Origin of the sequence: Pseudomonas retamae, assembly GCF_043496865.1 — a bacterium.
Taxonomy (GTDB): domain Bacteria; phylum Pseudomonadota; class Gammaproteobacteria; order Pseudomonadales; family Pseudomonadaceae; genus Aquipseudomonas; species Aquipseudomonas retamae.
The window spans coordinates 630,966-737,207 of sequence record NZ_JBIEIL010000001.1 but is presented as its reverse complement, the minus strand read 5'-3'; the positions used below and the strand labels follow the sequence as shown (position 1 = coordinate 737,207).

Annotated in this window: 110 protein-coding genes (1 of these 110 cut by a window edge); 63 read left to right on the top strand and 47 right to left on the bottom strand. The window is 60.9% G+C overall.

The window, feature by feature from the left end; all coding sequences use genetic code 11:
- Nucleotides 1-78: 78 nt before the first annotated feature.
- Nucleotides 79-318 (bottom strand): hypothetical protein, encoded by a 240-nt coding sequence (locus ACGSLL_RS03135; protein WP_208940832.1) that lies wholly within the window; start codon nucleotides 316-318, stop codon nucleotides 79-81.
- 176 nt (nucleotides 319-494) lie between these two features.
- Between ACGSLL_RS03135 and ACGSLL_RS03130 the strand changes: the two genes are divergently transcribed.
- Nucleotides 495-707: a hypervirulence associated TUDOR domain-containing protein gene (locus ACGSLL_RS03130; protein ID WP_093101011.1), complete on the top strand. Its 213-nt coding sequence runs from the start codon at nucleotides 495-497 to the stop codon at nucleotides 705-707.
- 9 nt (nucleotides 708-716) lie between these two features.
- Here ACGSLL_RS03130 and ACGSLL_RS03125 read toward each other — a convergent pair whose 3' ends face one another.
- The 4 genes from ACGSLL_RS03125 to ACGSLL_RS03110 all read right to left on the bottom strand — a co-directional run bounded on the left by ACGSLL_RS03125 (nucleotide 717) and on the right by ACGSLL_RS03110 (nucleotide 5,626).
- On the bottom strand, nucleotides 717-1,979 hold the full coding sequence (locus ACGSLL_RS03125; RefSeq protein ID WP_394503051.1) for an NAD(P)/FAD-dependent oxidoreductase: 1,263 nt from the start codon (nucleotides 1,977-1,979) through the stop codon (nucleotides 717-719).
- A gap of 70 nt (nucleotides 1,980-2,049) precedes the next feature.
- Complete coding sequence (locus ACGSLL_RS03120; protein WP_394503049.1) at nucleotides 2,050-2,997, bottom strand: dihydrodipicolinate synthase family protein; 948 nt, start codon at nucleotides 2,995-2,997, stop codon at nucleotides 2,050-2,052.
- 55 nt (nucleotides 2,998-3,052) lie between these two features.
- On the bottom strand, nucleotides 3,053-3,979 hold the full coding sequence (locus ACGSLL_RS03115; protein ID WP_394503047.1) for a 4-hydroxyproline epimerase: 927 nt from the start codon (nucleotides 3,977-3,979) through the stop codon (nucleotides 3,053-3,055).
- 21 nt (nucleotides 3,980-4,000) lie between these two features.
- Nucleotides 4,001-5,626 carry an APC family permease gene (locus tag ACGSLL_RS03110; RefSeq protein WP_394503045.1) on the bottom strand — a complete coding sequence of 542 codons (1,626 nt, stop codon included), beginning with the start codon at nucleotides 5,624-5,626 and terminating at the stop codon, nucleotides 4,001-4,003.
- Nucleotides 5,627-5,857: 231 nt separating this feature from the next.
- Between ACGSLL_RS03110 and ACGSLL_RS03105 the strand changes: the two genes are divergently transcribed.
- On the top strand, nucleotides 5,858-6,628 hold the full coding sequence (locus ACGSLL_RS03105) for an AraC family transcriptional regulator (RefSeq protein ID WP_394503043.1): 771 nt from the start codon (nucleotides 5,858-5,860) through the stop codon (nucleotides 6,626-6,628).
- 132 nt (nucleotides 6,629-6,760) lie between these two features.
- Here ACGSLL_RS03105 and ACGSLL_RS03100 read toward each other — a convergent pair whose 3' ends face one another.
- The 3 genes from ACGSLL_RS03100 to ACGSLL_RS03090 all read right to left on the bottom strand — a co-directional run bounded on the left by ACGSLL_RS03100 (nucleotide 6,761) and on the right by ACGSLL_RS03090 (nucleotide 9,641).
- Nucleotides 6,761-7,357: a LysE family translocator gene (locus ACGSLL_RS03100; RefSeq protein WP_394503041.1), complete on the bottom strand. Its 597-nt coding sequence runs from the start codon at nucleotides 7,355-7,357 to the stop codon at nucleotides 6,761-6,763.
- Nucleotides 7,358-7,413: 56 nt separating this feature from the next.
- A complete protein-coding gene (locus ACGSLL_RS03095) occupies nucleotides 7,414-8,250 on the bottom strand; it encodes an AraC family transcriptional regulator (protein ID WP_394503039.1) in 837 nt (278 codons plus the stop codon).
- A 134-nt stretch (nucleotides 8,251-8,384) separates the two neighbouring features.
- Nucleotides 8,385-9,641, bottom strand: a complete 1,257-nt coding sequence (locus tag ACGSLL_RS03090) for an MFS transporter (protein ID WP_394503037.1) — start codon at nucleotides 9,639-9,641, stop codon at nucleotides 8,385-8,387.
- A gap of 146 nt (nucleotides 9,642-9,787) precedes the next feature.
- Here ACGSLL_RS03090 and ACGSLL_RS03085 point away from each other — a divergent pair, with 146 nt between their 5' ends.
- The gene (locus ACGSLL_RS03085) at nucleotides 9,788-10,243 is read left to right on the top strand and encodes a winged helix-turn-helix transcriptional regulator (RefSeq protein ID WP_258448888.1); all 456 of its coding nucleotides are present in this window, start codon (nucleotides 9,788-9,790) and stop codon (nucleotides 10,241-10,243) included.
- A gap of 17 nt (nucleotides 10,244-10,260) precedes the next feature.
- Here the strand turns inward: ACGSLL_RS03085 and ACGSLL_RS03080 are convergent, their stop codons facing one another.
- The 4 genes from ACGSLL_RS03080 to ACGSLL_RS03065 form a co-directional block, all read right to left on the bottom strand.
- On the bottom strand, nucleotides 10,261-12,645 hold the full coding sequence (locus ACGSLL_RS03080) for a DUF3772 domain-containing protein (protein WP_394503034.1): 2,385 nt from the start codon (nucleotides 12,643-12,645) through the stop codon (nucleotides 10,261-10,263).
- Between the two features lie 93 nt (nucleotides 12,646-12,738).
- Nucleotides 12,739-13,182, bottom strand: a complete 444-nt coding sequence (locus tag ACGSLL_RS03075; RefSeq protein ID WP_394503032.1) for a DUF6130 family protein — start codon at nucleotides 13,180-13,182, stop codon at nucleotides 12,739-12,741.
- 137 nt (nucleotides 13,183-13,319) lie between these two features.
- On the bottom strand, nucleotides 13,320-13,646 hold the full coding sequence (locus ACGSLL_RS03070) for a hypothetical protein (RefSeq protein ID WP_394503030.1): 327 nt from the start codon (nucleotides 13,644-13,646) through the stop codon (nucleotides 13,320-13,322).
- A gap of 116 nt (nucleotides 13,647-13,762) precedes the next feature.
- The gene (locus tag ACGSLL_RS03065) at nucleotides 13,763-14,647 is read right to left on the bottom strand and encodes a LysR family transcriptional regulator (RefSeq protein ID WP_394503028.1); all 885 of its coding nucleotides are present in this window, start codon (nucleotides 14,645-14,647) and stop codon (nucleotides 13,763-13,765) included.
- A gap of 155 nt (nucleotides 14,648-14,802) precedes the next feature.
- On the opposite strand from ACGSLL_RS03065, the gene ACGSLL_RS03060 reads away from it, so the two are divergent.
- From ACGSLL_RS03060 to ACGSLL_RS03040, 5 genes are all read left to right on the top strand, one after another.
- Nucleotides 14,803-15,228, top strand: coding sequence for a VOC family protein (locus tag ACGSLL_RS03060; protein ID WP_258448900.1), 426 nt, complete (start codon nucleotides 14,803-14,805; stop codon nucleotides 15,226-15,228).
- 110 nt (nucleotides 15,229-15,338) lie between these two features.
- Nucleotides 15,339-16,616, top strand: a complete 1,278-nt coding sequence (locus ACGSLL_RS03055; protein WP_394503025.1) for a cation:dicarboxylate symporter family transporter — start codon at nucleotides 15,339-15,341, stop codon at nucleotides 16,614-16,616.
- 102 nt (nucleotides 16,617-16,718) lie between these two features.
- Nucleotides 16,719-17,822, top strand: coding sequence for an alkene reductase (locus tag ACGSLL_RS03050; protein WP_394503023.1), 1,104 nt, complete (start codon nucleotides 16,719-16,721; stop codon nucleotides 17,820-17,822).
- A gap of 65 nt (nucleotides 17,823-17,887) precedes the next feature.
- Nucleotides 17,888-18,268, top strand: a complete 381-nt coding sequence (locus tag ACGSLL_RS03045) for a nuclear transport factor 2 family protein (protein WP_394503021.1) — start codon at nucleotides 17,888-17,890, stop codon at nucleotides 18,266-18,268.
- 126 nt (nucleotides 18,269-18,394) lie between these two features.
- The gene (locus tag ACGSLL_RS03040; RefSeq protein WP_394503019.1) at nucleotides 18,395-19,111 is read left to right on the top strand and encodes a class I SAM-dependent methyltransferase; all 717 of its coding nucleotides are present in this window, start codon (nucleotides 18,395-18,397) and stop codon (nucleotides 19,109-19,111) included.
- A 3-nt stretch (nucleotides 19,112-19,114) separates the two neighbouring features.
- Here ACGSLL_RS03040 and ACGSLL_RS03035 read toward each other — a convergent pair whose 3' ends face one another.
- Nucleotides 19,115-19,276: a DUF2986 domain-containing protein gene (locus ACGSLL_RS03035; protein ID WP_394503017.1), complete on the bottom strand. Its 162-nt coding sequence runs from the start codon at nucleotides 19,274-19,276 to the stop codon at nucleotides 19,115-19,117.
- 253 nt (nucleotides 19,277-19,529) lie between these two features.
- Between ACGSLL_RS03035 and ACGSLL_RS03030 the strand changes: the two genes are divergently transcribed.
- A complete protein-coding gene (locus tag ACGSLL_RS03030; RefSeq protein WP_394503015.1) occupies nucleotides 19,530-20,015 on the top strand; it encodes an anti-virulence regulator CigR family protein in 486 nt (161 codons plus the stop codon).
- 73 nt (nucleotides 20,016-20,088) lie between these two features.
- Here the strand turns inward: ACGSLL_RS03030 and ACGSLL_RS03025 are convergent, their stop codons facing one another.
- Complete coding sequence (locus tag ACGSLL_RS03025) at nucleotides 20,089-21,630, bottom strand: class I SAM-dependent methyltransferase (protein WP_394503010.1); 1,542 nt, start codon at nucleotides 21,628-21,630, stop codon at nucleotides 20,089-20,091.
- Nucleotides 21,631-21,977: 347 nt separating this feature from the next.
- Entirely contained in the window at nucleotides 21,978-22,439 is a 462-nt protein-coding gene (locus ACGSLL_RS03020) for a hemerythrin domain-containing protein (protein ID WP_394503008.1), read from the bottom strand.
- 335 nt (nucleotides 22,440-22,774) lie between these two features.
- Here ACGSLL_RS03020 and ACGSLL_RS03015 point away from each other — a divergent pair, with 335 nt between their 5' ends.
- From ACGSLL_RS03015 to ACGSLL_RS03000, 4 genes are all read left to right on the top strand, one after another.
- Complete coding sequence (locus ACGSLL_RS03015) at nucleotides 22,775-24,001, top strand: zinc-dependent alcohol dehydrogenase (RefSeq protein ID WP_394503006.1); 1,227 nt, start codon at nucleotides 22,775-22,777, stop codon at nucleotides 23,999-24,001.
- 97 nt (nucleotides 24,002-24,098) lie between these two features.
- Nucleotides 24,099-24,599 carry a CinA family protein gene (locus ACGSLL_RS03010; protein WP_394503004.1) on the top strand — a complete coding sequence of 167 codons (501 nt, stop codon included), beginning with the start codon at nucleotides 24,099-24,101 and terminating at the stop codon, nucleotides 24,597-24,599.
- A 4-nt stretch (nucleotides 24,600-24,603) separates the two neighbouring features.
- Nucleotides 24,604-25,122, top strand: a complete 519-nt coding sequence (locus tag ACGSLL_RS03005) for a hypothetical protein (protein ID WP_394503002.1) — start codon at nucleotides 24,604-24,606, stop codon at nucleotides 25,120-25,122.
- Nucleotides 25,123-25,130: 8 nt separating this feature from the next.
- Nucleotides 25,131-25,577: a DUF421 domain-containing protein gene (locus tag ACGSLL_RS03000; protein ID WP_394503000.1), complete on the top strand. Its 447-nt coding sequence runs from the start codon at nucleotides 25,131-25,133 to the stop codon at nucleotides 25,575-25,577.
- A gap of 47 nt (nucleotides 25,578-25,624) precedes the next feature.
- On the opposite strand, the gene ACGSLL_RS02995 is transcribed toward ACGSLL_RS03000, so the two are convergent.
- Nucleotides 25,625-25,840 carry a PLD nuclease N-terminal domain-containing protein gene (locus ACGSLL_RS02995; protein ID WP_090283927.1) on the bottom strand — a complete coding sequence of 72 codons (216 nt, stop codon included), beginning with the start codon at nucleotides 25,838-25,840 and terminating at the stop codon, nucleotides 25,625-25,627.
- 265 nt (nucleotides 25,841-26,105) lie between these two features.
- On the opposite strand from ACGSLL_RS02995, the gene ACGSLL_RS02990 reads away from it, so the two are divergent.
- Nucleotides 26,106-27,233 carry a saccharopine dehydrogenase family protein gene (locus ACGSLL_RS02990; protein ID WP_394502998.1) on the top strand — a complete coding sequence of 376 codons (1,128 nt, stop codon included), beginning with the start codon at nucleotides 26,106-26,108 and terminating at the stop codon, nucleotides 27,231-27,233.
- Nucleotides 27,233-27,724: a DUF2269 family protein gene (locus ACGSLL_RS02985; protein WP_394502996.1), complete on the top strand. Its 492-nt coding sequence runs from the start codon at nucleotides 27,233-27,235 to the stop codon at nucleotides 27,722-27,724. The genes ACGSLL_RS02990 and ACGSLL_RS02985 overlap by 1 nt, the downstream gene beginning before the upstream one ends.
- A 67-nt stretch (nucleotides 27,725-27,791) precedes the next feature.
- Here the strand turns inward: ACGSLL_RS02985 and ACGSLL_RS02980 are convergent, their stop codons facing one another.
- A complete protein-coding gene (locus ACGSLL_RS02980; protein ID WP_394502994.1) occupies nucleotides 27,792-28,559 on the bottom strand; it encodes a sulfite exporter TauE/SafE family protein in 768 nt (255 codons plus the stop codon).
- 173 nt (nucleotides 28,560-28,732) lie between these two features.
- Between ACGSLL_RS02980 and ACGSLL_RS02975 the strand changes: the two genes are divergently transcribed.
- A complete protein-coding gene (locus ACGSLL_RS02975) occupies nucleotides 28,733-29,602 on the top strand; it encodes a LysR family transcriptional regulator (protein ID WP_394502992.1) in 870 nt (289 codons plus the stop codon).
- 3 nt (nucleotides 29,603-29,605) lie between these two features.
- Here ACGSLL_RS02975 and ACGSLL_RS02970 read toward each other — a convergent pair whose 3' ends face one another.
- The gene (locus tag ACGSLL_RS02970; protein ID WP_394502990.1) at nucleotides 29,606-30,076 is read right to left on the bottom strand and encodes a thiol-disulfide oxidoreductase DCC family protein; all 471 of its coding nucleotides are present in this window, start codon (nucleotides 30,074-30,076) and stop codon (nucleotides 29,606-29,608) included.
- 68 nt (nucleotides 30,077-30,144) lie between these two features.
- Nucleotides 30,145-30,600, bottom strand: coding sequence for a GNAT family N-acetyltransferase (locus ACGSLL_RS02965; RefSeq protein WP_394502988.1), 456 nt, complete (start codon nucleotides 30,598-30,600; stop codon nucleotides 30,145-30,147).
- A gap of 157 nt (nucleotides 30,601-30,757) precedes the next feature.
- Here ACGSLL_RS02965 and ACGSLL_RS02960 point away from each other — a divergent pair, with 157 nt between their 5' ends.
- Nucleotides 30,758-31,171: a PaaI family thioesterase gene (locus ACGSLL_RS02960; protein WP_394502986.1), complete on the top strand. Its 414-nt coding sequence runs from the start codon at nucleotides 30,758-30,760 to the stop codon at nucleotides 31,169-31,171.
- 190 nt (nucleotides 31,172-31,361) lie between these two features.
- Nucleotides 31,362-32,573 (top strand): Bcr/CflA family efflux MFS transporter, encoded by a 1,212-nt coding sequence (locus ACGSLL_RS02955; protein ID WP_394502984.1) that lies wholly within the window; start codon nucleotides 31,362-31,364, stop codon nucleotides 32,571-32,573.
- A gap of 45 nt (nucleotides 32,574-32,618) precedes the next feature.
- Here the strand turns inward: ACGSLL_RS02955 and ACGSLL_RS02950 are convergent, their stop codons facing one another.
- From ACGSLL_RS02950 to ACGSLL_RS02940, 3 genes are all read right to left on the bottom strand, one after another.
- Nucleotides 32,619-34,025, bottom strand: coding sequence for a DUF1254 domain-containing protein (locus ACGSLL_RS02950; RefSeq protein ID WP_394502982.1), 1,407 nt, complete (start codon nucleotides 34,023-34,025; stop codon nucleotides 32,619-32,621).
- A 119-nt stretch (nucleotides 34,026-34,144) separates the two neighbouring features.
- Nucleotides 34,145-35,062 carry an AraC family transcriptional regulator gene (locus ACGSLL_RS02945; RefSeq protein WP_394502980.1) on the bottom strand — a complete coding sequence of 306 codons (918 nt, stop codon included), beginning with the start codon at nucleotides 35,060-35,062 and terminating at the stop codon, nucleotides 34,145-34,147.
- Between the two features lie 154 nt (nucleotides 35,063-35,216).
- Entirely contained in the window at nucleotides 35,217-35,981 is a 765-nt protein-coding gene (locus tag ACGSLL_RS02940; RefSeq protein WP_394502978.1) for an SDR family NAD(P)-dependent oxidoreductase, read from the bottom strand.
- A 195-nt stretch (nucleotides 35,982-36,176) separates the two neighbouring features.
- Between ACGSLL_RS02940 and ACGSLL_RS02935 the strand changes: the two genes are divergently transcribed.
- Nucleotides 36,177-37,085, top strand: a complete 909-nt coding sequence (locus tag ACGSLL_RS02935; RefSeq protein WP_394502976.1) for a helix-turn-helix domain-containing protein — start codon at nucleotides 36,177-36,179, stop codon at nucleotides 37,083-37,085.
- Between the two features lie 173 nt (nucleotides 37,086-37,258).
- The gene (locus ACGSLL_RS02930; RefSeq protein WP_394502974.1) at nucleotides 37,259-37,993 is read left to right on the top strand and encodes an SDR family oxidoreductase; all 735 of its coding nucleotides are present in this window, start codon (nucleotides 37,259-37,261) and stop codon (nucleotides 37,991-37,993) included.
- A gap of 57 nt (nucleotides 37,994-38,050) precedes the next feature.
- Here the strand turns inward: ACGSLL_RS02930 and ACGSLL_RS02925 are convergent, their stop codons facing one another.
- The 4 genes from ACGSLL_RS02925 to ACGSLL_RS02910 form a co-directional block, all read right to left on the bottom strand.
- Nucleotides 38,051-39,403, bottom strand: a complete 1,353-nt coding sequence (locus tag ACGSLL_RS02925; RefSeq protein ID WP_394502972.1) for a c-type cytochrome — start codon at nucleotides 39,401-39,403, stop codon at nucleotides 38,051-38,053.
- 17 nt (nucleotides 39,404-39,420) lie between these two features.
- The gene (locus ACGSLL_RS02920; RefSeq protein ID WP_394502970.1) at nucleotides 39,421-41,676 is read right to left on the bottom strand and encodes a xanthine dehydrogenase family protein molybdopterin-binding subunit; all 2,256 of its coding nucleotides are present in this window, start codon (nucleotides 41,674-41,676) and stop codon (nucleotides 39,421-39,423) included.
- Nucleotides 41,676-42,131, bottom strand: coding sequence for a (2Fe-2S)-binding protein (locus ACGSLL_RS02915; protein WP_203418363.1), 456 nt, complete (start codon nucleotides 42,129-42,131; stop codon nucleotides 41,676-41,678). Before ACGSLL_RS02915 ends, ACGSLL_RS02920 begins: the two co-directional genes overlap by 1 nt.
- 303 nt (nucleotides 42,132-42,434) lie before the next feature.
- Complete coding sequence (locus ACGSLL_RS02910; protein WP_394503098.1) at nucleotides 42,435-43,094, bottom strand: glutathione S-transferase; 660 nt, start codon at nucleotides 43,092-43,094, stop codon at nucleotides 42,435-42,437.
- 185 nt (nucleotides 43,095-43,279) lie between these two features.
- Here ACGSLL_RS02910 and ACGSLL_RS02905 point away from each other — a divergent pair, with 185 nt between their 5' ends.
- Both ACGSLL_RS02905 and ACGSLL_RS02900 read left to right on the top strand, forming a co-directional pair.
- The gene (locus tag ACGSLL_RS02905; protein ID WP_394502967.1) at nucleotides 43,280-43,846 is read left to right on the top strand and encodes a TetR/AcrR family transcriptional regulator; all 567 of its coding nucleotides are present in this window, start codon (nucleotides 43,280-43,282) and stop codon (nucleotides 43,844-43,846) included.
- An 82-nt stretch (nucleotides 43,847-43,928) separates the two neighbouring features.
- Nucleotides 43,929-44,963 carry a DUF1214 domain-containing protein gene (locus ACGSLL_RS02900; RefSeq protein WP_394502965.1) on the top strand — a complete coding sequence of 345 codons (1,035 nt, stop codon included), beginning with the start codon at nucleotides 43,929-43,931 and terminating at the stop codon, nucleotides 44,961-44,963.
- Between the two features lie 59 nt (nucleotides 44,964-45,022).
- On the opposite strand, the gene ACGSLL_RS02895 is transcribed toward ACGSLL_RS02900, so the two are convergent.
- On the bottom strand, nucleotides 45,023-45,892 hold the full coding sequence (locus tag ACGSLL_RS02895) for an NmrA/HSCARG family protein (RefSeq protein WP_394502963.1): 870 nt from the start codon (nucleotides 45,890-45,892) through the stop codon (nucleotides 45,023-45,025).
- 107 nt (nucleotides 45,893-45,999) lie between these two features.
- Here ACGSLL_RS02895 and ACGSLL_RS02890 point away from each other — a divergent pair, with 107 nt between their 5' ends.
- Complete coding sequence (locus ACGSLL_RS02890) at nucleotides 46,000-46,875, top strand: LysR family transcriptional regulator (RefSeq protein WP_394502961.1); 876 nt, start codon at nucleotides 46,000-46,002, stop codon at nucleotides 46,873-46,875.
- A 145-nt stretch (nucleotides 46,876-47,020) separates the two neighbouring features.
- A complete protein-coding gene (locus tag ACGSLL_RS02885; protein WP_394502959.1) occupies nucleotides 47,021-47,491 on the top strand; it encodes a GNAT family N-acetyltransferase in 471 nt (156 codons plus the stop codon).
- Nucleotides 47,492-47,506: 15 nt separating this feature from the next.
- Here ACGSLL_RS02885 and ACGSLL_RS02880 read toward each other — a convergent pair whose 3' ends face one another.
- Both ACGSLL_RS02880 and ACGSLL_RS02875 read right to left on the bottom strand, forming a co-directional pair.
- The gene (locus ACGSLL_RS02880; protein WP_394502956.1) at nucleotides 47,507-47,689 is read right to left on the bottom strand and encodes a hypothetical protein; all 183 of its coding nucleotides are present in this window, start codon (nucleotides 47,687-47,689) and stop codon (nucleotides 47,507-47,509) included.
- Nucleotides 47,689-48,600 carry a LysR family transcriptional regulator gene (locus tag ACGSLL_RS02875; RefSeq protein ID WP_394502954.1) on the bottom strand — a complete coding sequence of 304 codons (912 nt, stop codon included), beginning with the start codon at nucleotides 48,598-48,600 and terminating at the stop codon, nucleotides 47,689-47,691. Before ACGSLL_RS02875 ends, ACGSLL_RS02880 begins: the two co-directional genes overlap by 1 nt.
- A gap of 172 nt (nucleotides 48,601-48,772) precedes the next feature.
- Here ACGSLL_RS02875 and ACGSLL_RS02870 point away from each other — a divergent pair, with 172 nt between their 5' ends.
- Entirely contained in the window at nucleotides 48,773-49,783 is a 1,011-nt protein-coding gene (locus tag ACGSLL_RS02870; RefSeq protein WP_394502952.1) for a zinc-dependent alcohol dehydrogenase family protein, read from the top strand.
- Nucleotides 49,784-50,004: 221 nt separating this feature from the next.
- Here ACGSLL_RS02870 and ACGSLL_RS02865 read toward each other — a convergent pair whose 3' ends face one another.
- Nucleotides 50,005-50,436: a bleomycin resistance protein gene (locus ACGSLL_RS02865; protein ID WP_394502950.1), complete on the bottom strand. Its 432-nt coding sequence runs from the start codon at nucleotides 50,434-50,436 to the stop codon at nucleotides 50,005-50,007.
- A 74-nt stretch (nucleotides 50,437-50,510) separates the two neighbouring features.
- Entirely contained in the window at nucleotides 50,511-51,002 is a 492-nt protein-coding gene (locus ACGSLL_RS02860; protein WP_394502948.1) for a MarR family winged helix-turn-helix transcriptional regulator, read from the bottom strand.
- Between the two features lie 249 nt (nucleotides 51,003-51,251).
- Here ACGSLL_RS02860 and ACGSLL_RS02855 point away from each other — a divergent pair, with 249 nt between their 5' ends.
- From ACGSLL_RS02855 to ACGSLL_RS02795, 13 genes are all read left to right on the top strand, one after another.
- Entirely contained in the window at nucleotides 51,252-51,695 is a 444-nt protein-coding gene (locus tag ACGSLL_RS02855) for a RidA family protein (RefSeq protein WP_394502946.1), read from the top strand.
- A 29-nt stretch (nucleotides 51,696-51,724) separates the two neighbouring features.
- On the top strand, nucleotides 51,725-52,642 hold the full coding sequence (locus ACGSLL_RS02850) for a DODA-type extradiol aromatic ring-opening family dioxygenase (protein ID WP_394502944.1): 918 nt from the start codon (nucleotides 51,725-51,727) through the stop codon (nucleotides 52,640-52,642).
- A gap of 40 nt (nucleotides 52,643-52,682) precedes the next feature.
- Nucleotides 52,683-53,498 (top strand): DODA-type extradiol aromatic ring-opening family dioxygenase, encoded by an 816-nt coding sequence (locus ACGSLL_RS02845; protein WP_394502942.1) that lies wholly within the window; start codon nucleotides 52,683-52,685, stop codon nucleotides 53,496-53,498.
- A gap of 198 nt (nucleotides 53,499-53,696) precedes the next feature.
- The gene (locus ACGSLL_RS02840; protein WP_394502940.1) at nucleotides 53,697-55,169 is read left to right on the top strand and encodes a 2-hydroxymuconic semialdehyde dehydrogenase; all 1,473 of its coding nucleotides are present in this window, start codon (nucleotides 53,697-53,699) and stop codon (nucleotides 55,167-55,169) included.
- On the top strand, nucleotides 55,166-55,948 hold the full coding sequence (locus ACGSLL_RS02835; protein WP_394502938.1) for a 2-keto-4-pentenoate hydratase: 783 nt from the start codon (nucleotides 55,166-55,168) through the stop codon (nucleotides 55,946-55,948). Before ACGSLL_RS02840 ends, ACGSLL_RS02835 begins: the two co-directional genes overlap by 4 nt.
- A 10-nt stretch (nucleotides 55,949-55,958) precedes the next feature.
- Nucleotides 55,959-56,729, top strand: a complete 771-nt coding sequence (locus tag ACGSLL_RS02830; protein WP_394502936.1) for a 2-keto-4-pentenoate hydratase — start codon at nucleotides 55,959-55,961, stop codon at nucleotides 56,727-56,729.
- A 4-nt stretch (nucleotides 56,730-56,733) separates the two neighbouring features.
- On the top strand, nucleotides 56,734-57,165 hold the full coding sequence (locus ACGSLL_RS02825; RefSeq protein WP_394502934.1) for a RidA family protein: 432 nt from the start codon (nucleotides 56,734-56,736) through the stop codon (nucleotides 57,163-57,165).
- A 63-nt stretch (nucleotides 57,166-57,228) separates the two neighbouring features.
- The gene (locus tag ACGSLL_RS02820) at nucleotides 57,229-58,182 is read left to right on the top strand and encodes an acetaldehyde dehydrogenase (acetylating) (protein ID WP_394502932.1); all 954 of its coding nucleotides are present in this window, start codon (nucleotides 57,229-57,231) and stop codon (nucleotides 58,180-58,182) included.
- On the top strand, nucleotides 58,179-59,198 hold the full coding sequence (gene dmpG, locus ACGSLL_RS02815) for a 4-hydroxy-2-oxovalerate aldolase (protein ID WP_394502930.1): 1,020 nt from the start codon (nucleotides 58,179-58,181) through the stop codon (nucleotides 59,196-59,198). Before ACGSLL_RS02820 ends, dmpG begins: the two co-directional genes overlap by 4 nt.
- Before the next feature lie 123 nt (nucleotides 59,199-59,321).
- Nucleotides 59,322-60,239, top strand: coding sequence for a SphA family protein (locus ACGSLL_RS02810; protein WP_394502928.1), 918 nt, complete (start codon nucleotides 59,322-59,324; stop codon nucleotides 60,237-60,239).
- A 59-nt stretch (nucleotides 60,240-60,298) separates the two neighbouring features.
- Nucleotides 60,299-61,189, top strand: coding sequence for an alpha/beta hydrolase (locus tag ACGSLL_RS02805; protein ID WP_394502926.1), 891 nt, complete (start codon nucleotides 60,299-60,301; stop codon nucleotides 61,187-61,189).
- 135 nt (nucleotides 61,190-61,324) lie between these two features.
- Nucleotides 61,325-62,251 (top strand): alpha/beta hydrolase, encoded by a 927-nt coding sequence (locus ACGSLL_RS02800; RefSeq protein WP_394502924.1) that lies wholly within the window; start codon nucleotides 61,325-61,327, stop codon nucleotides 62,249-62,251.
- 82 nt (nucleotides 62,252-62,333) lie between these two features.
- Nucleotides 62,334-63,680 (top strand): OprD family outer membrane porin, encoded by a 1,347-nt coding sequence (locus tag ACGSLL_RS02795; protein WP_394502922.1) that lies wholly within the window; start codon nucleotides 62,334-62,336, stop codon nucleotides 63,678-63,680.
- 115 nt (nucleotides 63,681-63,795) lie between these two features.
- Here ACGSLL_RS02795 and ACGSLL_RS02790 read toward each other — a convergent pair whose 3' ends face one another.
- Together ACGSLL_RS02790 and ACGSLL_RS02785 are read right to left on the bottom strand one after the other, a co-directional pair.
- Nucleotides 63,796-64,917 (bottom strand): SMP-30/gluconolactonase/LRE family protein, encoded by a 1,122-nt coding sequence (locus ACGSLL_RS02790; RefSeq protein WP_394502920.1) that lies wholly within the window; start codon nucleotides 64,915-64,917, stop codon nucleotides 63,796-63,798.
- A gap of 153 nt (nucleotides 64,918-65,070) precedes the next feature.
- Entirely contained in the window at nucleotides 65,071-65,985 is a 915-nt protein-coding gene (locus tag ACGSLL_RS02785) for a LysR family transcriptional regulator (RefSeq protein ID WP_394502918.1), read from the bottom strand.
- A gap of 210 nt (nucleotides 65,986-66,195) precedes the next feature.
- Between ACGSLL_RS02785 and ACGSLL_RS02780 the strand changes: the two genes are divergently transcribed.
- From ACGSLL_RS02780 to ACGSLL_RS02765, 4 genes are all read left to right on the top strand, one after another.
- Nucleotides 66,196-67,536 carry a nucleobase:cation symporter-2 family protein gene (locus ACGSLL_RS02780; RefSeq protein ID WP_394502916.1) on the top strand — a complete coding sequence of 447 codons (1,341 nt, stop codon included), beginning with the start codon at nucleotides 66,196-66,198 and terminating at the stop codon, nucleotides 67,534-67,536.
- A 32-nt stretch (nucleotides 67,537-67,568) separates the two neighbouring features.
- Nucleotides 67,569-68,078: a nucleoside deaminase gene (locus ACGSLL_RS02775; RefSeq protein WP_394502914.1), complete on the top strand. Its 510-nt coding sequence runs from the start codon at nucleotides 67,569-67,571 to the stop codon at nucleotides 68,076-68,078.
- Between the two features lie 80 nt (nucleotides 68,079-68,158).
- Nucleotides 68,159-69,166 (top strand): Rossmann-fold NAD(P)-binding domain-containing protein, encoded by a 1,008-nt coding sequence (locus ACGSLL_RS02770; protein ID WP_394502912.1) that lies wholly within the window; start codon nucleotides 68,159-68,161, stop codon nucleotides 69,164-69,166.
- Nucleotides 69,167-69,264: 98 nt separating this feature from the next.
- Nucleotides 69,265-70,071 carry a transporter gene (locus ACGSLL_RS02765; protein ID WP_394502910.1) on the top strand — a complete coding sequence of 269 codons (807 nt, stop codon included), beginning with the start codon at nucleotides 69,265-69,267 and terminating at the stop codon, nucleotides 70,069-70,071.
- Nucleotides 70,072-70,170: 99 nt separating this feature from the next.
- On the opposite strand, the gene ACGSLL_RS02760 is transcribed toward ACGSLL_RS02765, so the two are convergent.
- The gene (locus ACGSLL_RS02760) at nucleotides 70,171-71,337 is read right to left on the bottom strand and encodes an MFS transporter (protein ID WP_394502907.1); all 1,167 of its coding nucleotides are present in this window, start codon (nucleotides 71,335-71,337) and stop codon (nucleotides 70,171-70,173) included.
- 95 nt (nucleotides 71,338-71,432) lie between these two features.
- Between ACGSLL_RS02760 and ACGSLL_RS02755 the strand changes: the two genes are divergently transcribed.
- Nucleotides 71,433-72,326: a LysR family transcriptional regulator gene (locus tag ACGSLL_RS02755; protein ID WP_394502905.1), complete on the top strand. Its 894-nt coding sequence runs from the start codon at nucleotides 71,433-71,435 to the stop codon at nucleotides 72,324-72,326.
- Here ACGSLL_RS02755 and ACGSLL_RS02750 read toward each other — a convergent pair.
- Nucleotides 72,314-73,270, bottom strand: coding sequence for a LysR family transcriptional regulator (locus tag ACGSLL_RS02750; RefSeq protein WP_394502903.1), 957 nt, complete (start codon nucleotides 73,268-73,270; stop codon nucleotides 72,314-72,316). The two genes, ACGSLL_RS02755 and ACGSLL_RS02750, sit on opposite strands and share 13 nt — an antisense overlap.
- 117 nt (nucleotides 73,271-73,387) lie before the next feature.
- On the opposite strand from ACGSLL_RS02750, the gene ACGSLL_RS02745 reads away from it, so the two are divergent.
- Both ACGSLL_RS02745 and ACGSLL_RS02740 read left to right on the top strand, forming a co-directional pair.
- Nucleotides 73,388-74,140 (top strand): 3-oxoacyl-ACP reductase family protein, encoded by a 753-nt coding sequence (locus ACGSLL_RS02745; RefSeq protein WP_394502901.1) that lies wholly within the window; start codon nucleotides 73,388-73,390, stop codon nucleotides 74,138-74,140.
- Between the two features lie 7 nt (nucleotides 74,141-74,147).
- Entirely contained in the window at nucleotides 74,148-74,744 is a 597-nt protein-coding gene (locus tag ACGSLL_RS02740; protein WP_394503096.1) for an NADPH-dependent F420 reductase, read from the top strand.
- A 26-nt stretch (nucleotides 74,745-74,770) separates the two neighbouring features.
- On the opposite strand, the gene ACGSLL_RS02735 is transcribed toward ACGSLL_RS02740, so the two are convergent.
- Complete coding sequence (locus ACGSLL_RS02735; RefSeq protein ID WP_394502899.1) at nucleotides 74,771-75,001, bottom strand: hypothetical protein; 231 nt, start codon at nucleotides 74,999-75,001, stop codon at nucleotides 74,771-74,773.
- A gap of 253 nt (nucleotides 75,002-75,254) precedes the next feature.
- Between ACGSLL_RS02735 and ACGSLL_RS02730 the strand changes: the two genes are divergently transcribed.
- The 6 genes from ACGSLL_RS02730 to ACGSLL_RS02705 all read left to right on the top strand — a co-directional run bounded on the left by ACGSLL_RS02730 (nucleotide 75,255) and on the right by ACGSLL_RS02705 (nucleotide 83,312).
- Nucleotides 75,255-76,319: a fimbrial protein gene (locus tag ACGSLL_RS02730; RefSeq protein ID WP_394502897.1), complete on the top strand. Its 1,065-nt coding sequence runs from the start codon at nucleotides 75,255-75,257 to the stop codon at nucleotides 76,317-76,319.
- A gap of 783 nt (nucleotides 76,320-77,102) precedes the next feature.
- Nucleotides 77,103-78,164, top strand: a complete 1,062-nt coding sequence (locus ACGSLL_RS02725) for a fimbrial protein (protein ID WP_394502895.1) — start codon at nucleotides 77,103-77,105, stop codon at nucleotides 78,162-78,164.
- Nucleotides 78,165-79,028: 864 nt separating this feature from the next.
- Nucleotides 79,029-79,577 carry a fimbrial protein gene (locus ACGSLL_RS02720; protein ID WP_394502892.1) on the top strand — a complete coding sequence of 183 codons (549 nt, stop codon included), beginning with the start codon at nucleotides 79,029-79,031 and terminating at the stop codon, nucleotides 79,575-79,577.
- Nucleotides 79,578-79,663: 86 nt separating this feature from the next.
- Entirely contained in the window at nucleotides 79,664-80,404 is a 741-nt protein-coding gene (locus ACGSLL_RS02715; RefSeq protein ID WP_394502890.1) for a fimbrial biogenesis chaperone, read from the top strand.
- A gap of 76 nt (nucleotides 80,405-80,480) precedes the next feature.
- Complete coding sequence (locus tag ACGSLL_RS02710) at nucleotides 80,481-82,994, top strand: fimbria/pilus outer membrane usher protein (RefSeq protein WP_394502888.1); 2,514 nt, start codon at nucleotides 80,481-80,483, stop codon at nucleotides 82,992-82,994.
- Between the two features lie 90 nt (nucleotides 82,995-83,084).
- Nucleotides 83,085-83,312 carry a PLD nuclease N-terminal domain-containing protein gene (locus ACGSLL_RS02705; RefSeq protein WP_090283861.1) on the top strand — a complete coding sequence of 76 codons (228 nt, stop codon included), beginning with the start codon at nucleotides 83,085-83,087 and terminating at the stop codon, nucleotides 83,310-83,312.
- Nucleotides 83,313-83,372: 60 nt separating this feature from the next.
- Here the strand turns inward: ACGSLL_RS02705 and ACGSLL_RS02700 are convergent, their stop codons facing one another.
- A complete protein-coding gene (locus ACGSLL_RS02700) occupies nucleotides 83,373-83,615 on the bottom strand; it encodes a hypothetical protein (protein WP_394502885.1) in 243 nt (80 codons plus the stop codon).
- A complete protein-coding gene (locus tag ACGSLL_RS02695) occupies nucleotides 83,612-83,866 on the bottom strand; it encodes a DUF6555 family protein (protein ID WP_394502883.1) in 255 nt (84 codons plus the stop codon). Before ACGSLL_RS02695 ends, ACGSLL_RS02700 begins: the two co-directional genes overlap by 4 nt.
- A 364-nt stretch (nucleotides 83,867-84,230) precedes the next feature.
- On the opposite strand from ACGSLL_RS02695, the gene ACGSLL_RS02690 reads away from it, so the two are divergent.
- The 4 genes from ACGSLL_RS02690 (at nucleotide 84,231) to ACGSLL_RS02675 (ending at nucleotide 88,133) form a co-directional block, all read left to right on the top strand.
- Entirely contained in the window at nucleotides 84,231-85,406 is a 1,176-nt protein-coding gene (locus ACGSLL_RS02690) for a zinc-dependent alcohol dehydrogenase (protein ID WP_394502881.1), read from the top strand.
- Nucleotides 85,407-85,445: 39 nt separating this feature from the next.
- A complete protein-coding gene (locus ACGSLL_RS02685) occupies nucleotides 85,446-85,598 on the top strand; it encodes a hypothetical protein (RefSeq protein WP_157720699.1) in 153 nt (50 codons plus the stop codon).
- A gap of 202 nt (nucleotides 85,599-85,800) precedes the next feature.
- On the top strand, nucleotides 85,801-87,174 hold the full coding sequence (locus ACGSLL_RS02680) for an iron-containing redox enzyme family protein (RefSeq protein ID WP_394502878.1): 1,374 nt from the start codon (nucleotides 85,801-85,803) through the stop codon (nucleotides 87,172-87,174).
- A gap of 14 nt (nucleotides 87,175-87,188) precedes the next feature.
- Entirely contained in the window at nucleotides 87,189-88,133 is a 945-nt protein-coding gene (locus tag ACGSLL_RS02675; protein ID WP_394502876.1) for a methyltransferase, read from the top strand.
- Between the two features lie 33 nt (nucleotides 88,134-88,166).
- Here the strand turns inward: ACGSLL_RS02675 and ACGSLL_RS02670 are convergent, their stop codons facing one another.
- From ACGSLL_RS02670 to tspO, 9 genes are all read right to left on the bottom strand, one after another.
- Nucleotides 88,167-89,483: an SDR family oxidoreductase gene (locus tag ACGSLL_RS02670; protein ID WP_394502874.1), complete on the bottom strand. Its 1,317-nt coding sequence runs from the start codon at nucleotides 89,481-89,483 to the stop codon at nucleotides 88,167-88,169.
- A gap of 88 nt (nucleotides 89,484-89,571) precedes the next feature.
- Nucleotides 89,572-89,961: a DUF1850 domain-containing protein gene (locus ACGSLL_RS02665; RefSeq protein ID WP_394502871.1), complete on the bottom strand. Its 390-nt coding sequence runs from the start codon at nucleotides 89,959-89,961 to the stop codon at nucleotides 89,572-89,574.
- A complete protein-coding gene (locus ACGSLL_RS02660) occupies nucleotides 89,958-91,985 on the bottom strand; it encodes a TRAP transporter permease (RefSeq protein ID WP_394502869.1) in 2,028 nt (675 codons plus the stop codon). Before ACGSLL_RS02660 ends, ACGSLL_RS02665 begins: the two co-directional genes overlap by 4 nt.
- Nucleotides 91,986-92,066: 81 nt before the next feature.
- A complete protein-coding gene (locus ACGSLL_RS02655; RefSeq protein ID WP_394502867.1) occupies nucleotides 92,067-93,017 on the bottom strand; it encodes a TAXI family TRAP transporter solute-binding subunit in 951 nt (316 codons plus the stop codon).
- 69 nt (nucleotides 93,018-93,086) lie between these two features.
- Nucleotides 93,087-94,370 (bottom strand): C4-dicarboxylate TRAP transporter large permease protein DctM, encoded by a 1,284-nt coding sequence (dctM, locus tag ACGSLL_RS02650; protein ID WP_258448972.1) that lies wholly within the window; start codon nucleotides 94,368-94,370, stop codon nucleotides 93,087-93,089.
- Entirely contained in the window at nucleotides 94,367-94,999 is a 633-nt protein-coding gene (locus ACGSLL_RS02645; protein ID WP_394502864.1) for a TRAP transporter small permease, read from the bottom strand. The genes dctM and ACGSLL_RS02645 overlap by 4 nt, the downstream gene beginning before the upstream one ends.
- Before the next feature lie 62 nt (nucleotides 95,000-95,061).
- Entirely contained in the window at nucleotides 95,062-96,057 is a 996-nt protein-coding gene (locus ACGSLL_RS02640) for a TRAP transporter substrate-binding protein (protein WP_394502862.1), read from the bottom strand.
- A 195-nt stretch (nucleotides 96,058-96,252) separates the two neighbouring features.
- A complete protein-coding gene (locus tag ACGSLL_RS02635) occupies nucleotides 96,253-97,212 on the bottom strand; it encodes an alpha/beta hydrolase (protein ID WP_394502860.1) in 960 nt (319 codons plus the stop codon).
- Nucleotides 97,209-97,652 carry a tryptophan-rich sensory protein TspO gene (gene tspO, locus ACGSLL_RS02630; protein ID WP_394502857.1) on the bottom strand — a complete coding sequence of 148 codons (444 nt, stop codon included), beginning with the start codon at nucleotides 97,650-97,652 and terminating at the stop codon, nucleotides 97,209-97,211. The genes ACGSLL_RS02635 and tspO overlap by 4 nt, the downstream gene beginning before the upstream one ends.
- Nucleotides 97,653-97,808: 156 nt before the next feature.
- Between tspO and ACGSLL_RS02625 the strand changes: the two genes are divergently transcribed.
- The 8 genes from ACGSLL_RS02625 to ACGSLL_RS02590 form a co-directional block, all read left to right on the top strand.
- Nucleotides 97,809-98,045 (top strand): hypothetical protein, encoded by a 237-nt coding sequence (locus tag ACGSLL_RS02625; protein ID WP_394502855.1) that lies wholly within the window; start codon nucleotides 97,809-97,811, stop codon nucleotides 98,043-98,045.
- 656 nt (nucleotides 98,046-98,701) lie between these two features.
- On the top strand, nucleotides 98,702-99,319 hold the full coding sequence (gene lexA, locus ACGSLL_RS02620) for a transcriptional repressor LexA (protein ID WP_258448977.1): 618 nt from the start codon (nucleotides 98,702-98,704) through the stop codon (nucleotides 99,317-99,319).
- Nucleotides 99,319-99,936: a translesion DNA synthesis-associated protein ImuA gene (imuA, locus tag ACGSLL_RS02615; RefSeq protein WP_394502852.1), complete on the top strand. Its 618-nt coding sequence runs from the start codon at nucleotides 99,319-99,321 to the stop codon at nucleotides 99,934-99,936. The genes lexA and imuA overlap by 1 nt, the downstream gene beginning before the upstream one ends.
- A gap of 7 nt (nucleotides 99,937-99,943) precedes the next feature.
- Nucleotides 99,944-101,359 (top strand): Y-family DNA polymerase, encoded by a 1,416-nt coding sequence (locus ACGSLL_RS02610; RefSeq protein ID WP_394502849.1) that lies wholly within the window; start codon nucleotides 99,944-99,946, stop codon nucleotides 101,357-101,359.
- Nucleotides 101,356-104,433, top strand: a complete 3,078-nt coding sequence (locus ACGSLL_RS02605) for an error-prone DNA polymerase (protein ID WP_394502847.1) — start codon at nucleotides 101,356-101,358, stop codon at nucleotides 104,431-104,433. The genes ACGSLL_RS02610 and ACGSLL_RS02605 overlap by 4 nt, the downstream gene beginning before the upstream one ends.
- 288 nt (nucleotides 104,434-104,721) lie before the next feature.
- Complete coding sequence (locus ACGSLL_RS02600) at nucleotides 104,722-105,408, top strand: CsgG/HfaB family protein (protein ID WP_394503094.1); 687 nt, start codon at nucleotides 104,722-104,724, stop codon at nucleotides 105,406-105,408.
- Between the two features lie 28 nt (nucleotides 105,409-105,436).
- Nucleotides 105,437-105,805, top strand: coding sequence for a DUF4810 domain-containing protein (locus ACGSLL_RS02595; RefSeq protein ID WP_394502845.1), 369 nt, complete (start codon nucleotides 105,437-105,439; stop codon nucleotides 105,803-105,805).
- On the top strand, nucleotides 105,802-106,242 hold the 5' portion of the coding sequence (locus ACGSLL_RS02590; RefSeq protein WP_394502843.1) for a DUF799 domain-containing protein. The gene runs 219 nt beyond the window's last position; only the first 441 of its 660 coding nucleotides appear in the window; the start codon lies at nucleotides 105,802-105,804; its stop codon lies beyond the right edge, outside the window. The genes ACGSLL_RS02595 and ACGSLL_RS02590 overlap by 4 nt, the downstream gene beginning before the upstream one ends.

Below are 106,242 nucleotides of genomic sequence, written 5' to 3'. Positions count from 1 at the left end.
TGGTGGTTTTTACGTTTTGGGGGACCGTGTGGTTTGTTTGGGGGCCGCGCCCCCCACCCCCCGCGCCCCCACGCCGATTCAACGCGGGTTCGGTTGATCATCCATCTCCGCATTGTCGGTTTCTCTGCGCACCCGTTCCGGGTCGAGACCGGTGCTGTCATCGTCCAGCGGGATTTCGCCTTCGTTGTCAGGCAGTTCGTCGATGCCGCGATCCTTCATCGGATCGACTTCGGTGCGGCCCGGGCTCAACGGATCGGGAGTTGTCGGCAGCGGATCATGCTCACCACTACCGCCTTGCAGGTTCGGGTCGTTGTTCATTTCACACCTCTCGTTGTGCGCTGTTTCATCGGCGTACAGGTTGGAGGTGCAGGGAAATCATGCCGTTCGATTTTTCCGTGTGCCGGTGGTCGGTTGAGCCGTTGAAGCACGCTTTGTTGAATTTTTTCCGACGCAGGCTGATCAACAGCACAACAACCCGACACAAGGAAATCGACATGAGCGCTTCATTCAAGGTCGGCGATGCGGTGCGCTGGAACTCCGAGGCCGGGGAGATTCACGGCACGGTGGTCAAGGTGCACACCCGCGATACCGAGTTCATGGGTCGCCACCGACCGGCCTCGAAGGACTCGCCGCAGTACGAGGTCAAGAGCGACAAGACCGGTCACCTGGCCATGCACCATGGCGAGGCGCTCAAGCGCGTTAACTGACGCGCTCGATCAGAAACGCGTCAGTCGATAACGATCGCGACTCGGTAAATCAGGCACCGGATTTGAAGCCGGGAACGCCAGCTGCACCAGCATTTCGGCCGTGACTGCCGCGTGGGTCAGGCCCAGGTGCTGATGACCGAACGCGAGCAACACTTTGCCCTCGCAGACCTGATCGATCACTGGCAGCGAGTCCGGCAGCGACGGGCGAAAACCCATCCACGGCGTTGCCGCTTCGGCGTTCAGGTCTTCGCGAAACAGGCCCTGACTCAAGCGATGCAATTGCCAGGCGCGCTGCATATTGGCTGGCTTGTGCAAGCCGGCGAACTCTACCGTGCCGGCCAGGCGCAGGCCTTCGGTCATCGGCGTCATGATGAATTTGCGTTCCAGCGAGGTGACGGGGAAGGGCAGTCGCCCTGTTTCATGGGGCAGCATCAGGTGATAACCGCGCTCGGTGTCCAGCGGGACTCGTTTGCCGGTGAGGGCGGCGGTGAGTGGCGCCGAATGAGCGCCGCAGGCGATCAGCACGCGGCGGGTGCTGATTGGCCCGTGGTCGGTGTGCAGGCTAACGCCGTCGTCCTGCACTCGGCCACCCACGACCCGTTGCTGCAAAAAGCACGCGCCGGCAGCCTTGGCCGCTTCGACCAGCGCGGTGACTACGCGGTAGGGATCGATGAAATGCCCGGTTCGCGGGAAGAACAAGCCACCCTGAATCCGTTCGCTGAGTTGTGGCGCGATGTCGCGAATGGCGCCAGCCTGCCAGAAGTCCACTGGCACTTGCTGCTGATGCAATCTTTGCTGCAACGTCTCGATTGCCTGACGCGATTCGCCGCGCTCATACACCAGCAGCGAACCGTCTACTTTGAGCAAATCGCTGCGCTGGATATCGCCGAGCAAACGTTGCCACGAGGCCAGGCTGCTTTCATTCAGCGCACGCAAACCGGCGACCGTATTGTCGAACGGCTGCGCACGCAGATTCAGCAACAACCGGGTGAACCACGGCAGCGCGAGCGGCAGGTAGCGCCAGTCCAGGCGCAGCGGCCCCATCGGGTCGAGCAGCATGCCCGGCAGGCGTTTGAGGATCGACACGTCGGCGATCGGGAATACCTGCTCGGTCGCCAGGTGCCCGGCATTGCCGAACGAAGCGCCATGGCCGGGGGGCCGGTGATCGATTACGACCACGCGCAACCCTTGGCGGGCCAGACGCAGCGCGCAGGCAACGCCGATAATGCCGGCGCCGACCACGGCGATGTCGTGCGCGGGGTTATTTGCCATGGTGTGTTCCTGAAAAAGAGGAGGGACTGCCGGCAGCCCCAGGGCTGCGCGGCAGGTGCAATGGCGCAGGTCAGGCGAAGTCCTGCTGCGCCGACCAGTTTTCGTACCAGTGACGGAACAGCGCATATTGCTGTTCGGCGTAACGTCGTTGCGAGTCGCTCAAGGCGTCAGTTTCGTTGAAGTGCAGGGTGTATTCCTTGTCGCCGTTGAGCACCATCAAATGCTTGTAATACAGCACCAGATCACAGCCCTCATCGAACGACGACAGCACCGCCAGCGCCGACTCCAGTTCCCGCGCCTGGCGCCGCGCCCTGGCATCACCCTTGGCCGCTTGCTTGCTCAGCGCCACCAGTTGCAGCACTTCGCGCGGCAGGGCGTTGCCGATGCCGGTAATGGCGCCAGTGGCGTTGCAGTTGACGAAACCGTGCACTACTTGCGTATCGACGCCGACCATCAGGGTCACGTCATCGTCCTTGGAGGTGATGTTTTCAGCGGCGTAACGCAGGTCGGCGCCGCCGCCGAATTCCTTGAAGCCGATCAGGTTCGGGTGCTCGCGACGCAGTTCGAAGAACAGCTCGGCGCGGGTGGCGAAGCCGTAGTAGGGGCTGTTGTAAATCACCGCCGGCAGGTTCGGCGCGGCTTGCAGAATTGCCGAGAAATGCGCCTTTTGCGCGGCTGCAGAAGCCCCACGTGAGAGAACCCGTGGAATCACCATCAAGCCTTGAGCGCCGACTTTGGCGGCATGTGCGGCATGGGATATCGCCTCGCGGGAATTCACCGCGCCAGTGCCGACAATCGTCGGCACGCCGGCCTCGACCAGCCGCGCCACGCCTTCCTGACGCTGGGCTTCGGTGAGCAACGGCCAGTCGCCCATCGAACCGCAATAAACCACCGCGCTCATGCCGATATCGACCAGCTCGCGACCCTTGGCCACCAGCGCGTCGAAGTCCGGGGTGCGCTGGGCGGTGCACGGGGTCATCAGGGCCGGCATGCAACCGGTGAAGATGTTGTCGCTCATTATTTTGACTCCTTGGCACAGCATTCAAAGTGAGAGGAAAAACCAGCGGGGCGGCTCAGATGCCCCACGCGAACGGATCCTGTTCGTCGATCAGCAGCGTGCTGTCGGCGGTTATGTAGGCGCGGCCGGTGATGAACGGGCGAATGCGCTCGCCTGCCCATTCGAAGCGGCCTTCGAACTGGCTGCCGGTGATGCTTGCCTGCACCCAGAGTGCGCCGGGCTGCAATTTGTCGTCGGCAGCGAGGCAGGCAAGTTTGGCGCTGGTGCCGGTGCCGCACGGCGAGCGGTCGTAGGCTTTGCCGGGGCACATGACGAAGTTGCGGCTGTCGGCGTTGGCGTCATCGGCGAACAGTTCGATGTGATCGATGACCGCGCCGTCCTCGCCGTAAATGCCCTGATCTTCAAGGGCCTTGAGCATGGCCCAGGTATACGCGGTGAGGTGTTCGACGTTGTCCATGGTCAACGTCTGGCCGTGCTCGGAAACCAGGAAAAACCAGTTGCCGCCGTAAGCGATGTCGCCGCGTACCTGGCCGAAACCCGGCACGTCCACCGCCACCTGCTTGCGGTAGCGATAGGCGGGCACGTTGCCGAGGGTCACGCTGCCATCCTCGTGCAGGGTGGCGCTGACCGGGCCTACCGGCGTGTCGATCTTATGTTCGCCGGGCTGGATCTTCCCCAGGTATTGCAACGAGTTGATCAGGCCGATGGTGCCGTGGCCGCACATGCCCAAATAACCGGCGTTGTTGAAGAAGATCACCCCGCAGGTGGCATCCGCCGAGACCGGCGGGCAATACAGCGCGCCGACCAGTACGTCGTTGCCGCGCGGTTCCAGCAGACAGGCGCGGCGCCACTGATCATGCTGGCTGCGCAGGGCATCGCGTTGTTCGGCGATGGTCGCGCCGGGCAGGGCGGGGAAGCCATCCATCACCAGCCGGGTGGGTTCGCCGCCGGTATGCGAGTCGATCACGTGAAGTCGTTTCATGGGCATGTCCCGTAGGTGATTTCAGTAGGCGCCGAGCGGGCGCGAATTGACATTGGCGCTGGCGGCGGTGACTTCGCTTTCCTCGTCGTCCTCGTCCAGACGCAGCAGATGCGCCGGCACACCGGTCGCCGCGCCCCAGTAATAGATCGCGGTCGCGCAGGCCGCTACCACCAGCGTGTCGAACGGATGGGCGAGGACGCCGAGGCCGCCGAAGGTGCCGAGTTTCGACAGCACGATGGTCACCGCGTAGAAGGCGATCAACCACGCCGAGGAGCGCACCTGACGCGCCAGATTGAGGTGCGCGGTCGGCACAAAACGCGCGCAGAGCAGGTACACCACGAACATCAGAATCTGCAGGCCGAGCAGCCACGACACGGTGTTCCAGCCCGACCAGTAGACGATCAGTGCGGCGATGATGAACGACACCGGGCCGAGCACGCCCATGTACTTGACCCGGAACGGCCGCGGCAGGTCCGGCGCGTTGCGACGCAGCGCGGCCACCGAAACCGGGGCCACGGCGTAGCTCAGCACCAACGCGGCGGAGACCACATTGATCAGCGCCTCCCACGACGGGAACGGCAGGGTCCAGAACACCGACAGGGCGAAGGTCAGCCATAGCGCCGGGCGCGGAATCCCGGACTTCTCATCGATGTGGGTGAAAACCTTGAAGAATGTGCCGGTCTGCGCCCAGCCGTAGATCACCCGCGGCGTGGCGTTCATGTAGATGTTGCCGCAGCCGCTGGGCGAGATCACCGCGTCGGCGACCACCAGATACGCCAGCCAGCCAACGCCCAGCGCCAGGGCGATGTCGCGGTACGGCAGGGCGAATTCCTTGCTGACCCCGGCCCAGCCGTTAGCGAGAATTTCCGTAGGAATGCTGCCGAGAAAAGCCATTTGCAGCAGCACGTAAATCAGCGTCGACAGCAGCACCGAAAGGATCAGTGCGATGGGGATGGTGCGCTGCGGATTCTTCACTTCGCTCGCCACCGAGATGATCGGCGTCAGGCCCAGATAAGCAAAAATGATCCCGCCGGCCGACACCGCCATTTCCACGCCGGACAAGCCGAACGGGGCGAAACCCTGCACCTGGAAATTCTCCGGTTTGAAGAAGGTGAACAGCACGCCGATCACCAGCAGCGGCACGATGAACTTGAAAATACTGACCAGGTTATTCGCCTTGGCGAAGGTCTTGACGCTGCGGTAGTTAAGCAGGAAGAACACGCAAAGCAGGCCGAACTGCACCAGCCAGCCGAGGATCGTCGGGTCGCCGCTGCCGGCCTTGGTCAGGTCGGGAAACCATGCCGCCGCGTATTGGCGCGAGGCGACTACTTCGATCGCCACCAGGCTGGAAAAGGCAATCAGCGTGATGAAGCCCATCAGGTAGCCGAGCAACGGTCCGTGCGAATACACCGGGTAACGCACCACGCCGCCGGCGCGGGGCAGGGCAGCACCGAGTTCGCAATACACGATGCCCAGCAACAGCACGGCAAACCCGCCCAGCAACCAGGAAAAGATCCCCGCCGGGCCGGCAATCGCCGAAACGTGGCTGGCGGCGAACAACCAGCCGGAACCGAAGATTGCACCGAGCCCGATGAACGTGAGGTCGATCAGTGAAAGCTGTTTTTTGAACTTGCCTTGGCCTGACATGGCATCGCCTTCTTGTGAGTTATTGGATAGGCAGTTGTGTCACTCGCACGTCCAGACTTTGCACCTGACGACCCAGCAGTGATTGATGTTTTAACGCGGCAGCGATGACGAATTCAGCACAATGGCGCGGCTGGAACGCGATGCTCGACAGGCTTCGGATGATGTTGCAATCTGCACGCGACCGCCGCAGATCGGGCACCGGGCCGATCCACGAACCGAGGACACTCTTTGATGCACAGCGCGCTTTCGATCCTGGCGCAGGGCGGCAACGGCCAGCGCCCGCAGACCCTCGAAGACCTGGTGGCGAGCGCCGCGCTGCTGTTACCGATGCTCGATGTGATCCCCAACGCGGCGATTTTCATCAAGGATCTGCAAGCGCGATATGTCCTCGCCAACCGCACGCTGGTGCAGCGCTGCGGCTTGAAGGATTTGCGTCCGTTGCTCGGCAAGACCAGCGCGCAGGTGTTTCCGGCGCAACTGGGGCCGGGCTACACCGAGCAGGATCGCAAAGTGCTGGAGCAAGGGTGGGTGCTGGAGGATCAGCTCGAACTGCATCTGTACGGCAGCCGCGAACCGGGCTGGTGCCTGACGCACAAACAGCCGCTGTACAACCGTGACGCAGAGATCATTGGCCTGGTCGGGATTTCCGTGGACCTGCAATCGGCCAGCGAAACCCACCCGGCGTTCGAGCGGCTGGCAGCGGTCGATGAACACATACGCGCGCATTTCAATCGTCGTGTCACTCTCAGTGAGCTGACCCGAATCGCCGGCATTTCCGTCGCGCAACTGGAACGCTATTGCAAGCGCGTATTCCATCTGACGCCGCGGCAGATGATCCAGAAAGTACGCCTGGAACATGCACACCGTTTGCTCCACAGCGACCTGCCGATCACCGAGGTGGCGCTGCAATGCGGCTACACCGACCACAGCGCCTTCACCCGCCAGTTCAAGGCCTCGACCGGGTTCACCCCGCGCGAGTATCGGCAGGCGACAGGCAATTAGCATTGCGCGCCCGTCCTGACTGATCGTTCCCACGCTCCCGCGTGGGAATGCAGCCCGTGACGCTCTGCGTCACTGGACGCGGAGCGTCCCCGGAGTCATTCCCACGCAGAGCGTAGGAACGATCATCCGACCTCACAGCAACACCGCCAGCCACGCCGAAATCAGCAGCAAAAGCGCCAGCAGCGCATTCATGCGCTTGTACGCCTGCGCCGAGCCGAACAACCGCGCGCTGCCTACGCCGAGCAGCGCCCAGAACGTCATGCACGGCAGCGACACCAGCAGAAAGGCCAGCGACAGCACCAGCAGGCGCAAGGTCTTGTCACCCCCGCCGACGAACACGCTGACCACCGCCACGGCCATCATCCACACCTTGGGATTGACCAGTTGCAGCAGCGCCGCGCCGAACACGCTGATGCCTGCGGTTTGGTTCTGAGCCGGGTCCAGCGACGGCGGCGGGCTGCGAAAAATCTGCCAGGCCAGCCAGCTCAGCCAGAGCACGCCGCCCCAGGCCATGGCGTGCTGCACCAGCGGATAACGCAACAGCGTTTCGCCGGCACCCAGGCCCACCACCAGGACAATCAGCGCCGCCGCGCTGCAGGCGCCGAAGATGATCGGCAGCGTGGCGAGCAGGCCCTGCCGGGAACTGTGGCTGAGTACCAGAATATTGGTCGGGCCGGGCGTGATCGAAGCCACGAAAGCGAACAGCAGAAAGGGCAGAATTGAAGCCATGATGTGCGGGTCCTGAAAATGCAAAACAGGCCTGCATGATCGCCAGTCGGCGCGCCTCAGTCTGGAAGGTTTGAGCAGCGCTTGCGGTAGTCCGCCGGGGTCAATTGGTAGGCGCGGCGGAACCAGCGGCCCAGGTGACTCTGATCGGCAAACCCCAGCACACAGGCGACCTCGGCCGGCGTCTCGCCGCGCGCTAGCAACTGCCGCGCCTTGGCCAGGCGCAACTGGATCAGATAGGCATGCGGGGCCAGGCCGAAAGCCGCCTTGAACGCGCGGCTCAGGCGAAACCGGTCGACCGCGCAAATCTTCGCCAGATCATCCAGACCGATGTCTTCATAGGCATGCGCGTGCAGATAATCCCGCGCGACCTGCGCCACCAGCGGCAGGCGCGGATCAATCGGCTGACGCTTGCGCCAGTCGAGGTGCCGGGTCAGCGAGCCCAGCAGCCCATCGATGGCGGTCTGGCGGACGATGCGCAAATCACCGTCGTGCAGTGCGTGAAAAGCCTGAACGATTGCGGTGGCCAAGCGCGGGTCCTGGCTCAGCGTATCGGCAAACCCCGGCTGACTGTTCGACGGTGCGTCTTCATAAAGGGCATGCACTTCGCGCTCGAGCCAGTGCGGGTCGAGGTACAGCATCGAATAGGTGAAACCATCCTCGGTCGGCGCATGGCCGTCATGAATTTCCCCCGGCTCCAGCAAAAACACCTGGCCCGGCGTGCTGCGATGGCGCATTCGTCGGCAATTGAATTGCTGCACACCTTGTTCGGTGACGCCGACCAGAAAACTGTCGTGCCAGTGCGGGTCGTAGGCATGCCCTTCAAAGTGCGCGCGAATCGACTCAATGCCGGTGTCGACGTCCTGGGACAGCTCGATCCAGTTGCGTTTTTCCACGAGGCCTCCAGGGTTCGATTGGACAACATGCGGCCGGATAAAATACCGCGCAATGGGCACAGGCGTTTAGAAGATTTGTGCACAAAAGGGCAGCGCAGCCTTTCAGGGCGCTGTTGATTCAGGAACAACGCGTGTCAATCGCGGACGACCATCAGCAATAGCCAGTACAACAACGCCGCGGCGCTGATCGCCGCACCCAACAGGCAGACGCCGACCCAGCCAACGTGCGCATACGTGTAAGTGGCGGCTATCGCACCGAGGCCACTGCCGACCGAGTAGAAGCACATGTAGGCGCCGACCAGACGGCTCTGCGCATCCGGGCGAGCCGCGAAAATCAGGCTTTGGTTGGTGACATGCACCGCTTGTACGGCGAAGTCGAGCAGCACCACACCGACGACCATGGCCAGCATTGAGCTTTCGACAAATGCCGTGGGCAGCCAGGACAGGGTCAGCAACGCCAGGGCGACGCCGGTGGTGCGATTGCCGCGTCCCTGGTCCGCCAGGCGTCCGGCCCGCGCTGCTGCCAGTGCACCGGCCACACCGGCGAGGCCGAACAGGCCGATCTGCGTGTGCGTCAGTGACAGCGGTGGCGCACTCAGTGGCAGTACCATCGACGTCCACAGCACGCTGAAGGCGGCGAAGATCAGCAGGGCGAAGGTGCCTCTGATCCGCAGCGTGCGCTCGGTCAGGTACAGCTGGAACATCGACCGCAGCAACTCCCCGTAACTGCCTCTGGCCGGCGGGGCTGCGGAAGCGGGCAGGGTGCGCCACAACACCAGCGCCATGCCGATCATCAGCGTGGCCGAGACAAAATACACGCCGCGCCAGCCGGCCAGATCGGCGACTGCCCCCGAGACGAAGCGTGCCAGCAGAATGCCCAGCACCACGCCACTCGTCACCGTGCCGACCGCTTCGCCGCGCTGCTGCGGGCTGGCCAGCGCGGCCGCGTAAGCCACGACCACCTGCACCACCACAGCCATCAGGCCCACCAGCACCATGGCACCGAGCAGCGTGCCCCAGTTGCCGGCAAGTCCCACCGCGCACAAGGCCAGGGCCGATATCAGCATTTGCGTCAGGATGAGTTTTTTGCGATTGAGCAGGTCACCCAGCGGCACGATGAACAACAAGCCGACGGCATAGCCAGCCTGAGTCGCGGTGACAACGATGCCGATCGTGCCCGGCGCAACGGCCAGACTCGACGCCATCGACTCCAGCAAAGGCTGGGCGAAGTAGACGTTGGCCACGGCCATGGCGCAGGTGATTGCGAAGAGCAGGGTTTGATAGCGGCTGAGGGTCGTTGCGCCACCAGACGGCGAAGTCTGCGAACGCGCAGCGGCCAGTTTTTCAGCTTCTACGCCAGTTTTTACCGGGGCATGGGCTTCGTAAGGCATCAGTCCTTCCTTGGAGTTGTGGTTTCAAAAGAAAACCGATGCGTTGATTTTTAGCGATGTCGGTTGTTAAATGCAACCACCTTCTGCAGAGCGTTTTCGTCCGTCAGAACCTTTTTCAGCCTTGTTGCTTTCCCCCTTGGAGATTCATGGCCAGACAGACCTTACTGGCACAGAGCGAATGCCCGGTCGCCAGAACACTGGAGGCCATTGGTGATCGCTGGGTGCTGATGATCATCCGCGACGCGTTCGACGACGTGCGCCGCTTCAGCGAATTCCAGAAACGCCTGGGGCTGGCGAAAAACATCCTTACGGTGAAACTGAAAATGCTCGTCGAACTGGGCGTGCTGCAAATGCAGCCAGCCGCCGATGGCAGCGCCTACAAGGAATATGTCCTGACCGACATGGGCCGCGCGGTGTTTCCGATCGTCGTCAGCCTGCGGCAGTGGGGCGAGCGCTTTCTGTTCAGCGAAGGCGAGAGCCATTCGGTACTGCTTGACAACGATTCAGACCAACCGGTGGAGACCATCGCTGTGCGCTCTACGTCGGGCAAGGTGCTGACACCCGCCGACTGCCATCGTCGGGTGGTCACGCGTAAAGGCTGATTGCCGGAGGGGCTGTATCAACTCGTCGCTGGCGGTTTCGCCAGCGCAATGCCCGCCGCGCCCAGTCGCTTCAAGATTTCAAACAGCAAATCACTCTTGGTCACCCCGACAATCCTCGGACTGGCCACATACCCGGTCACTGTCAGGGTGATCCCGTCCGGCGACAGCTTGCTGAAGCGCACGAACGGCGCCGGTTTATCCAGCAGGGTTTCGTTCTCGCGGTAGGCGTCCAGCAGCAGCTCTTTGACTTGCTCAGGGTCGATGTCCAGCGGGAACATCAACTCCAGCGACGCCACGCCTTGCGCGCTGCCGCCCAGGGTGACGTTGCGCAGGTTCTGCGAGATCAATTGCGAGTTGGGCACGATCACGATAGAGCGGTCGCTGAGCTGGATTTCCGTGGCGCGTACGTTGATCCGGCGAATGTCGCCTTCAACGCCGCTGATGCTGATCAGGTCGCCGACCTTCACCGGCCGCTCCGTCAGCAGAATCAGCCCGGAAACGAAGTTCTTCACGATCTCCTGCAAACCGAAACCGATCCCCACCGACAAGGCGCTGACGATCCACGCCAGATTGGTCCACTGCACGCCCAGCGACGACAGGGTCAGCAGAATCACCAGCGCATAACCGATATTGGAAAACAACGTGCTCAGCGAGGCGCACATGCCGGGGTCCATCTCGGTCTTGGGCAGGAACTCGTGGTCCAGCCAGCGGCTCAGGGTGCGAATCAGCCAGATCCCGATGATCAAGGCCAGTACGGCATTGAGCAGGTGCGCGGGGACGATGTTCAACTTGCGCAACCCGGCGCCGCCGAGGATCACCATGATGTTGCTCAGCAGTTGCCCGAGCGTGGTGCCGATGCCGCCGACGAACAGGCTGATCACCGCCAGCAGCATCAGCGCGGCACGGCTGAAGCCCGACAGCAGGGTCGATATCTGATCGAGGCGCCGATCGCCGATGCCGAGTAACTGCTTGAGCGCCTTGCCGCTGGCATGCCTGGCGGAAAACGCATGCTCGCAAACGTCCTTGACCAATTGAATCAGCAGGTAGAAACCGGACAAGACAATGAAGGCCCAGACCAGTTGGTAGCTGATGAAGCGCGCCAGCGAAACATAACCGGTGAGCAAGGCCAGCGCCGAGACCACCATTGAAACGCTGGCAACCGTGTAGATGATCCCGGCGAACGTGCTGTTGGCCGCCGCCGCGTCATTGGCCGCCACCAGCGCCTTGCGCACCTTGCCGACGCGCACCAGCAAGGTCAGCACGATCGCCAACACCACCATGGCAATGATCCCGCGCCCGGTGATCACGATCTGGCTGCTCATGCCGGTGGCGTTGCTGACCTGCACCAGTGTCACCAGCACCAGCAATGTGCAGGACAAAACCCGCGGATACGGCTTGAGCGCCAGCGCCACTTGATCGGCAATCGCCGGCAAGCGCCAAGAGGGATGCTCGGTCGACAGCAGCGCGCGGCTCAGGCCGGTGATCAGCACACAGGCATACACGACCTTTTCAAACTCTTCGGAGAAGGTTTGCAGCACTGGCGATAACGGCTGATGCCGGGTGCAGGCATAAAACAGAATTTGCAGGGCGATGGCGGTGGTGGCGATGGTCGCCAGTGCCGAGGCAAAGGCCAGTGCGCTGCGGCGTAGCCGTCCCTCCGGCACGCGATGAATGCACAGCCAGGTCAGGCCGCGTTCGGCGAGCCGGCGCCCGAATGTCCAGATAATCAAGGCCAGCACCACCAGCGCGCTGGTATGCAAACGCTCACCTGGCACCCACACGCTGGCCCACGACGCACGTACCTGATCGACGAAAAAATGCCAACGCTGGCGATCGTCGGCGCCTGGATTAAGCAGCGGCGACCAAAAGCCTGGATTCAGCACGCTGTGAGTACCCAGCGTCAGTTCGCTTTCCAGTAGCGAACGGCGGATGCCGGCAATCTGGGTGATCAGGTCCGCCGCGTTCTGCTTGAGCGCGGCGAGGCTTTTCAGGGTGCTGTCGAGCCTGGCTTTCTGCGTCGTCAGCGTCGCTCGCTGGGCAATGATGTCGGCTTGTTCGGCGGCGACGTCGGTATCCGGCGCGGCGCCCAGCACGCTCAGCTGTACAGCCAGTTGCGCCTGCTGCGGCAACAGCGCAGCCGACAGCCGATCGATATCGAGAATGAACGCCTGCACCCGATCCTGCGGACCTTCGAGCTGGTTGTAATTGTTCGCCGCAGAGATCTGCTGCTTGAGCCCGTCGAGGCGTTGTTGCAGGGCTTGCAGGTCGCTTTGCGCAATCACCGGCAACGGCGCGGCGGCATTCTGCGCCGGCGCTGGCAAATCTTCCGCCCACAGCGCAAGGCTGCTGCTACCGAGCAGGGTGAGGGCGACCAACAACATCCATTTCAAGGTGTCGCGCATGGCGTGGCGGCTCGCATCGACCAGACAGTCTATGAGGGTAGGTGATCAACCCGAGGGCGGAGGAAAAGTTTGCGCGCCGGCCGCTGATTACGCTCAGGGCTGCTTGGCGGGCACGACGAAATTCACCGTCGTGCTGGTCAGCACGGTGTGCGTCGGATCGGCGATTTCCAGCAATACTTTGTGCGATCCCGGCGTCAGGCCGACCAGAATGATCGGGTCTTCACTGGTGTGAGCCCAGGTGCCGTGCCAGTCATCAACGGTGACGTGCAGATGCCCCAGGCGCGGCGACACCGGCACCGCCGCTTTGCCGAACACCGGCATGATCCGCGTGTGTTCGGTGCGGTATTGAATGATCACCACGCCACGGGCCAGCGGCTCGGCGAGCGGCGGGTAGGCAATCAGCATCGGCGCGGCTTCGGAAGCCAGCGGGAGCAGGGCGGGTGGCTGCTGCGGGTCGACCCCGGTTTGCGCATGGGCGCTCATGGCAAGCAGTAACGAAGCCGTCGTGGCGAGCAGAAATCGGATAGCGAGGGACATGGTTTGTTTGCTCGCACATGAGGTCACTCAAGGTTAGTTGAGCGCAGGCGGTTGCGCGCAGTATTCAGTAAGCCCAACGCAAAAAGCCCGACGGCGAGGTCGGGCTTTTCTTCGGTGACCGCAGTGAAACGCGGCATTCAGACGGCGCGGCGTTCGATCAGACGGTCAGAACCACCTTCGGCTACTGCATCGCTGAACAGCGGGTCGGTCTCGGTCGCGGCGACGGCGTCGCTGAACAAGGGATCGGTTTCAGTGGCGGCGACGGCGTCGCTGAACAGCGGATCGGTTTCGGTCGCGGCGACGGCATCGCTGAACAGCGGATCGGTTTGCGTGGCAGCAGCGGTGCGTTGTTCCAGCAAGCGGTCGGAACCGCCTTCGGCAATCAGCGGCTGCGCAGGGGTAGCGGCGAAAGCGTTCAGTGCGAAGAGCGAGAAAGCGATGCTGAGAATGGCCTGGCGTTTCATGATGGTGTGCTCCGTTGGGTAGTGGTTGGGTCTGGAGCCGATCATACGCCGCAGCACTGATAAGAGAACTTCATTGAATTAATGGTTGTTATTGATGCAGTTAATGATGCGGCCGATCAAGCCTGCGCGCCGCCGGGTTTGAGCTGAGTGCTGATCAACTCGGCGAGGACACGCACAGGCTCGGTGAAGGTCTCGCGTGCTCGGTGGACGAGGCCGATATCGCGGTGAAAAGTGTGCGGCCCCAGGTCGAAAGCACGGACGCCGGCAGGCCATTCAAAGTCGGGCGAGGTCTGCGGCACCAGCGCTACGCCGACGCCGTTTTCGACCAGTTTGATGATCGCCTCCAGTTCGTCCAGCTCACAGACCTCGCGCAGGTTGAAATGCATCTGGCGCAAAAACCGGTCGACCTGTCTGCCGCCAAAGGAGGAGCGGTCATAGCGGATGAACGGCTGGCTGGTCAGCAATTGCGTCCAGTCATCGCCCGCAACGTCGCGGGGCACGATCAGCCGATACGGCTCAAGGGCCAGGGTGGTCCAGCGCAAATCGCTTTGCAGCGAGAAGGGCGGGCGAATGACCACGGCCATGTCGATCTCGCCGGTGTCCACCAGATTGACCAGTTCCATCGACAGGCCCGGAATCACCCGGGTTCGGCAGTACGGGCATCGTTGGTGAAAGCGCGCCAGTGCATCCGGCAGATAGGAACGCTGCACCGAAGCAATCGCGCCAATGTTGACCAGCACACTGGGCGGCAGACCCACCGCGGTCGAACCCAGGTTGTCGTAGAGCCTGAGCAAGTCCTGCGCTTGCAGCAGGATCTGCTGGCCCATCTTGTTCAGGTGCGCCGAGCGGCCCTTTCGGTCGAAGATCTCGAAACCGAGCTCGGCTTCAAGACGCTGCATCTGCGCACTGACGGCGGCCTGGGTAAGGCCGATGCGATTCCCGGCGGCGGCGAAAGTGCCTTCACGGGCAACGGCAATGAGTGTTTTCAGTTCTTTGATCATTCACAAATATTAGTTGTGAATCTCAGAAATATATATTGATTTTTATGTTGGGTTTTTCGTCCTAGGATGTTTTTCATCCCGACGTCGGCTGCACCGAAAGCGCCGATATCGGTAAGACCTGTTCGCCCACCAACAAGAACGATATTGGAGTCCTGATGAATCTCTCGCCTTTTCACCTCGCTATCCCTGTTTATGACCTGGCTGCGGCGCGCACTTTTTATGGTGAAGTCTTTGGCCTTGAAGAAGGACGCTCGAGCACTCAATGGGTCGACTTCAACTTTTACGGCCATCAACTGGTGATTCACGAACATCCGAAAACTGCCTCTCAGGAGAGCGTACACAGCAACCCGGTTGACGGCCATGACGTACCGGTGCCGCACTTCGGCATCATTCTCGGCTGGCAACAATGGGAGGCACTGGCAGAACGTCTGAAGTCGTTCGGCACGCAGTTCGTGATCGAACCGTACATCCGCTTTCAGGGCCAGGTCGGTGAACAAGCCACCATGTTTCTCTTCGATCCGTGCGGCAACGCGCTGGAATTCAAGGCGTTCAAGGACATGAGCCAGCTCTTCGCCAAGTAACAACCGCCATGGCACAACAGCGTTGTGCCATTTCTCAAAGTGAGCTGGATGCTCATGACTCTAGCAACTGCCCTTCGCGCAGAGCGTTCATTCCAACAAGAAGGCTAGACATGAAACGTATTCCCCTGGTGTGGCAAATCGTTGCCGGGCTGTTGCTTGGCGTGCTCGTCGGTTGGTATTTCAATACCCATCCGCAGTATCAGACGTGGGTCAGCGCGGAGATCCTCAAACCGCTCGGCGACATCTTTATCAAGATGATGAAGATGGTGGTCGTACCGATCGTGTTCTGTTGCATGATTCTGGGGATTGCCGGCGGTGGTGATAACAAATCGTTCGGCCGCATGGGCGCCAAGTCGCTGGGCTATTTTTTCGCGATCACCGCGCTGGCGATCGTCATCGGACTGTGTTTTGCCAATCTGTTTGAACCGGGTGCAGGCACCGATATTTCCGGCATTTCGCACAACGCCGCGGCGATCAAACTGGAGCCGTCCAAAGGTGCTCTGGTGATCCTGCAGAACATCGTCCCGGACAATGTGCTGGTGGCCATGTCTGAAGCGAAGTTGCTCTCGGTGTTGTTCTTCGCGGTGTTGTTCGGCCTGGCGTTGAATGCACTGCCCAAAGACAAGAGTGCACCCGCCATCGCTTTGGTGCAGAGCATTTCCGATGCGATGTTCAAAGTGGTTTCCATCGTCATGGCCTACGCGCCGATTGGTGTGTTCGGCATGATCGGCGCGACCGTCGCAACGTTTGGTTTTGCCTCTCTGTTGCCGTTGCTCAAGTTGATCGGTGTGGTCTATCTGGCGTTGATTGTCTTTGCCCTGGTGATACTCGGCGGGATCTGCTACTTGATCGGCGAAAACATTTTCAAGTTGATTGGTTACTTCCGCAATGAACTGATCCTGGCGTTTTCCAGTGCCGCTTCGGCGGCGGTCATGCCGCAGTTGATGAGCCGACTTGAGCAGTACGGTGTACCGCGGCGGATCGTCAGTTTCGTGGTGCCGGTGGGCTATGCGTTCAACCTCGATGGCGCATCGATTTTCCTTGGTGTCGCGACGATTTTTGTCGCGCAGTTGTATGCCATCGACCTGTCGCTGTCGCAGCAGATATTGCTGGTGGTGACGATGGTGCTGACGTCCAAGGGTGCGGCGGGCGTACCGGGATTCGCCATCATCATTCTTTCCGCGAGCCTGGCGTCGGCCGGCCTGCCGTTGGAAGGCGTGGCGCTGATCGCGGGAATTTTCCGGATCATCGACAGCGGTACCACGACGCTGAACGTACTCGGCAATGCCATCGCGCCGCTGGTGATTGCCAAGTGGGAAAAAATCGCGCTGCAACCGGGTGCCGTCGAGGCAAGTGTCAAACACGAATCGCCGCTGCCCTGCCATTGAAAGTCCACTCAACGGACGCTTGAAACAAGCAACCGCCCGCTGGCTCAGGGGCGTTTTTTTTACACTGGTTGCTAGACGACCAGTCTAATGTTTGGAGGTTAAATGATTGATCACGCCGCTGACACCGACCTTTTTTCACCCGTAACCCTGGGCGCGCTGCACTTGGCCAATCGCATCGTCATGGCCCCACTGACGCGCAGCCGAATGGCCGACGACGGCGTGCCCAACGACCTGCATGCAACCTATTACGCCCAGCGCGCCACGGCCGGATTGATCATTGCCGAGGCGACGAATATCTCTGCGCAGGGCCGCGGTTATGCGATGACGCCGGGTATCTGGACGCAGGAACAGGTCGCCGGCTGGAAGACCGTCACCGATGCGGTGCACGCCGCCGGCGGCAAAATCGTCTGCCAGTTGTGGCACGTCGGGCGGTTTTCCAGTGTCGAGTTGCAGCCGGACGGCCAGGCACCTGTGGCACCTTCGGCGATCAAGGCTGAGGGCAGCACCTACACCGAAAAAGGCTTCGTCGAGGTGTCGATGCCGCGTGCACTTGAAACAGCGGAGATTGCCGGGATCATCGAGCAATACCAACGTGCCGCGCAGAACGCCAAACAGGCCGGTTTCGATGGCGTGGAAGTGCATTCGGCCAACAGCTATCTGCTCGACCAGTTTCTGCGAGATTCGACCAACCAGCGCAGCGATCAGTACGGCGGCAGCATCGAAAACCGTGCACGACTGACCCTGGAAGTCACTCGCGCGGTGATTGATGTCTGGGGCAGCGACCGTGTCGGCATCCGCCTATCGCCGGTTACCCCTGATGCCGGTAACACGCCGCCCGACAGCCATGTCATGGCGACTTACGGCTACCTCATCCAGCAGCTCAATCCGTTGAATCTGGCCTACCTGCACTTCGTTGAAGGCGCCACAGCCACGTCGCGCAGCGTGCCGGAAGGCGTTGATCTGGATGCGCTGAGTGCGCAGTTCACCGGCCCGTTCATTGGCAACAACAACTACGACCTGCCATTGGCCCTCGAGCGTCGCGCACAAGGCCGGATCGATGCGGTGGCGTTCGGCCGCTTGTTCATCGCCAACCCCGACCTGGTCGAGCGCTTGCGTCGCGGTACCCAACTGACCATCGCACCGCGGGAGAGCTACTACGGCGGCGGCGCCAAAGGTTACATCGACTGGCCCACCGCCAGCGCCTGATCACCAGCCGTTGCCGCGCCAACGTTGGCTTGCGGCAGCCTTTCACTCAAAACAGGAACCCCACCATGACTACCCCAACTTACGTGCAGGAATACAACGCGATCGTCGCGGTTCTCAACCAGTACAACGAGGGCGGCGCGAAGGCTGACAGCACGCTGATGAAACCGGCATTCAATCCGCAGGCAACGATGTTTGGCGTCGACGGCGAGCGCCTGGTCGGCGGCGCGATCCAGAATCTCTATGACGTGATCGACACGTCCTTTCGCCCATCGCCCGAAGCTCAGGCAGCGATCGTGCGGATCGATATCGTCGGTACTGCCGCCAGCGCGCGCGTCGATACCGACAACGTCTCGGGTTTCCGTTTCACCGATTTTTTCAATCTGCTGAAAGTGGAAGGGCAGTGGACGATTGTAAGCAAGATCTACCACACGCACTCGAACGTTTGATCGAGCGGGTCGGATAGCGAAAAAGCCACACCCCTGCATTCCTCAGAGGAATGCAGGGCATGAACACAATGAATTTTTCTTATCCGAAACGCCGGCGTACCGTGCTCCAAACCAAGGAGCATTGCCATGAGCCACCCCTCGACCAGCCCCGCCGGAAAATTCGACACCTCTCGCGCCCACGAATACGCACGGCAATCGCGCATCGCCCTCGCCGGGTACGATGCCTGCCATGACCTCTCGGCCTGCATGCTCGCGGCGAGCCTTGGTACGGACCGTACGGCGACTGTTCTGGTGGTCGGCGCTGGCGGGACGGCGCAGGAGATCATTGCGATGGCGGCGCTGGAGCCGCAGTGGCGTTTCATCGCGGTTGATCCGTCCGAGCCGATGCTCGATGCCGCGATGCAACAGTTGCAGGCCCATGATTTGCTGGACAGAACGCAAATACACCTGGGCCATGTCGAGGATCTGCCTGCCGATGCCTCATTCGACGCGGCAACCCTGATCGGCGTGCTTCATCATCTCAACGGTGACCAACCCAAGCGCGACATTCTGCGCGCGATCCAGACCCGGCTGAAGCCAAGCGCGCCGTTGATCGTCGCCGGCAATCACTACGCTTACGCCAGCCAGCCGTTATTGCTCCAGGCCTGGGCGCAACGTTGGCGACAGCAGGGCGCCAGTGCTGATGAGGTGCAGGCCAAACTGGGCAAGATTCTCCAAGGCGCTGATCCGCCGCATTCCGAAGCCGCTGTCCGGGCGTTGCTGAGCGAGGCCGGGTTTGGCGCGGCGACGCGGTTTTTCAGCAGCCTGTTCTGGGGGGCGTGGCTTGCGAGTAAAGCGTCCTGAGCGTCAGGCAACGCTCTCGCCGCTTTCCACCGGCTCAGCGGCTTCGGCGGCGAGTTTCAAGCGATCAGCCTTGCTGATGTACTTGGGTTTTTTCGGCGCCAGTTTGGCACTGGCCTTCCTGGCCTTTTCCTTGAACAGTTGCTTGAGTTTCTTTTGGCGATTCATGGGGCTACTCGGCGGTCAAGTTGGGTGTCGACTGGGCATCGCGTTGAACAGATGCGCGGTTGGCGGTCGAAAAGGCGCGAATCCTGACCCAAGCGCCGGGCCAAGGCAATGCCAATTTGTTGAGGGAAAAGTGAAGCCTCGCACAGTGTGCAGCGTAGCCGCTTGGTTTACCGATGGTCAGCGCGGCGAAATTGACTACGCTGAGGTTCAATGTCATCGGTGACAGTGAAGCATCCGCCATGAAGGAGTACCTATGATCAGCTCTCGTAAATGGATCGCCACGGCGTCGTCTCTTGCACTGTTTTTCGCTTCTGCGGTGGCTTCAGCCGACCCCGGAAACGGCAAAGGCCAGGGGAACGGCAAAGGCAATCCGCAGAACATGCAGGATCACGGTAAACAGAAAGGCCAGGGCAATCAGGGTGGGCAAGGCAAGCAGGGAGGCCAAGGCAATCAAGGCCACGGGGGCGGTCCGAGTATTGATCGCGGCAACGTCCTCGGAATTGTTGGTGGATATCGCGACTACTGGAGCCCGGGGCCTGCGCTGCCGCCGGGTATTCAGAAAAACTTGGCGCGGGGCAAACCGCTGCCGCCCGGTATCGCGAAAAAGCTCGACGGGCGATTGCTGGGTCATCTGCCGCGTTACGACGGCTACGAATGGCAGCAGGTGGGCACGGATCTGATTCTTGTCGCGCTAGCAACCGGTCTGATCTATGAAATCGTCAATGGCGCCTTCGATTAAGCAGCGCAGCCAATAAAATCGCGCGTTGGCAGCGGCAGGGTTAACTTGCTACTGCTTCCGCGCATTCTGCACCTCAAGCGATTTTCAACGCCCTGAGCACCACCAGCGATTGCTCGGCAAATGCCTGCGCCTGCTCGGTCAGTTCAGCCAGGTTTTCTTCTGCGGTGAGCAATGGCTGGTCGCCCTTGACCAGCACTTCGCCTTGTTCGCTGATCACACTCCACGCCAGCTGCGCCCATTCAGCCGGGTGCTTTCTGCCTTGCTTGATGGAAATCAGGAACAGTTGCTGGAAGCGGCTGACCGTCACGCCACCCCCGGTGACCGGGCTGGCCAGCACTTGAACCCTGGCGGTGAACAGCGAGCGTTTGCACAATTGCAGATTGAGCGCCGCGCAGCGGTCCTGCACTTGCGATTCGGCCGCTTCGCTCTGGCAAGGCGCCACGACCCCCATGCCGACCAGTACGGCAAGTGCTTGTTCGAGATCGTCGAAGGTCACCGGCGCTGCCGCTGCGAGCAACTGGCGCATTGATTTCGCCGCATACGCCTCGTCCGCCAGTGCGTCCAGCACCGGGCCGTAAATCTCCACTTGCAACGAGGCTTCGCCGGCCGGACCGGTGACGGCGGCAGGTACGCTCGATGCCGGTTGCAACAGTGCGAAACGCGTATGCAACATATGCGCGCGGCGTTCGGCCGCGGACAGACGGTTGGCACCGCGCACATACAGATCGCGGCGGAAGTGCTGATTGACGAAATAGTCGCGCGCCTGCTCGCGCATGACCGGGTGCTCAATGGTTTCGAGGAAATCCATGGCCTCCGCGCTCAGGTTCAGCGGGTCGACCGAATCCAGTGGCACCGCCGTCGTCGCGTAGTCGAGCTTGGCGGGTGCGAGGGCATCGACCATGTCGGCGAAATACATGCAGTTCCAGTCGCGATTGAAATATTCATGGGCGACGTACTGACGATCCTGGCCCTTGATGCTCTGCAGTCGCGCGCCCATGCTCGGCGCGGCCGCAGCGTATTTCGGATTGGCCGCCAGCAACGCCTCGGAAAACTGCAACGCGGCGTCGATGCGCTGATCCGGGCGCATTGTGGTATTGGCAAACCGGTCATGCAGACTGAACAACTGGCGCAACGGCGCCGACGGCGACCAGCCCGGGAAACTGTTGTAGCTGACGTACAGATGACCACCGGGTTTGAGGTGACGACGAGTGAATTCGACGATCAGCTTCTGGTTGTCACGGCTGACCCAGGTCCAGATACCGTGCAGGCTGATGCTGTCGAATTGTGGCAGGTCAGTGCGCGCCAACAGTTGCTCGAAACTGTCGTCATAGAGGCGGGCGCCATTATTGGCCGCCGCCGCCAGTTCAACGGCATAAGCTGCCTGGCCCGGATGAAAGTCTGTGCCGACGAACGCACCCGGATTGGCGGTGGCGTGGATATTGATCGACACGCCCTGACCGAAGCCGAGTTCGCAGTGATAGCCGTCGGTACTGTCCAGACTGGCAAAGCCGCGCAACAACAGGCAATAGCGCTGGAACACCGGGTTGATCTCCCGGCTGTAGCTGTAGGTGTAGCCTTCGTCGGTGAAATAGCCTTCGTTCCAGGCGTTGCTCATGGTTGACGTCTCTTGTTCTTGAAATGAAAGCAGTCGTTATAAGGGGTTGTCGGGGCGCGCTACAAGCGAAAAGACAAAAGTCAAAAGCCCCTCACCCTAGCCCTCTCCCGGAGGGAGAGGGGACCGACCGAGGTGGATGCGAGGAATACGCCGATATTAGATACCGAGTCGTACGCGATTTCGAAACCGACCGATATCGGCGCCCTCTCCCTCCGGGAGAGGGCTGGGGTGAGGGGAGAACGCACCGCAGTACCCAAGCCGAACACATTTCGCCATCACCCTGAGCACGCGCCAAAAAAAAGCCCGGCCAAAGCCGGGCCAAAGCCGGGCCAAACCACGCGTAATTCTTAAGCGGCCATTTCTTTCTTGTAGCTGGCCTTCATGGCCTCCATCTGCGCACCCAGTTCATCGAGCTTCGCCTTGCCCAAGATCTGTTTGGCCTTGGGAAACATCTCCGATTCCTCTTCTTCGATATGGTGCTCAAGCAACTCCTTGACCACCTTCACCCGGCCAGCAAACTCAGGCGTGCCCGGGTCGGTCTCTTTCAGATCCGGCAGCACCAGCGAATCCACGGTGCGGTGTTCTTCCTTGGCCTCGTAATACATCACGTCCTCTTCCTTGCTGCCCGCTTCCTTGAACGCGGGATAGAGGATTTCTTCTTCCAGACGGGTGTGAATCGAGACTTCCATCTCCAGCTTGGCCAACAGCTCGGCGCGTTTTTTCAACGCCCGTTCAGTCGACTCGCTCAGTTGGCTAAGGATGTCTTTGACTTTTTCATGATCGGCTTTGAGTAGGTCGATGGCGTTCATTATTTATTGGCCTCTGCTATCACGGTATGAACACAGGCCTCTATGGGCCGTGCGGTGTATTCCCTGTCTACAACGCATGAGCTGTGCCAACTTGCAGTGATCGGTCAAACCGCGCTGGATCAAGGCTTTGCCAGAACCGTGAGCAAACCGCTTCGTGCACTCTGCATGAAGCACATCGTGCACGCCTTGCAGATTCCAATCTGAAAAAAGACGAGCCTGCTGCCACCGCAGCCACTGATCCGTCGGGGCGAAATTTCACTGAACTCATACAGAACGCTGCGCTTCCGAAATGAAGAGACCCAGACCCTTTCATTGATCAAAAAGAGGACCTTGCCATGCGCGCAATGACCTACCACGGCGCTCACGATGTGAGAGTCGAGACCGTGCCGGACCCGAAGCTCGAAGCCCCCGATGACATCATATTGCGTGTGACCGCGACCGCCATTTGCGGCTCCGACTTGCACTTGTACCGAGGCAAAATTCCCACCGTCGAACACGGCGATATCTTCGGCCACGAATTCATGGGCATCGTCGAGGAAACCGGGCCGGAGGTGACTGCGGTACAACGCGGTGATCGCGTGGTGATTCCGTTCGTGATCGCCTGCGGTGGCTGCTTCTTCTGCCAGATGGAGCTCTATGCCGCGTGTGAAACCACCAATCCCGGTCGCGGCGCAATCCTCAACAAAAAGTCCATCACACCGCCCGCGGCGTTGTTCGGCTTCAGCCGCTTGTACGGCGGCATTCCCGGCGGTCAGGCCGAGCTGGTGCGGGTGCCCAAGGCCAACACCGGACCGTTCAAGGTGCCGGGCACGCTGGCGGACGAAAAGGTGTTGTTCCTCTCGGATATCTTGCCGACTGCCTGGCAAGCGGTGAACAACGCGCAGATCGGCCAAGGCTCGACTGTCGCTATCTACGGCGCCGGCCCGGTCGGCCTGCTCAGTGCCGCCTGCGCGAAAATGCTCGGTGCCGAGCGGATCTTCATGGTTGACCATCACCCGTATCGGCTGGAATACGCGCAGCGCACCTATGGGGTGATTCCGATCAATTTCGATGAGGACGACGATCCGGCCGACACCATCATTCGGCAGACGGCCGGCCATCGCGGCGTCGACGGGGTGATCGATGCGGTAGGGTTCGAAGCCAAGGGCAGCACGACTGAAACGGTGCTGGCCACGCTCAAGCTTGAGGGAAGCAGCGGCAAGGCGCTGCGCCAGTGCATCGCCGCCGTGCGCCGGGGTGGAGTGGTCAGCGTGCCCGGTGTGTATGCCGGGTTTATTCATGGCTTCCTCTTTGGCGATGCGTTCGACAAAGGCCTGACGTTCAAGATGGGCCAGACCCATGTTCAGCGCTACCTGCCGGAGCTGCTCGGGCATATCGAAACCGGCGCGCTGCAGCCCGACGCGATCATCACCCACCGGCTCTCGCTGGAGCAGGCGGCCGAGGGCTACAAGCTCTTCGACAAGAAACAGGAAAATTGCCGCAAGGTGATCCTCACGCCCGGCAGCAGCGACGTGCCGCTGACGGAAAACGCAGAGACGCCACCGTTGGTGCCCGCCACTTGAGGTGGACCGGCGAGCCCGGGATTTACCGGGCTCGCCGAACGTGGGAATGATCACCGCGGCATGCGGTCAACCGGCAATAACTCCAAGAGTGAACGTCATGTCCATCGCCAAGGAAACGGTCGACTATCTGCGCGACCATTCGCTGACCATCACCACGGCGGAATCGTGCACCGCCGGCAACATCGTCATGCTGCTGTCCGAGGTGCCGGGCAGCGGCCAATTGATCGAGAGCGGCTATGTGGTGTATTCACCGCAGGCCAAGCAACGGCTGTTGCATGTCAGCCCGGACACCATCGAAACCTTCAACCTGACCAGCGTTGAAGTCGCCGCTGAAATGGCGATCGGCGCGTTGCGCGACAGCACCGCCAACGTCGCCGTTGCGACCACTGGCATTCTTGGTCCTGACGACGTCGACGGCATTGCCGCCGGCACCGTGTGTTTCGCCTGGGCCTTCCAGCTGGACGGTCAACACGCCGTGTTCACTCGTCAGCAATGGTTCCCCGGCTCACGTGTGGAGGTGCAGCAGATCGCCTCGGAATTCGCCTTGCAGCAACTGCCGCAGTTCCATCAACGAGCCCTGCGCGGCGAGCGAGGCTGAACCGATGAAAACCGACCGCGATCACCCGGACTTGCAAAGCAGGGACTACCCGGTGCGCGAAGACATGGCTTATCAAACGAAGGTCTGGCGCTTCGAACGGTGCGGCTGGTACGTGCTGGTGTTGTTGGTGGTGCTCGGGCTGCTGGGGTTGTTTTCGCGCGGGGTCATCAGTTCGCGGGAAGTCAGCAGTGACGACGACCACCTGCACGCAGAGTATGAAATGTTCCATCGCAATGGCTCGACCAACGCGATGAAAATCAGCCTGAACGGCAAGCCCGATGCCACGCTGGAACTGGATATCGGTGGCGAGCTGCTGGAAGGCTTCAGCGTCGAAACCCTGCAGCCGCAACCGCTGCGCTCGCGCAATTCCGCGCAGGGCATGCGCCTGTGGTTGCAGGCGGACGGCCAGGGCCAGGCAACGTTGTACCTGACCCTGCGCGGCGACGGCCTCGGGCTGTTTCGCAGCCGCATCGAATCGCCCGGTTCAACTGGCGTTGAGCTGGTTCAATTCATCTTTCCGTAGGTGACACCATGGATTCCGTGTTGCGTGCAGTAGCGATGTATCTGGCCTTGATGGTGCTGTTCAAAATCGCCGGTCGCCGCTCATTGGCTGAGCTGACCACGTTCGATTTCGTCCTGCTGATGATCATTGGTGAAGCTACCCAGCAAGCGCTGCTCGGCGACGATTTTTCGCTGACCAATTCGTTGCTGGTGATCGTCTCGTTGATCGCGATCGACGTCGGTTTTTCTTTGCTCAAACAGCGGTCGGGCTGGGTGTCACGCCTGATCGACGGCGAACCGACAATCATCGTCGAGAACGGCAAGCTGCTGCACCGCCGGCTGCGTCATGCACGGCTGGTGGAAGCGGATGTGATGGAAGCGGCGCGTTCGAGCCAGGGCATTGAAACGATCGATCAGATCAAGTTCGCGATCATCGAGCGCAACGGCAAGATATCGGTGATCCGTCAGGATTCCTGAAAACGCTGGCCGCAAATCCAAGAGAATTGCGGCCAGCGTGGCAAATGTCAGCGGCCTGGATTAGACGCCGTGTCGTGACGAATATGTTTAGGCCCGGCCAGCGCCCAAGCGATCAGGCCGAACAGCGGCACAAACACGATCAACACGATCCACACGCCTTTGTTGCTCGATTTGCCCTCGCTCTTGCGCACCCGATTGATGGCCCACAGCTCGATGAGTACCAGCACTGCCGCCAGTACGATCCACACGGTTTCGATTTGCATAGGCTACCTCCTGATGGTCTATGCGTTAGGTGGTGTGGGGTTCGCCGGGTTCATTTATTTTGATATTTGCGGTGAATCCATTTCCTCCTAACACGCTAAACCCCTGTGGGAGCCAGCCTGCTGGCGATAGCGGGCTGGCAGTCTCAGAGGATCTGCCTGACCTGACACAATCTTCCACAGGTTTTATCGTCCCGCGCCATGGCCCGTCCATCATCAGCCCTATATCCTGCGCGCTGTGTAATGGATCGACTTAGGGAAGAATTGCATGCCGTTCAGGGTGATGGTGGTCGGTGGTTACGGAAATTTTGGCAGTATCGTTTGCCGGCATCTGATCGCGATGCCGTCCATCGGTCTGGTGCTGTCGGGACGTGATCCGCGCAAGTTGCAGGGCAAGGTCGATCAGTTGCAGGCGCAGTCCGGCGCGGTCTGCGAGGGCTGGTGCGGTGATGCGATGGGCGCGGGGTTCAGCGACGCCTTGCGCGCGCTGAATATCCAGTTGGTGGTGCACACTGGCGGGCCGTTTCAGGGACAGTCGTATGCGGTGGCGGAAAGCTGCATCGCGGCCGGTGTGAATTATTGCGACCTTGCCGACTGCCGCACCTTCGTCAATGGCATCGGCGTGCTCGACGCACGGGCGAAACAGGCGGGCGTGGCGATCCTCAGCGGCTGCAGCTCGGTGCCGACGCTGTCGTCGGCGATCATCGACGAGCAACGCCAGCGCTTTTCGCGGATCGACTCGATCGAGCACGGGATTTCCTCGTCGGCGAAAATGCCGGGGCTGTCGACCATTGAAGGCGTGCTGGCTTACGCCGGAAAACCGATCAGGCAACTGAAAAACGGCAAGGTCCATGAAGTCTCCGGCTGGCTCGATCTGACCTTGCGCAAGATGCCGCAACTGGGCACACGCCTGCTGGCCAATGTCGACGTCCCGGACATGGACATCTTCGCCGCTCGCTATGGCGCGCAGACCTTGCGTTTCAAGGCCGGTGCCGGGCTCAAACTCGGCGGCATTGCCAACGGTCTACTGGCGAAGGCATTGAAACTCGGCCTGGTGCGCGACCATGCGCTATGGGCCGCGCGGCTGCATCGTCTGGGCACGCGTTTCGAGCGATTCGGCGACGGCAAAAGTGCGATGTACATCGATGTGCAGGGGTTGGGTCTCGATGGCCGACCGTTGACGATGACCGCGCAGCTCACAGCCCTTAACGACAAAGGCCCGGAGATCCCCAGCTGCGCCGCCGTCGCACTGGCGAGCAAAATGGCCCAAGGCTACGTACCGTCCACGGGCGCACGCCCTTGCGTGGGCGAAATCAGCGTTGACGAATACCTGACTGCGATCAACGATCCGCATAACCTGAGCCTGTCGGTGCAGTTCTCGGACGGGCAGCGCTGATGCTCTATCTGTGCCTGAAATACCTGCATGTCATTGCGGCGATTTTCCTCTTCGGATTCGGCATGGGTTCCTACCTCTACCTGATCGCCGCCAGCCGCACTGCCAACCCGCAAGTCATCGCCCACGTCGCACGCATGGTGGTACGCTTCGACACCTGGATCACCACGCCGGCAGGCTTTGTGCAGATCTTTACCGGCTATGGGCTGCTGCGTCTTTCCGGGTTGCCCATCAGTACCGACTGGATACTGACGTCGCTGATCATCTTCGCCTGCGTGGGCGCGTTGTGGCTGCCGGTTCTGCGGTTGCAGAACCGGCTCTGGCGGATGGCCGTGCAAGCGGGCGAGGCGGGCGCCGTCCTCGATGTGCGCTATGCGAACGTGTACCGCGCGTGGTTCTGGATGGGCGTGCTGGGGTTCGCCGGGATGTTTGTCATCGTGCTGATGATGGTGACGAAGATGACGCCGGGTCAGTTGTTGGGTTATTGGCTGTAGCGGTTGAATCCATGTTTCCGAAAACCGCTGTCGGTCATACGGGGCTGGCAAACGCCCAGGTCGGTCCCTAAGAAAATAACGACAGGCCCATTCTGCCGATCAAAAAAACCAGCAAAATCAAAAAAAATACCCGAATGAACCCGCTTCCGTAGCGTAGGGCAAGGACCACTCCGGTCACGGAACCCAACACGTTGCACAGGGCGACGACAGCGCCGACGGTCCACAACACATTGCCGGACGGAACAAAAAATAACAGTGCTGCGCCGAATGTCCCCAGGTTGACCAGTTTTGCCGAGGCCGAGGCGTTGAGAAAATCGAATCCAAACACTTTAACGAATACGAAAAGAAGCAGGCTACCGCTACCAGGGCCAAAAACGCCGTCGTAAAAACCAATAAGGCCGCCAAAGAAAACGCCTAATGCGATTTCCCTCGGACCACATTCAATATTTGAACTCGTCAGCCCTAACTTTTTTTCGCTGAACGTATAAATGGCCATGGCTATGAGGATAAAAAAGACAACAAACTCCATGAGTTTTTTCGGCACGATTGAAACGGAGAAGGCGCCAAGAAACGCAAATACAAAAGCCGAACACATGGTCGGCAGCATCAAGCGCCAAAGGATTTTTATGCGTTTCACATAGCTGAATATGGAAGATAAGTTTCCTGCCAGAACAGCCAGTTTATTAGTGCCGAAAACCGTGGCCAGACTTTGCTGGGGCAGCGCATGTAACAGTGCCGGCAACTGAACGAGCCCACCGCCACCTACCGCAGCATCAATCAAGCCCCCGCAAAAAGCAAAAAAGCCCAGCGCGATCAGAGCTTGCTCAATGGACATAAGGAAGAGCTGTTTTTAATTCCAATGGTGACACTCCTTAAAGGCGATTCTTTGTGGTCTGCAATCAGTCGATGTGTATTTGACTATGTAATTGGGGTAATGAATAACGTGTTTGAGGGCTTGCAACAAGTGACTTATAGTGTGCGCATCATTCACTTTTGATGAGTAGTGACATGGAGTTGTCTCAGCTGACGATGTTCAAGACAGTGGCTGATCAAGGAAGCATCGTGCGCGCTGCTGAGCTGTTGCACTGTGTCCCTTCCAACATCACCAACCGGATCAAGGCACTGGAGCGGGAGCTAGGGGTTTCGTTGTTCATCAGGCAAGGCAGGGGGCTAGTCATCAGCCCATCCGGGAGTTTGTTTCTCGGCTACGTTAACAAGATCCTGTCGTTGTGCGCGGAATCACAACGAGTCCTGGACCCATCAGCTGCGCCTTCAGGGATATTGAAAATCGGCGCTATAGAGTCTTCTGCCACGGGCAGATTGCCGAGGCTGTTATCGAAATTTCATCAACTTTATCCAGCCGTGCAAATGCAATTTCGCACAGCAGACTGGTCGCAGTTATCAAACGATGTAGTCAAGCATGAACTGGATGGCGCAATCGTTGCGGTAAGGCCCGAACACCCGGATCTACATGTTATTGAAATATACGAGGAAGAGCTGGTGCTGATTGCCTCTCCGGCTGCCGGGCGGATAAACAAACCGCAGGATCTGGCTGCGGTCGATATATTCATGTGGCCTGAAGGTTGCCCTTATCGAGGTGCACTGCTTGGTTGGCTGAAAAAGCATGGCGTAGATAGTGCCGTAACCAGTATAGCCAGTTATGGCACCATCCTCGGTTGCGTCAGTTCTGGTGCCGGTGTGTCGTTAGTCCCTAGAGGTGTTTTTGAGCAGTTCAAAAGGATCGGCAGCATAAGCGCTTTTACTTTTGATGATTTGCTGCCCGTCACTAATTATTTTATATCGAACAAGAACGTTGACTTGCATCATGCAAAAGACAGGTTTGCCGATCTTTTGAAGGAAGAGTTTCAAGGCCTGTGACTGCTATTTTTCGCTGAATGGCAGCGCGGACGTCTTCAGAAAACGCAACTCATGGTCCGCATTGGGCAGCAGGCAGGTGTCGTACTGGCCGAACAGCCGATAGCGATTCAGCGCGATGCGGTCATACGCCCAGTCTCGCAGGCGTCGAGGCAAGACGCGCAGCAGGCGCAGCGGCTGCCAGCGGGTTGGCAATTGGCGGATCACTTCCAGGAATGCATCCGAACGTTCCCAATAATGCCGATCGCGAATCACCGCCATGGTGTCGAACTGGTCCACCGGCAACCCGGCCCATGCCAGCAGCGCCTGGCCTTCGGGGGATTGCACGGCGGCCAGGCGCACGCGGCGCTGGTGGTCGTGGCGAATCAGGAAACGCGCCCAGCCATTGCAGAGTTTGCAGACGCCGTCGAACAGAACCACGGTTTCGCCGGGTTTGAGGAGCGGTGCGGGGGTAGGGCGGGTGTTCAGGGCTGGCATTCCATCAGGTTCCAGGGCAGGGCTGGTTACCAGCATAGCGCCGCGTTGCATTCCGGTAATAGCAAACATTACGGCATCAGCATCTTGGCCATGATGATCGTACGTTCCGATTGATAATACTCGTCGCGGATTTTCCTGAAGCCTAACGAAGCGTAGAAGCCTTCTGCTGTGATTGAAGAGGGCACGTTGAGCAAACTCAAGCCTGCATCCAGAGCGATGGATTCAATGGTGCTGATCAAGTGCCTGCCGATGCCCCTTCGGTGATATTGCGGGTCGACAAATACGCTTCGAATAATGTTCTTCTGAAGACTCGCTGTGGCGACGATGTGGCCGTCAATTGTCGCGACGAGCACCTGGCGCTCAGTCAACATACGCAGCACCGCCGGGACGGAGAAGCCTTGAACCACCTGGTCGATAATGTCGGATGAATAGTCCCGCGCGTTGGACTCTCGAAGTGCGTTGATGATCGTCTTGCTGATGGCCGGCGCATCGCTATCCGATGCGTTTCGAATCTGCACATCCACTCGCAACGCTCCTTTTAAAGTGTCGGCCCGTGTAGCACGGGCGACTTATCCCAGCATATTCCATGTCCGTATAGTTCTGGCCCGATTATCTCTCGGCACATACAACCGAACTCTGCAGGTCAACATCATCGCTGAATCACCCGCAACGGGAGCAAGCATGAACGCCACTGTAATCCCCGAAGGTTTCACCCTGTTCAGCCGCAGCAGTCCATTGCTTGATTTGCTGGGCCCAATCTACGCACGCGGCAGTGGTCTGCAACTGGAACTCGGATTGTTGACCGACGCCAGGCACGCCAACGGCCGCGGCACTTTGCATGGCGGTGTGTTGGCGACGCTGGCCGATGTCGGTATGGGCTACGCCATGGCATTTTCCTGCGACCCTCCGCAGCCGTTGATCACGGCGAGCATGACCCTGGACTATCTCGGCGCTGTCCAGATCAATGAATGGCTGGAGGTGCGCCTCGAGCATTCGAAAAAAGGTCGGCAACTGGCGTTCGCGGCGGTCAGCCTGCATATCGGTGAGCGCACGGTGGCGCGCGCCAGTGCGGTGTTCGCTGTGCCTGTGAGCTGAGTGCATGTCTACGCTTCGCGGCTATTGAAATTACGGACGTCATATTTACAGTTGGAAATTATTATGATCATAATGCTGAGCCCTCGGTGCAGTCGTTGGCTGCTGTCCTGGATTGCGCGCGAGGGTGTTTGACACTACCGGGACCCCAAATGGATCGGGGCATTTCTCCCCATCCACTTCGGATACAGCCATGCACACATCCACTCGCTCCAGCGTATTGCTCGCACTCCTGATCGGGCTTTGCGGCCTGGGGGAAATTTCCACGCAGTTGCTGATTCCCAGCCTGCGTGAACTCGAGTCAGGCCTTGGCGCTGCACCGGGTGCGTCACTGGCGGCGTTGTCGATGTTTGTCGCCGCTTTTGGTTTGGGTCAGTTGTTCTTCGGCCCGCTCTCTGATCGCCTTGGCCGGCGCCCGCTATTGCTCGCTGGCGTTGCTACTTACGTGCTGGCTTCGCTGTGGATGGCGTATGCGCAGAGCATGGATGAATTCATCGTCGGCCGTGCGCTGCAGGGGTTGGGCGCCTGCGCAGCGCTGGTGGTGGCGCGCAGCATTGTGCGGGATGTGTGGAAAGAGCGCGCCGGACCGATCATGGCCATCACGGTGATCGGCATGCTCAGTACCATCATGCTCTCACCCGTTATTGGCGGGTTGATCGCGACCCACGCCGGCGGCTGGCGCGCGGTGGTCATGGCGACGGTATTGTTCGGCGCACTGGCACTGATCGCCTCGCTGTTTTTCAAGGAAACCCATCTGCAGCGTGACCCGCAAGCCGGGCGCCTGAAAACACTGATGGGCAATTACGCGGCGCTGCTCAAAGGCTCGTCCGTGCGCAGTTTTTCGGTTGCCATCGCCTGCACCTACGGCGCGATGTTCAGCTTTATCGCCGGCTCATCGCGTGTGTTCGTGGGCCAGCTTGGCTTGAGTCCGACCCAGTATGGGCTGCTGTTTGGCGGCATTGTTTCCGGTTTGATTGCCGGTGCGATCTACACCAACCGCACCATCATCAAGTCCGGTCCGGAAAAGATCGTTGCCCTCGGCACCGGTCTGGTTGCGGCAGGCGCCAGTCTGTCGTTCATCATTCACCAGTTCGCTGGCCCATCGGTAACCGGTTTGATGCTGCCACAGGTCCTGCTGACGCTGGGAGCGGGCATGGTGCTGCCCGGTTCGGTTGCTGGCGCGGTGATTCCCAATCCGACCCGGGCCGGGCTGGCGGCAGGTTTCATCGGCTTCGCGCAGATGGCCGGCGCGACCGTTGCCGGTTTGCTGCTCAGTCGCCTGCAGGACGACTCCGCATTCGCGATGGTCGCGCTGAATGCCGCGTTTGCGGTAGGCGGCTTCCTGACGTTTCGAATCATGCGTGCGCGCAACCGCGCTGCGGCGAGGATCACCTTGACGGACTGAGCGGCCACACACTGATAACGGTGGCCGCCAATGATCAGTCACCCGTCATTCAACCCTGTCCAGCTGCGGCAAGGCCCATTTTCCCGACAACACGTCTTCGGTCGGCTGGTACATCCTCAACAGCACATAAAACCCGCCCTTGGGTGCCGGCAACCAGTTGGCTGCGTTTTCGCCCTGAGGTTTTTTATGCGAGATAGGGATGGTGATCGAACCATCTGCGGCGACTTTCAAACCTGGCGTATCAGTGCCGACCTTGTAACGATTGATCTCGTTTTCAACCAGCATCTTGTCGTTGGCGTCGTACATGGTCAGTGACCAGAACGCGTTGACGGGTGGGGCGGAGGCGAGTTTGACCTGGTATTGACTGGCGCCGGTGAGGGGGCGATTTTTACTGTCGGTGAAGCGGATCGGGTACATCGCTTCGCGTTCGCCCTGGCCGCCGAGATACGGGCCGGCAACCATGGCACGCAACGGGTAGTTGTAGCCGAAGCTGTCGAGCCCGGTCACCCAGTTCCAGCCGTTGCGGATCGATGAGGTGCTGGCCAGCGAAGCGATGGCGACGTAGGGCGCGTCCTTCAATCCGGCTTCCAGGCCTTTGCGGGTCGCGGGATTGAGGGTGTCGGGGGCGAAGCCTTTTTCGGTCAGGCCGATGCGGGCGAACTGGGCGAACAGGGCTGCGTCGGCAGGTTTTACCGGGTTGTCCTTGAGGACGGCGGCCAGTTCAGTGAAGAAACCCAGCGGGTCATCGGTTTTCGGTAATGCCGGCAAGGTCGCGTTGACGGTTTTGCCGCTCAGGGGCACGACGCTGAACTGCTTTTGCAGCGCGAGGATCGGCGCAACATCTTCGCCTTGCTTGACCTGAATACGTCCCCACAGCCAGATTTTTCGGGTTGTCACGTCGAGGCGTTTGGCGTCCTTGGGCAGTTCGCCGGTCCAGCCGGGTGGCACCAGCACGTACTTGCCGGCCTGGGTGCCGGTGGTTCGCCGACCGACGTAGTGTTCCAGTTCCTGCCACATGTTGAACACATCGACGACGTAGTAGCGGTCGTCGGTGTCCGGCACGCTCAATACGTAGGGCTCAGTGAGGTCGAGCACCGCGCTCATGTAGTAAGTGTCATTGTTGGCGGTGGGCATGTCCTTGGCGGACGGTGAGGCCAGGGCAGTGGCCCAGCCGATCTGGTTCAGCGGCGCGCGATAGCTGGTGGCGGGTTTGTTTGCCGCCACCGTGATGTATTCGCGCACGACCCGTTCCATGCGCACCAGCGGATAACCCCAGTTGTAAGCCGAGATCGCCAGACTGTAGCCATCGGCGTGCATGCCTTTTTCAACAACGTCCGGCGTAGCGGGCGTGGAGAGCAACAAATCCGGGGTGGCGGCTTGCGCTTGCAGGGCGCCGGCGAGCGCGGCGCACAGGGGCAAAATACAGATCAAGCGTTTGCGCGATGCAGTCATAACGAGCGTCCTTTCACGAGGGAGTGCAATGGGTTGCACTGGCCTGACGGCTGAATGTCTGCAAGAACCCTAGGCAGCAGTTGTGGATGCGTCAAATGCTTGAACGTTTTTCGACGGTGTTACGCCGGGCGTCGTGCGCTGCTGATATCTTTCGAGGGCGGCGAGCCGAACTGGCGGCTGTATTCGCGGCTGAATTGCGAGGGGCTTTCATAGCCGACGCGATAACAGGCACTCGCCACGTCCAGCCCCTCGCCGAGCATCAGCCGGCGGGCTTCCTGCAGGCGCAGTTGCTTCTGGTATTGCAGCGGGCTCATCGCGGTCATAGCCTTGAAGCGGTGATGCAGGGTGGAGCTGCCGAGGTTGGCGATGCGCGCCAGTTCCTCGATGCGCAGCGGCTGGGTGTAATGGCTGTTCAGCCAGTCGATTGCCCGCGACACGCGGCGCGCTTGCGAATCGCCCATGGCCAGTTCATACAGGCGACGCCCGTGGACGCCGCGCAGCAGGCGGTAGTACATCTCGCGCAGGGCCAGCGGCGCGAGCATACCGATGTCGCGCGGGGTCTCCAGCAGGCGCACCAGACGCAGCATGGTTTCCAGCAGCGGCACGTCGATGGTTTCCAGAAACATCCCACGCTCGGGCTCGTCCGGCACGCCCGTCGGCGGCGCATCGGCGATTACCTGCGCAAGATCGGTGGCTTCGAAATCCAGACGGATACACAGATAAGGCGCCTCCGGGCTCGCCTGCAAGACACGACCGGACACCGGCAATGTGACCGAGACCACCAGGTAATTCAGCGGGTCGTACCGGTAGCAGTCCTCGCCGAGGCCGACTTCCTTTCGCCCCTGCAAAATCAGGCACAGCGCCGGTTTGTGCACGGTGTGGATCAGCTCGGTGGGCTGGTCCATGCGAATCACATGCAGCGGCGCGATGGCGGTCTCGTAGATGCCCGGCTCGGCAAAGCGCTGGGTCAGCGCACGGATCAGTTCGGTGCGATAGAGGGCGGTGTTTTGCAAAAGGGAAGCATCGCTCGGTTGCATATCAGACTCTCATAAGATTCGTGGGCCATGGCGGCCCCCGTCGCTGATCTTCAGACTACACAGTGGGGAGGGCGCAGTGTTACGCCGATACTGCCGCAGATCTGCCTGATCCTGCTGCGCGTGCCGGAGATTTTCGCCTGCGCCCGTTGCCGTGTCAGCCAGCGGTGACGGTCATGCCGCCATCGGCCATGACCACCGCGCCGACCATGAAACTGGCGCGGTCCGAGGCGATGAACGCGACCACTTCGGCAATTTCCTCCGGCTGCGCAGCGCGGCCGATGGGCGCGTGTTCACCGTGTTGTGCGAGAAACGCGGGGCCATCGTCGACCACGTCGTTGAGAATGTTGGTCACCACGTCACCGACGCCGACGGCATTGACGCGAATCCCATGTTCGATCACTTCCAGGGCCAGGGTGCGGGTCAGTTGTGCCAGAGCGCCTTTCGAGGCCGTGTAGGCGGCAATGGTCGGGAAGGCGAAATACGACGCATAGGAGGCGATGTTGACGATCGTCCCGGACTTGTTCGGGATCATCGCTTTGACCGCCTCGCGGCTGTGCAGGAAAGCGGCGGTGGCATTGACGGCTTGAATGCGCTCCCAATCGTCGCGGGTCATGTCGACCACCAGTTTGTTGATGATGATCCCGGCGTTGTTGACCAGAATATCCAGGCGACCAAACTGCTCAACGGCCAGCGCTACCGCACGTTCTGCGGCGCCATCTTCGGTGATGTCCGCCACCAATGGCACCAGGCCGGGGCGGGCCAGTTCCTGCACGGCGGGGTTGAGGTCTTCGGCGATGACTTTGGCGCCACGAGCGTGCAGCAACAAGGCGATCGCCTTGCCGATGCCGCTGGCCGCGCCGGTTACCAGGGCCACTTTGCCCATCACTTCGTTTGGTGTGCTGTTGTTGATCTCGCTCATGATGTTCTCCACGTTGTGATCCAGTCTGGGTTGCCTTGCCAGCAACGTTTGGCGCTGGTGACGGTTCAACTGTCTCGCAACGCGCGAGTGACAACTTTCGTGGGCTTGCCGTGGCTGTCGGAGTTTTGCGCCCAATATGAGGTATGGCTGGGTTATTGTCGGATTTTGCAACTGCGAGAATAGAAGGACCCTTTCATGGCGAATACTGCTCAGATGCGCATAACCGGGGATTTCATGGCTGATTACCTGCCGGGTGAACCCCTCGCGCTGACTTCGCGACCGCGAATCGACGATGTCGTGATTCAGCTGTTCAGTCATCGCAGTATCAATGAGCCGATCACGGTGCCGGCGGTGGTGGAACCGTTGCTGGTGTTAGTGCTGGCAGGCGCGGCGAGGGTGGAGGAACGGGTGCCGGGTGGTGAATGGGAGGCGACCGAGGTCAGCGCGGGCGACTTTTTTCTCACCCAGTCGGATGACCCCTATGAAATGCGCTGGCAGACCCACGGCGGCGAAACCTTTGAAGTCATGCACCTTTATCTGGGCTTGCCGCTGATCGAACGTGCCTCGCGCGAGCTGTCCGGGCAGGCCAGCGCGCCGCTGCGCTTGCGCGATGTTTCAGGAGCACGGGATTCGCACATCACGTTTGTCCTGCAGCAATTGCGCAGCGAACTGATCGAGCAACGTACGCCCAGCGCACTGTTCGCCCAGTCGCTGGCCCAGGCGTTGGCCGTGCACCTGCTGCGCAGCTATCCGGCCGAGACTCAGGCGGGACGTCGGGTCAATGCGTTGCAGGCTTACAAACTGCGCAAAGTCACCGAGGCGATGACCGCGCATCTGGACGACGAATTCAGTCTGGCGAAATTGGCAACGCTCGCCGAGCTCAGCGAATACCACTTCAGCCGCCTGTTCAAACGCGCCACCGGTCTGGCGCCTTCGCAGTATTTCATCCGTTTGCGCATGGCCCGCGCGCGGCAATTGTTGCTCGAGTCCCAGCGCAGCGTGATCGACATCGGTCTGGAGGTCGGCTATTCCAGCGCCAGTCACTTTTCGCAGGTGTTTCGTCGTGAAGTGGGCGTCACGCCCAGCGAATTTCGCGGTACTTGAAGAGGTGGCGTCGATAAATCATCACCGCGCACTCAGACACGAATAGGCAAACCTCACGCAGCTTTCGGCACGCGTCCAGCCAGTCCGTGCGCTTAACCTTTCGACGTACCCAGCCAACACCCCGCACCCCGCGGCCCGGCTGACTTTCCATGCAACGAGCAGGAGAAACGGATATGTCGAACATCCACAACAAAGTCGTATTGATCACCGGCGCCAGCAGCGGTATCGGCGAAGCCGCCGCGCGACTGATCGCAGCCAAAGGCGCCCACGTAGTACTCGGTGCCCGCCGCACCGAACGCCTGGAAAAACTGGTCGGCGAGATCCGCAGCGACGGCGGCTCGGCCAGCGCCCGTGCGCTCGACGTGACCGACATGAACTCGATGCAGGCCTTCGTTGAATTCGCCCAGGCGCAGCACGGCAAGGTCGACGTGATCATCAACAATGCCGGGGTCATGCCGCTGTCGCCACTGGCGGCGCTGAAGGTCGATGAATGGAACCAGATGCTCGACGTCAATGTGCGTGGCGTGCTGCACGGTATCGCCGCGGTGCTGCCGGGGATGGAAGCGCAAGGCTTCGGCCAGGTCATCAACATTTCTTCGATTGGCGGCCTCGCGGTGTCACCGACCGCCGCCGTGTATTGCGCGACCAAATTCGCAGTCAGAGCCATCTCCGACGGCCTGCGCCAGGAAACGGACAAAATCCGCGTGACTGTGGTTTGCCCAGGCGTGGTCGAATCCGAGCTGGCCGATTCGATTTCCGATGAGGTGGCGCGTGAGGAAATGCGCGCGTTCCGCAGCGTAGCGCTGGGTGCCGATGCGATTGCGCGAGCGTTGGTTTACGCGATTGACCAGCCTGACGATGTGGACGTCAGTGAGATTGTCGTGCGGCCGGTGGCCAGTCCGCATTGATGGGTTGAGAAGAATCGCCGGTCCCAGGCTGGACCGGCAATTCCAGTTTCAACGTTCCTAACGCATCTGCAAAATAATCGGACTGCTGCTCGCCGGATCCGTGTGTTCGCGCAGTTTGCCGACCGCTGCAGCATCGACCGCGCTGGCCTGATTGCCCCAGGTACTGCGCATGAACGTCAGGACTTCGGCGATCTGCTGATCCGACAGTTGTTCGCGGAAGGCTGGCATGCGATAGGCGTCCGGTACGCCCGCCGCGACGACCCGTTGCGAGCCGTTAAGGGTGATGTTGATCGCGGATGCCTGTTCCCTCGCCAGCGCCGAAGTGGCGCCGGCCAGCGGAGGCATCCATTCGGCCTGGCCTTTGCCGTCGACACCGTGGCATGACGCGCAGCGGGTGACGTAAGTGTGTGCGCCGGAGGTTTCCAGGCTTGGCGCGGCAGAGGCCTGCTGATATTGCCAAGGCGGGCCATCACGTTGCGGGTCGCCGGGCAGCGATTTCAGGTAATGGGCGATGGCACTCAGATCCTCGTCGCTCATGAACTGCGTGGAGTTGTTGAACGCTTCGGTCATCGAGCCGTAAACCACCGCATGGCGATTGCGCCCGGTCTTGAGGAACTGGACGATTTCCGCCTCGTTCCAGCGCCCGAGTCCGGTGTTGTGATCGTCGCGCAGGCTCGGCGCGTACCAGCCATCGAGCAAGGCGCCAGCGAGGTACGGTTGGCCGGATTCATCGAGCGCTTTCTCGTTGAAGGCCAAGCCGCGTGGCGTGTGGCAACTGCCGCAATGCCCGGCGCCCTGGACCAGATAGGCGCCGCGGTTCCACTGTGCATCCTGCGAGGGTTTGCTGGCGTAAGGTTCGGCGTCGACAAACACGCCGTTCCACATTGCAATCGGCCAGCGCAGGTTCAGCGGCCAGGGAATCGAACTCGGCTGGTTGGCCTGCTTGACCGGCGCCACGCCTTTCATGAAAAACCCATACAGCGCGCGCACATCGTCATCACTGAGCTTGGCATACGAGGGATACGGCATCGCCGGGTACAAACGCCGACCACCCGGCGCTACGCCATGGCGAACGGCACGGTCAAAGTCGGCGAGGCTGTAACGGCCAATCCCGGTATCTGCGTCCGGGGTGATGTTGGTGGCATGGATCACGCCCAGCGGTGTGGCCATTTCCAGGCCACCGGCAAACGGCGCGCCGCCCGGCACGCTGTGGCAGGCCACGCAGTCGCTGAGGCGGGCGACGTATTCGCCGCGGGTGACCAGTGCGGGGTCGATATCGGCCACGCTGAACGTTGGCTTTTCCAGGGGCGAGACAGGCTCGCGCGTGACATACCAGGCCAGCAGACCTGCCGCGATCAGACACGGCACGGCCAGCCAGCCAGCGGTTCTTGCGAATCGGCTGTTGTTCATAAACGCTCCGGCGCTGATCAGGCGAAAGTGTGACGGCTCATGGGCAGGCTGCGAATTCGCTGCCCGGTCAGTGCGGCCACCGCGTTGGCCACGGCGGGCGCGACGGCCGGCAGTGGCGGTTCACCGATGCCGCCCATTTTTTCCCCGCTTTCGACCACCCGCACATGCACCCTGGCCATGCGCGCAGGCGGCAGGATCGGATACAAGTCGTAATTGCGCGCGCGCGGTTTGCCATCGAGCCACACGGCTTCCTCGACCAGCGTCTGCGACAGCCCCAGCGCCACGGCGCCGTTGACCTGCGCCTCGACAATCGCCGGGTTGACGATGCTGCCGGGGTCGATCGCCTGCCAGATGTCGTGAACCTTGACCTGACCGTTTTCGATCGACACCTCGGCAATCACCGCCGTCTCGGTGCCGAACGGCGATGCCATCGCCACACCTCGCGCGCGCCGGCTGCCATCCTCGGCAGTAAACGGTCCGCGTTTCCAGCCGCCCGACAATTCGGCCACCGCTTGCAACAGGGTGGTCAGCCGAGAGTTGTTGCGCAGCAGATGCAGGCGCAAGTCGAACGGGTCCTTGCCGCCCTTGTCGGCCAGTTCGTCGAGGAACGATTCATAGAAAAAGTCATTCAGCGAATTGCCCACCGAGCGCCAGTAACCGAGCATCGCCGGGCCTTTGACGTAGATCTGCGCGATGCGCTTGTTGGCGATCGCATAGGACTTGCCCGACAAGCCTTCCAGCGCCGTCGGGTCAAGCTTTTCGCCTTGCTTGCCGGCGATGGCTTCGGTGGGGCCTTCGGTGGCGCTGATGGCTTCGATTGCCAACGGCCAGCCATCGTTGTCCAACGCACCGCGGAAGTTGACCGCAGCCACCGGGCGCAGCACGTCACGCAGGAATTCCTCTTCGCGGCTCCAGATCAGTTTGACCGGGCGCCCGACCGCCTTCGCCAGCTCGATGGCCTGCGGGTACGGACTGGCCGAGTCGTAGAGAAAATGCCGACCGAAGAACCCGCCCAACAGCGGCGAGTGCAGGGTGATTTGCCCAAGGTCGAGACCGGTGCGCTTGGCGATGTCGGCGCGATACAGGTCCGGTGCCTGATTCGGCAACCAGACTTCCAGCGAGCCATCGGCATTGAAACGGGCCAGCGCAGACGGCGGCTCGAGTTGCGCGTGATTGAGGTACTGATTGTGATACGTCGCATCGATGCGGGTTTTCGCGTTGGTCAGACTCGCGGCCACGTCACCCTCGTTTTCATCGTCGCGTGCCGGACCTTTTTCCGCCGCCAGACGCTTGAAATACGCATCGCTGGAAAAGTCCGCCGGCATCACGCGGACCGGGCTGTCGGCGCCCGGTTCCTGCCAGTCGACCTGGATCGCCTCGACCGCGCGTTTAGCGTGCCACCAACGTTCGGCGAGCACCGCCACGGCGCCGGGCAGGCGGTGTACCGAATGCACGCCTTTCATGGCCTTGACCTGCTCTTCGTTGCGCAGACTGCCCACGGTCATGCCCAGACGCGGCGCGTGCTGAACGGCGGCGTGGAGCATGTTGTCGACCGTAAGATCGATGCAGTAGAGCGCCTTGCCGGTGGACTTGTCGTAAGCGTCGAGGCGCTTGACTGGCTTGCCGATCCAGCGGAACTGGCTTGGATCGCGCAGCTTGACGCTGGCCGGGTCGGGCACGGGCAGGTCCATGGCGCGCTCGGCCAACTCACCGTAAGTCAGCGAGCGGCCGGATGCGGCATGCAGCACTTTGCCCGGCTCTGTGCTTAGTTCGCTCACCGGCACGCCGAAGCGTTCGGCGCCCGCTTGCAGGAGCATGGCGCGGGCGAGGGCGCCGAGGCGGCGCATCACCGGATAGCTCATGCGCACCGACATGCTGCCACCGGTAATGCGCATGCCGTTGTCCATCACCACATACGCTTCGCCGGGCGGCGCGGCTTCGACCAGGAACGTCGCCGGATCGGCGTCGAGTTCTTCGCCGACAATCTGCGCCATCGCCGTGAAGGTGCCTTGGCCACCTTCCATGAACGGGCACATCAGACGCACGCGGTTGTCCGGGCGGATCTCCAGAAGTGCCGGCACCTGCGTACCGCGTTCGCTGGTCGTGGCAGCCGCGGCGGCGGCCAGTGCGCGGGGCGCGCCGAGTGGCAGACCGAAGCCCAGCACCAGCGCGCCGACGGCGGTGCCGGTGAGAAAGCGGCGGCGGGAAAGGTTGATCGGTGTCGTCAGGTCAGGCAACGAGGATTGAGCTGTGGTTTCGCTGGAAACTTTCATCACGCGTCCCTCTTGCCAGCCAGCTCATGCACCGCGGCATGAATGGCGTTGTAAGTGCCGCAGCGACACAGATTGACCATCGCCGCTTCGATCTGCGCATCGCTCGGCGCGGGGTTGTGCTTGAGCAGCGCGGTCGCGGCCATGACCTGGCCGGATTGGCAATAACCGCACTGCGCCACTTGCAATTCGACCCAGGTCGCGACCACACGCTTGCCCACCTCATCGGACTCGATGGCTTCAATGGTGGTGATGTCGCGGCCAACCACACCGGCGACCGGCGTGACGCACGAGCGCACCACATTGCCGTCGACCAGCACCGAGCAGGCGCCGCACTGGGCCAGGCCGCAGCCATATTTGGTGCCGGTCATGCCGAGGTCATCGCGCAGCACCCAGAGCAAGGGCGTGTCGGCGTCGGCATCGACCTGAACGGTCTTCTGATTGATTCGTAGTTCCATGGGTTCACCCGCCTGATCATCGGTTGACGTGCATTTTTATAAGCATGGGCCGCAGCGCCAGTGAGCGTGTTTGTCACTGAGGTTGGCGCGCTGCGAAGTCCGCGTCGCGTGCGTGTGGGCGCGGTTGCGGTTGTTATCGGACTGTATGGCCTCGCGCGTGCGTTGGGTATCCACGGCCGTGCAAGTCCAGAGGATCAGGCAAGCATTCAAGAGGATTGCGCTAGAGCGTAGGTTATTCGCTCGCAGATTGTGTCGGGAGGATTGATCATTGCCGCCCCCTGAAGCGGGGCGGCAACTGTGGGTTTATCGGCGTTGCGCATCTCCTTGCGCAACCATTGCCCGCCATTGCTGCACGCTTGGCCGCTCCTGCACCCGCGCATGCCAGGCTTTCAACGCCACACATTCATCGGGCACCGGCAGTTCAACCAGCGCCGCGAAAATCATCCCGCCCAGCACGGCAATGTCGGCCATGGAAAAGTGCTCGCCGGCGACATAAGGCTGATCGCGCAGAACGTTATCGAAGTAGTGCATGCCGCGCACGGCCTTGTCGCGCATGCGCAGGCCCCACTCGGCGTTCTGATACAGCTCGACCTCTGGGCCGAGGCCTGGTGTGGCGTGGTGGAAGTACACGCTGACCGCATCGAGAAATTCGATCTCGGCGCGTTTGGTCATCATGTGGATCAGGCCTTTTTCCACCGGCGTGCGACCGGTGAGCGTCGGGTTGTCATCGAGGCTGTCGAGGTACTGAGTGATCGCCGTGCACTCGGCGATCAGCGTGCCGTCCTGCAGCTCCAGTAGCGGCAGCGTGCCGGAGTAGTTGAGGCGCAGGAATTCAGCTTGCTTGTGCTCGCCGGTCCACAGGTTGACCGACACGAACTCGATGCGCGACAGCAGCGATTTTTCTGCCAGCGCGATGCGCACACGGGCCGGGTAGGGGCCGTTGTACCAGTCGTGAATTTTCATCATCGGTAGCGAAGAAGGGTCGATCACAGCACTGGAATAAGTCATTTCGGGTTACCTGCCTGTCATTTGGTAGGTGGAAGATTGCGGCCACTTTTTCTGAGTGTCAACCCCTACCTTCCAATTGGCAGGTAATCATTCCGAGCGTACACTCCACGCCATGATCGAACGCATTGAGGACATTGGAAGTGAGTGTGAACGCGCGCGAAGCGATACTTGAGGCGGCTAAAACCGCCGCACAGCTGCACGGCTACAGCGGCATCAATTTCCGCAGTATCGGCGAAGTGGTGGGCATCAAGAACGCCAGCATCTACTACCACTTCCCGAGCAAGGCCGATCTGGGCGCCGCCGTCGCCGAGCGCTATTGGCAGGATGCGGCTCAGGTGCTCGAAGGCATTCGCCAGACCAATCCCGATGCGCAGCGCTGCCTGACGCTGTATCCGTCAATCTTTCGCACATCGCTGGAAAGCGGTAATCGGCTGTGCCTGGCGAGCTTCATGGCCGCCGAATATCAAGACCTGCCGGACGAAGTCAAAGCGCAGGTCAAACGGTTTGCCGAGGCCAATATCGAGTGGCTGACCGAGGTGCTGGTCAGCGCTGGTTCGGCGGATGAAGAACGCTGTAAGGCGCGTGCCCGGGCGATTTACGCGGCGGTGGCCGGTGCGCAATTGATTGCGCGCAGTCGGGGGGATATTGGGTTGTTTGACGAGTTGATCGACAGTTATGTCGAGGCGGGGTTGATCGGCGAGTTATGACGCAGTTCTGGCGCTGGCGACTATAGTCTTCAGGGATAAATTGGCCACTGGGCTTAATTGATTTGTGTCTGAAGGGAATCTCATGAAGCCACGCGCCACAATTACTCTTTTCGCCGCCGCCGTTTGTGCGGCTTCTGTGCAGGCTGCTGAGCCGGCAGGCAAGCAAGACGCCGTAACCGTAACGGTCGACAACTTCGTCAGGGCAGAAACCGATCTCTACCTCGGTTCACTGGCGAAACAAGGTGGCTTGGGCAAACTGCTGCACCGCCGCGAAGTGGCTTCGATCGAACATCAAACCGTGATCCGTTTGAACCGCGACACGCTCTACACCTCAGGCGTCTTCGACCTCGACGCGGGGCCGGTGACGATCACCTTGCCCGACGCCGGCAAGCGCTTCATGTCGCTGCAGGTCATCAACGAAGATCACTACACGCCGGACGTCTTCTACGGTGCCGGCAGCCACACGCTCACCCGTGAAAACGTCGGCACGCGCTATGTCGCCACCGCGATGCGTGTGCTGGTCAATCCAAACGACCCGGCGGACGTCAAGCAAGTCCACGCGCTGCAGGACGCCATCAGCGTCAGCCAGAAAAGCCCGGGCGCACTCGAGCTTCCGCACTGGGATCCGGCGAGCCAGAAGAAAGTACGCGATGCGCTGCTGGTGTTGTCCACGACCATCCCCGACTTCAAGAAAGCCTTCGGCACCAAGGAGGAAGTGGACCCCGTTCGCCACTTGATCGGCTCAGCCGCCGCGTGGGGCGGCAACCCGGATGCGGACGCCACTTACCTTAACGTCACCCCGGCCAACAACGATGGCAAAACCGTTTACCGGCTCACGGTCAAAGATGTCCCGGTCGACGGTTTCTGGTCGATCAGCCTGTATAACGCCGAAGGGTATTACGTCAAAAACGCAGCGAACGCTTACACGCTGAACAACCTCACCGCCAAGCGCGCCAGCGACGGTTCCACCACTGTTCAATTCGGTGGATGCGAAGCCAAGGTGCCGAACTGCCTGCCGATCATGAAGGGCTGGAATTACACGGTGCGCCTGTATCGGCCCAAAGCGGAAATTCTTTCCGGGGGCTGGGCGTTTCCGCAGGCTGAGCCGGTGAAGTGAGGGAGTTGGAGCAATGAGCATTGAAGCGTAAACCGGGGGGCCATCCCCGGTTTAGCGGTTCAACTCCCGGTAAGCGCCTCCCGCACGAAATCCTCATACGTGCGCAACGGATGGCCGATGATCGACTCCAGTCGGCGTTCAGCGCCTTCGCTCGCCCGCATGCCGAATGCCTGAATCCCCGACATCATCAAGCGCATGTCATACGCCAGCCACGCGGGGCCGTAGGTAGCCAGTTGCGCTTCGAACGCGGCCAAATCGTCGCCGCCGTAGGTGATCTGGCGACCCAGCGCCGAACTCCACACCTGCGCTACCGATTCGCCGGTGAGCGGGCGTGGCCCGACCAATTCCAGCGTAATACGCTCCAGCGCCGCGGGTGCCTGATCACGGCGCAGCAACTCGGCGACGGCGACGTCGGCGATGTCCCGGGCGTCGATCATCGCGACGCCCGCCGAACCGATGGGCATTGGGTAGAGGGCGTAGTTCTCGATGGTCTGCTGCACCATCAGATCGTTCTGCATGAAGTAGGCCGGGCGCAGGATCGTCGCCGGCAGATCAAGGCTTTCGATCATCCGTTCAACGGCCCATTTGCCGGTGAAGTGCGGCACATTGGTGAAGCGGTCGGCATGAATCACCGAGAGGTAAACGATGCGCTCGATCCCCGCTTCCCGAGCGAGGTTCAGCGTGATCAGCGCTTGCGTGACCTCATCGGGCGTCACCGCATTCAGCAGAAACAGGGTACGCACCGGTGCCAATGCAGCGCGCATCGACGGCACGTCGGTGAGGTCGGCGACCACTTCCGTCACGCCCGCCGGGAACTCGCGCTTGCCCGCCTGGCGCACCAGGGTGTGAACCTCGGCGCCCGCCTCAACAAGGCCCGCGGTAACCAATGAACCAATGGTGCCCGTGGCACCGATAACCAGAATGCTCATGTTCAATCTCCTGCGTTAAGAATCTTTCGATGACCAGAAGATAAGGTGTTGCGCCGATAAAGCGCAGATACCAATATGCGGACACTTCGTTTCAAAAGTGGAACACCATGAACCTCAACGCCCTGATCGATTTCATGCTCATTGCCACCAATGAAGGGCTCGGCAAGGCGAGCCGGGCGAGCGGCACGTCCAAGGCGACCCTGTCTCGGCGCATCGCCGAGCTCGAGGAACAGATCGGCGTCAGGCTCATCGAGCGCAGCGCCCGCGGCCTCAAACTCACCGAGGCCGGCGCACTGCTGATGGGTCGCGCCGAAGGCCCGCTGAGAGAGCTGAGCGAAGCCCTGTGCGCAGTCCGCGAGGGTGTTGCGACACCGCGCGGCCGCCTGCGCATCGCCGCCCCCGTGCTGTTCTCGCAACTGGCGATGGGCCGCCTCAGCGCCGAGTTCTGCGCGCTCTATCCTGAAGTGGAAATCGATGTCATCGCGGACGATCGCCAGGTCGATCTCATCGAAGAACGCTTCGACATCGCCATCCGCGTCAACCCCAAACCCGACAGCAGCCTGGTCGGCCGCTGCTTCGTCAAAGACCGCCTGGTCGTCGTCGCCGCGCCCGATCTGGCGAAACCGGCGCCCGGCACCATCAGCCCCGTGCCAGCCGTTGTCACGACCACTTTCCAGCCGACACGTTGGCGCCTCGATGATGGCGTGCTGGAGTTGGAGCCGGTTGTGAAGATGCGCTTTTCCTCGTTATTGATGGTTCGCGATGCGGCCATCGCCGGCGCGGGCGTGGCGCTGATTCCGCAGTCGATTGCCGGGGCGCAACTGGCGCGGGGGGAGTTGGTGCAGTGGGGCGTGGTAACGGGGGTAGAGCCAGAGTTGTGGGTGCTGCACACGTCGAGGCGATTGGCGGCGCCGAAGGTGAGGGCGTTTGTGGATTTTTTGTGTGGGCGGTATGTGGATGGGGCGTTGGTTTTGAGGGGGTAGGGTGGCGAGAATGGTCGCAGGTTTTTCAGACCCCCATCATTCACATTTGCGACGGTCACCTGAATTTGGACGGTTAAGCCAAACTGGGCCCTATGAATCGGGCTCTCTATACTGGCCTTTCAGGATGATCAATAGAGCGCGAAATATGCCCAATCAAAACTCCCCAGTCACTTTGGTCCTGGCTAAACAAAGCGACCTGGACAATCTTGTAGCTATCCGGATTGAGGCTATGCGCGAAAGTCTGGAGCGTGTTGGGCGATTCGATCCGGTGCGTGCGCGTGAGCGGTTTCTTAGCGGTTTTGAAGCTCGCAACACGCACTACATCGAGGTCTCTGGAGAGAGGGTTGGTTTTGTAGTGGCCAAAAATAACCACAATGAAATCTTGCTCGACCACTTATATGTGAGACCGAGCGCGCAAGGATCGGGTATAGGCTCTGTCGTTCTCACTCAGATTTTCAAAGTGGCGGATGCGGCTGTGCTCCCCATCAAAGTTGGGGCTCTCAAAGAAAGCGCTTCTAATCGCTTTTATATCCGCCATGGCTTCCAGTTCGTCGAAAGCAGTGAATTTGATAATTATTATGTGCGTCAGAGCGTTCCGGCGGGTGACACGCGCTAACTCGGCGATAACGCATTACATGAACATCAGCGTGATGAGCAATATTTGCGCCGCCCAAAAGCGCGGCCAGTTCATCGAGGCCCATAGCAGGGAGTTCACCTCCATGAGGTTCGGCGCTTCTTTCCAGAAGTCGTAAAGCCGCTCCAGATAGTGGACGGATGCGGTGCGTTTGTTCAACGGACCCGTTTCGAAAATCACTAGGATTCCAGCCAGTCAGAAAGATCTGGAAAACGCTGTTGCAGCCACTCAATAAAGACTTGAACCTGGGGCGCCAGATGTGTCCGGCTTGGATACAGCAACGACACAGAGCGAGGCGCTGGTCGATAGGGCTTTAGAATCTCCACCAGGGCGCCGCTGTTCAAATGCTCGGCCACGGCGATGCCTGGCGCCTGAATGATTCCAAAGCCCGAAACGCCGCACTGAACGTAGGCATTCGATTCGGTGACGGTGATACCGGCGCTACTGACAAATGTTCGATCCTGACCTTTTACCGAGAAATGCCAAGGCAAAGTTCTGTTGCTCTGACCGGATAAGAAGTTGACGCCTCGATGGGAGGGCAGCTCGTCTAGCGTCTCGGGTTCGCCATGCTCGTGCAGATACTCAGGCGCTGCACACGTCACCATGGTCGCCGTCGCGACAGGGCGAGCGATCAATGTCGAATCCCGTAGATCGCCGATACGCAACGCACAGTCGATGCCTTCACCGATCAGGTCGACGGCCCGGTCAGTTACACCCAGAATCATGTTGATACCCGGGTACGAGGCAGTGAATTCCTTGAGGCTTTTGATAAATTCCAGTTGCGCGAAAGCGGTCGGGATATCGACGCGTAGCCGGCCTGCGAGGGTTGCTCCGGATCGGTCGAACATCGTGGTCGCAGCAGAAATTCCCGCGAGGATTTCCTGCACGCGCTCATAAAACCTCTCACCCTCGGCGGTAAGTGCCACTTTCCTCGTGGTGCGCTGGAACAGGCGCACGCCTAATGACGTTTCCAGCTCCTGAATGTACCGAGTGACTTGAGGTCGCCCGATGTCCAGTGATTCTGCAGCTTTGGTAAAACTGCCGAGTTCGGCAAGCCTGGCGAACAGTCGCATTGATTGAAGCAAATCCATGACGCTTTCCTGTGTATTCGTCTGACGCATGAAGTCGAAGGTGATTGTTACCCAAGAATAGAACAATCATGTCTTTATCCATGCATTTATTGCGGATCGTCAAAGGCGAAGAATCCACCCAAGGCTGAACCGGTTTGGTTCATCACCATTGATATGTATTGGGAGATTCGTAATGAAGGCTTGGTTATTGAAAGATTTCGGACTCGACAATCTGCAGTTGGAGGAGGTGGCGACCCCGCAACCCAAGGCTGGCGAATTATTAGTGAAGGTCGGCGCTGTTTCGCTCAACTTTCGCGACAAGGCTATCGTCGACGGCATTTATGAACCGCACTTGGTGCCCAAACCGCTGATTCCCGTGAGCGATGCAGCCGGCACGGTGGTAGCCATTGGCGACAACGTTACGCGCTTCAAGGTCGGTGATCGCGTCAACTCGCATCTTTACTCGCGTTGGCTGGATGGCGAGCCAGGGCCGAACGAACCCGATTACTGCTTCGGTTCGCCGTTGCCTGGCGGTTTGGCCGAATACATGATCATTCATGAAGATAGCGCCGTCGGTGCCCCGGACAACATGAGCGACATTGAGGCGGCAACACTTCCTATTGCTGCACTTACGGCCTGGTATTCGCTGGTCGACTTCGGACAAATCCAGACGGGCCAGACCGTATTGGTTCAAGGCACCGGGGGCGTATCAATATTTGCCGTGCAGATCGCTACAGCGCTTGGCGCGAAGGTAATCGCAACGTCGAGTAGCGACCAAAACCTGCAAGCCGTAAAGACGCTCGGAGCTGTGGCGGGAATCAACTACAGAACAACCCCGAATTGGGCGGACGAGGTGCTGAAGCTAACCGACGGCAAGGGCGTGGATCTGCTACTGGATGTGGCCGGTGGCAGCGGCATCAATCAATCGGTCGCAGCAACCAAGGCATCGGGGCGTATTGCGCAGATCGGCTTTTTGACAGGGCAAACCGTTGAACTCAATCTGATGCCACTGATTTTCCGCCAGACGACCATTCGCGGAATCGCCGTGGCGCCGCGTTCATCCTTTGACCGGATGAACGCGTTTCTCAACGAGCACAAGATCCGTCCCGTTATTGATCAGGTATATCCGTTCGAGAAAGCACGAGAAGCTTACGAACATCTCGCAAGAGGGGCATTTGGAAAGGTCGTGATCAAAATCGCTTGATAGTGTTAAGGCGCCGATCTGGCGCCTTTTTCGTCTGGGTCAGCAAATCGCCTTTGTGCTTTGTTGCATGATCAATCCTGTTTCACGAAGAGAAGAGTCCAGGGACAACCCTTCATTCACATTGAGATGAGTGTGGACGATGAGGCCAAACTGGGCCCTACAGATCCATCTCTCTATATTGGCCTTCCAGGATTGTAAATAGAGCGCAAAAATTTGCCCAATCAAAATTCCCCAACCGGCCGCTCACCCAGCCGTTCCACCAGCCTGACGAGATAACCGTCGGGATCCTGAATGATAAATTCGCGCTGGCCGGCTTCCATATTTGCCGCCCCGTACCAAGTGTCTTGGCATTCTCGAAAGAGCGGAAATCCAGCCCGAGCAAGACGTTCCATGACGAGCGTGACAGCGTCGACATCTATCTGCAGGTTGATCCCTCTCCCGAACGGCTTGCTCAGCGGTGCAGTCAGCCACTGCCCGGCGTCCGGGTCGACTTGCTCAAGCATGACTTGGGCACCGTTTAAATCGAGGTAGGCAAACCCATCTTCGCGGCGTTGATAGGCGACGTTGAAACCAAGGCAGTCAACCCAGAACGCCAGGCTGCTATTCAAGTGGGTGACCATCAGTTCCGGGACCAGTTTGTTACGTTCAAACATCAGATGACTTCCATTTCATATGGCTCGTTTTTCCGAGTCGGTAGATCACCGAAAAGTGACCACCGCAGTCCCGGCTACCCCTCATCCACCGGCGCAACCATCATCTTCAGGCACTTCAAAAATAGCGGCCGATATTCCTCTGGCAGGCGTTCCAGCAGTTTCCTTTCCACATCTGCATCACGCGGCAGCACGCGATCCAGTAGCTCTGCGCCTTCAGTGCCGAGGTACAGCTGATAGGCGCGTTGGTCGGTTTTGGCGCTGGTGCGGATCAGCATGCCGGTGGCACACAGGCGTTTGACCATTTCGGCGACCGTGTTGCGATCCATGAACAGGTGAGCGGCGAGTGCGTTCTGGGTCAGGCCGGGGTGTTGCGATACCACGATCAGCGCTGCTTTCTGTCGCGGGGTGATCGATTCGCCGGAAAACTCCGCATTGAACAGTTCTTCCGCGACGAAGTGCGCCCGCCGCAGCAGGTGGGAAACGATGTCTTCCAGGTGAAACTGGTCGACAAGTGTCTGGCTATGGGAAGAAAGCTTTGCGGGCTCTGGCGTGCTTGTGGATGGCATTGGACGTCCGGTCATTCCTTGCGGTGGCGATCCTTAGGGATCGGTAATAAGTACGTGCACGTACTATTTGTCAGGCAAATCAGCCAGTTAAGTATTGGCGTTCCGTTATGACGATACAAGCCTGAAAATAAGAGCCGTGCAAGTGCTGATTTTTTATGAAAACCGTTTTAAAAAGTCGTTGACAGCTCCGATGGCCAGTCATAGCATCGGTCTCGTAAAGGACGTATACGTACTTAATGAGAATAAAAAATGACTTGGTCAGCGACCCCGACAACGGCTGTTACATGGACTCCTCTGGTCAGCCGCGCCTTGCCTGCGCCGCATTTTGCCTATAGCCCTGTGGTGCGGGCCGGCGGCTTCGTTTACGTCTCGGGACTGGTCGGTCTCGACCCGGCGCACGGCGGCCTGGTAGACGGCGGCCTGGTAGACGGCGGTATGGCCGCAGAGGTGCAGCAGATCCTGATCAACCTCAGCGAAATGTGCAAGGAGCTGACGATCGGACTGGAGCAATTGATGTTGGTGCGGATCTATTGCGCTGACTTCAGCCAGTTCGGCGTGCTCAATCAGCATTGGCAAGCCTTCTTCGAAGGGCGCACCCCACCGGCGCGGACTTCGCTAGGGGTTGCGGCGTTGCCGCTGGGGGCGTTGGTTGAAATGGAATTCCAGTTCGCGATTGATTCTTCACTGCCCTGATGCAACACAAAAAGAACAGGAGAAGCGACATGGCAAACGGTGAAATTATCAGCGGGTTTCTGGCCCCTCATCCTCCGCACATGCTTTATGCGGAAAACCCACCCCAGAACGAACCGCGCTCCCAGGGCGGCTGGGAACAATTGCGCTGGGCCTATGAGCGGGCGCGCGCCAGTGTCGAGGCGTTGAAGCCGGATGTATTGCTGGTGCACTCGCCGCACTGGATCACCTCGGTGGGGCATCACTTCATCGGTGTCGAGCACCTGGCCGGGCGCTCGGTCGACCCGATCTTTCCCAACCTGTTTCGCTTCGACTACTCGATAAAATTCGACGTAGAACTGGCCGAGGCCTGCTGTGAAGAAGGCCGCAGGGCAGGGCTGCAGACCAAGATGATGCGCAATCCGCGTTTCCGTGTCGACTACGGCACCATCACCGCACTGCATATGATCCGTCCGCAGTGGGACATACCGGTGGTGTCGATCTCGGCCAACAACACGCCTTATTACCTGAGCATGGAAGAGGGCCAGGTGGAGATGGATCTGTTGGGCAAGGCCACCCGCGAAGCGATCGCCAAATCGGGCAAGCGCGCGGTGCTGCTGGCTTCCAACACCCTGTCGCATTGGCACTTTCATCAAGAACCGGAGCCGCCTGAAGACATGACTCAGGAGCATCCACAGAGCCAACTCGGCTATCAGTGGGACATGCGCATGATCGAGCTGATGCGGCGCGGGGAAATGCATGAAGTCTTTCGTCTGCTGCCGCAGTTCATCGACGAGGCGTTCGCCGAAGTGAAGTCCGGTGCGTTCACCTGGATGCACGCGGCCATGCAGTACCCGCAACTGGCGGCGGAACTGCATGGCTACGGCACGGTGATCGGCACCGGCAACGCGGTGATGGAATGGAATCTGCTCAAGGCCGGCCTCGCCCGTGCCGCAGCAGACGCCGCCTGAACCCCGCGACTCGCAGACCTCTTTTCACAGGTGAACAACCATGACGCTTGTATCGGCTTTTCTGGTCCACGGTAGCCCGCTGCCGCAACTTTGCCCCGATGTGCCCAATTGGCAGCGCTTCCAGCAGGCCATGCGACAGGCCGGCGCCGCCTTGCGTGCCTCTCGGCCCGACGTGGTGCTTGTCTATTCCACGCAATGGTTTGCCGTGCTCGATGAGATCTGGCTGACGCGGCGGCGCAGCGAAGACATTCATGTCGACGAAAACTGGCACGAATTCGGTGAGCTGGCCTATGACTTGTATAGCGATGTGAACCTGGCCAACGCCTGCATCGAGGCCTGCCGGGCCCAGGGCGTGAATGCCCGTGGTGCCGATTATCAAGGCTTTCCGATCGACACCGGGACCATCGTCGCCAGCACCGCGCTCGGTGTCGGCAGCGAAGAGCTGCCGCTGGTGGTGGCGTCGAACAACCTCTACGACAACGCCGAAGCGACCGAGAAGCTGGCCGCAATTGCTGTGGCCTGCGCTGCCGAACAAGGCAAGCGCGTGGCGGTGGTGGGTATCGGTGGTTTGTCCGGGAGCCTGTTTACCAAACCCATCGAAACGCAGGACGACCGCATCGTCCACGCCGAAGAAGATGCCTGGAACCGCAAGGTCCTGGCGCTGATCGAGGCGGGCGAAGTCGATGCGCTGCGCGAAGTGCTGCCGGCCTACGCCGCCGAGGCGCGGGTGGACATGGGTTTCAAGCATTTCCACTGGTTGCTCGGCGCGCTCGGCGGGCGTTTCCGGGGCGCCACAGTGCATCACTACGGCGCGTTGTATGGCAGCGGCGCCGCTGTCGTGGAGCTCATCCCCTGAGGGGTTGAACGAGCAGGTGCGCGATCTCGCTCGAAACCACTGCTGAAGCGCGCCGCATCAATATTTTTCCGTAGACCGTTTGCGTTGCCGGTGCAACGCAAGCCGTGCATGCCTGTGCCCGCGATTTGTCGGGCCGGGCCTCTGCGAATTCGCGAGCCGGCTGCAGGCTCGCCGTCAGCCGTGTCATTGAGGTCAGTCATGAAAAACTATCGAAATTTTGTCAATGGTCGCTGGGTAGAGAGCCCGCGCACCTTCGAGGACATCAGTCCGGTCGACGGCTCCGTCGTCGCCGTGGTCCATGAGGCTGGCCGCGAGCTGGTGGACGAGGCGGTCAAGGCCGGTCATCGCGCCGTTGCTGGCGCCTGGGGCCGCACCAGCGCCGCTGAACGTGTCGACGTCCTGCGCCGGATCGCCGACGAAATGGAGCGTCGGCAGGCCGATTTTCTCGCCGCTGAAATGGCCGACACCGGCAAGCCGCTGGCGATGGCCTCGGTGATCGACGTACCACGCGGCATCGCCAATTTCCGTACCTTCGCTGATATCCTCGCCACCGCGCCGCTGGACAGCCACCGCCTGGACCTGCCAGACGGTGCCTACGCGCTCAACTATGCCGCCCGTAAGCCACTCGGCGTGGTCGGGGTGATTTCCCCATGGAACCTGCCGTTGCTGTTGCTGACCTGGAAGGTCGCGCCGGCCCTGGCATGTGGCAACGCGGTGGTGGTCAAACCCTCCGAAGACACCCCCGGCACCGCGACACTGCTCGCCGAAGTGATGCAAGCCGCCGGTGTGCCGGATGGCGTGTTCAACCTGGTGCACGGCTTCGGCCCGGACTCGGCCGGCGAGTTCGTTTCCCGGCATCCGGATATCAGCGCCATCACCTTCACCGGCGAATCACGCACGGGCACCACCATCATGCGTGCTGCCGCGGAAGGGGTTAAGCCGGTGTCGTTCGAGCTGGGCGGCAAGAACGCGGCGATCATTTTCGCCGACTGCGAGTTCGAGAAAATGATCGACGGCATGATGCGCGCGCTGTTTCTCAACAGCGGTCAGGTGTGCCTGTGCTCTGAGCGGGTCTATGTCGAGCGGCCGATTTTCGAGCGTTTCTGCACGGCGATTGCCGAGCGCATCAAGGCGATGAAAATCGACTGGCCGCACGATCCCGCCACCCAGATGGGGCCACTGATTTCGGCCAAGCATCGCGACAAAGTGCTGAGTTATTTCGAACTGGCGCGTCAGGAGGGGGCGACCTTCATCGCTGGTGGTGGCGTGCCGCGCTTTGGTGACTCACGCGATAACGGCGCCTGGGTCGAGCCGACCGTCATTGCCGGGCTGTCCGACGATGCGCGATCGGTGCGCGAAGAAATCTTCGGGCCGATCTGCCACGTGTCGCCGTTCGACAGCGAGCGTGAAGTCATCGCCCGCGCCAACGACACCCGCTACGGCCTCGCCGCCACCATCTGGACCACCAACCTGAGCCGCGCGCACCGCGTCAGCGAGGCCATGCGGGTGGGCATCAGTTGGGTCAATACCTGGTTTTTGCGCGATCTGCGTACGCCGTTCGGTGGCGCCGGATTGTCGGGCATTGGCCGTGAGGGCGGCATGCACTCGCTGAACTTTTATTCGGAACTGACCAACGTCTGCGTACGTATTGACCAGGAGAGTGAGCAATGAGCGAACAACTTCAACGGGTCGCCGATCTGCTCGACCAAGCGGCCACAAGCGGCGAACCAGTGCAGCCGGTGCGTGACCAGTTGGCCTCGATTGCCGACGCTTACCGGGTGCAGCAACTCAACACCCAGCGCCAGGTGCACGCCGGGCGGCGGATCACCGGGCGCAAGATCGGCCTCACCTCGCATGCGGTGCAGCAGCAGTTGGGCGTGGATCAACCGGACTTCGGCACCTTGTACGACAGCATGGAGGTTACCGACGGCGAGTCGATCGCCTGGCCGCGCCTGATGCAGGCCAAGTGCGAGGCGGAAGTGGCGCTGGTGCTGGAGCGCGATCTGGACCGCGAAAATATCGTGCTGAGCGATTTGCTCGCGGCCACCGCGTATGCATTGCCGGCGATTGAAGTGGTGGGTAGCCGCATCGCCAACTGGAACATCAGCATTCTCGACACCATCGCCGACAACGCCTCGGCCGGCCTCTACGTGCTCGGCCAGCGGCCGGTGAAACTTGCCGATCTGGATTTGCGTCTGGCCGGTATGGTCATGGAGCGCCAGGGTGAGCCCGTATCTTTTGGCGTCGGTGCGGCATGCCTGGGTCACCCGTTGAACGCCGCATTGTGGCTGGCGCGCACGCTGGTCGACATGGGCACGCCACTGCGTGCCGGCGACGTGGTGCTCAGCGGTGCCCTTGGACCGATGGTCAGCGTCGCGCCCGGTGACGTCTTCGAGGCACGAATTCATGGTCTAGGCAGCGTCCGTGCCTGTTTCGAACCCGCCAATTGAGGTGATCCGCATGAAAATCCAACGTATTGCCCAGCGCCTCGATGAGGCGGCCCGGCTCGCTCAGGCCACCTTGCAACTCAGCGGTGAAGACACCGTCACGCTGGACGAGGCCTATCAGGTGCAGCGCCAGTTGATCGAACAACGTCTTGCCCGTGGCGCGCGTCAAGTGGGCATGAAAATGGGCTTCACCAGCCGCGCGAAAATGGCTCAGATGGGTGTTTCCGATCTGATCTGGGGGCGCTTGACCTCGGACATGTGGATCGAGGAGGGAGGCAGCATCGATTTGTCGCGGTATGTGCACCCGCGTGTCGAGCCGGAGGTGTGCTTTCTGCTCGGCAAGCGCCTGCAAGGGCAGGTGACGCCGTTGCAGGCATTGGCAGCAGTCGAAGCGGTTGCGCCGGCGCTGGAGGTGATCGACTCGCGCTACCGCGATTTCAAGTTTTCGCTGCCTGACGTGGTCGCCGACAACGCTTCTTCTTCCGGCTTCGTGGTCGGTGGCTGGCAGCGGCCCGACATTGATCTCGACAACCTCGGGCTGGTGATGAGCTTCGACGGCCGCGCGGTGGAGATGGGCAGCACGGCGGCGATCCTCGGCGCTCCGGTGCGTGCGTTGGTGGCGGCGGCGCGCCTGGCTGCGCAGCACGGCGAAGCGCTGGAGCCCGGCAGTCTGGTACTGGCCGGGGCAGCGACGGCAGCCGTGGCGTTGCGTCCGGGCGTCGCGGTGCGTTGTGAATTCCAGCATCTGGGCAGCGTGGCGTTCCAGACGCTGCGCGGGGAGTAATGCCATGAACGACAAAGCGCAAACCCGTGCCCGCGTGGTCGAGGGCAAAGCCACCCCGTTGGGCGCCTTTCCGCACGTCAAACGCGCCGGTGACTTTCTGTTCGTTTCCGGCACCAGTTCGCGGCGCCCCGATAACAGCATCGCCGGTGCCGAGCCGGATGCCACTGGGCGCGTGCGTCCGTGCATTGAGGTGCAGACCCGCGAGGTGCTGAACAACATTCGCGACATTCTGCGCAGTGTCGATGCCGACCTCGAAGACGTGGTCGAGGTCTGCAGCCATCTGGTCAACATGAACGATTTTGCTCAGTACAACCAGGTCTACGCGCAGTTCTTCGACGCCGACGGCCCGACGCGCACCACCGTAGCCGTGCACCAGTTGCCCCACCCGCATCTGGTCATCGAAATCAAGGCCGTGGCCTATAAGCCATTGCGCTAAACCCACTCATCGAATGCGGGCCGCAGCCGAGGCGGTGGCCTTCACTCGACAGGAGAAGAACAGATGTCATCTGCTCGCATTCCCGTGGCAATCATTGGCTCGGGCAACATCGGCACCGATCTGATGATCAAGATCCTGCGCAATTCCGACTTGCTCGAAGTGGCTGCGATGGTCGGCATCGACCCGAGCTCCGACGGTCTGGCGCGAGCCGAACGTCTTGGCGTACCCACTACCGCAGAGGGTATCGACGGACTGCTCGCGCTGCCCGATTTCAAGAAAATCCGCATCGCTTTTGACGCCACTTCAGCAGGTGCGCACAAGGTGCATGACGCCAGACTGCGCGACCATGGTGTGCGCGTCATCGACCTGACCCCGGCCGCGCTTGGGCCATTCGTGATTCCGGTGGTGAACTTCTCCGAGCATGCCGAGACGCCGAACCTGAACATGGTCACCTGCGGCGGCCAGGCGACCATTCCGATCGTGCATGCAGTGGCGAGCGTGGCCCCGGTGTATTACGCCGAAATCGTCGCGGCGATTTCCAGCAAATCCGCCGGCCCCGGCACCCGCGCCAATATCGATGAGTTCACCGAGACCACCTCTCGCGCCATCGTCGAAGTGGGCGGAGCCGCCCGTGGCAAAGCGATCATCGTCCTCAACCCGGCCGAACCGCCGCTGATCATGCGCGACACCATTTACTGCTTCGTGCCGCCGGATGCCGACACCCAGGCAATCGCCGGCGCCGTCGAGTCGCGCGTCGCTGAAGTGCGTCGTTATGTGCCGGGTTATCGGCTCAAACAACAAGTGCAGTTCGAGCACTTCGGCGAGGACAACCGGCAGAACATTCCCGGTCTGGGCTGGAGCACCGGCATCAAGGTCGCGGTGTTCCTCGAAGTGGAAGGTGCCGGGCATTACCTGCCGGCGTTCGCTGGCAACCTCGACATCATGACCAGCGCGGCGTTGACCGTCGCCGAACGTATTGCCCAAGCGCAACTCGCCGCTGAAGGGGTGGAAAAATGATCGACAAGAACCGAAAAATCCACGTTTCCGACGTCACCCTGCGCGACGGTATGCATGCCGTGCGTCACCGCTACAGCCTCGAACAGGTGGCACGGATTGCCCAGGCGCTGGACGACGCCGGCGTCGACAGCATTGAAGTTGCGCACGGCGATGGCTTGCAGGGTTCGAGCTTCAACTACGGCTTTGGTGCGCACACCGATCTTGAGTGGATCGAGTCGGCGGCGGCGGTGGTCAAGCGTGCCCGCATTGCCACGCTGTTGCTGCCGGGGATCGGCACCGTGCATGACCTCAAGGCGGCCTACAACGCTGGTGCGCGTATCGTGCGCGTGGCCACTCACTGTACCGAAGCCGACGTGTCCCGCCAGCACATCGAATACGCCCGTTCGTTGGGTATGGACACTGTCGGTTTCCTGATGATGAGCCACATGCAAACCCCCGCCGGGCTCGCCGCGCAAGGCAAGCTGATGGAAAGCTACGGCGCGCAGTGCATCTACGTGGTGGACTCGGGCGGGGCGATGAACATGTGGGACATTGCCGAGCGCTTCAAAGCCCTCAAGGACGTGCTCGACCCGGCTACCGAGACCGGCATGCATGCCCATCACAACCTCAGCCTCGGCGTGGCCAACAGCTTGATTGCCCTCGAAAACGGCTGTGATCGCATCGATGCCAGCCTCACCGGTATGGGCGCCGGGGCCGGTAACGCCCCGCTGGAAGTATTCATCGCCGCGGCCGAGCGCATGGACCTGAACCACGGCTGTGACGTGAAAAAGCTGATCGATGCCGCCGAAGACATCGTCCGCCCGTTGCAGGAGCGAGTGGTGCGGGTCGACCGCGAAACGCTCGCGCTGGGTTATGCCGGGGTTTATTCAAGCTTCCTGCGCCACGCCGAAGCGGCCGCCAGCAAATATGGCTTGTCGGCTTTCGACATCCTCGTCGAGCTGGGCAAACGCCGGATGATCGGCGGCCAGGAAGACATGATCGTCGACGTCGCCCTCGACATGCTCAAGAAGACCTGAGGGGCTTATCAGCAAGTTGTTGGACCAGGGCCCGCAGGTGATTCGGGCCTGACCGGGGGGCGGCTGCGCTTGTGAAAGGTCAGCGCCTGCCTGGTTCTTTCCGCCAATCAATGGGTAGACACGATGAACAATAACAAGAGTGCTGTAAGCCCATCTCTCGTCACCGCGCGGCTGTTGTTGGGCTGCTCGCTGACCGCGCCGGCCGCGCTGACCCTCGCCACCGAAGGTGGCGGCTCCATGTACCCTATGGGTGCCGAGAACTACTTGTCCGGCGCCATGCCGCCACCGGGTCTTTATGGCACCGTCTATGCCCAGCACTACCGCGCCGATCGTTTGCGCGGCAATGACGGGCGGCAGCTGCCAGTGGACTTCCGCTTGCGGGCCGATGTCATCGCACCGCGCGTCGTGTGGGTCACCGAGCAGAAGGTGTTGGGCGGCAGTCTGGCGTTCCATGCCATCGCGCCGCTGGTCGAGCTGAAGGTCTCGCTCGATGGCGCCAGTCAGCGCAAGCGCGAGCTGGGCGACATCACTTTCGGCCCCGGCCTGGGCTACCACTACAGTGAAAAAATGCATGCCGCCTATGGCATCGATTTCTTCGCTCCCACGGGCCGTTTTGACCGCGACGATCTGGTCAATATCGGCCGTAATTACTGGACCGTGCAACCGGTGGCGGCCTTCAGCTACGTCGATCCGAACGGGCTGAACATCGACATCAAGACGATGTACGACTTCAACCTGCGCAACCACGACACGGATTACCGCTCCGGCCAGGAGTTGCATGCCGACTATGCCATCGGCTGGGGCTTGCGCAATGGCTGGGTGCTCGGTGTGGGCGGCTACGTGTACCGGCAGACCACCGACGACGATGTCCGCGGTGAGCGGGTCGAAGACAATAAAGGCCGCGCGTTCGCCATCGGCCCATCGATCAAATACAGCAGTCAGCAGGGTTGGTTCGTGACCGCAAAGTGGCAGCAGGAGCGCGCGGTGCGCAATCGTGCCGAAGGCGACGCCTATTGGCTGAAGCTGGTTTTTCCGTTCTGACCTCTTGCCGAACGATTGCCCATGGCGCTGTCCCCCAAGAATCCCCGGAGCATGCCTGTATGAAAACCCCGATCTACCAACGTTTTACCACGACGGCGCAGCTTGACGAGCAGTACGACATCGAGGCCTCGGTGAAAGACTTCGATGGCTATGTTCAACAGTTCATCGAGCAAAGCCAGATCGCACGCGCCCAACTGCCCAACAGGCTGGATGTGCCTTATGGCCCGACCCTGGACGAAACCTTCGATGTGTTTTTCCCCCAACAGGCAAGCCCCGAAAGGCAGCACCCGGCAGTGTTCTTCATCCATGGCGGTTACTGGCGGGCGACCACCAGCAAGGAATGGAGCTTTGTGGCCAAGGGCTTGGCTGCGCTGGGTGTGGTGACGGTGGTCGAAAACTACACTCTGGCGCCGAAAGTCACCATTGCCGAGATCGTGCGCCAGCATCGCTCGGCCTTCAGCTTCCTGTGGCGCAACGCCGAACGGTTCGGGATTGATCGTGAGCGCATCGTGGTGGTCGGGCATTCGGCAGGTGCCCACGGAGTGGCGGAGCTGCTGGCGACCGATTGGGTGGGTGACTATGGCCTGCCGGCCCAACCCTACCGAAGCGCCATCGCTGTCAGCGGGGTGTTTGACTTGCGTCCGCTGCCGCATACCTTCCTGGCCTCGACGATTGATTTCACCTGGCAATCGGTCGAGTCGCTGAGCCCGATATTGCACATTCCGGCGCGGCTGCCGCCCCTGATGCTGGCCTACGGGCTGCGCGAGACAGACGAATTCCGCCGCCAGACGACTGACTATGCCTGCGCTTGCATTGAGCACGGTGCACCGGCCGAGCTGCTCGCGCTGGAGTCAGACCATTTCAACATCCTCGACGACCTGGCGGCAGGCAGCGGACCCATGGTGCAGTGGATCACGCGATGGCTGAGGCTGGGCGCCGCTCGAGACTGAATCCGCGGGCGATTTTTGTCTGGTTGTGTCTGTTCTTTTTTGCTCGCTGAGCGCTTTGGCCTGTTCCAACGATGCTCTGCGAAACCGACTCAGAACAACCTGGCTGTCAACTTTCAACACAAGGTAAGGTTCCCAATGAAAAACAAAATTGCAGTGTCGGTACTGCTGGCCTCTGTGGCCTTCGGTCTGCAGGCCGCAGAGAACAACGTTGTCTGCCAAAAACCACTGCCGCTGTCGGCGCCTCAAGATGAATGGTCACTGTTTCAGGAAACGGTAAAACGCGCGCCCGCGGTCATGAGCGATGTGCACCGTGAATATTATGGCAAAGGTCTGGATAACTTCGGCGACCTGCGTTTACCCAAAGGCAAAGGGCCGTTTCCGGTTGTAGTGGTCGTTCACGGTGGGCGCTGGAGCGCTGATGTCAGTCTCGATTACATGGCGCCGGTCGCGGATCTGCTGACCAAGGCTGGCTTCGCGACGTGGAACATCGAATACAGCCGTGTGGGCAGTTATGGCGAATGGCCGAATTCTTTCAAAACGGTCGCCAGCGCGGCGGACAAGTTGCAGGAGCTGGCAAAGACTTATCCGTTGGATTTGAAGAAAACGGTCACCATCGGTCATTCATCGGGGGGGCATTACGCGCTGTGGCTGGCCGGTAGAAGCCTGTTGAAGCCGGAGTCTGAACTGCATGCCGCAAACCCGTTGAAAATCTCCGGTGTGGTCGTGCTTGATGGTGTGGTCGATCTGGCCTGGTATTCGACCCTGCCACGCGGCGATGTTCAGGCCAAGGTATTAGGCAATATTCAAGGTGAGGCGCTACAGAAGCGTTTACAGGAAGTCTCCCCGGCGCAAATGCCGCTGGTAAAAGTCCCGCAAGTATTCATCACCAATCAGAGTGACCGTTTTCCCTCCGTTCGCGATTACGTGAAGCGCGCAACGGCTGCCGGCGTGCAATCGCGGTATGACGCGCTGTGTGATTCCAATCACTTTGCGCCCGTGAACACGGCCAACGCGGAGATGGCGGAGAAGCTGGTCAAGTATGTGTCCGAACTGTCCCGGTAAGGTCTTGGTTAACTGACTATCGGTTGCTTCGTAACAATCCGCTGTCGGCATATAAAAATAATAAAAGTTGAGGGTTATCCCTATGTGGCTTCCTGTAAAGAGTGGAGCTGTGCTGGCGTGTGTCTTGCCAGGCATGCTACTGAATGTTGAAGCGCTGGCGGACAGTTCCGACAGCGGTTTTTTAAAGGGAAGTTCTCTGACACTGGATACTCGGCACTGGTATTCCAAAGAGATCGGCAGGCGTGACACGGTCTACCGTTATCGTACCGATGACGGGCCTCGGGTTTCGCATGACCGAGTCGCGTGGCAACAGGGCTTCAAGCTGGGCTTTATCTCCGGGTACACACCCGGGACAGTGGGCGTCGGGCTCGAACTCGCTGGGTATTCGGTCGTTGCACTGGAGCGCAACCCTGCTGATGCAGCGGGTGGCAGCAACCGCATGCTGGTCAACAGCGACGGTGATGTTCAGCCGAGCTGGAGCCGCCTGGGTGTTGCCGCGCTGAAGTTGCGAATGGCTGAGTCGGAACTGAAAATCGGCCGTCATCAAGTGGCCAACCCCGTGATGAACTTTTCCGATACACGTACCGTGCCGGCGTCTTTTGATGGATGGTCATTTGAAAACTCATCCATCAAGGGGCTGGTGTTGAAGTCGGGTTATTTCTCGAAAATGGCGCCCCGGTATGCGGCCGGTACAGAGCCTATCGGGCTTCAATATGCAATGCGCCCGGTCAGCAGTGACTGGACCGCCTACGTGGGGGGGGATTACACCAGTGCGGGCGGGTTGCAGAGCAGTATCTACGTTTCACGTATCAAGGATATCTGGGATCGAGAATATTTAGGCCTGAGCCGGGACTTCAAAACAGGGGATATGAAAACGTCCATGAAGTTGTCGGCTTACAACACGCAATCCAGCGGAAAACAAGAGGCCGGTTATATCGATCAACAGGCCTATGGCCTGACGGTTTCACCCAGTTTCAAGAACAATACAGTCGAGTTCGGCCTGCAGAAAATTGTCGGTGATGAATTCTTCGATTACGTCAAGGAGTCGAATGCCATTTCGTTGCCCAACACCATGGTTTCCTATTTCAACGGGCCGAACGAAACCTCGTTTCAGGTGAAATATATCAATGACTGGGCGGCTTACGGCGTGCCGGGCTTCAAAAGCATACTTTGGCATACACGCGGCTGGGGGATTGACGGCACCGGTTACAACGCAGGCCGCAAAGGTGTTTACACGGCTTCACCGCTGCAGGATAACGAGCACCATAACGAAACCGGGGTTTTCGCCAGTTATACGTTCCAGGGAACAGAGCTGAAGGGGGCCAACGTCCTTGCCGGTTACGCCTGGCATCGCGCAAGCAGTCATCAGGTCGAGGGCAACTTCGACGAGCTTCGAGTCATCGTGAAAATACCGGTGTCGTTGTTCTGAGATTTCAACGCATCGTGCTTGGCCTGGTGGATATGCAACCTCCTGCCGCGCCTCTTCGGGTGCGCGGCAGGAGTGTTTCGGCATTCACCCAGGCGATGCGAGATGAACCGCGTTCTTACAACCCAAACGTAGCCCCCCGCGTATTCACAAACAGCGAATAAATCGAGTGACTGCTGGCCATGAACAACCGATTGCCTTCGCGCCCGCCGAAGCACAGGTTCGGGCAGCGTTCCGGCAGCGAAATGTGCCCGATAGCCTTGCCCTGCGGATTGAACACCCGCACGCCGTCGAGTTTTTCCAGGTCGGCTTTCGGATCGCCGTTGCCGCCCCAGCCGCACCACAGGTTGCCGGCTTCGTCGCACTTGATGCCGTCAATGGCGGCGTAGTCCAGGCCTTCGATGTGCTTGCGGCGTTCGCCCAAGGTGCCGTCGTCTTTCACGGCAATCGCCCAGATCAGGCGATTGGGTTTGGCGCGGCCTTCGACGACGTAGAGGGTTTTTTCATCGGGAGAAAAGCACAGGCCGTTGGGGCCGCTGAGATCGTCGATCACCCGGGTGACTTTTTTGCTCTCGCCGTCGAGGCGGTACACGGCGTGGGGTTGGGTCGGGGTGATTTTGTGGCCTTCGTAGTTGTTGCCGGTCTGGAAGGGCGGGTCGGTGAACCAGATCGATCCGTCGCTTTTGCAGACGACGTCGTTTGGCGAGTTGAAGGGCTTGCCGTCGTAGCTGTCGGCCAGCACGGTGACCGTGCCATTGGCTTCGGTGCGGGTGATGCGCCGGCCTTCGCTGGTGGTGGTCGAGCCTTCGCAGACGATCAGACGCCCCCGGCGATCACGGCACATGCCGTTGGAGAAGTTCGAGTGTTCGCGGTACACACTGAAGGTGTCGGTGATTTCGTCCCAGCGCATGATGCGGTTGTTGGGGATGTCACTGACCAGCAAGTAGCGGCCATCACCGACCCAGACCGGCCCTTCGGCCCAGCGCATGCCGGTGGCGAGTTTCTCGACGCTGGCGTTGAAAATCCGCAGGTCGAGGAAGCTGTCGTCGAGGATGTGAATCAGTGGGTCGGGGTAGCGTTGACTCAACGGTTCGGCGGCATCGGCGAGTCGGCTCAGGGCGGTGCTGCCGACGGCGGCGAGCGTAGCGGAAACCGCCAGGGACTTTTTCAGGAAGCTGCGGCGGGTGTTGCCTTGCGTTTGGTCAAGGCTGTCAGGCGGGGCGGACAGGGATGAGTCCATGTAGCGATCTCCGAGGTTTTATTGTTGTTCGGGAGACCTAGTAATACATCGTGGTAGGACATCGTACAAGTGTCATCTTGTCTGCGAGGAAAACTTTCATGTAGCCGAACCGGTCAGCCGGCGGGGCATGTTTTAGAGCTGCGAAACGTCGGTTCAAAGCGTGGTGATCTGTCCATTGCGATCGCGCTCAAAGACCTTGTTGCCCTGCAATTTTTCCTTCAGCCAACGTTCCGCCTTGCCCAGCGGACGCTGCCGCGCCCATAACAGATCCACGCCAATCTGCCAGTCGGTGTGCGGGTACGCCGTGAGTTGCAACTCCACCAGTTCGCCTTTGGCCAATTCCCGCTGAATAAGCTGCCGGGGCAGGGTGGCCCAGCCGAGTCCGGCGCGGACCATTTCCAGTAACGCCAGATAGTTTTCCGCTTGCCACAACTGCGTGGAGCGCAGGTATTCGCTGCTCGGCAGCTTGCTCGCGTGGGCGCTGAAGGCCAGGCGTCGGTGAACGTGCAGGTCATCGAAGCTGACATCGTCGAGTTGCGCCAGCGGATGGTCGGGGTGGCAGACGTGCAGCATGATCAGTTTGCCCAGTTGCTGGAACGCCAGTTCCTTCGGGTAGCCGGGCTGTGAAAAGGCGACACCGAGCACCGCCTCGCCGCTGCTGACCAGCTCGCTGACGTCGCCGTACACCGGGTGGCGGATGATCAGGTCGACGAAGGGGAAGGCCTGCTCGAAGGCTTTCAGTGCCGGCATGACCGGCCCGTAGGGTGTTTCGATCGCCAGCGTCAGGCTGGGCTCGACGTTGTCCGAGAGGCAGTCGGCGTGCGCTTCGAAGGTCATGCAGCGTTCGAGCACGGCTTCGGCCTGGATCAACAGTTTGTGGCCGGCGGCGGTGAGCGCCGGGCTGCGGTTGCTGCGATCGAACAGCTCGACGCCGAGGTCGGTTTCGAGGTTGGCAATCGCCGCGCTGATGGTTGATTGGGTCTTGCCGAGTTTGCGTCCGGCGGCGGAGAACGAGCCGCTCTTGACGACCTGGACGAACATCAACAGTTGATCGAGTGAGAAGCGCAAGCGGTGGACTCCCGAATCGAAGAAGGATCAGTAAGCGCCGAGTGTGCCGATTTTTAGCCATCGAAAAAAGCGATGGTTGCTCATTTGTTTCATCGAAATAAACGTTCGACCATGGCCCCGTAATAAACGACCTCGGGGCGCATTGACCTTCAAACGCCCCTGAGAATGCCCGCGATCTCAACAGATGCCGCACCTTCAGGAGCGTGTGAAATGACCACACAACGCATTCATCCGGTGGACGAGGTTTTGCCGCTGCGACAGTTGTTCACGTTTGGCTTGCAGCATGTTTTGGTGATGTACGCGGGGGCGGTGGCGGTGCCGCTGATCCTGGGCAGCGCGATGGGGCTGACCTCGGCGCAGGTGGTGTTGCTGATCAACGCCAACCTGCTGACCTCCGGTATCGCAACGCTGATTCAGACCTTGGGCTTCTGGAAATTCGGAGCGCGTCTGCCGCTGATTCAGGGCTGCTCGTTTATTGCACTGGCGCCGATGATCATGATCGGCAAGGAGTTCGGGCTCAGCCAGATTTTCGGCGCGGTGATCGCGGCGGGTTTCATCACCATCGTCCTGGCGCCGGTGTTCAGCCGATTGTTGCGGTTCTTTCCGCCGGTGGTGATTGGCAGCCTGATCACCATCATCGGTATCTCGTTGATGCCGGCGGCGGCAATCTGGCTGGGCGGTGGCAATCCCGACGCGGCGGATTTCGGCAAGCCGGCCAACCTGTTGCTGGGCCTGGCCACGGTCAGCGTGACGCTGGTGATCTATGCCAAATGCAAAGGCTTTGTCGGCAACCTCAGCGTGTTGATCGGCCTGTTCGTCGGCAGCCTGATTGCGGCGGCGTGCGGCATGACCCACTTCAGCCGGGTCAGTGAAGCGGCGTGGTTCGAACTGAGTGCGCCGATGGCGTTCGGTGCGCCGGAATTCGCGCCGGTGCCGATTCTGATCATGACCCTGGCGATGCTGGTGATCATGGCCGAGACCACCGGTAACTGCCTGGCAATCGGCAAGTTGACCGGCAAACCGACCACGCAACAGACCCTGGGTAACGCGTTCCGCGCCGATGGCCTGTCGACCATGCTCGGTGGTTTTTTCAATAGCTTTCCCTATAACGCGTTCACGCAAAACACCGGTCTGATTGCGCTTTCCAACGTCAAGAGCCGCTTCGTCGTGGCCGCCGCCGGGGCAATCATGGTGCTGATGGGGCTGTTCCCGAAACTCGGTGCGCTGATTGCGGCGGTGCCGACGCCGGTACTCGGTGGCTGCGCGATCGTCATGTTCGGCATGACCACGGTGGCCGGTATTCAGGAGCTCTCGCGGGTGCAATTTGAGGGCACGCGCAACGGCATCATCGTCGCCGTGTCGGTGAGTGTCGGCGTACTGCCGATGTCATTCCCGGCGCTGTTCGAACACGTCGGCCCAACGCTGAAACTGGTGCTCGACAGCGGAATTTTCCTCGGGGCAATCACCGCCATCGTGCTCAATGTTCTGCTCAACAACGAAAAAAAATCGACCGAAACCATCGGCGCGACATCGGCTGAACTGGCCGACTGACCTGTTGTTTTTCCACTGCCCAGGAGTTACCCATGAATCAATACATTCAGCTCGTCCCGGCCGGCGTCAGCGATCTGGATCTGGCGTTGCTGCGCCAGACCATAGCCTTGTCCGAGGCGTCGAAACAGCGCGGTCGCCATCCGTTCGCCGCGTTGGTCGCCGACCGGCACGGCAAGGTGATTGTCGAGGCGGGGAACAATTCCATGCCGCCAGAGGGCGACCCGACCCAGCACGCGGAACTGGTCGCGGCAGCTGCGGCGGCGAAATTGCTGACACCGCAAGAGCTGGCACACTGCACGCTCTACACCAGCGCCGAACCTTGCTGCATGTGCGCTGGCGCGGTGTATTGGACCGGAATCGGGCGAGTGGTTTACGCCTTGTCGGAGCATGCGTTGTTGGGGCTGACCGGTGACCACCCGGAAAACCCGACGTTCTCCCTGCCGTGCCGCGAGGTATTTGCCAAGGGGCAACGCAAGGTCAGTGTGTTGGGGCCGATGCTGGAGAGTGAGGCGGCTGAGCCGCATAAGGGGTTTTGGTCGTAACACCGCCAACGCATTGGAACCCTCACGTCGGGGCATGCACCAACACTAGGTTGCAGCCCAAAAAACGCGGAGGGATTTCAATGTCAACGCATCCAATTCTGTTCATGGGCGGTTCCGGCGCCATCGGCCATCGTTCCGCCAAAGCCTTGCGTGCGGCCCATCCCGACGTGCCGTTACTGATCGGCGGGCGTGATCTGGCGAAGGTTCAGCAAGCCGCTGAAGAAATGGGCGGGGCTGAAGGTGTGGTCATCGACGCGGCCGCGGATGACCTCGGATTGGGCGATCGCTCGGTCAGCGCCGTGGCGGTTTTCTATATGGATCACACGCTGGCCGGGCTGCGGTTCGCGCAGACGCGCAAGGTGCCGCACCTGAGCATTTCCTCTGGCGTATTCGAAATGGCGCCGCAAATCGCTCGCTATATCCATGCCCCGGATGCGGTGCCGATCGTGCTCGGTTATGAATGGATGGTCGGTGCCACAACGGTGGCGACGCTGCACCTTGGCAAAGCCTTTGCGCGGGTGCGCGATATTCGCATCGATGCCTTGGTCGACGAGCAGGACGGTGGCGGGCCAACCGTGGCAACTGACTTCGAACACCTGAACCGCATGCTCCCCGCTGCACTGACCCGCCGCGAGGGTGCGTATATATGGCGTGAGGGCGAGGAGGCGAACGTCAGCTTCCGCGCGCTGGACGGTACGTCGATGCAGGCCAGCGGCTTTTCCTCGATCGACGTCGCAGGTCTGGCAGCCGCCACCGACGCACTCAACGTTCAGTTCAACCTCGCCAGCGGCGTCAGCTCTTCCCGACGCGCGGGCAAGCCAATGTCGACGGAAGTTCTCATCGAAATGGCCGGGGAAGGGCGCAACGGGCAAGCGCTGCATACCCGTCATGCCCTCGTGCATCCAGCCGGCGCCGCAGCGCTGACGGGTCTGAGCGTGGCCATGCTCTTGGAGCGCTTGATCGGGCTCGACGGTTCAGCGCCCACTGCGCCAGGTCTGTACTTTCCTTATCAGCTGCTGGATGCCGCCGGGTATCTGCGGCGTTTGGGTGAAGAGGGCGGTGAGTTGCTTGAGTTGAGCCAGAACTAAGGCGGATTCTGCGAGCCTGGCGGTTGTCCGAAACCCTGGACAGCTCTTTTGAGATTCCTGACTACACTTTCATTCCATCAAGCGTAACGGGAGTTCTCATGAAGAGAGCCATAGGTGCTGCGTCTTTGCTTGCGATAGGGATGGTGCCGGGTGCTCAGGCTGAAGACTCGGCGGAGCTGGCCAAAAAGGCGCTCAACCCGGTCGCGGCCATGTACAGCCTGCCGGTGCAGTACAACTGGGACCAGAAGATGGGGCCAACCGGCGATGGCATGCGCAGCACCACCAACATTCAGCCGGTGCTGCCGTTTACCCTCAACGATGACTGGAATCTGATCTCCCGCACGATCCTGCCGGTCATCGATCAGCACGGTCTCGCGCCGAACGGCGCGGCGGACAAATCCGGCGTTGGCGACATCACCCAGAGCTTTTTCTTTTCGCCCCGACAGCCCACCGAAAGTGGCTGGATACTCGGTGCCGGCCCGGCGATTCTGATTCCCACCGGCAGCGATGAACTGCTGAGCAGCGAGCAGTGGGGGATCGGCCCGACCGCCGTCGCCCTGAAACAGGAAAACGGCTGGACCCACGGCATCCTCGCCAACCACATCTGGGGACTGGAGGGCAGCCCGCCGGATGACAAGGACAAGGTCAACCAGACCTTCCTGCAACCGTTCCTTTCCTACACCACCAGCACCTTGACCACTTGGGGCGTGAACACCGAATCGACCTATAACTGGCAATCGCGCGAGTGGTCGGTACCGGTCAACCTCACCGTGACGCAACTGCTGAAAATCGGCGGGCAACCGCTGACGGTGCAAGCGGGGCCGCGCTACTGGCTCGACAGCCCGGATGACGGGCCGCAAGGGTGGGGGGTGAGGTTTGCGGTGACGTTGTTGTTTCCGCGTTGAAATTGAGCTGCTGTGCAGGCCCTCATCGCCAGTAGGCTGGCTTCCACAGAAGATTCGTATCGATGACGAATCCGACGCGGTAGCCAGCCTGCTGCTTTCTTACGCCACCGCAGCCGCAGCCGTCCGGGACCGCCAGACAAACCCTAACACCATCAACAACCCCAGCCCCGCCATGGCTGCACCGGCCAGCGAGATCGCCGGATAACCCAGCCCGGCATTGATCACCGCGCCGCCCAGCGCTGCGCCGATCGCGTTGCCGAAGTTGAACGCGCCGATGTTCACCGCCGAGGCGAGGTTGGGTGCGTCTTTGGCGGCTTCCATCACGCGCATTTGCAGTGGTGGCACCAGAGCGAAGCTGGCGATGCCCCAGATCAGGATGGCGACGGCGGCCGGCAGCGGCCAGCGCATCAGCACGGTGAACGCCAGCAGGACGACAATCAGCGCGCTCAGCGCAACGATCAGGGTGCGATCGATCGAGCGGTCGGCAGCCTTGCCGCCCCACATGTTGCCCAGCGTCAGTCCGACACCAAACAGCACCAGCATCGCGGTGATGTAAGCGGTGGAGGCGTGGGTTTCGCTGCTGAGGATCGGCGCGATGTAGGTGAACACGGTGAACATGGCGCTCGAGCCGACCACGGTCAGGGCCAACGCGCCGAGGACCGGGCCACGGCCGAGCACGCGAATTTCCGCCAGTGCTCCGGCGCCTTTTGGGGCCGGCAGGTTGGGCAGGGCGAACCACAGCGCGGCCATGGTGATCACGCCGAGGCCGGTGATGCCCCAGAACGCCGTGCGCCAGCCGAACATTTCACCAAACCACGCGGCCAGCGGCACGCCGCCGATGGTCGCGAGAGTCAGGCCCATGAACATCGCCGCCACCGCGCCCGCGCGTTTCTGCGGAGCGACCACGCTGGCAGCGACGACCGAGCCGACACCAAAAAATGCACCGTGATTGAGTGAAGTCACCACCCGCGCGGCCATCAGGCTGTAATAGTCAGTGGCCAGCGCCGACATCAGATTGCCCAGGGTGAAAATCGCCATGAGCCCAATCAGCAAATAGCGTCGCGGGATCCTGCCGGTGGTCAGGGTCATCAGCGGTGCGCCGAGCAGAACGCCCAGCGCATAAGCACTGACCAGCAGCCCGGCGGCCGGGATGGAAACGCCGAGATCGGCAGCGATGCCGGGCAACATGCCCATGGGCGCGAACTCGGTCACGCCGATGCCAAAGGCACCAATGGCGAGTGCAACAAGGGGTGGATTGATACGCATGGAAAGTCTCCTCATCTATGCCGCCAATGCTACGATGTGAGCGTTTGCGGCGGTAGACCGCGATTTTGGCAATCACCTTTGCGCAGGAATCACAAATGGACGTCGGTGGTCGATCAGGTGAAATGGACGTGTTCGTCACGGTAGCGCGCGAAGGCAGTCTATCGGCCGCTGCGCGCGCATTGGGGCTGACGCCCTCGGCGGTCAGCCGGATCATCACGCGCACCGAGCAGCGTCTGGGCACGCGCCTGCTGTTGCGCACCACTCGGGCGCTCACGTTTACCGCCGAAGGCGAGGCGTTTCTGCGTGGCGCGCGGCGTATTCTGGCCGACATGGCCGAGGTCGAAGAGGCCATCGCCGACCAAGGCGTGCCGCGCGGCCGCTTGCGGGTCAGCGCTGCCCTCGTGCATGGGCGGCTGGCGATCGTGCCGTTGGTTGCCGCCTTCAGCGCGCGGTACCCGAACATCGTGGTCGACCTCACCCTGGGCGATGAAGTCGTCGACATTCTCGGTGGCCAGGCCGACGTCGCCGTGCGCTTCGGGCATTTGCCGGACAGCCCGTTGACCGCGCGCAGACTCGGCGTCACCGGTCAGGTGGTGGTGGCTTCGCCCGACTATCTTGAGCGCCACGGCACCCCGCAGGAACCGGAAGACTTGCTGCGGCACAACTGCCTGCGCTTCAACTTTCGCCGCGCCGAACCCAACTGGCCGTTCATCCGCGACGGCCAGGTGTTCTCCTTGAAGGTCAGCGGCAGCATCGAATGCAACAGCGGTGAAGCGCTGGCGCAACTCGCGCGGGGCGGCGCCGGCATCGCGCGGATCGGCGAGTTCAGCGTGAAAGAGGATCTGCAGCGTGGCGAGTTGATTTCATTGTTGGAAACCTGGAATCCGGGCGATGACGAGCCGATCCATGCGGTGTTCGTCGGCGGTCCGGCGATGCCGGCGCGAGTGCGTTTGTTCGTCGACTTTCTGCTGGAGCATTACCGGATGTGAGCACTGGCGTGTGCTGACGATTGGCGGGCATCGAGCAGGGATTGCCAGCGATCTGCGCGGGCACGCTCGACCAAAAAATCGACGAATGCCCGGGTCTTGGCCGGCAATAATTTCTGGCTGGAAAAGTACAGATAGATCTGCCCGGCATCGACATGCCAGTCCGGCAAAACCCGTTCCAGCGTGCCGTCCTGCAGATACGGCAATACATCCGGCACCGCCAGCAGCGCGACGCCCAGGCCCAGACGCGCGCACTGACACAACGCCTGCGGATCATTGACCAGCAAGCGTGGAGTGATCTCCAGTGGCGCGCGTTGCCCGTCGGAACTCTGCAGCATCCAGCTGCGAACCTTGCCGGTCTGCACCGAGCGCATGGCCAGGTGATCAAGCGTCGCAAGTTGTTCCAGACGCTCGATACGCCCGTGACCGGCCAGATATTGGCGCGACGCGACGAGGATCAGATGCGCGGGAGCGATGGCTCTGGCGACCACGCCCTGGGCCAGCTCGATGCCGCCACCGATGGCCGCATCGAAACCTTCGGCGATGAGATCGACCTGACGGTTGTCGACCTGCCATTCGGGGATCACCGCAGGGTATTGCTGGAGAAAATCGGGCATCAGCGGCAGGAGAAAGTCCTTGGCGAACCCCGGCGCCGCGCTCAAACGCAAAATGCCGGAAGGCGCTCCGGCATTGCCGGCGACATCGGCAATCGCGGCTTGCACACTGTCCAGCCCTGAACCGACATTCGCCAGAAAGCGCTCACCCGCTTCCGTAAGGGTAAGTTTGCGGGTGCTGCGCTGAAACAGTCGCACCCCTAGATTGCTTTCCAGCTGCGCGACGTTGCGGCTGACTGCAGCAGGGCTCAGGCCCAGGCGTCGGGCAGCGGCGGAGAAGCTGCCGGACTCGGCGCTGCGAACGAACGACAGCAGATTGCCCAGCGTTTCCATACCTGCACCTTCAAGCATTGATTGAAAGTGATTCTAGTCAGCTCCTACTACTTGTGGAAGATCAAAAAGCGTCTCATAGCCTCATCAACTTCACACACCTGAACAAGAGGCTTGAACATGAACACTTCCACACCAACACTTGCAGGCAAAGTCGCTGTCGTCACCGGTGGCTCGCGCAGCATCGGTGCAGCGATCGCCAAGCGTCTCGCCGCCGACGGTGCAACGGTCGTCATCACTTACCACGCATCGCCTGAGCGTGCCGAATCGGTAGTCAACGAAATGGTCGCAGCCGGCGGACAAGCACTGGCGCTGGCGGCTGATGCGGGCAACCCCGAAGCGGTGCGCGCGGCGATTGACGAGGTCGCTCGACGCCTCGGCAAAATCGACATTCTGGTCAACAATGCCGGTATCAGCGTATTGGGTGCGCCGGAGGACATCGCCTTCGATGATTTCCAACGCATCCTCGCCGTCAATGTGACAGGGGTCTTTGTCGCGACCCAGCAAGCGCTCAAACACATGGGGCAGGGCGGTCGGATCATCCACATCGGCAGTTCGATGGTGCAGTACGCCGCCTTCGGTACCGCTTCGGCGTACACCCTGACCAAGGGTGCTCTGACCGGTTTCAGTCGCGGTCTGGTGCGCGATCTCGGGCCGCGCGGCATTACCGTGAACACCGTGCATCCCGGCCCGACCGACAGCGACATGAACCCGGCCGATGGTCCGATAGCAGACTTCCTTCGCCCGAATATCGCCATGGGCCGCTACGGCGAAGGTCAGGACGTTGCCGGGGCGGTGGCTTACCTTGCCAGCGAACAGGCCGGATTTGTTACTGGCGCAGAATTAATCGTCGACGGCGGCTTCACCGCTTAAGGAGAGCATCATGACTATCAGCATTATTGGCACCGGCGCCATCGGCTCGGCCATCGCACGATTGCTCGTCAATGCCGGTCTGCCGGTCAGCATCGCCAACAGCCGTGGGCCGCAGAGCCTGACCGAGCTGGCCAACGAGTTGGGGCCGCTGGCGCGGCCGGTGACGGCGCAGGAAGCCAGCCGGGCGGATATGGTTTTCCTCGCAGTGAACTGGTCGAAACTCCCCGAGGCGGTTCGCGATCTGGGGCCGTGGGACGGGCGCATCGTGGTCGACACCAACAACCCGATCGAAGCGCCGCTGTTTCAGCCGGTCGATCTGCACGGCGTACCGTCATCGCAAGTGGTTGCGCAACTGCTGCCCGGCGCGCACGTGGTCAAGGCCTTCAATCATCTGTTGGCGGCTTTGTTGAGCGACCCCGCCGCCGAGGGCGGCAAGCGGGTGCTGTTTTACTCCGGTGAACACGCTGCCAGCAAAGAGCGCGTCGCGGCGCTGATCGCCGACCTTGGCTTTTACGGCATCGATCTGGGCGGTGTTCAACAGGGCCTGTTGGCACAGTTCCCCGGCGGCCCGCTACCGGCGCTGAATCTGGTCAAGCACGGCTGACGACGAGCCCGGGAAACCGGGCTTTTTTACGCCCAGATCGCGGTCTCGGTATTGATCTCGGCGACCAGCGTGGCGTTGAACTGCCGCTGCCGATGCAAGTCATCACGCATTTGCGAGAAGTCGAATCGCTTGGCGCCAAGCTCTTTCAGAACAAGGCCTGAAACCCGGTAAATGCCGCAATCGGAACAGTCGACGAGTTGGCCGCCATGGGCTTCGTCGGTCTTCTTCGCATCGAGTCCGCACAGGTAGCATTTCATGGTGTTCTCCCGATTTTGTGATGTTCAGGAGATCGTTCTGTGTTGAGGGAAGTTTCATCCAGCTGAGAAAGGAATCATCGATAATCTTGGCGGCTAGGAAATTTCCTACAAGTTCGTGGGACGCAAGCTACAGGCTCAGTCCCTTCGTTTTCCGATAATCCGCCCTCTGCTGGCAACGCTGCCAGTCAAATCTCCACGTTCAGAAACGCTGGGCAGCCAACGCCCATCGCTTCATCTACGAGGGCATGCACGCATGAACATCGGATCACGACTGCTGGGCTGGCTCGGCGCATCTTTGCTTGTAACCGCAGCCGCGCCGGCAATGGCCGCCTGCACCTGGAGCTCCAGTGACTGGACGCCCAAGCAACTGACCCTCAACGGCGGCACGGTGTTTGCCCCGCGCGATGTCCCGGTCGGCAGCACCCTGAACACTACCGGCGGCATCCGCGATCTGCCATTTGGTGATCGCCTGGTCTGTGGTCTGCAAGCGAGCTACAGCACGGCACTGGTTGGCCCGGTGGTGAACAATATTCCGGTCGACACCATCACCGTGCCGGCCGGCTCGATCTTGCAGACCAACGTGCCGGGGGTTGGACTGGCGATGTACATGACCGGTTTTGCCGGGCAGTGGCAGATGCCGGCCGGTAACCCGTCGCGTTTCGTTCCGTTCAGGCTCACCCTCAACATCTCCACAGCGTTAAGCGGCATGCCGTCGGTCATGGTCCGTTACGCGCTGATCAAGACCGGTGACATTGCGCCCGGCACACACAGCATCAACCAGTTGGTGGCGACGGGGACGTCGGATCGCGGGCCTATTTTCAATTTGGACTTTACCGCCACCGTGACCGTGGCGGGCTGTTCGATGCCAGCGGCGCCGGGCAATCAGATCGACGTGCCGATGGGCACTTGGGAAAAGCGTGTGTTCAACGGCAAGAACTCCACCACCCAGGCGCAGCCGTTCGCGATCACACTCAACTCGTGCATTGCCGGCAGTAACTATCCCTGGAACACCAACGGCTATTTCACCGGCAACTACGCCAACATCCAGATCGACGGTAACAAAACCTCGACCATCATCGATGCGGCCAATGGGGTGTTGAGTCTGTCGAGCGATTCGACGGCGCAGGGTGTGGCGATTCAGATTCTGCGCGATAACGGCACGCCGATGAATCTCGGACTGCCGGTGCGTCTGACGCGCGTGGTCGACGGGGTGACATCAGTACCGCTGCAGGCGCGCTACATTCAGACCGGTGACGGGCCGACACCGCAACCGGGGACGGCTAATGGTTATGCCAGTTTTACTGTGACTTATCGTTGATTCTGTATCGATTCTGTAGGGGGCGGTTTGCTGGCGAGCGGCCGACCAGATCTGGCAGGGGGCACAGTTCCCCAGTGGGAGCGAGCCTGCTCGCGAAGGCTTTTTTTCAGGCGCAGAGTCTTTGGGTTTGAGTACATATCCGTTGCTGCGGTAACGGCTGCTTAGGGTTTCGCCCTTACGGCGAGGCACTTTTTCCAGACGCCGAAAAAGTACCCAAAAAGGCTTGCTCCCACGCCCGGATCAATCCCTCCACTCAGCCTTCCGATGTCGCCGGTTAGGCAAGATCAAAAGCACGCGAGCTAACGCTCATTGTTGAGTGGTTAGAAGCGTCGCATGGCTTGGGATTTGTGGTGGATTCGCCCCTCACCCCAGCCCTCTCCCGAGGGAGAGGGAGCAGATTTCGGTTGATTTGGAACTTGAGTTCGCCTCGGTATTTCAGGTCAGCGTACCTTTTGCATCCCCCACGATCAGTCCCCTCTCCCTCCGGGAGAGGGCTAGGGTGAGGGGCTTTTGATTTTCAGCCTCCAATCCTCCAACGCGCTGGTGATCAAGATCAACAGCAAGCGAGCTGACACTTGGCCGAGGGCCTACTGGACGCTAGGGAAGGGCAGCTGAATACGGTGCGACCCCTGAGAAAATTCCTACAAGTCAACGGGAAGCCGGCTATTCGGTGAGCGCTTTCCGTTACCCATAATCACGCCCATCGTTGGCAAACCGCCAACAACGTCCGGGTGCAGTCAGCCTGCATTCAACGGCCGTTTTCTTCTCAGCAGGGCAACTCCAATGAAGATCGGTTTACAGATGCTGGGCGGTGTGGGTGCCGCGGCGTTGATGTTGATGGCAGCACCGGCCATGGCGGCATGCTCCTGGGCTTCGGGCAATAATTCCGTGAAGCAGTTGACGCTGACCGGCGGCACGGTGTTTGCGCCGCGTGACGTGCCGATCGGCACGACGTTGAACGCCAACGGCACCATGCGCCAGCTCAATTTCGGTGACACGCTGGAGTGTTACGGCACGGCGATCTACAACACAACGTTGATCGGTCCGCTGGCAGTCAACATTCCGGTAGACGTTTTGAGGGTTCCGGCCAATGCGTTGCTGCAGACCAATGTTCCCGGCATCGGCCTGGCGATCTATATGACCGGTTTCTCCGCCGAGTGGAATAAGCCGCCGGGTAACCCGAGTCGTTTCATCCCCTTCAATATGAACCGCAGCACTGCCAGTACGGCGTTCATGAATCAGGCGATGATGCGTTATGCACTGATCAAGACCGGTGACATTGCCCCGGGTACCCACACCATCAATCAATTGGTCGCCACGGGTACTTCGGACATGGGGCCGATGTTCGATTTGACGTTTACTGCCACCGTGACCCTGGCCGGCTGTGCCATGCCTGCCTCGCCGGGAAACCAGATCAATGTGCCGATGGGCAACTGGGAGAAGCGCGTGTTCAACGGCAAGAATTCTACGACCCAGGCGCAGTCGTTCGCGATCACGCTGAATTCGTGCATTGCTGGCAGTAACTACCCTGGGAACACCAACGGATATTTTTCCGGTAACTACGCCAATATCCAGATCGATGGCAACAAGACTTCGACCATCATCGACGCGGCTAACGGGGTGTTGAGTCTGTCCAGTGATTCGACGGCGCAGGGGGTGGCGATTCAGGTTCTGCAGGCTAACGGTACGCCGATGAATCTCGGGCAGCCGGTGCGGCTGACGCGCATCGTCAATGGGGTGACCTCTGTGCCGCTGAAGGCGCGTTATATTCAGACGGGTGAGGGGCCGACGCCGCAGCCGGGGACGGCCAATGGTTATGCCAGTTTTACGGTGACTTATCGTTGATTCTGTATTGAACAGACCGGGTATATATCCATTGCTGCGGGTGTTGCTTCTGGCGGTTTCGCCCTTACGGCGAGTCCCTTTTTCAGACGCCAAAAAGGAACCAAAAGGCTTTGCTCCTGCGTTCGGCCCTCGCAGGCTCGGGTCCCTTCGCTCCGGGATCGATCCGGGCGCAGCGGCTACGGTTTGCTTCGCTGCACCTCCTTCCGCTGTGTACGACTGCGTCGTACGGTCGCTGCGCTCCCACGCCCGGATCGATCCCTGCGCTCAGCCTTCCGACGTCGCTGGTTAGGCAAGATCAAGATCAAGGGCACGCGAGCTAACGCTCATTGTTGAGTGGTTGGAAGCGGGTGGTTGGTTTGGGATTTGTGGTGGGGCTGCCCCTCACCCCAGCCCTCTCCCCCTGGAGAGGGAGCCGATTTGTGGGCTGTTCAAAACTTGCGTTCAACTCGGTATCCAATGTTGGCGTAACTCTCGCATCCACCACGGTCAGTCCCCTCTCCCTCTGGGAGAGGGCTAGGGTGAGGGGCTTTTGATTTTCAGGCTGATTCCAAGCCTCAGCCGTCTATGTCTCCGGTGATAAAGATCAAAAGCAGTCTGCCCTCGCCACACTTTCCCAAACCCTCACAACACCTGTAGCAGCCCACTTGCCGAAGGCCGGAAATGGCTACCTGTCATTACCTCCTCAGTAGGAAAAGTCCTACAAACGCACGGAATTTGCCTACATAGCCAACCCTGTCCGATCTCGATAATGGACCCAGACGAAACGCGTTGTGACTTACACATAAACAGTCGAGAGCGCGTCGTTTATCCGTCCCGAAGCCTGCTTGAGGCGAAGGACATACCATCATCATTCTGGATGTGATCATGAAAAATTTTGCTCTCAAAGGTTTGTCTCTGGCGCTGGTCATGGCCGCTGCTTCGCAGGCTGCTCTGGCGGCTGACGGTGAAATCAACTTCGTCGGCAGCGTGACCGACAACACCTGCCCGGTGGTTGTTTCCGACCTGAACGGTTCGGCCGGTGCCGGTGATGTCACCCTCGGCAGCGTGCCTGCTACCTCCCTGGCCTCGGCTGGTCAGATCGCTGGTGGCGGTGCGTTCACCCTGACCATCGACACCACTGCACCAGGCTGCAACGTCACCGGCAAGAAAGCCGTGGTCAAGTTCCTTTCGCTGAGCGGCAACGCCGGTTCGAGCGGTCAGTGGATCGGCCTGCTGCCGGAAGCTGGCGTCGCTACCAACGTGGCGGTACAGATCAAGGACGCCACCGGCAAAGACGTACAGCTCGGCCTGGATTCCTCGCCATACCTGGACCTGACCCAGCCGCTGCGCTTTACCGCCAACTACATCGCCACCGGTGCGGCGACATCCGGTCCGGCCAATGCCAAGGCTGCGTTTACCGTCGACTACCAATAAGTCCGGTCAACGGCCGGGGCCGTGTGGTCCCGGCTGTCCTTCCCCTCGCCACGGCGCTGATGCCGTGCTGACTTGAGGAAAATGCAATGACGATGTTTACCACCCCCTTCAAGACCACCGCGATCGCCGCGATGTTGCTCGGCAGCACTTTGCTCAGCAGCTTCAGCCAGGCCGGGGTGATGCTCGGCGGCACGCGGATCGTGTACGACGGCAGCAAGCGTGATGCCTCGATCACGGTCAGCAACACCACGCCCGAGGCCTACGCTGTGCAGGCCTGGGTCAACACCGAAGCCGATGACAGCAACACCGCCACGCCGTTTGTCGCGACGCCGCCGCTGTTCCGCCTGGACCCGCGCAAAGAGCAGATGGTGCGCATCCAGAAAGTCCCCGGCGATCTGCCGCAGGACCGCGAATCGGTTTTCTACTTCAACGCCCAGGAAATCCCCCTGGCCGGCAAGGCGGACGCCAACACCCTGAAGATCGCCATGCGCACGCGAATCAAGCTGTTCTATCGCCCGGCCGGCCTCAAGGGCAGCGCCATGGAAGCCCCGGATCAACTGCGCTGGAGCCTGGCGCAAGAGCAGGGCAAGACCGTGCTGGTGGTCAACAACCCGTCGGTGTTTCACGTTTCATTCATCGGCGTGAAAGTCGCTGCGGGTGGCCAGAGCCTTGAGGTCAACGAGCCGAAAATGGTCGCGCCGATGAGCAGTCAGCGTTATCCGCTGCCGGGCTTCAAAGCCAGTTCCGCTGAGGTGGAGTTCTCCGCCATCAACGACTACGGCGGCTACACCGCGCCGAAAAAAGTCGCCGCAAGCAGCGCGCCTTAACGTCTTCATCCCTTTCCTTGCGAACGAGTCCACGCGCTGCCTGCGCAGCGTGGCGGCAGCGTATTGAGTATTTGTCATGCGAACCGATGCCTCGAACCTTCACTGCGTCACCGTGCCTTTCACCCCATTGCGCTTGTCCGTTGCGATCATCGCAGCCCTGATGAGCAGTGTGGCAAGCGCTGCTGAACCAGCGAAGTTTGACGCCAGTTTCATGCAGTCATTCGGTGGTGCCAGCGCCGGGCCCAACCTCGATCTCGATGCGATCGCCAACAGCGGCTCGATCGGCCCCGGCACCTACCCGGTGGTGATCCGCCTCAATCAGAGCTTTTTTGATCGCCGCGACATGACCTTCGCCAAGGATGAAAAGGACGGCGAAGTGCGCGTCTGCCTGTCCGAGGCGTTTCTCAAGGAGATGGGGGTCAAGGTCGATGCGTTTCTGACCCCGGGCGAAACCTTCCCGGCTTGCATCAACCTCGCCGAGCTGATCGAAGGCGCTTCGGTGAGCTTCGATGCCGGCCGTCTGGCGCTGGACATCAGCGTGCCGCAGATCGCCTTGCGTCGTGATGCTGCCGGTTACGTGGCGCCCCAGGAATGGGACCGTGGCATCAACGCGGCGATGCTCAACTATCAGTTTTCCGCCGCCAACACCCAGAGCGATGCGCGGGGCAATGGCACGCAATACAACCTCTACGCCAACGGTGGTTTCAACCTCGGCGACTGGCGCTTTCGCTCCAGCTCCTCGTTTCGTCAGGACGAAGACGGGCAGCAGGACTGGCAGCGCAGCAACACCTATGCACAGCGCGACCTGACCGCGATCAAGGGCACCCTGACCCTGGGCGAAAGCTTCACGCCGGGCGATGTGTTCGACAGCATTCCGTTTCGCGGTGCGCAGATTGCCTCCGACATGGGCATGCTGCCGGATTCGATGCAGGGTTACGCGCCGATCATTCGTGGCATCGCCGAGACCCAGGCGAAAGTCGAAGTGCGCCAGAACGGCTACTCGCTCTACACCACTTATGTGGCACCGGGCGCCTTTGAAATCGACGACCTCAACGCTGCGTCGGGCAGTGGCGACCTGGAAGTGATCATCACCGAAGCCGACGGCCGCGAGCGTCGCTTCACCCAGCCGTACGCCACGCTGGCGAACATGCTGCGCGAGAAGACCTGGCGCTACAGCGTGACTGCCGGTGAGTATAACGCCGTCGATGGCGGCCAGCGCCCGGCGTTTGCCCAGGCGTCGCTGGCCTACGGTTTGCCGTTCGACCTGACGCTGTACGGCGGTTTGCTCGGTGCCGATTTCTATCGTGCTGGCGTGATCGGTGTCGGCAAAAGCCTGGGCAGCCTCGGCGCAGTGTCGTTTGACGTGACCCAGGCGCAGACCGACGTACCGCAAGGCACGACGACCGTCGCAAGCAAGGCCGGCAAGGAAAAAGGTCAGAGTTTCGGTGTGCAGTACGGCAAGGCGTTCGAAACCGGCACTTCGGTGCGTTTCGCCGGCTATCGCTATTCCACCGAAGGCTATCGTGACTTCGATGAAGCCGTGGCCCTGCAAGAGCCGAATGACTTCAACAATTTCTCCAAGCGCAGCAAGGTCGAGGCCAGCGTCAATCAGGCGCTCGACAGCTATGGCTCGTTCTATCTGAACGTGAGCAAGCAGAACTATTGGGGCACCTCGCGTGAAGATAAACAGATGCAGTTGGGCTTCAACACCCAGCACAGAGGCGTGACCTACGGCGTCTACGCCAGCAAGACCCTGACCGACAATTTCGGCCAGAACAATCAGGTGGTGTTCACCGTGTCGATGCCGATCGGCCAGACCCGCAGCACCGGCACCTACACCGTGACCCGCAACAACGACGGCAGCCTCGACCAGCGCGCCGGCCTGAGCGGTCGCGACGGCAACCTCAACTACAACGTCAACGCCAACCGCTCCGACAATGCCGGCAACAACGGCTCGGCCCTGGTCGGCTACCGCGCACCGTTCGCCCAGCTTGGCGCCGGGGTCAGCGTCGGCAGCGGTTACCGCCAGACCTCCGTCAGCGCGGCTGGCTCGGTGCTCGGCCACAGCGACGGCGTGGAGTTCGGCCAGACCCTGGGCGAAACCGTGGCGCTGGTTGAGGTCAAGGACACCAAGGACGTCGGCATCCTCAACGCCCCGGGGACCAAGACCAACGCCAAGGGTTACGCGCTGGTGCCGTACGTCACGCCGTACCGCAAGAACCGCGTTTCGCTGGACACCAGCGAGCTGGACAACGACGTCGACATCGCCGAAGGCGTGACCAATGTCGTGCCGCGCCGCGGTGCCGTGGTCAAGGCCAGCTTCGCCGCCAGCCGCTCGGAAAAGGTCTTGCTCAACGTGCGTCTGCAAAACGGTAAGCTGCCGCCTTTCGGCACCACCGTCACCGACGACAAAGGCGCCAGCGTCGGCGTCGTCGGTCAGGCAGGTCAGGTGTTGTTGTCGGTGGGTGAGGGCAAGGTCTACAGCATGAAATGGGGCGAGAAAGCGGGGCAGGGTTGCCGTATCAAACTGGACGTCAGCAAGGCGCCGCTGGTTGACGGTTACCGGGTCATGAACGCGATTTGCCAATAACAGTGCACGGCGATCAGGCCAGCGGCGGATTTTTTGAACGCTGATCTGATCGCACAACCCAATGCATACCAGTCATTGGAGGAGTGCGCCATGAACGAGGCAACGAGTTACTTTTCGATAGCGGTCGCGGTGATCATTCTGCTGGTCGACCTGTGGGCGATTGTCAGTGTGTTTCGCAGCGAGAAAAGCGTCGGCACCAAAGCCGCATGGGCCATCGGCCTGATCGTGTTCCCGGTGTTGGGCCTGATCGTCTGGGGCATCGCCGGCCCGCGCGGCGTCAAGGAAGGGCCTTCGTCGCCGGAACACAGCAAGGGCTGAACGGCACACATTGCAACACCCGTCGAATGGCGGGTGTTGTGGTTTCAGTCCTCGAAATTGTCAGCTTCGCGAGCGCCTGCGCAGCTGCATGAAGGCCTGATACGCCTCGGTGCGCTTGGCGTCCGCCACTGCCTTGGCCTGGTTGAAATGCTCCCACATCGCCGCGTTGCGACTGCTCTCGTCGAACAGTCGGTAGGCGATTTCCTCAAGGCGGTCCGCTTCGTAAAACAAGGCGTTGATCCGCGCCGGTTCGTCGTCCTCATCCTCACTTGAAAAGCCAGCCGATGACGTCGTTGAAGTCATGATGAAGCCTCCGTCCACACCAAAGCGGTGGTCTCGCGCCATTTCACCTCGGTGATGCCAAACCGTTCTGCCTGCGGTTTCGAAATGGCCTTCAGCGGCGGTTTTCCCGGTTTCGGGATCGGCGCAATACCCGCATCACAACTCGCCCAGTGCCACGCATCCGCGTTGCTCATGTTTTTAGCGCGGATGACAAATGACCGGGGCTGACCGTGAAGCAAGTATTCAATGGTGAAAATATCCGTACGACTCATGAGTTCCTCCTTAGGCTCATAGCCAAAGGAGTCAGGGGGTACGGAAAAAATTCCAATGAGTTTACCGATGGTCGGTGCCCAAAGATCAAAAGCCCCTCACCCTATCCCTCTCCCGGAGGGAGAGGGGACTGATCGCGGGGAATGCGAGGGCTACGGCAACGTGCAATATCGAGTCGAATGCAAATTTTGAAACCAACCAAAATCGGCTCCCTCTCCTGGGGGAGAGGGCTGGGGTGAGGGGCGGCTCCAACACAAATCCCACATGGAAAATCCGACCACTAATCAGCCCACCCAAAACCCCGATGAAACCTTGCCGCCCAACCGCACCTCAACCCATAAACCCACCACCCAACGGGAGAAGACAATGAAAGCCATCGTCTTTCACGGCATCGGCGACATACGCCTGGACGAAGTCCCCGAACCGACCCTCCAGGCCCCGACCGACGCCATCGTCAAACTGACCGCCTCAGCCATCTGCGGCACCGACCTGCATTTCATTCGCGGCAGCGCCCCGGACATGCAACCCGGGACCATCCTCGGCCACGAAGGCGTGGGCATCGTCGAAGCCCTGGGCAGTGACGTGCGCAATATCAAGGTCGGCGATCGCGTACTGATCCCGTCGACCATCGCCTGCGGCAACTGCGCGTACTGCCGCGCCGGTTATTTCGCCCAGTGTGACGTCGCCAATCCCAACGGCAAAACCGCCGGCACTTCGTTCTTCGGCGGGCCGAAAACCACCGGCCCGTTTCACGGCCTGCAAGCCGAAAAAGCGCGTATTCCGTTCGCCAACATCGGCCTGATCAAACTCCCCGATGCAATCAGCGACGACCAGGCCATCGCCATGTCGGATATCTGGCCCACCGCGTGGTTTGGTGCGGAAATGGCCGAGATCAAGGACGGCGACACCGTCGCCGTGTTCGGCTGCGGCCCGGTCGGGCTGTTCGCTATCGTTAGCGCCAAGCTGATGGGCGCTGGCCGCGTGTTCGCCATTGATGGCCTCGAAGATCGTCTGGCACGCGCGCAGGCGTTGGGCGCCGAGTGCATCAATTTCGAACAGGAAGACCCGCTTGAAACCATCGCCCGCCTGACCGGCGACATTGGCGTGGATTGCGCCATCGATGCGGTCGGCATCGACGCCAACCATGCCCACCACGGCGCCCACGAACCTGCGCAATGGCAGCCGGGCGATGAGCCCTCGCAAGCCCTGCAATGGGCGGTGCAGGCGGTGGCCAAGGCCGGCACTGTGTCGATCATCGGCGTGTACCCGGCCGGTTTCGACAGCTTCCCGATCGGCGCGGCGATGAACAAGAACCTGCGCCTGAACATGGGCAACTGCCACCACCGCAAGTACATCCCAAAGCTGATCGAAATGACCTTGGCCGGTCGCGTCGATCCGGCAAAGGTCATCACCCAGGACGAACCGCTGACCGATGCGATATCGGCGTTCAAGGCATTCGATAAACATCAGCACGGCTGGATCAAGGTCAAGCTGGAGCCCGGTGCCGATGGCGCTACCACTGCTAAACCAGCGACCGCGTAAGCAACGCCGAATATTCCCCAACCCCGTCAGGAGACACCCATGAAAACCCTCTGCGTATGCCTGGGCTTTTGTTCAATGTTGCTGCTGCAAGGCTGCTTCGAAGGCTCGAACGATGCACCTAACAAGGAAGGCGACAAGAGCAAGGCGTCGCTGCAGATACAGCAAGGCGAGTCGGCCGAAGAGAAAAAGTAATCGCGCTTTTGCGCAAGCGATTTGCCGAACAAGCCAGCGATTTGCCTGGGCGGTCTCTACTGCCCGGGCAGTTCTCCAGCACCGGATGAACTCGGCTCCAAGGGATGTACCGTTGGCTCCGTCGCTGCGCTGAAAAAAGGAATTATTTTAACCGGCGGCGACTCTCTCGTTTATGAGCATGCATTTGATGAGGGGAGCTGCCATGACGCTGATCGACATCCCGATCAAGAAGTCTTCACACAGGGCCGTGTTGCAGACGGTCTCTTACCACGATCTTTACGATCGGCTGTTGGCGGAAGATTCTGCGGTTGACCGGTTTGCCTACGATTTGCTTCGCCAACAACTGAACCTGGCCGCCGAGCTGCCGGTGGATCTGCCGTCAGAACCTGAGGCGCTGGCGCAATGGTCCGAGGCGCACTGTGCCGATGTCGCGGCGCAATACGCCGAGTACTTGTCGGCGCGCCAGCAGGGTGCGGACCGGCGTTATTTCCGCAACAAGTCCCACGCGCTGTATTTCCTTCAGCATGTGGCGCCGATCAAAGAGGTCGACGGCGCTTGGCTGGCCGGTATTCCTGCGCACTGGCAAGACCAGCGATTCGACTACCTGCTCGATACCTATCTCGAGGAGTTGGGCGACGGCGTCCCACGCCAGAACCATGTAGTGATCTATCGCAAGTTGCTGGCCGAGCACGATTGCGCCGACCTGCAAGGTCTGGCCGATGAATACTTTCTGCAAGGCGCCCTGCAACTGGCGCTGGGACGTTTCGGCGATGAGTTTCTGCCGGAAGTCATCGGCTACAACCTTGGCTACGAACAGCCACCTCTGCACCTGTTGATCAGCTCGTACGAACTGGCCGAGCTGGGCATCGACCCGCAATATTTCCGTCTGCACGTGACCATCGATAACGCCAGCACCGGCCATGCGCGCAAGGCCGTGCAAGCGCTGTTGCGGCTGATCCCGGCGGGTCCGGAGCGCGAGGATTTTTACCGGCGCATGACCGTCGGTTACCGCCTCAACGATCTGGGCAAGGGCTCGACGGCGGTCATTCAGGAATTCGATCTGCAGCGGGCCGTGGTGTCGATGCTCGAACGCAAGGCAATCTTCGGCCAGCACATGCATTCGGACTATTGCCGAATCGAAGACCGCACCATCAATCAATGGCTGGCGGCGCCGGGGCAGATGGCCGATTTCCTCGCGGCGCTGGAGCGCAAAAGCTGGATCAAACGTGGCCAACCGGTCGAGCAAAGCCGTTTCTGGCGCCTGATCGAGGGCAGCGAAGCGGTGATGTTCGGGGTGTTCAACGGCTACGAAAAGCAATTGCTCAGCGACTGGATCACCGGTGACTGCCCGGACAACGCGCACCGGCCCTACGTCGCACGCCGAGGCGCGGCAGCCGATGAGCAACTCGAGATCGCCGATGCCGAGCAGCGCACGCTGGAGAAAAGCCTGGAAAATCTCCCGCCTGTGGAACAGATGCGCAAGCTGCAACCCTGGCTGCAACCGCAGCGACACTGGCGTCCGGCCGGGCTGTTTGCGACCCGACGCTTTATTCAATTGCGTGACCGTTTGCGTTGACCACAGGAGGCTGCATGTCGCTACAGGAAACTTCGGATCGAACGCTATTCGAATTGGGTAAACGCTTGCAGGACAGCGGTTATCGTTTTATCACCCCGACGCCGCTGACCCACGAACGGGTCTATAAACGTTTCGCCAGCCCGTTGGCCAAGGATCTTCGCGATGTGTTCGGCTGGTCGATGCCGTTTGCCAGCGAGCTGTTTTCTGCCGATGAGCTGGGGCTTCTGGAACAGGCGGGGATCATCGAGCAGCAGGGTTCCATGTGGCGTAGCCATGTGCGCTGGTCCACGCTTAATGACCGCTTGTTCGTGCATTCAGCGTTTCCCACCACCGCCAACGACGCGGTGTTTTTCGGCCCCGATACCTATCGCTTCGCCCGGGCCATCGAAGCGCAATTGCAGCAACGCTTCGCCCCGATCAAACGTGCGGTGGACATTGGCTGCGGCAGCGGCGCGGGGGCCGTGATCATCGCCCGGGCACGCCGCGAGGCCGAGGTGCTGGCGGTCGATATCAACCCGCAGGCGTTGCGCATGACCGCGGTCAATGCAGAACTGGCCGGAGCGGACAATGTCTCGGCGTATCACAGCGATCTGTTGGCCAGCGTCGAAGGTGAGTTCGATCTGATCATCGCCAACCCGCCGTACATGAACGACCAGCATCAGCGCGCCTATCGCCACGGTGGCGGGGCGTTGGGCGAGGGGCTGTCGGTGCGCATCGTGCGTGAAGCATTGCCGCGCCTGGCACTCGGCGGGACGTTGCTGGTCTACACCGGGGTGGCGATTCAGGCCGGGCAGGATCCGTTCCTCGAAGCGATCAAACCGCTGGTGGCCGGCGGCAGGTATGCGTGGACTTATGAAGAGCTTGACCCGGACGTGTTCGGCGAAGAACTGGTCAAGCCTGAATATGCTCTGGCCGAGCGCATAGCCGTGGTTGCGCTGACGGTGACCCGCGAGCAGTGACGCTTCATCGCGCCACCGCTCGCCGGACGCTGGCTAGCGGTGCCGTCCGCGTGATCGATTGATCGCCAGCAGACAGCCACCGACCAGCATGGCCGCGCCAGCGACCAGCAGCGGTGACGGTTTTGTCGGCTGGCGCCAGCCGCCGTCCACGCGCCGCTCGCCACTGGGCGGCGTGAACAAATTCCCCGACGACGTCTCAATGACGGGGCTGCGCTGGATGCCTCGGCGGGTCAGCCAGCCCGACAATTGCGAAAAGCCCGGCAGGAGAAAATGCGCCACGCGAGCGAGGGTTGCCGCACTGCCGACAGTCACCTGCGCTTTTGGCTTGAGGGCGCAATCGACCATCGCGCTCGCCACTCGCTGCGGATCGTAAATCGGCGGTGGCGGCTTCAGCGCATGGCCGGTGTAGTTGGCACCGTCGCGAAAACCCGGTGTATCGATGACCGCCGGATAAATGTTGCATACGTGAATATTCGGCTGGCCGACTAGTTCGCCGCGCAGGGCTTCGGTGAGACCGATCAAGCCATATTTGCTCGCCGAATACGCCGCCGCATACGGCTGCGCCACCCAACTGCCGAGCGACAGCGTGTTGATCAGAATCCCCTGTTGCTGCGCCTTGAAATACGGCCACACCACATACGCGCCGCGCAGATAACCGAGCAGGTCGGTCTGCAGAACCTGTTCATGCACTTTCAGCGGCGTCTGTTCGAAATCGCCTACCGCGCCGACGCCGGCATTGTTGATCCAGACGTCGATGCGGCCATTGCCGAATTCCGCTGCCTGCTCGGCCAGTTGCAGCATTTGCTCGTTGGAGGTGACATCGGTGCGCACCGCCAACGCTTGTGCACCCCGCGCCGCGCACTCATCGACCACCTCGGCCAGCGCCTCGCCGTCACGCGCGGCCAGCACCAGGCGCGCATGCTCAGCAGCAAACGCGTGCGCCGTCGCCCGGCCGATGCCGCTGGAGGCGCCGGTGATGACCACCAGTTTGCCCGCCAGTCGCGGGCTGGCCATTGAGCGTTTCGGCGCGAGGGGTTCAGGCGTCGCAGCCGGCTGCACGGCCTCCGCTTCGTAGGGCACCAGCTCGACCGCCAGGCGCAAGCCGTCGGCCATCACCAGCGTCAGCGCCTCGATCCGGCCGACGACCCGGTCCGGGTAGATCGGCTCGCCGTTGGGATCGAGCATGTCGTAGACAAACGTCTGGCCCTCGAGCCAGCCGACTGCGGTCTGCAGTTCGGGGCCCAGGTAATACTTGCCGTCAAGGAAAAAGCCAGGAAACTGCGGCGCGCGCTCGACGCTGTCAATGCGGTAGCGCTCACCCGGCCTCATACCGGTTTCAGGGGCGATCATAGGGAATTCCTCCTCCGTTGGTTCTGCGATAGAGAACGGCGGAGAAGGCAGGGTTCCATGCAAAAGAGGAGCGGGCGCTGAACGACGACTATCCGGCGATCTCGCAGCTCCATAGCTCAATGAACGGTTGCGCGCTTGTCGGCGCGCCGACCCAGCGGCTCATCGACTGACAGTCGCCATCGACGCACAACTGATAATCGCCCGCCTCGGGCGTGCGCCCCAGTTTCAGCGGTTGTTGCGGCGGCAGGCGGCGCTGGAAGTGCCAACTGCCGTTTGCCAGGCGCGCGTCATCGGGGATGTCCATGCCGGCGCCATTGCCGCGTACCCGCGCTTCTTGCAATAGCAGACCTTCAGCCCTGACGCGGTAATCTTCTTCCCAGCGAATCTTTTCGATGCTGTGGTTCCACGCCAGGGTGAAATGGCTGACCGGCAGCTGCGCCCAGAAGCTGCCGGCCAGCCCCAGGCACAAGCCGATCATGCCGGTGCCAGCCCGGCGCGGCGTGAGCGCCAGACGTGCTGGAACAAAACCAGAATGCCGAGGGCGAAGCCGAGTTCGTCGGTCAGCGGCAGCGCGACGATCAGCAATGCCCCCGCGACGAGGCTGAGCAAGCGCTCCCACACTGCCATTTTGCGTTGCAGGAAACCCGTAGACGCGACGCCCCACAAGCCGACCGCCAGCACGGTTTTCAGCAGCATGTACGCGCTCATCCACAGATTGTCGCCTTGCAGCATCAGCGCCGGGTTGTACACCGCCATGAACGGAATGATGAAACCGGCCAGCGCAATGCGCACCGCCCACAGGCTGATCTTGAAGCCGCTTTCCTTGGCGATCGGCGCAGCGGCAAAGCAGGCGAGGGCCACGGGCGGCGTGAGGTCGGCGAGGATGCCGAAATAGAACACGAACATGTGCGATACAATCAGCGGCACGCCCAGTTCCAGCAGCGCCGGCGCGGCAATCGAACTGGTGATGATGTAGTTGGGAATGGTCGGAATGCCCATGCCCAGCACCAGGCAGGTGATCATCGTCAGGATCAGCGACAGCAGCAGGTTGTCGCGGCCGATGGCCAGAATGTAGCCGGCAAACGTCGACGCGACGCCAGTGAGCGAAACGATGCCGATGATCACCCCCACCAGCGCGCAGGCGATGCCCACCGGCACCGCATGGCGTGCGCCTTCGACTAAGGCGTGCAGGCAAATCTGCAATGTATCCCGACCGCCCTTGATGAATGCACAGACCAGCACCAGCACCGCAACGACGGCGAAAATCACCGCGATCCCCAGCTGAAAAAATCCCGTGCACAGCACACCCAGTGCAATCCAGAACGCACAGCGCAGACCGAAGCTGTGCACCCTGAAAATGATCGCCGAACCGAGAATCACAATCGCCGTCAAGGCCAGGCCGACCATCCCGGAAAACAGCGGCGTACGCCCGGAGAACAACAAATAAACCAGCACCAGCAGCGGGATCAGCAGATACCAGCGTTCCTTGACCGCACCGAATGCGCTGGGACATTGGTCTTTGGGCAAGCCCCGCAGGTTGGAGCGTTTGGCTTCCAGATGGACCATCCAGAACACCGAACCGAAATACAGGATCGCCGGGATCAACGCGGCCTTGGCGATTTCCACGAACGGCACGTTGATGGTTTCCGCCATGATGAACGCCACCGCGCCCATCACCGGCGGCATGATCTGGCTGCCCATGCTGGAGGTGGCTTCGACGCCGCCGGCGAAAGCCGCTCGATAGCCGAAGCGTTTCATCAGCGGAATGGTGAATTGCCCGGTGGTCACCACGTTGGCAATCCCCGAGCCGGTGATGGTCCCCATCAACGCCGACGAGGCCACGGCAACCTTGGCCGGCCCACCGAGCTTGTGACCGAACAGGCCCATGGCAAAGTCGGTGAACAGCTTGATCATCCCGGCCTGTTCGAGAAACGCGCCAAACAGGATGAACAGGAAAATGTAGGTGGCCGACACGTAGGTCGGCGTGCCGTACAACCCCTCGGTGCCGAACGACAACTGATTGATGATCTGGTCGACGCCATAGCCAAGGTGGGCCAGTTCGCCGGGCAGGAATTCGCCGAACAGGCCATAGGCGAGAAACAAGCCGCAGATGATCGGCAGCGCAATGCCCATCACCCGCCGCGCCGCTTCGAAAACCAATGCAATCAGCACCACACCAACGAGCATGTCGGTTGGCGTCAGGTCGCCTGAACGCTGGATCAGATCCGCTTCGAACACCCACTGATACAGGGCGGCGCCGATGCCGGCGAGGCTGAGCAGCCAGGCCAAGGGTTGCCAGGGGCGGCGCTGGCCGTAAGCCGGGTAGCTGAGAAAGACCACCCACAACAGGAAACCGACATGCACCGCGCGCAGCACCTGACTGGAAATCGGGGCAAAGGCTGCGGTGATGATCTGGAATACCGAAAACAGCAGCGCTACGTAAAACAGCGCTTTTGGCCAGTCCCGCGGGTTCGCGGAAATGCCGTGATGCTCATCGCTCATTGGCGGCCTGCCTCATGACTACGCTGGAAGAAATCACGGGCGCAGTGGTGACGCTCGGGTCGCCACTGCGCCATGGGGCGATTACAACGCGCCTTTTTCCTGGTAGTAGCGTGCGGCGCCGGGATGCAGGTCGATCGGCAGGTTTTTCGCCGCGGTTTCCAGTTTGATGTCCTTGGCGGCCGAATGCGAATTGCCCAGCCGCGTCAGGTTCTCGAACAGCAGGCGGGTCATCTGGTAGACGACGTCATCGGGCAGGTCGGCGCGGGTCACCAGTATGTTGGTGATTGCCACGGTCGGCACGGCTGCGGGCTGACCGTCATAGGTGTTGGCCGGAATCATCGCGCTCTGATAGGCCGGGTTGCCGATTTTGCTCACCACCTCAGGCGGGATGGCAACGTAGTTCAGCGGCATCACCGAAGACAGGTCGCGAATCGCCGCCATGCCCAGTCCGGAGGATTGCAGTGTGGCGTCCAGTTGGCGGTTCTTGATCAGCTCCACCGATTCGGCGAAGGGCAGGTATTGCACCTTGCCCATGTCCTCGTAGGTCAGGCCGGCGGCTTTGAAAATGGCCCGGGCGTTGAGTTCAGTCCCGGACTTGGGTGCGCCGACCGAGATGGTTTTGCCCTTGAGATCGGCAAGGGTCTTGATCCCCGACTCCTGGCTGGCGACGATCTGAATGTAATTGGGGTAGGCGCCGCCGAGGGCGCGCAATTTGGTCAGGGGCGCTTTGAAACCGGCATCCTCCACGCCGTTTTTCGCGTCCGCCACCGAATCGCCCAGGGCCAGTGCCAACTCGCCACGACCGGCCTGCAACAGATTGAGGTTTTCCACCGAGGCTTTGGTGGCCTGCACCGAAGTCTTCGAACCGGCAATGCCGTCGCTGTAGATTTGCGACAAGCCGACACCGATCGGGTAATACACCCCGCTGGTTCCTCCGGTCAGGATATTGATGAACACCGGCGCGGCCTGTGCCGCGCTGCTCAATGCCAGGGTGGCGGCGGCGATCAGGGCAAAGCGTGTTTTGACTCGCATGGGCAATCTCTCCGTCTTGTTATGGTTGTCAGCAGAGTGTTTTAGCGTTGCACGGCACGGGTGCGGGCATCAGCTCATCCCCAGCCAGGTCGGCAGTACCAGCGAAATCCACGGCACATAGGTAATCAGCACGAGGAACAGCAGCAGAATCATCAGCCAGGGCATCGCCGCCCGGATGGTCGCGGGCAGGGACATGCCGGTCACCGCCGAAGTGACAAACAGGTTCAGGCCAACCGGTGGCGTGATCAGGCCGATTTCCAGGTTGACCACCATGATGATGCCCAGGTGAATCGGGTCGATGCCCAGTTTCATCGCGATGGGGAACAGAATCGGCGCCAGAATCAGGATGATCGCCGACGGCTCCATGAACGCGCCGGCAATCAGCAGCACGATGTTGACCACCAAAAGGAACGTGACCGGGGTCAGGCCGGCGTCGATCACCCAGGCGGTGATCTGCTGCGGCAGTTGCTCGGTGGTCAGCACATGGGCGAAGAGCATGGCGTTGGCGATGATGAACATCAGCATGATGCTCAGCTTGGCCGACTCGAGCAGCACTTTGGGCGTCTCGCGAAACGTCAGGTCCTTGTAGACGAATAGCGCGATGAACGCCGAATAGACCGCTGCCACGGCGGCCGCCTCGGTGGGGGTGAACATCCCGGAATAGATCCCGCCAAGGATGATCACCATCAGCAACAGGCCCCAGATGGCCTGGCGCGCCGTGGCGAGAAATTCGCGCAGTGTCGCGCGGGGCAGGGCGGGCAGGTTCTTCTTAACCGCGACGATGTAGATCGCCACCATCAACGCCGTGCCCAGCAGCAGACCCGGTATCACCCCGGCCATGAACAGCTTGCCGACCGAGGTCTCGGTGGCGGCGGCATACACCACCATCACGATCGACGGCGGAATCAGAATGCCCAGCGTCCCGGCGTTGCAAATGATCCCCGCGCCGAAGGCCTGCGGATATCCGGAACGAACCATGCCGGCGATGGCGATCGAACCCACCGCTGCCACGGTCGCCGGGCTGGAGCCGGAGAGGGCGGCAAACAGCATGCACGCCAGCACCGCCGCGATGGCCAGGCCGCCGCGAATGTGCCCGACACAGGCGTTGGCAAAGTCGATCAGGCGACGGGCAACCCCGCCGGTGGTCATGAACGCGCCGGCAAGGAGAAAAAACGGAATCGCCAGCAGCGTGTAATGCTCCGAGGTCTCGAACAACTTGATCGCCAGCGAACGCACGGAATCGGGACTGAAGAAGATAATCGTCAGCGACCCGGCCAGACCGAGGGAAATGGCGATGGGCACGCCAATGAACATCAACGCGAAAAGGGCGACGAACAGGAAGGCGATGGTCATGGCTTGTCACCCTCGTGCTCGGCAAGTTTCAGCGCGTCGGCGGCTTCATCAGCCAGGCCCAGCCCGGTCTGACGGTTGCGCAGAATACGCAGGAGAATTTCGGCGAAGCGGATGAAAATCAGCGCGAACCCCAAGGGCACGATCAACCCGATATGCCATTGCATGATGCCGAAATGGCCGAGGTCTTCGGCACCGATGCCGGCGTTCATCAGGGTCGCGATCCATTCCAGACTGGCAATGCACAGCACCCCGGCATAGGCCAGGCAGCACAGGCAGGCGAGTATGCCGATGTATTTCTGCACCGAGCGGCGGGCCAGTTTGACCAATGCATCGACGCCGATGTGCCCGGCGGTGCGCACGCCATAGGCCAGGCCGAAAAAGATCAGCCAGCCAAATAATGCCTTGGTCAGGGCGGTGCTCCAGGTCATCGCCTGCGCCATGCCCATGATGCCGTCGCCGATGGCAAACAGCGGCGAGCTTGCCGCCGGCCAGTGATCGGCGAGCCAGTAAAACAGGCTGTAGAAGTTGTTGAGGATCACGTAAACGAACGTGACCAGCGTCATCGCAGCCAGGAGGAAGACGATAAAGCCTTCCTCGAAGTGTTCCCAGATTCGCCGAAGCGCTTTCATGGCGGGCATCTCACGTCGAGTCAAGACTGGCAGGCGCGGCCCCGGCAGCACCTGCCATGCGATTACTGAGCCTTGTTGACGGCTTCGGCGGCGGAGATCAGGTCAGGGCCGATATCGGCTTCGAACTTCTTCCACACCGGTTTCATCGCTTCGCGCCATTGCTCGCGTTCTTCGGGCGTCAGGGTAATGATTTCGGTGGTTTTGGCAGCAACGATGCGCTGTTTGTCACTCTCGTTCAGTTGCTGCGCTTCCTTGTTCACATGGGCGGTGACTTCGACGACGATCTTGTCGAGTTCGCTGCGCACGTCAGGTGGCAAGCCGTTCCAGAACTTGGTGTTGGTGATCAGCATGTAATCCAGTACACCGTGGTTGGACTCGGTGATGAATTTCTGCACCTCGTGCATTTTCTGGCTGTAGATGTTCGAGTAGGGGTTTTCCGCACCGTTGACCACGCCGGTCTGCAAGCCTTGATAGACCTCGGCGAAGCTCATCTTGCGCGGGTTGGCGCGCACGGCCTTGAACTGTTCTTCCAAAACAGCAGAAGCCTGCACGCGGAACTTCAGGCCACGGGCATCGGCAGGAACCCGCAGCGGCTTGTTGGCCGACAGTTGCTTCATCCCGTTGTGCCAATAGGCCAGGCCGGTGATGTTCTTGCTTTCCATCGACTTGAGCAGCCCCTGACCCTGCGGGCTCAGCTGGAAGCGGTCAACGGCGTTGATGTCATTGAACAGGAACGGCAAGTCGAACAGTTGCAGGCTTTTGGTGTATTGCTCGAACTTGGCCAGCGAAGGGGCAATCATCTGCACATCGCCCAGCAGCAGCGCTTCCATTTCCTTGCCGTCGCCAAACAGCGAGGAGTTGGGATAGACCTCGACCTTGACCTTGCCCGGCAGGCGCTCCTCCACCAGTTTCTTGAACAGCAAGGCGCCCTGGCCTTTGGGTGTCTGGTCGGCGACGACGTGGGAGAACTTGATGATGACTGGGTCGGCTGCCATGGCCGGGCTCATTGTGCCTAACGCCAACGCGCAGGCCAGCGCGGTATACAGGGATCTGAGCATCTACGGACTTCCTCTTGTTTTTGTTTTCGGATGGCTCGATGCGTTAAGCGCAATCGGGTGCCGGAACAACAGCAAGTCTAGGCAGAAAATCAGCGGTTGGCGGGCGAACACCGGCAAATTGAGGAAAACGGGTATTGCAGGCTGTTTCAATGGGTACATGTGATGCCCGTGTACCCATTTTTCACAGAAACTGCATCATCCCGCCTTACTGCCCTCGACATGCGTCGAGATCCACTGTCGACTGTACGCCAGCACCCCCTGAGCAATCGCCGTCGGAAAATGAATGAACCCGTGGGGCGACGCCGGCAATACATGCAGCTCAACCGGCGCAGAGGGTTGCCAGCGCTCGGCGATCATCAGCGTGTCGTCAAGCAGCGGGTCGAGTTCGCCGGCAAACAGCAGCGTCGGGGGCAGGCCGGCGAAATCGCCATACAGCGGCGACAGCGGTGGCTGGCGGCGTTGTGTGTCGTTCAGGTCGGGGGTGAGCAGGCGCAACGCGTCGACCATGCCGGGGCCGTCCAGCACCAGTGTGTCGGCTGGCGCGTTGCGTACGCTGGGGGTGCCGGTCAGGTCGTAGACGCCGTAATACAGCAGTGCACCGTGGATGCGTTGCAGCAATTCCGGCCAAGATTTGAGCGCCAGCAACGTTGCGACGGCCAGATGGGCGCCGGCCGATTCGCCGACCACCACCACGGGCAATCCGGCGAACTCGGCGTCATTCAGTACCCCGCGCGCGGCGCGCAGGCAATCGTCGAGCAGGTCTTCGACCGGGGTTGAAACGGCCAAGCGGTAATCGACCGAGACCACCGCCACTTCGCACTCATTGACGATGGCGATGTTGAAGTTGTCGTTCATCTGCGCGTTGCCGATCACCCAGCCGCCGCCATGGAAATCCAGGACCACGCCGCGCGGCTGGCCTTTGGGCCGGATGATCCGCACGGGCACCGTATCGAGGATTTTTCGTTCAGCCGTCAGGCCATGCTCGCGCAGTTTTTTCGCCCCGACCACCTGACTGACGCGCAGCAGCGCCTGGATCAGGCGCGGCGTCAGGCGGTTGCGAATCTTGAAGCGCGGCAGCCAGGCGAGCTTGCGATTGAATGCGCGCACTTGCGCCAGTTCACGTTCACCTTGCGGCCAAGGCGCAGGGGCCGTCATACGCGGTTCTTCAGCAGGATGGAGAAGTTCAGTGCCGCGGCGACGCACAGCCAGGCCAGGTACGGGAACAGGATCAGCCCGGTGACCAGATCCAACTGCAACGCCAGCACCACCATTGCCGCGACGACCAGCCAGAGCAGGGTGAGGATGATCATTGCGGCCAGGACCTGATGCGCGCCGAAGAACACCGGCGTCCACAGCGTATTCAGGGCGATTTGCGCGGCCCACAGGGCGAGTACGGTCTGGCTGCCGGGGATCAGGCTCAAGCGGTAACCGGCCCAGGCCAGCAGCAGATAAATGATTGTCCAAGCCACCGGAAACGCCCAGTTGGGCGGGGTGAAGCCGGGTTTGTTCAAGCCTTCGTACCACGCGCCCGGTTTGAACATCACGCCGGTGGTTGCCGCTGCTGCGCAGGCCAAGAGGAAGATGAAGAAGGTCATTGCCAGTCCTTAGCTGTGATCAGCTTTTCGGGAAGTGTATGCAAGGGACGCCCGGCGTTGCGAAAAGTTTGCCCGGCCAGCGATGCGGTTGAACCAATAAGCTGACCGGTCGGTCAGGGGTATGCAGTTGTTTTGACTTTATTCGAGGATCAGACGATGGCTGTTTTTGTTTTGGAGTATCGCTTCAATGGTGAGCCACGCAGTTACGAGCTTGAGCTGAAGCAGGCGCAACTGGCTGAGCATGAGGCGGCCATGCATTTGTTGCAGTTGCATCTGGGGGATGCGGAGAACAGTCTGCTGATGCCTTCGGCGGATTCTACGCCGGAGCAGGTGATGGAGCAGGCTGAGCGGGTGGGGTTGACGGATATTCGGGTGGGTGATCGAGAGGGTTGATCTTCGCGGTGGGTACATATCCGTTGCTGCGGGTGCTGCGGCTGGCGGTTTCGCCCTTACGGCGAGTCCCTTTTTCAGACGCCAAAAAGGAACCAAAAGGCTTTGCTCCTGCGTTCGGCCCTCGCAAGCTCGGGTCCCTTCGCTCCGGGATCGATCCGGGCGCAGCGGCTACGGTTTGCTGCGCTGCACCTCCTTCCGCTGTGTACGACTTCGTCGTACGGTCGCTGCGCTCCCACGCCCGGATCGATCCCTGCACTCAGCCTTCCGATGTCGCTGGTTAGGCAAGATCAAGATCAAGGGCACGCGAGCTAACGCTCATTGTTGAGTGGTTAGAGGCGGGTGGTTGGCTTGGGGTTTGCGGTGGATTCGCCCCTCACCCCAGCCCTCTCCCGAGGGAGAGGGAGCCGATTTTGGTTGGCTTCGAGACTTGCATTCGGCTCGGTATCTCAAGTCGGCGCAACTCTTCCAAACACCACAGTCAGTTCCCTCTCCCTCCGGGAGAGGGCTAGGGTGAGGGGCTTTTGATCTTTTGAACCTGATCTTGATTTTTTTGATCGTTCCCATGCTCCTTCTCACCGCTGCGCGCTTGGCTGCAAAGGGTGAGTCAAGCTTGTCTGACTGGCGGTGCTTGTCAGGAAATTCCCACAAGAGTACAAATGTACTCCATGACGAACCTGACTCCCCGCCGTACCGCCATCCTGACCTTCATCCGCGAACGTATCGCCGAGCACGGTCAGTCCCCAAGCCTCGCTGAGATCAGCGAGGCTTTTGGTTTTGCCTCGCGCAGCGTGGCGCGCAAGCATGTGCTGGCGCTCACTGACGCCGGGTTTATCGAGGTCAACCCGCATCAGGCCCGGGGTATCCGTTTGCTCGGGCAGCCGCCGCGGCCGGAACTGCTCGATGTTCCTGTGCTTGGCCGGGTGGCCGCGGGTGCGCCGATTGGCGCCGATGCCGAGGTGCATGGGCGCTTGATGCTCGACCCTGGGCTGTTCTCGCGCAGCCCCGATTATCTGCTGCGGGTGCAGGGCGATTCGATGATCGAGGATGGCATTCTCGACGGCGATCTGGTCGGCGTGAGGCGTAATCCCGAGGCGCTGAATGGGCAGATCGTGGTGGCGCGGCTCGACGGTGAGGTGACCATCAAACGCTTCGAGCGGCTGGGCACTGAGGTGCGCTTGTTGCCGCGCAATCCGGCGTATCAGCCGATTGTCGTGCGGGACGATCAGGATCTGGCCATCGAAGGGGTGTTCTGCGGTCTGGTGAGGCAAGGCTGATGGGCGCCGTCGTTGCGCTGGATACGCTGTTCAATGGCGGCCAGGTCTGGAAGGGCCGGCCTGCGCCGCCGGCGGCCAGTCCACAGCCGACCGGGCATGCCGCACTCGACGCAGCACTGCCCAGCGGTGGCTGGCCGGAAGGTGCGTTGAGCGAAATTCTGCTGGCCGGCCCCGGCGTCGGTGAGCTGCAACTGGTCTGGCCGACGCTGGCGCGTCTGGCGGCGGCGGGGGAGCGCATCGTGCTGGTCGCGCCACCGTTTGTGCCTTATCCGCAGGCATGGGCCAGCGCCGGGGTCGACCTGCGTCAGTTGTCGGTGATTCAAGCCAGCGAACGCGATGCCTTGTGGGCGGCGGAACAATGCCTGCGTTCGGGCAGTTGTGGCGCGGTGCTGTGCTGGCCACACAAGGCTGATGATCGCGCTTTGCGACGTTTGCAGGTGGCTGCCGAGTCCGGCCAGACGCTGGCCTTTGCCTGGCGACCGTTGAGCGAAGCGGTCAACCCGTCGCCGGCGGCGCTACGGATTGCCATCGACGCCAAACCAGCGCAATTGCGCATCCTCAAATGCCGAGGCGGTTTGGCGCGTACGGCACCGATTGCTTTTGCCGTGGGGCACTGAGACCGTCATGCGTTGGGTGTGCATTCTGTTCCCGCAATTGGCCCTGGACGCTGTGCTGCGTCAGCGCCCCGATGCCGATGAGCCGTTGGTGCTGCTCAACGGGCCGGCCCAGCGCCGGGTATTGCAGGCGGTCAACCCGGCGGCGCGCAAACTGGGTTTGCGTGCGGGGCAATCGATGACCGCGGCGCAGGCCATGAGCAAAGGTTTTGCCACCGTTGATTACCAAGCCGCCGAAGTCGAGCGCTGGCAGCAGTTTCTCGCGGCGTGGGCCTATCGTTTCAGTGCGCAGGTCAGCGTGCATTACCCGCGTACCGTGGTATTTGAAATCGAATCGAGCCTGGGGCTGTTCGGCACCTGGGCGCAATTCGAAGCGCGGCTGCGCCAGGAACTGACCGATCTGGGCTTTCGCCATCGCATCGTTGCCGCACCCAATCCGGTGGCTGCCAGGATACTGGCCAATGCCTACGATGGGCTGGTGGTGCCGGACGGCGAGGCCTTGCAACATCATCTCGGGCAATTGCCTGTCGACCGTGTCGGCCTTGAACCGAGCGTGGCCACGGCACTTTCACGGATGGGCCTGCGCACCCTCAATCAAGTGCAGAGCCTGCCGCGTCAGGCGCTGGCGCGGCGCTTCGAAGCGTCGATGCTCAAACACCTCGACACCCTGTTCGGCGCGCGGCCATTGGCATTGGAATTCTATTTGCCCCCCGATCGTTTCGACGTGCGCATCGAACTCAACTTTGACGTGCAATCGCATCAGGCGCTGCTGTTCCCGTTGCGGCGTGTGACCGGCGATCTGTCGGCGTTCCTTTGCGGGCGCGACAGCGGCGTGCAGCGTTTCGATTTGCATCTGGAACATGCCGGCTTGCCTGACACGGTGATCAAGGTCGGCCTGCTCAGCGCCGAGCGTGATCCGGCGATGCTCTTCGAACTGGCCCGGGGTCGGCTGGAACAGGTGCAGGTCGCGGCACCGGTGCGCGGCTTTCGGTTGCGCGCCGAGGATCTGCCGAGTTTCGTGCCGCAGTTTCAGGAGTTGTTCGACGACCGTCCGCAACAAACCTTGCCATGGGAGCAACTGCGCGAACGCTTGCGCGCACGGCTGGGCGACGATGCAGTGCAGGGGTTGCGCTTCCAGGCCGATCATCGCCCTGAGTGCGCCTGGCAGTTCGGCGTCGACAAGCAGCCTTGCGCAGGCCTGCCGAGCGTGCAGCGGCCGGGCTGGCTACTCACTGAGCCGCAAAGCGTGCCGGAAGGCTCGGCGCGGATTCTCATGGGCCCCGAGCGCATTGAATCTGGCTGGTGGGACGGCGATGACGTGCGCCGCGATTATTACCTGATCCAGAACCGCGCCGGCCAGCAGGGCTGGGCCTATCGTGCGGTGGGCGAGGGCGGTCCGTTGTGGCTGCAGGGCTGGTTTGCATGAGCCGTGGTTATGCCGAACTGCACTGCCTGTCGAATTTCAGTTTCCAGCGCGGTGCGTCCAGTGCGCTCGAGTTGTTCCAGCGGGCGAAAAAGCACGGTTATCAGGCCCTGGCGATTACCGATGAATGCACCCTGGCCGGGATCGTGCGTGCCTGGCAAGCGGCAAAGTCGGTTGAGCTGCCACTGATCATCGGCAGCGAAATACGCATTGAAAACGGCCCGAAGCTGGTGCTGCTGGTGGAGAACCTGGCCGGTTATCAGACGCTGTGCGGCTTGATCACCCGGGCGCGGCGGCGTACGCAGAAAGGCCAGTATCAAATCCTGCGCGAGGATTTCGACGAGCCGCTGTCGGGGCTGCTGGTGTTGTGGGTGCCGGACTCGATCAATGAACAGCGAGAGGGCAACTGGCTTAAACAGACCTTCGGCGACAGGCTGTGGCTGGCCGTGCAGTTGCACCGTGGTCAGGATGATCAACAGCGACTGGCGGCGTTGCTGAGTATGGCTGCCGAATTGCAGATTCGCGCCGTGGCCAGTGGCGATGTGCACATGCACGCCCGTGGCCGCCGAGCCCTGCAGGACACCATGACCGCGATCCGCCATCACCTGCCGGTGGCCGAGGCCGGCTTGCGGTTGCATCCCAATGGCGAGCGGCATTTGCGCAGTGTCGAGGTGCTGCGAGAGTTGTATCCGCAGGCCTTGCTCGACGAGTCGGTGAGTCTGGCTCGGCGTTGCACCTTCGATCTGAGCGAATTGCGTTATCAGTATCCAAAGGAGCTGGTCCCCGTGGGCCACAGCGCCACTTCCTGGTTGCGCCAATTGACCAAGGAGGGCATCGCCTGGCGCTGGAAGAAAGGCGCACCCTTCAAGGTGCTGCGCCAGATCAACAAGGAGCTGCAACTGATTGCCGAACTCGGCTACGAAAGCTACTTCCTCACCGTACACGACGTGGTGCGTTTTGCCCGCGAGCAGCACATCCTCTGTCAAGGCCGTGGTTCGGCAGCCAACTCGGCGGTGTGTTTTGCCTTGGGCATCACCGAAATCGACCCGGAGCGCACCACGTTGCTGTTCGAACGTTTCATGTCCAAGGAACGCAACGAGCCGCCGGACATCGACGTCGATTTCGAGCACGAACGCCGCGAAGAAGTCCTGCAATATGTCTTCCGTCGATATGGCCGCGGTCGCGCAGCGTTGACCGCAGTGGTCAGCAGTTATCACGCTGCCGGTGCCGTGCGGGACGTGGCCAAGGCCCTGGATTTGCCGCCAGATCAGATCAATGCACTGGCCGATTGCTGCGGCCACTGGAGCGACGAAACCCCGCCGCTGGAACGCTTGCGCGAAAACGGTTTCGACCCCGAGAGCCCGCTGCTGCGCCGGGTCTTGAGCCTGACCGGGCAATTGATCGGCTTCCCCCGGCACCTGTCGCAACACCCCGGCGGCTTCGTGATTTCCGAGCAACCGCTGGACACTCTGGTGCCGGTCGAGAACGCGGCCATGGCCGAGCGCACGATCATTCAGTGGGACAAGGACGACCTCGACGCGGTCGGCCTGCTCAAGGTGGACATTCTCGCGCTCGGCATGCTCAGCGCGATCCGCCGCTGTTTCGATCTGCTGCGCCGTCATCGCCAGCGCGATTTGAGCCTGGCGACGATTCCAGCCGAAGACAAACCGACCTACGCGATGATCAGCCGCGCCGACACCATCGGCGTATTCCAGATCGAATCGCGGGCGCAGATGTCGATGCTGCCGCGCCTGCGTCCGCAAAAATTCTACGATCTGGTGATCCAGGTGGCGATTGTCCGGCCGGGCCCGATTCAGGGCGGAATGGTGCATCCGTACCTGCGCCGGCGCAATAAAGAAGAAGCGGAAAGCTATCCGTCGCCTGAGTTGAAAGTGGTGCTTGAACGCACCCTTGGCGTGCCGCTGTTTCAGGAACAGGTGATGCAGATCGCCATTGTCGCCGCCGATTACAGTCCCGGCGAGGCCGATCAGTTGCGTCGCTCCATGGCCGCGTGGAAACGTCACGGTGGTCTTGAACCGCACAAGGAGCGTCTTGCCGCCGGCATGAAGAAGAACGGCTACACGCCGGAATTCGCCGCGCAGATTTTCGAGCAGATCAAAGGTTTCGGCAGCTACGGTTTTCCCGAGTCCCACGCGGCCAGTTTCGCTTTGCTGACCTACGCCAGTTGCTGGCTCAAGTGTCACGAACCAGCGGCGTTTGCCTGCGCGCTGATCAATAGCTGGCCGATGGGCTTCTACAGCCCGGACCAGATCCTGCAGGATGCGCGCCGTCGTCAATTGCAGATTCGCCCGGTCGACGTGCGGGCCAGCGACTGGGATTGCAGTCTGGAAACCACCACCGGGCCACAACCGGCGATTCGCATGGGCTTGCGCATGATCAAAGGGTTTCGCGAGGATGACGCCCGGCGGATCGAAGCGGCGCGGGCGCGCGGGGCGTTTGCCGATGTCGCCGATCTGGGCGAACGTGCGGCGCTAGACAGCCGCGCGCAAGCCTTGCTCGCCGATGCCGGGGCCTTGCGCGGCCTGGCCGGGCATCGGCATCGGGCGCGCTGGGAAGTCGCCGGGGTGCAGAAACAGTTGGGGCTGTTTGCCGGCCTGCCCAGCCAGGAGGAGCCGGAAGTGCTCTTGCCAAAACCCAGCGTCGGCGAGGATCTGCACGCTGACTACGCCACCGTCGGCACCACTTTGGGCCCGCATCCGCTGGCCCTGTTGCGCAGCGAACTGCGGGCATTGCGCTGTCGCAGCTCGCGGGAATTGCTCGATGTCGAACATGGCCGGCCGGTGAGCATGGCCGGGCTGGTGACCGGGCGCCAGCGTCCCGGCACTGCCAGTGGGGTGACGTTCGTGACGTTGGAAGACGAGTTCGGCAACGTCAACGTGGTGGTCTGGCGCGATCTGGCCGAGCGACAGCGGCAAGCTCTGGTTGGCTCGCAATTGCTCAGGGTCGATGGCCGCTGGGAGCGCGAGGGCGAAGTGCGGCATTTGATCGCCGGACGCCTGAGTGACCTGAGCCCGATGCTCAACGGCATTCGCGTGCAGAGCCGGGATTTTCACTGATCAACCGACCCCGGGCCGCTCGTTCCCACGCTCCGCGTGGTAACGCCTCCCGTGACGCTCTGCGTCACAGTGGACGCGGAGCGTCCATGGCTGCATTCCCACGCAGAGCGTGGGAACGATCACCCCAAAATCTGTGTTAGTGAGCCTGAATTTCCAGCCTGTTTCTTGACGCCAAAAAAATCCTGTCATCAATGATGGCACTTTGTCATAATGCCGGCCTTTTTCCGCTGTCCAGTGCTTTGCCGTGCCGGGACACCCCGTTTTTCAAGAAGGAAATACTCAGTGAGAATGATCTCCCGGATGTTGGTTTCAGGCGTTGCGATCGCCGTGCTTGGCACGCTGGCCACCACGCTGTCTGGCTGCGCCACGGAAAGCTCCCGCGCGTTGCCGGTGGCCAAAGTCGAAAGCGCCACTCAGGTCTGGACCGGCGTTCGCGTGCCAATGGCCGTAGGCAAATTCGATAATCGCTCCAGCTACATGCGCGGCATCTTCTCCGATGGCGTCGACCGTCTCGGCGGTCAAGCCAAGACCATCCTCATCACTCACCTGCAGCAGACCAACCGCTTCAGCGTGCTGGACCGCGACAACATGGGCGAAATCCAGCAGGAAGCCACGCTCAAGGGCCAGGCCCAACGCTTGAAAGGCGCCGATTACGTGGTCACCGGTGATGTCACCGAGTTCGGCCGCAAAGAAACCGGCGACCACCAGTTGTTCGGCATTCTCGGTCGCGGCAAGACCCAGGTCGCCTACGCCAAGGTCAACCTGAACATCGTCAATATCAGCACCTCTGAAGTGGTCTATTCGACCCAGGGCGCCGGCGAGTACGCCTTGTCCAACCGCGAAATCATCGGCTTCGGTGGCACCGCTGCCTACGACTCCACCCTCAACGGCAAAGTCCTGGATCTGGCCATGCGCGAGGCGATCAATCGCCTGGTCGATGGCATGAACGCCGGTGCCTGGAAACCGGGCAACTGATCGACGCCCATTGCAAGGAGCAACACCCATGAAACCGAATCTGTCGCGCCCGTTGCTGGCGCTGACTCTGGCTGCCACCACGCTGCTGGCCGGCTGTGCCGGGCCGAAAACCCTGTACCAGTGGGAAGGCTACGAGCCGCAGGTCTACGAGTACTTCAAAGGCGAGGAGCCGAAAGAAGCCCAGGCCGAAGCGCTGGAGCGTGATCTGCAGAAAATCCGCTCGACCGGCAAAGCCGTACCGCCGGGCTACCACGCGCATCTGGGCCTGCTCTATCTGAGCATGGGTAAGGACGACCAGATGGTGCAGCAGTTCAATACTGAAAAATCGCTGTTTCCCGAGTCCGGCACGTACATGGACTTTCTGCTCAAGAACGCCAAGGCCGGAGTCAGCCAATGATCGCGCGTACCTGCAAATGGCTGCTCGCCGGTCTGGCACTGACCGTGCTGGGTGGCTGCGTCGCGCCGAAAACCGTGGATTACTCGGCGTACAAACAGGCGCGCCCGAAAACCATTCTGGTCCTGCCGCCGCTCAATACTTCGCCGGACGTGAAAGCTTCCTACAGCCTGCTGTCGCAAGTGACGTTCCCGCTGGCTGAGGCCGGTTATTACGTACTGCCGATCACCCTGGTTGATGAAACCTTCCGGCAGAACGGCATGACCACACCCGATGATATTCATCAGGCACCGCCGAACAAACTGAAGGAAATCTTCGGTGCGGACGCAGCGCTGTACATCACTGTGACCGAGTACGGCACTCGCTACATGGTGATCAGCAGCGAAACCGCAGTGACCGCGACGGCGAAACTGGTCGACCTGAAAACCGGCACGACGCTG

What these genes read in the sequence shown, in the direction of transcription:
- ACGSLL_RS03135 (WP_208940832.1), bottom strand. Translation starts at nt 318, where the DNA reads ATGAACAACGACCCGAACCTGCAAGGCGGTAGTGGTGAGCATGATCCG.
- ACGSLL_RS03130 (WP_093101011.1), top strand. Translation starts at nt 495, where the DNA reads ATGAGCGCTTCATTCAAGGTCGGCGATGCGGTGCGCTGGAACTCCGAG.
- ACGSLL_RS03125 (WP_394503051.1), bottom strand. Translation starts at nt 1,979, where the DNA reads ATGGCAAATAACCCCGCGCACGACATCGCCGTGGTCGGCGCCGGCATT.
- ACGSLL_RS03120 (WP_394503049.1), bottom strand. Translation starts at nt 2,997, where the DNA reads ATGAGCGACAACATCTTCACCGGTTGCATGCCGGCCCTGATGACCCCG.
- ACGSLL_RS03115 (WP_394503047.1), bottom strand. Translation starts at nt 3,979, where the DNA reads ATGAAACGACTTCACGTGATCGACTCGCATACCGGCGGCGAACCCACC.
- ACGSLL_RS03110 (WP_394503045.1), bottom strand. Translation starts at nt 5,626, where the DNA reads ATGTCAGGCCAAGGCAAGTTCAAAAAACAGCTTTCACTGATCGACCTC.
- ACGSLL_RS03105 (WP_394503043.1), top strand. Translation starts at nt 5,858, where the DNA reads ATGCACAGCGCGCTTTCGATCCTGGCGCAGGGCGGCAACGGCCAGCGC.
- ACGSLL_RS03100 (WP_394503041.1), bottom strand. Translation starts at nt 7,357, where the DNA reads ATGGCTTCAATTCTGCCCTTTCTGCTGTTCGCTTTCGTGGCTTCGATC.
- ACGSLL_RS03090 (WP_394503037.1), bottom strand. Translation starts at nt 9,641, where the DNA reads ATGCCTTACGAAGCCCATGCCCCGGTAAAAACTGGCGTAGAAGCTGAA.
- ACGSLL_RS03085 (WP_258448888.1), top strand. Translation starts at nt 9,788, where the DNA reads ATGGCCAGACAGACCTTACTGGCACAGAGCGAATGCCCGGTCGCCAGA.
- ACGSLL_RS03080 (WP_394503034.1), bottom strand. Translation starts at nt 12,645, where the DNA reads ATGCGCGACACCTTGAAATGGATGTTGTTGGTCGCCCTCACCCTGCTC.
- ACGSLL_RS03075 (WP_394503032.1), bottom strand. Translation starts at nt 13,182, where the DNA reads ATGTCCCTCGCTATCCGATTTCTGCTCGCCACGACGGCTTCGTTACTG.
- ACGSLL_RS03070 (WP_394503030.1), bottom strand. Translation starts at nt 13,646, where the DNA reads ATGAAACGCCAGGCCATTCTCAGCATCGCTTTCTCGCTCTTCGCACTG.
- ACGSLL_RS03065 (WP_394503028.1), bottom strand. Translation starts at nt 14,647, where the DNA reads ATGATCAAAGAACTGAAAACACTCATTGCCGTTGCCCGTGAAGGCACT.
- ACGSLL_RS03060 (WP_258448900.1), top strand. Translation starts at nt 14,803, where the DNA reads ATGAATCTCTCGCCTTTTCACCTCGCTATCCCTGTTTATGACCTGGCT.
- ACGSLL_RS03055 (WP_394503025.1), top strand. Translation starts at nt 15,339, where the DNA reads ATGAAACGTATTCCCCTGGTGTGGCAAATCGTTGCCGGGCTGTTGCTT.
- ACGSLL_RS03050 (WP_394503023.1), top strand. Translation starts at nt 16,719, where the DNA reads ATGATTGATCACGCCGCTGACACCGACCTTTTTTCACCCGTAACCCTG.
- ACGSLL_RS03045 (WP_394503021.1), top strand. Translation starts at nt 17,888, where the DNA reads ATGACTACCCCAACTTACGTGCAGGAATACAACGCGATCGTCGCGGTT.
- ACGSLL_RS03040 (WP_394503019.1), top strand. Translation starts at nt 18,395, where the DNA reads ATGAGCCACCCCTCGACCAGCCCCGCCGGAAAATTCGACACCTCTCGC.
- ACGSLL_RS03035 (WP_394503017.1), bottom strand. Translation starts at nt 19,276, where the DNA reads ATGAATCGCCAAAAGAAACTCAAGCAACTGTTCAAGGAAAAGGCCAGG.
- ACGSLL_RS03030 (WP_394503015.1), top strand. Translation starts at nt 19,530, where the DNA reads ATGATCAGCTCTCGTAAATGGATCGCCACGGCGTCGTCTCTTGCACTG.
- ACGSLL_RS03025 (WP_394503010.1), bottom strand. Translation starts at nt 21,630, where the DNA reads ATGAGCAACGCCTGGAACGAAGGCTATTTCACCGACGAAGGCTACACC.
- ACGSLL_RS03020 (WP_394503008.1), bottom strand. Translation starts at nt 22,439, where the DNA reads ATGAACGCCATCGACCTACTCAAAGCCGATCATGAAAAAGTCAAAGAC.
- ACGSLL_RS03015 (WP_394503006.1), top strand. Translation starts at nt 22,775, where the DNA reads ATGCGCGCAATGACCTACCACGGCGCTCACGATGTGAGAGTCGAGACC.
- ACGSLL_RS03010 (WP_394503004.1), top strand. Translation starts at nt 24,099, where the DNA reads ATGTCCATCGCCAAGGAAACGGTCGACTATCTGCGCGACCATTCGCTG.
- ACGSLL_RS03005 (WP_394503002.1), top strand. Translation starts at nt 24,604, where the DNA reads ATGAAAACCGACCGCGATCACCCGGACTTGCAAAGCAGGGACTACCCG.
- ACGSLL_RS03000 (WP_394503000.1), top strand. Translation starts at nt 25,131, where the DNA reads ATGGATTCCGTGTTGCGTGCAGTAGCGATGTATCTGGCCTTGATGGTG.
- ACGSLL_RS02995 (WP_090283927.1), bottom strand. Translation starts at nt 25,840, where the DNA reads ATGCAAATCGAAACCGTGTGGATCGTACTGGCGGCAGTGCTGGTACTC.
- ACGSLL_RS02990 (WP_394502998.1), top strand. Translation starts at nt 26,106, where the DNA reads ATGCCGTTCAGGGTGATGGTGGTCGGTGGTTACGGAAATTTTGGCAGT.
- ACGSLL_RS02985 (WP_394502996.1), top strand. Translation starts at nt 27,233, where the DNA reads ATGCTCTATCTGTGCCTGAAATACCTGCATGTCATTGCGGCGATTTTC.
- ACGSLL_RS02980 (WP_394502994.1), bottom strand. Translation starts at nt 28,559, where the DNA reads ATGTCCATTGAGCAAGCTCTGATCGCGCTGGGCTTTTTTGCTTTTTGC.
- ACGSLL_RS02975 (WP_394502992.1), top strand. Translation starts at nt 28,733, where the DNA reads ATGGAGTTGTCTCAGCTGACGATGTTCAAGACAGTGGCTGATCAAGGA.
- ACGSLL_RS02970 (WP_394502990.1), bottom strand. Translation starts at nt 30,076, where the DNA reads ATGCCAGCCCTGAACACCCGCCCTACCCCCGCACCGCTCCTCAAACCC.
- ACGSLL_RS02960 (WP_394502986.1), top strand. Translation starts at nt 30,758, where the DNA reads ATGAACGCCACTGTAATCCCCGAAGGTTTCACCCTGTTCAGCCGCAGC.
- ACGSLL_RS02955 (WP_394502984.1), top strand. Translation starts at nt 31,362, where the DNA reads ATGCACACATCCACTCGCTCCAGCGTATTGCTCGCACTCCTGATCGGG.
- ACGSLL_RS02950 (WP_394502982.1), bottom strand. Translation starts at nt 34,025, where the DNA reads ATGACTGCATCGCGCAAACGCTTGATCTGTATTTTGCCCCTGTGCGCC.
- ACGSLL_RS02945 (WP_394502980.1), bottom strand. Translation starts at nt 35,062, where the DNA reads ATGCAACCGAGCGATGCTTCCCTTTTGCAAAACACCGCCCTCTATCGC.
- ACGSLL_RS02940 (WP_394502978.1), bottom strand. Translation starts at nt 35,981, where the DNA reads ATGAGCGAGATCAACAACAGCACACCAAACGAAGTGATGGGCAAAGTG.
- ACGSLL_RS02935 (WP_394502976.1), top strand. Translation starts at nt 36,177, where the DNA reads ATGGCGAATACTGCTCAGATGCGCATAACCGGGGATTTCATGGCTGAT.
- ACGSLL_RS02930 (WP_394502974.1), top strand. Translation starts at nt 37,259, where the DNA reads ATGTCGAACATCCACAACAAAGTCGTATTGATCACCGGCGCCAGCAGC.
- ACGSLL_RS02925 (WP_394502972.1), bottom strand. Translation starts at nt 39,403, where the DNA reads ATGAACAACAGCCGATTCGCAAGAACCGCTGGCTGGCTGGCCGTGCCG.
- ACGSLL_RS02920 (WP_394502970.1), bottom strand. Translation starts at nt 41,676, where the DNA reads ATGAAAGTTTCCAGCGAAACCACAGCTCAATCCTCGTTGCCTGACCTG.
- ACGSLL_RS02915 (WP_203418363.1), bottom strand. Translation starts at nt 42,131, where the DNA reads ATGGAACTACGAATCAATCAGAAGACCGTTCAGGTCGATGCCGACGCC.
- ACGSLL_RS02910 (WP_394503098.1), bottom strand. Translation starts at nt 43,094, where the DNA reads ATGAAAATTCACGACTGGTACAACGGCCCCTACCCGGCCCGTGTGCGC.
- ACGSLL_RS02900 (WP_394502965.1), top strand. Translation starts at nt 43,929, where the DNA reads ATGAAGCCACGCGCCACAATTACTCTTTTCGCCGCCGCCGTTTGTGCG.
- ACGSLL_RS02895 (WP_394502963.1), bottom strand. Translation starts at nt 45,892, where the DNA reads ATGAGCATTCTGGTTATCGGTGCCACGGGCACCATTGGTTCATTGGTT.
- ACGSLL_RS02890 (WP_394502961.1), top strand. Translation starts at nt 46,000, where the DNA reads ATGAACCTCAACGCCCTGATCGATTTCATGCTCATTGCCACCAATGAA.
- ACGSLL_RS02885 (WP_394502959.1), top strand. Translation starts at nt 47,021, where the DNA reads ATGCCCAATCAAAACTCCCCAGTCACTTTGGTCCTGGCTAAACAAAGC.
- ACGSLL_RS02875 (WP_394502954.1), bottom strand. Translation starts at nt 48,600, where the DNA reads ATGGATTTGCTTCAATCAATGCGACTGTTCGCCAGGCTTGCCGAACTC.
- ACGSLL_RS02870 (WP_394502952.1), top strand. Translation starts at nt 48,773, where the DNA reads ATGAAGGCTTGGTTATTGAAAGATTTCGGACTCGACAATCTGCAGTTG.
- ACGSLL_RS02865 (WP_394502950.1), bottom strand. Translation starts at nt 50,436, where the DNA reads ATGTTTGAACGTAACAAACTGGTCCCGGAACTGATGGTCACCCACTTG.
- ACGSLL_RS02860 (WP_394502948.1), bottom strand. Translation starts at nt 51,002, where the DNA reads ATGCCATCCACAAGCACGCCAGAGCCCGCAAAGCTTTCTTCCCATAGC.
- ACGSLL_RS02855 (WP_394502946.1), top strand. Translation starts at nt 51,252, where the DNA reads ATGACTTGGTCAGCGACCCCGACAACGGCTGTTACATGGACTCCTCTG.
- ACGSLL_RS02850 (WP_394502944.1), top strand. Translation starts at nt 51,725, where the DNA reads ATGGCAAACGGTGAAATTATCAGCGGGTTTCTGGCCCCTCATCCTCCG.
- ACGSLL_RS02845 (WP_394502942.1), top strand. Translation starts at nt 52,683, where the DNA reads ATGACGCTTGTATCGGCTTTTCTGGTCCACGGTAGCCCGCTGCCGCAA.
- ACGSLL_RS02840 (WP_394502940.1), top strand. Translation starts at nt 53,697, where the DNA reads ATGAAAAACTATCGAAATTTTGTCAATGGTCGCTGGGTAGAGAGCCCG.
- ACGSLL_RS02835 (WP_394502938.1), top strand. Translation starts at nt 55,166, where the DNA reads ATGAGCGAACAACTTCAACGGGTCGCCGATCTGCTCGACCAAGCGGCC.
- ACGSLL_RS02830 (WP_394502936.1), top strand. Translation starts at nt 55,959, where the DNA reads ATGAAAATCCAACGTATTGCCCAGCGCCTCGATGAGGCGGCCCGGCTC.
- ACGSLL_RS02825 (WP_394502934.1), top strand. Translation starts at nt 56,734, where the DNA reads ATGAACGACAAAGCGCAAACCCGTGCCCGCGTGGTCGAGGGCAAAGCC.
- ACGSLL_RS02820 (WP_394502932.1), top strand. Translation starts at nt 57,229, where the DNA reads ATGTCATCTGCTCGCATTCCCGTGGCAATCATTGGCTCGGGCAACATC.
- dmpG (WP_394502930.1), top strand. Translation starts at nt 58,179, where the DNA reads ATGATCGACAAGAACCGAAAAATCCACGTTTCCGACGTCACCCTGCGC.
- ACGSLL_RS02810 (WP_394502928.1), top strand. Translation starts at nt 59,322, where the DNA reads ATGAACAATAACAAGAGTGCTGTAAGCCCATCTCTCGTCACCGCGCGG.
- ACGSLL_RS02805 (WP_394502926.1), top strand. Translation starts at nt 60,299, where the DNA reads ATGAAAACCCCGATCTACCAACGTTTTACCACGACGGCGCAGCTTGAC.
- ACGSLL_RS02800 (WP_394502924.1), top strand. Translation starts at nt 61,325, where the DNA reads ATGAAAAACAAAATTGCAGTGTCGGTACTGCTGGCCTCTGTGGCCTTC.
- ACGSLL_RS02795 (WP_394502922.1), top strand. Translation starts at nt 62,334, where the DNA reads ATGTGGCTTCCTGTAAAGAGTGGAGCTGTGCTGGCGTGTGTCTTGCCA.
- ACGSLL_RS02790 (WP_394502920.1), bottom strand. Translation starts at nt 64,917, where the DNA reads ATGGACTCATCCCTGTCCGCCCCGCCTGACAGCCTTGACCAAACGCAA.
- ACGSLL_RS02780 (WP_394502916.1), top strand. Translation starts at nt 66,196, where the DNA reads ATGACCACACAACGCATTCATCCGGTGGACGAGGTTTTGCCGCTGCGA.
- ACGSLL_RS02775 (WP_394502914.1), top strand. Translation starts at nt 67,569, where the DNA reads ATGAATCAATACATTCAGCTCGTCCCGGCCGGCGTCAGCGATCTGGAT.
- ACGSLL_RS02770 (WP_394502912.1), top strand. Translation starts at nt 68,159, where the DNA reads ATGTCAACGCATCCAATTCTGTTCATGGGCGGTTCCGGCGCCATCGGC.
- ACGSLL_RS02765 (WP_394502910.1), top strand. Translation starts at nt 69,265, where the DNA reads ATGAAGAGAGCCATAGGTGCTGCGTCTTTGCTTGCGATAGGGATGGTG.
- ACGSLL_RS02760 (WP_394502907.1), bottom strand. Translation starts at nt 71,337, where the DNA reads ATGCGTATCAATCCACCCCTTGTTGCACTCGCCATTGGTGCCTTTGGC.
- ACGSLL_RS02755 (WP_394502905.1), top strand. Translation starts at nt 71,433, where the DNA reads ATGGACGTCGGTGGTCGATCAGGTGAAATGGACGTGTTCGTCACGGTA.
- ACGSLL_RS02750 (WP_394502903.1), bottom strand. Translation starts at nt 73,270, where the DNA reads ATGGAAACGCTGGGCAATCTGCTGTCGTTCGTTCGCAGCGCCGAGTCC.
- ACGSLL_RS02745 (WP_394502901.1), top strand. Translation starts at nt 73,388, where the DNA reads ATGAACACTTCCACACCAACACTTGCAGGCAAAGTCGCTGTCGTCACC.
- ACGSLL_RS02735 (WP_394502899.1), bottom strand. Translation starts at nt 75,001, where the DNA reads ATGAAATGCTACCTGTGCGGACTCGATGCGAAGAAGACCGACGAAGCC.
- ACGSLL_RS02730 (WP_394502897.1), top strand. Translation starts at nt 75,255, where the DNA reads ATGAACATCGGATCACGACTGCTGGGCTGGCTCGGCGCATCTTTGCTT.
- ACGSLL_RS02725 (WP_394502895.1), top strand. Translation starts at nt 77,103, where the DNA reads ATGAAGATCGGTTTACAGATGCTGGGCGGTGTGGGTGCCGCGGCGTTG.
- ACGSLL_RS02720 (WP_394502892.1), top strand. Translation starts at nt 79,029, where the DNA reads ATGAAAAATTTTGCTCTCAAAGGTTTGTCTCTGGCGCTGGTCATGGCC.
- ACGSLL_RS02715 (WP_394502890.1), top strand. Translation starts at nt 79,664, where the DNA reads ATGACGATGTTTACCACCCCCTTCAAGACCACCGCGATCGCCGCGATG.
- ACGSLL_RS02710 (WP_394502888.1), top strand. Translation starts at nt 80,481, where the DNA reads ATGCGAACCGATGCCTCGAACCTTCACTGCGTCACCGTGCCTTTCACC.
- ACGSLL_RS02705 (WP_090283861.1), top strand. Translation starts at nt 83,085, where the DNA reads ATGAACGAGGCAACGAGTTACTTTTCGATAGCGGTCGCGGTGATCATT.
- ACGSLL_RS02700 (WP_394502885.1), bottom strand. Translation starts at nt 83,615, where the DNA reads ATGACTTCAACGACGTCATCGGCTGGCTTTTCAAGTGAGGATGAGGAC.
- ACGSLL_RS02695 (WP_394502883.1), bottom strand. Translation starts at nt 83,866, where the DNA reads ATGAGTCGTACGGATATTTTCACCATTGAATACTTGCTTCACGGTCAG.
- ACGSLL_RS02690 (WP_394502881.1), top strand. Translation starts at nt 84,231, where the DNA reads ATGAAAGCCATCGTCTTTCACGGCATCGGCGACATACGCCTGGACGAA.
- ACGSLL_RS02685 (WP_157720699.1), top strand. Translation starts at nt 85,446, where the DNA reads ATGAAAACCCTCTGCGTATGCCTGGGCTTTTGTTCAATGTTGCTGCTG.
- ACGSLL_RS02680 (WP_394502878.1), top strand. Translation starts at nt 85,801, where the DNA reads ATGACGCTGATCGACATCCCGATCAAGAAGTCTTCACACAGGGCCGTG.
- ACGSLL_RS02675 (WP_394502876.1), top strand. Translation starts at nt 87,189, where the DNA reads ATGTCGCTACAGGAAACTTCGGATCGAACGCTATTCGAATTGGGTAAA.
- ACGSLL_RS02670 (WP_394502874.1), bottom strand. Translation starts at nt 89,483, where the DNA reads ATGATCGCCCCTGAAACCGGTATGAGGCCGGGTGAGCGCTACCGCATT.
- ACGSLL_RS02665 (WP_394502871.1), bottom strand. Translation starts at nt 89,961, where the DNA reads ATGATCGGCTTGTGCCTGGGGCTGGCCGGCAGCTTCTGGGCGCAGCTG.
- ACGSLL_RS02660 (WP_394502869.1), bottom strand. Translation starts at nt 91,985, where the DNA reads ATGAGCGATGAGCATCACGGCATTTCCGCGAACCCGCGGGACTGGCCA.
- ACGSLL_RS02655 (WP_394502867.1), bottom strand. Translation starts at nt 93,017, where the DNA reads ATGCGAGTCAAAACACGCTTTGCCCTGATCGCCGCCGCCACCCTGGCA.
- dctM (WP_258448972.1), bottom strand. Translation starts at nt 94,370, where the DNA reads ATGACCATCGCCTTCCTGTTCGTCGCCCTTTTCGCGTTGATGTTCATT.
- ACGSLL_RS02645 (WP_394502864.1), bottom strand. Translation starts at nt 94,999, where the DNA reads ATGAAAGCGCTTCGGCGAATCTGGGAACACTTCGAGGAAGGCTTTATC.
- ACGSLL_RS02640 (WP_394502862.1), bottom strand. Translation starts at nt 96,057, where the DNA reads ATGCTCAGATCCCTGTATACCGCGCTGGCCTGCGCGTTGGCGTTAGGC.
- ACGSLL_RS02635 (WP_394502860.1), bottom strand. Translation starts at nt 97,212, where the DNA reads ATGACGGCCCCTGCGCCTTGGCCGCAAGGTGAACGTGAACTGGCGCAA.
- tspO (WP_394502857.1), bottom strand. Translation starts at nt 97,652, where the DNA reads ATGACCTTCTTCATCTTCCTCTTGGCCTGCGCAGCAGCGGCAACCACC.
- ACGSLL_RS02625 (WP_394502855.1), top strand. Translation starts at nt 97,809, where the DNA reads ATGGCTGTTTTTGTTTTGGAGTATCGCTTCAATGGTGAGCCACGCAGT.
- lexA (WP_258448977.1), top strand. Translation starts at nt 98,702, where the DNA reads ATGTACTCCATGACGAACCTGACTCCCCGCCGTACCGCCATCCTGACC.
- imuA (WP_394502852.1), top strand. Translation starts at nt 99,319, where the DNA reads ATGGGCGCCGTCGTTGCGCTGGATACGCTGTTCAATGGCGGCCAGGTC.
- ACGSLL_RS02610 (WP_394502849.1), top strand. Translation starts at nt 99,944, where the DNA reads ATGCGTTGGGTGTGCATTCTGTTCCCGCAATTGGCCCTGGACGCTGTG.
- ACGSLL_RS02605 (WP_394502847.1), top strand. Translation starts at nt 101,356, where the DNA reads ATGAGCCGTGGTTATGCCGAACTGCACTGCCTGTCGAATTTCAGTTTC.
- ACGSLL_RS02600 (WP_394503094.1), top strand. Translation starts at nt 104,722, where the DNA reads ATGATCTCCCGGATGTTGGTTTCAGGCGTTGCGATCGCCGTGCTTGGC.
- ACGSLL_RS02595 (WP_394502845.1), top strand. Translation starts at nt 105,437, where the DNA reads ATGAAACCGAATCTGTCGCGCCCGTTGCTGGCGCTGACTCTGGCTGCC.